General features: G+C 38.0%; 112 protein-coding genes and 1 tRNA gene (1 of these 113 only partly in view). 64 read left to right on the top strand and 49 right to left on the bottom strand.

Annotation, left to right across the window (positions count from 1 at the left end; genetic code table 11):
* The 4 genes from tilS to pabB form a co-directional block, all read right to left on the bottom strand.
* Window positions 1–138 carry the beginning of a tRNA lysidine(34) synthetase TilS gene (tilS, locus tag UXI14_RS05725; protein ID WP_335965289.1) on the bottom strand. It extends 1,179 nt beyond the left edge of the window, so only the first 138 of its 1,317 coding nucleotides appear in the window; it begins with the start codon at window positions 136–138; its stop codon lies off the left edge, out of view.
* A gap of 108 nt (window positions 139–246) precedes the next feature.
* Window positions 247–1,092: a lysophospholipase gene (locus tag UXI14_RS05730; protein ID WP_335965291.1), complete on the bottom strand. Its 846-nt coding sequence runs from the start codon at window positions 1,090–1,092 to the stop codon at window positions 247–249.
* 154 nt (window positions 1,093–1,246) lie between these two features.
* Window positions 1,247–2,209 (bottom strand): glycoside hydrolase family 43 protein, encoded by a 963-nt coding sequence (locus tag UXI14_RS05735; protein WP_335965292.1) that lies wholly within the window; start codon window positions 2,207–2,209, stop codon window positions 1,247–1,249.
* 29 nt (window positions 2,210–2,238) lie between these two features.
* A complete protein-coding gene (gene pabB, locus UXI14_RS05740; protein WP_335965293.1) occupies window positions 2,239–3,534 on the bottom strand; it encodes an aminodeoxychorismate synthase component I in 1,296 nt (431 codons plus the stop codon).
* Between the two features lie 332 nt (window positions 3,535–3,866).
* On the opposite strand from pabB, the gene UXI14_RS05745 reads away from it, so the two are divergent.
* The 14 genes from UXI14_RS05745 (at window position 3,867) to UXI14_RS05810 (ending at window position 17,983) form a co-directional block, all read left to right on the top strand.
* Entirely contained in the window at window positions 3,867–4,517 is a 651-nt protein-coding gene (locus tag UXI14_RS05745) for a GNAT family N-acetyltransferase (RefSeq protein ID WP_277899372.1), read from the top strand.
* Window positions 4,514–5,695, top strand: a complete 1,182-nt coding sequence (gene argG / locus UXI14_RS05750; protein ID WP_335965294.1) for an argininosuccinate synthase — start codon at window positions 4,514–4,516, stop codon at window positions 5,693–5,695. The genes UXI14_RS05745 and argG overlap by 4 nt, the downstream gene beginning before the upstream one ends.
* Before the next feature lie 160 nt (window positions 5,696–5,855).
* Window positions 5,856–6,830: an N-acetyl-gamma-glutamyl-phosphate reductase gene (gene argC / locus UXI14_RS05755; protein WP_335965295.1), complete on the top strand. Its 975-nt coding sequence runs from the start codon at window positions 5,856–5,858 to the stop codon at window positions 6,828–6,830.
* 19 nt (window positions 6,831–6,849) lie between these two features.
* Window positions 6,850–7,638 (top strand): pyrroline-5-carboxylate reductase, encoded by a 789-nt coding sequence (gene proC, locus UXI14_RS05760; RefSeq protein WP_277899375.1) that lies wholly within the window; start codon window positions 6,850–6,852, stop codon window positions 7,636–7,638.
* Between the two features lie 69 nt (window positions 7,639–7,707).
* Window positions 7,708–8,850: an aminotransferase class III-fold pyridoxal phosphate-dependent enzyme gene (locus tag UXI14_RS05765; protein ID WP_335965297.1), complete on the top strand. Its 1,143-nt coding sequence runs from the start codon at window positions 7,708–7,710 to the stop codon at window positions 8,848–8,850.
* Window positions 8,850–10,046: a glutamate-5-semialdehyde dehydrogenase gene (locus UXI14_RS05770; RefSeq protein WP_335965299.1), complete on the top strand. Its 1,197-nt coding sequence runs from the start codon at window positions 8,850–8,852 to the stop codon at window positions 10,044–10,046. Before UXI14_RS05765 ends, UXI14_RS05770 begins: the two co-directional genes overlap by 1 nt.
* Before the next feature lie 100 nt (window positions 10,047–10,146).
* Complete coding sequence (gene proB, locus UXI14_RS05775; protein ID WP_277899378.1) at window positions 10,147–10,929, top strand: glutamate 5-kinase; 783 nt, start codon at window positions 10,147–10,149, stop codon at window positions 10,927–10,929.
* Window positions 10,930–11,039: 110 nt separating this feature from the next.
* On the top strand, window positions 11,040–11,816 hold the full coding sequence (gene proB, locus UXI14_RS05780; protein WP_335965300.1) for a glutamate 5-kinase: 777 nt from the start codon (window positions 11,040–11,042) through the stop codon (window positions 11,814–11,816).
* A gap of 72 nt (window positions 11,817–11,888) precedes the next feature.
* On the top strand, window positions 11,889–12,833 hold the full coding sequence (locus UXI14_RS05785) for an N-acetylornithine carbamoyltransferase (RefSeq protein ID WP_335965301.1): 945 nt from the start codon (window positions 11,889–11,891) through the stop codon (window positions 12,831–12,833).
* A gap of 195 nt (window positions 12,834–13,028) precedes the next feature.
* Window positions 13,029–13,613, top strand: coding sequence for a DUF4870 domain-containing protein (locus UXI14_RS05790; protein ID WP_335965302.1), 585 nt, complete (start codon window positions 13,029–13,031; stop codon window positions 13,611–13,613).
* A 101-nt stretch (window positions 13,614–13,714) separates the two neighbouring features.
* Window positions 13,715–14,488 carry an acetylglutamate kinase gene (gene argB, locus UXI14_RS05795; RefSeq protein ID WP_335965303.1) on the top strand — a complete coding sequence of 258 codons (774 nt, stop codon included), beginning with the start codon at window positions 13,715–13,717 and terminating at the stop codon, window positions 14,486–14,488.
* Window positions 14,489–14,642: 154 nt separating this feature from the next.
* A complete protein-coding gene (locus tag UXI14_RS05800; RefSeq protein ID WP_335965304.1) occupies window positions 14,643–15,704 on the top strand; it encodes a M20 family metallo-hydrolase in 1,062 nt (353 codons plus the stop codon).
* Window positions 15,705–15,865: 161 nt separating this feature from the next.
* On the top strand, window positions 15,866–17,146 hold the full coding sequence (gene argH, locus UXI14_RS05805; protein ID WP_335965305.1) for an argininosuccinate lyase: 1,281 nt from the start codon (window positions 15,866–15,868) through the stop codon (window positions 17,144–17,146).
* A gap of 75 nt (window positions 17,147–17,221) precedes the next feature.
* Window positions 17,222–17,983, top strand: coding sequence for a porin family protein (locus UXI14_RS05810; RefSeq protein ID WP_335965306.1), 762 nt, complete (start codon window positions 17,222–17,224; stop codon window positions 17,981–17,983).
* Here the strand turns inward: UXI14_RS05810 and UXI14_RS05815 are convergent.
* Window positions 17,980–18,516: an NAD(P)H-dependent oxidoreductase gene (locus UXI14_RS05815; RefSeq protein ID WP_335965308.1), complete on the bottom strand. Its 537-nt coding sequence runs from the start codon at window positions 18,514–18,516 to the stop codon at window positions 17,980–17,982. The genes UXI14_RS05810 and UXI14_RS05815 overlap by 4 nt on opposite strands.
* Before the next feature lie 199 nt (window positions 18,517–18,715).
* Between UXI14_RS05815 and UXI14_RS05820 the strand changes: the two genes are divergently transcribed.
* A complete protein-coding gene (locus UXI14_RS05820) occupies window positions 18,716–19,600 on the top strand; it encodes an aldose 1-epimerase family protein (RefSeq protein WP_335965309.1) in 885 nt (294 codons plus the stop codon).
* Window positions 19,601–19,670: 70 nt separating this feature from the next.
* Here UXI14_RS05820 and ettA read toward each other — a convergent pair whose 3' ends face one another.
* Window positions 19,671–21,365 (bottom strand): energy-dependent translational throttle protein EttA, encoded by a 1,695-nt coding sequence (gene ettA, locus UXI14_RS05825; protein WP_335965310.1) that lies wholly within the window; start codon window positions 21,363–21,365, stop codon window positions 19,671–19,673.
* 64 nt (window positions 21,366–21,429) lie between these two features.
* On the bottom strand, window positions 21,430–21,612 hold the full coding sequence (locus UXI14_RS05830) for a CAL67264 family membrane protein (RefSeq protein ID WP_277899389.1): 183 nt from the start codon (window positions 21,610–21,612) through the stop codon (window positions 21,430–21,432).
* A gap of 198 nt (window positions 21,613–21,810) precedes the next feature.
* Between UXI14_RS05830 and UXI14_RS05835 the strand changes: the two genes are divergently transcribed.
* From UXI14_RS05835 to UXI14_RS05845, 3 genes are all read left to right on the top strand, one after another.
* Window positions 21,811–23,439 carry a carboxyl transferase domain-containing protein gene (locus tag UXI14_RS05835; protein WP_335965313.1) on the top strand — a complete coding sequence of 543 codons (1,629 nt, stop codon included), beginning with the start codon at window positions 21,811–21,813 and terminating at the stop codon, window positions 23,437–23,439.
* A gap of 117 nt (window positions 23,440–23,556) precedes the next feature.
* A complete protein-coding gene (locus UXI14_RS05840) occupies window positions 23,557–23,904 on the top strand; it encodes a type II toxin-antitoxin system RelE/ParE family toxin (protein ID WP_335965315.1) in 348 nt (115 codons plus the stop codon).
* The gene (locus UXI14_RS05845; protein ID WP_335965317.1) at window positions 23,901–24,218 is read left to right on the top strand and encodes a helix-turn-helix transcriptional regulator; all 318 of its coding nucleotides are present in this window, start codon (window positions 23,901–23,903) and stop codon (window positions 24,216–24,218) included. Before UXI14_RS05840 ends, UXI14_RS05845 begins: the two co-directional genes overlap by 4 nt.
* A 66-nt stretch (window positions 24,219–24,284) precedes the next feature.
* On the opposite strand, the gene UXI14_RS05850 is transcribed toward UXI14_RS05845, so the two are convergent.
* The 10 genes from UXI14_RS05850 to UXI14_RS05895 all read right to left on the bottom strand — a co-directional run bounded on the left by UXI14_RS05850 (window position 24,285) and on the right by UXI14_RS05895 (window position 35,186).
* Window positions 24,285–25,376, bottom strand: coding sequence for an AMP-binding protein (locus UXI14_RS05850; RefSeq protein WP_335965318.1), 1,092 nt, complete (start codon window positions 25,374–25,376; stop codon window positions 24,285–24,287).
* A gap of 71 nt (window positions 25,377–25,447) precedes the next feature.
* Window positions 25,448–26,401 carry a CPBP family intramembrane glutamic endopeptidase gene (locus UXI14_RS05855; protein WP_335965320.1) on the bottom strand — a complete coding sequence of 318 codons (954 nt, stop codon included), beginning with the start codon at window positions 26,399–26,401 and terminating at the stop codon, window positions 25,448–25,450.
* Window positions 26,402–26,432: 31 nt separating this feature from the next.
* Entirely contained in the window at window positions 26,433–27,476 is a 1,044-nt protein-coding gene (locus UXI14_RS05860) for an o-succinylbenzoate synthase (RefSeq protein WP_335965321.1), read from the bottom strand.
* Window positions 27,477–28,154 carry a metal-dependent hydrolase gene (locus UXI14_RS05865; RefSeq protein ID WP_335965322.1) on the bottom strand — a complete coding sequence of 226 codons (678 nt, stop codon included), beginning with the start codon at window positions 28,152–28,154 and terminating at the stop codon, window positions 27,477–27,479.
* Window positions 28,155–28,228: 74 nt separating this feature from the next.
* Window positions 28,229–30,211 (bottom strand): histidine kinase dimerization/phosphoacceptor domain -containing protein, encoded by a 1,983-nt coding sequence (locus UXI14_RS05870; RefSeq protein WP_335965324.1) that lies wholly within the window; start codon window positions 30,209–30,211, stop codon window positions 28,229–28,231.
* An 809-nt stretch (window positions 30,212–31,020) separates the two neighbouring features.
* Window positions 31,021–31,782 carry a response regulator gene (locus UXI14_RS05875; protein WP_335965326.1) on the bottom strand — a complete coding sequence of 254 codons (762 nt, stop codon included), beginning with the start codon at window positions 31,780–31,782 and terminating at the stop codon, window positions 31,021–31,023.
* 30 nt (window positions 31,783–31,812) lie between these two features.
* A complete protein-coding gene (locus tag UXI14_RS05880) occupies window positions 31,813–32,721 on the bottom strand; it encodes a 1,4-dihydroxy-2-naphthoate polyprenyltransferase (RefSeq protein WP_335965328.1) in 909 nt (302 codons plus the stop codon).
* Window positions 32,722–32,730: 9 nt separating this feature from the next.
* Window positions 32,731–33,342, bottom strand: coding sequence for an SPOR domain-containing protein (locus tag UXI14_RS05885; RefSeq protein ID WP_335965329.1), 612 nt, complete (start codon window positions 33,340–33,342; stop codon window positions 32,731–32,733).
* A 39-nt stretch (window positions 33,343–33,381) separates the two neighbouring features.
* Entirely contained in the window at window positions 33,382–34,224 is an 843-nt protein-coding gene (locus UXI14_RS05890; protein ID WP_277899400.1) for a 1,4-dihydroxy-2-naphthoyl-CoA synthase, read from the bottom strand.
* A gap of 131 nt (window positions 34,225–34,355) precedes the next feature.
* Window positions 34,356–35,186: a S1-like domain-containing RNA-binding protein gene (locus UXI14_RS05895; protein WP_335965330.1), complete on the bottom strand. Its 831-nt coding sequence runs from the start codon at window positions 35,184–35,186 to the stop codon at window positions 34,356–34,358.
* A 233-nt stretch (window positions 35,187–35,419) separates the two neighbouring features.
* On the opposite strand from UXI14_RS05895, the gene smpB reads away from it, so the two are divergent.
* Window positions 35,420–35,878 (top strand): SsrA-binding protein SmpB, encoded by a 459-nt coding sequence (gene smpB, locus UXI14_RS05900; protein ID WP_335965331.1) that lies wholly within the window; start codon window positions 35,420–35,422, stop codon window positions 35,876–35,878.
* A gap of 405 nt (window positions 35,879–36,283) precedes the next feature.
* Here smpB and UXI14_RS05905 read toward each other — a convergent pair whose 3' ends face one another.
* A complete protein-coding gene (locus UXI14_RS05905; RefSeq protein WP_335965332.1) occupies window positions 36,284–36,541 on the bottom strand; it encodes a hypothetical protein in 258 nt (85 codons plus the stop codon).
* A gap of 11 nt (window positions 36,542–36,552) precedes the next feature.
* On the bottom strand, window positions 36,553–37,194 hold the full coding sequence (locus tag UXI14_RS05910) for a protein-L-isoaspartate(D-aspartate) O-methyltransferase (protein ID WP_277899404.1): 642 nt from the start codon (window positions 37,192–37,194) through the stop codon (window positions 36,553–36,555).
* A gap of 296 nt (window positions 37,195–37,490) precedes the next feature.
* Between UXI14_RS05910 and UXI14_RS05915 the strand changes: the two genes are divergently transcribed.
* The 9 genes from UXI14_RS05915 to UXI14_RS05955 all read left to right on the top strand — a co-directional run bounded on the left by UXI14_RS05915 (window position 37,491) and on the right by UXI14_RS05955 (window position 47,781).
* Complete coding sequence (locus tag UXI14_RS05915; RefSeq protein ID WP_335965333.1) at window positions 37,491–38,459, top strand: Gfo/Idh/MocA family oxidoreductase; 969 nt, start codon at window positions 37,491–37,493, stop codon at window positions 38,457–38,459.
* Between the two features lie 30 nt (window positions 38,460–38,489).
* Window positions 38,490–39,386, top strand: coding sequence for a 3-hydroxybutyryl-CoA dehydrogenase (locus tag UXI14_RS05920; RefSeq protein ID WP_335965334.1), 897 nt, complete (start codon window positions 38,490–38,492; stop codon window positions 39,384–39,386).
* Between the two features lie 258 nt (window positions 39,387–39,644).
* A complete protein-coding gene (locus tag UXI14_RS05925) occupies window positions 39,645–40,877 on the top strand; it encodes a DUF1015 domain-containing protein (protein ID WP_335965335.1) in 1,233 nt (410 codons plus the stop codon).
* A gap of 26 nt (window positions 40,878–40,903) precedes the next feature.
* Window positions 40,904–41,578 (top strand): YggS family pyridoxal phosphate-dependent enzyme, encoded by a 675-nt coding sequence (locus tag UXI14_RS05930; protein WP_335965336.1) that lies wholly within the window; start codon window positions 40,904–40,906, stop codon window positions 41,576–41,578.
* Window positions 41,579–41,657: 79 nt separating this feature from the next.
* Window positions 41,658–43,019, top strand: coding sequence for an exonuclease domain-containing protein (locus tag UXI14_RS05935; protein ID WP_335965337.1), 1,362 nt, complete (start codon window positions 41,658–41,660; stop codon window positions 43,017–43,019).
* Between the two features lie 38 nt (window positions 43,020–43,057).
* The gene (locus UXI14_RS05940; protein WP_335965338.1) at window positions 43,058–45,007 is read left to right on the top strand and encodes a DUF3857 domain-containing protein; all 1,950 of its coding nucleotides are present in this window, start codon (window positions 43,058–43,060) and stop codon (window positions 45,005–45,007) included.
* Between the two features lie 9 nt (window positions 45,008–45,016).
* Window positions 45,017–45,856 (top strand): ion transporter, encoded by an 840-nt coding sequence (locus UXI14_RS05945; RefSeq protein WP_335965339.1) that lies wholly within the window; start codon window positions 45,017–45,019, stop codon window positions 45,854–45,856.
* Window positions 45,846–46,760, top strand: coding sequence for a tRNA (adenosine(37)-N6)-dimethylallyltransferase MiaA (gene miaA / locus UXI14_RS05950; protein ID WP_335965340.1), 915 nt, complete (start codon window positions 45,846–45,848; stop codon window positions 46,758–46,760). The genes UXI14_RS05945 and miaA overlap by 11 nt, the downstream gene beginning before the upstream one ends.
* 43 nt (window positions 46,761–46,803) lie before the next feature.
* Window positions 46,804–47,781: a YitT family protein gene (locus UXI14_RS05955; protein ID WP_277899413.1), complete on the top strand. Its 978-nt coding sequence runs from the start codon at window positions 46,804–46,806 to the stop codon at window positions 47,779–47,781.
* A gap of 40 nt (window positions 47,782–47,821) precedes the next feature.
* On the opposite strand, the gene UXI14_RS05960 is transcribed toward UXI14_RS05955, so the two are convergent.
* The 3 genes from UXI14_RS05960 to UXI14_RS05970 all read right to left on the bottom strand — a co-directional run bounded on the left by UXI14_RS05960 (window position 47,822) and on the right by UXI14_RS05970 (window position 50,180).
* Complete coding sequence (locus UXI14_RS05960) at window positions 47,822–48,772, bottom strand: TerC family protein (protein ID WP_335965341.1); 951 nt, start codon at window positions 48,770–48,772, stop codon at window positions 47,822–47,824.
* A gap of 6 nt (window positions 48,773–48,778) precedes the next feature.
* Window positions 48,779–49,273, bottom strand: a complete 495-nt coding sequence (locus tag UXI14_RS05965; RefSeq protein WP_335965342.1) for a hydrolase — start codon at window positions 49,271–49,273, stop codon at window positions 48,779–48,781.
* A gap of 142 nt (window positions 49,274–49,415) precedes the next feature.
* Window positions 49,416–50,180, bottom strand: coding sequence for an MBL fold metallo-hydrolase (locus UXI14_RS05970; protein ID WP_335965343.1), 765 nt, complete (start codon window positions 50,178–50,180; stop codon window positions 49,416–49,418).
* An 85-nt stretch (window positions 50,181–50,265) separates the two neighbouring features.
* Between UXI14_RS05970 and UXI14_RS05975 the strand changes: the two genes are divergently transcribed.
* On the top strand, window positions 50,266–51,720 hold the full coding sequence (locus tag UXI14_RS05975; protein ID WP_277899417.1) for a TonB-dependent receptor: 1,455 nt from the start codon (window positions 50,266–50,268) through the stop codon (window positions 51,718–51,720).
* Window positions 51,721–51,821: 101 nt separating this feature from the next.
* On the opposite strand, the gene UXI14_RS05980 is transcribed toward UXI14_RS05975, so the two are convergent.
* From UXI14_RS05980 to UXI14_RS06040, 13 genes are all read right to left on the bottom strand, one after another.
* Window positions 51,822–52,637, bottom strand: a complete 816-nt coding sequence (locus tag UXI14_RS05980) for a prohibitin family protein (protein ID WP_277899418.1) — start codon at window positions 52,635–52,637, stop codon at window positions 51,822–51,824.
* 22 nt (window positions 52,638–52,659) lie between these two features.
* Window positions 52,660–53,460 (bottom strand): 3-oxoacyl-ACP reductase FabG, encoded by an 801-nt coding sequence (gene fabG / locus UXI14_RS05985; RefSeq protein WP_335965344.1) that lies wholly within the window; start codon window positions 53,458–53,460, stop codon window positions 52,660–52,662.
* Between the two features lie 11 nt (window positions 53,461–53,471).
* A complete protein-coding gene (locus tag UXI14_RS05990) occupies window positions 53,472–55,508 on the bottom strand; it encodes a VWA domain-containing protein (RefSeq protein WP_335965345.1) in 2,037 nt (678 codons plus the stop codon).
* Between the two features lie 184 nt (window positions 55,509–55,692).
* Complete coding sequence (fabG, locus tag UXI14_RS05995; RefSeq protein ID WP_335965346.1) at window positions 55,693–56,439, bottom strand: 3-oxoacyl-[acyl-carrier-protein] reductase; 747 nt, start codon at window positions 56,437–56,439, stop codon at window positions 55,693–55,695.
* 244 nt (window positions 56,440–56,683) lie between these two features.
* Window positions 56,684–59,644, bottom strand: coding sequence for an insulinase family protein (locus UXI14_RS06000; protein WP_335965404.1), 2,961 nt, complete (start codon window positions 59,642–59,644; stop codon window positions 56,684–56,686).
* A 96-nt stretch (window positions 59,645–59,740) separates the two neighbouring features.
* On the bottom strand, window positions 59,741–60,613 hold the full coding sequence (gene sucD / locus UXI14_RS06005) for a succinate--CoA ligase subunit alpha (protein ID WP_277899423.1): 873 nt from the start codon (window positions 60,611–60,613) through the stop codon (window positions 59,741–59,743).
* A gap of 99 nt (window positions 60,614–60,712) precedes the next feature.
* Window positions 60,713–61,126, bottom strand: coding sequence for a nuclear transport factor 2 family protein (locus UXI14_RS06010; RefSeq protein WP_277899424.1), 414 nt, complete (start codon window positions 61,124–61,126; stop codon window positions 60,713–60,715).
* Between the two features lies 1 nt (window position 61,127).
* Window positions 61,128–62,057, bottom strand: a complete 930-nt coding sequence (locus UXI14_RS06015; protein WP_335965347.1) for a UDP-3-O-(3-hydroxymyristoyl)glucosamine N-acyltransferase — start codon at window positions 62,055–62,057, stop codon at window positions 61,128–61,130.
* 90 nt (window positions 62,058–62,147) lie between these two features.
* Window positions 62,148–62,714, bottom strand: a complete 567-nt coding sequence (gene efp / locus UXI14_RS06020) for an elongation factor P (RefSeq protein ID WP_277899426.1) — start codon at window positions 62,712–62,714, stop codon at window positions 62,148–62,150.
* Between the two features lie 112 nt (window positions 62,715–62,826).
* The gene (lpxA, locus tag UXI14_RS06025) at window positions 62,827–63,615 is read right to left on the bottom strand and encodes an acyl-ACP--UDP-N-acetylglucosamine O-acyltransferase (protein ID WP_277899427.1); all 789 of its coding nucleotides are present in this window, start codon (window positions 63,613–63,615) and stop codon (window positions 62,827–62,829) included.
* On the bottom strand, window positions 63,615–65,030 hold the full coding sequence (locus tag UXI14_RS06030; RefSeq protein WP_335965348.1) for a bifunctional UDP-3-O-[3-hydroxymyristoyl] N-acetylglucosamine deacetylase/3-hydroxyacyl-ACP dehydratase: 1,416 nt from the start codon (window positions 65,028–65,030) through the stop codon (window positions 63,615–63,617). Before UXI14_RS06030 ends, lpxA begins: the two co-directional genes overlap by 1 nt.
* Before the next feature lie 8 nt (window positions 65,031–65,038).
* On the bottom strand, window positions 65,039–66,055 hold the full coding sequence (gene lpxD, locus UXI14_RS06035; RefSeq protein WP_335965349.1) for a UDP-3-O-(3-hydroxymyristoyl)glucosamine N-acyltransferase: 1,017 nt from the start codon (window positions 66,053–66,055) through the stop codon (window positions 65,039–65,041).
* A gap of 30 nt (window positions 66,056–66,085) precedes the next feature.
* Complete coding sequence (locus UXI14_RS06040; protein ID WP_335965350.1) at window positions 66,086–67,309, bottom strand: HD domain-containing protein; 1,224 nt, start codon at window positions 67,307–67,309, stop codon at window positions 66,086–66,088.
* 43 nt (window positions 67,310–67,352) lie between these two features.
* On the opposite strand from UXI14_RS06040, the gene UXI14_RS06045 reads away from it, so the two are divergent.
* Window positions 67,353–68,900, top strand: a complete 1,548-nt coding sequence (locus tag UXI14_RS06045; protein WP_335965351.1) for a response regulator — start codon at window positions 67,353–67,355, stop codon at window positions 68,898–68,900.
* Window positions 68,901–69,096: 196 nt separating this feature from the next.
* A complete protein-coding gene (locus UXI14_RS06050) occupies window positions 69,097–69,486 on the top strand; it encodes a hypothetical protein (RefSeq protein WP_277899432.1) in 390 nt (129 codons plus the stop codon).
* Window positions 69,487–69,568: 82 nt separating this feature from the next.
* Here the strand turns inward: UXI14_RS06050 and UXI14_RS06055 are convergent, their stop codons facing one another.
* The gene (locus UXI14_RS06055) at window positions 69,569–69,901 is read right to left on the bottom strand and encodes a hypothetical protein (RefSeq protein ID WP_277899433.1); all 333 of its coding nucleotides are present in this window, start codon (window positions 69,899–69,901) and stop codon (window positions 69,569–69,571) included.
* Window positions 69,902–70,057: 156 nt separating this feature from the next.
* The gene (locus UXI14_RS06060) at window positions 70,058–70,444 is read right to left on the bottom strand and encodes a hypothetical protein (protein ID WP_335965352.1); all 387 of its coding nucleotides are present in this window, start codon (window positions 70,442–70,444) and stop codon (window positions 70,058–70,060) included.
* 467 nt (window positions 70,445–70,911) lie between these two features.
* Here UXI14_RS06060 and tsaE point away from each other — a divergent pair, with 467 nt between their 5' ends.
* The 8 genes from tsaE to UXI14_RS06100 all read left to right on the top strand — a co-directional run bounded on the left by tsaE (window position 70,912) and on the right by UXI14_RS06100 (window position 74,542).
* Window positions 70,912–71,319, top strand: a complete 408-nt coding sequence (tsaE, locus tag UXI14_RS06065; protein WP_335965353.1) for a tRNA (adenosine(37)-N6)-threonylcarbamoyltransferase complex ATPase subunit type 1 TsaE — start codon at window positions 70,912–70,914, stop codon at window positions 71,317–71,319.
* 140 nt (window positions 71,320–71,459) lie between these two features.
* A complete protein-coding gene (locus tag UXI14_RS06070) occupies window positions 71,460–71,618 on the top strand; it encodes a hypothetical protein (protein ID WP_277899436.1) in 159 nt (52 codons plus the stop codon).
* Between the two features lie 55 nt (window positions 71,619–71,673).
* The gene (locus tag UXI14_RS06075; RefSeq protein ID WP_335965354.1) at window positions 71,674–71,832 is read left to right on the top strand and encodes a hypothetical protein; all 159 of its coding nucleotides are present in this window, start codon (window positions 71,674–71,676) and stop codon (window positions 71,830–71,832) included.
* 54 nt (window positions 71,833–71,886) lie between these two features.
* Window positions 71,887–72,045, top strand: a complete 159-nt coding sequence (locus UXI14_RS06080) for a hypothetical protein (RefSeq protein WP_335965355.1) — start codon at window positions 71,887–71,889, stop codon at window positions 72,043–72,045.
* A 55-nt stretch (window positions 72,046–72,100) separates the two neighbouring features.
* Window positions 72,101–72,259, top strand: a complete 159-nt coding sequence (locus UXI14_RS06085; RefSeq protein WP_277899438.1) for a hypothetical protein — start codon at window positions 72,101–72,103, stop codon at window positions 72,257–72,259.
* A 102-nt stretch (window positions 72,260–72,361) separates the two neighbouring features.
* Entirely contained in the window at window positions 72,362–72,901 is a 540-nt protein-coding gene (locus UXI14_RS06090; RefSeq protein WP_277899439.1) for a hypothetical protein, read from the top strand.
* A 41-nt stretch (window positions 72,902–72,942) separates the two neighbouring features.
* Window positions 72,943–74,142, top strand: a complete 1,200-nt coding sequence (locus UXI14_RS06095; RefSeq protein WP_335965356.1) for an alanine dehydrogenase — start codon at window positions 72,943–72,945, stop codon at window positions 74,140–74,142.
* A gap of 7 nt (window positions 74,143–74,149) precedes the next feature.
* Window positions 74,150–74,542, top strand: coding sequence for a DUF4258 domain-containing protein (locus UXI14_RS06100; protein ID WP_277899441.1), 393 nt, complete (start codon window positions 74,150–74,152; stop codon window positions 74,540–74,542).
* Window positions 74,543–74,641: 99 nt separating this feature from the next.
* Here UXI14_RS06100 and UXI14_RS06105 read toward each other — a convergent pair whose 3' ends face one another.
* Window positions 74,642–75,808 carry a proline dehydrogenase family protein gene (locus UXI14_RS06105; RefSeq protein ID WP_335965357.1) on the bottom strand — a complete coding sequence of 389 codons (1,167 nt, stop codon included), beginning with the start codon at window positions 75,806–75,808 and terminating at the stop codon, window positions 74,642–74,644.
* A 105-nt stretch (window positions 75,809–75,913) separates the two neighbouring features.
* On the opposite strand from UXI14_RS06105, the gene aroB reads away from it, so the two are divergent.
* The 5 genes from aroB (at window position 75,914) to UXI14_RS06130 (ending at window position 80,899) form a co-directional block, all read left to right on the top strand.
* Entirely contained in the window at window positions 75,914–76,984 is a 1,071-nt protein-coding gene (aroB, locus tag UXI14_RS06110) for a 3-dehydroquinate synthase (protein ID WP_335965358.1), read from the top strand.
* Window positions 76,985–77,280: 296 nt separating this feature from the next.
* Window positions 77,281–78,681, top strand: coding sequence for an arginine decarboxylase (locus tag UXI14_RS06115; protein WP_335965359.1), 1,401 nt, complete (start codon window positions 77,281–77,283; stop codon window positions 78,679–78,681).
* Window positions 78,674–79,561 (top strand): agmatinase, encoded by an 888-nt coding sequence (gene speB, locus UXI14_RS06120; RefSeq protein ID WP_335965360.1) that lies wholly within the window; start codon window positions 78,674–78,676, stop codon window positions 79,559–79,561. The genes UXI14_RS06115 and speB overlap by 8 nt, the downstream gene beginning before the upstream one ends.
* On the top strand, window positions 79,548–80,525 hold the full coding sequence (locus tag UXI14_RS06125; protein WP_335965361.1) for a deoxyhypusine synthase family protein: 978 nt from the start codon (window positions 79,548–79,550) through the stop codon (window positions 80,523–80,525). Before speB ends, UXI14_RS06125 begins: the two co-directional genes overlap by 14 nt.
* A 71-nt stretch (window positions 80,526–80,596) precedes the next feature.
* A complete protein-coding gene (locus UXI14_RS06130; protein WP_335965362.1) occupies window positions 80,597–80,899 on the top strand; it encodes a hypothetical protein in 303 nt (100 codons plus the stop codon).
* Between the two features lie 56 nt (window positions 80,900–80,955).
* Here the strand turns inward: UXI14_RS06130 and UXI14_RS06135 are convergent, their stop codons facing one another.
* Window positions 80,956–81,501: a type 1 glutamine amidotransferase domain-containing protein gene (locus tag UXI14_RS06135; protein ID WP_335965363.1), complete on the bottom strand. Its 546-nt coding sequence runs from the start codon at window positions 81,499–81,501 to the stop codon at window positions 80,956–80,958.
* A gap of 88 nt (window positions 81,502–81,589) precedes the next feature.
* Window positions 81,590–82,120 (bottom strand): DinB family protein, encoded by a 531-nt coding sequence (locus UXI14_RS06140; RefSeq protein ID WP_335965364.1) that lies wholly within the window; start codon window positions 82,118–82,120, stop codon window positions 81,590–81,592.
* Window positions 82,121–82,382: 262 nt separating this feature from the next.
* Between UXI14_RS06140 and UXI14_RS06145 the strand changes: the two genes are divergently transcribed.
* Complete coding sequence (locus UXI14_RS06145) at window positions 82,383–85,202, top strand: metalloprotease (RefSeq protein ID WP_335965365.1); 2,820 nt, start codon at window positions 82,383–82,385, stop codon at window positions 85,200–85,202.
* A 356-nt stretch (window positions 85,203–85,558) separates the two neighbouring features.
* A complete protein-coding gene (locus UXI14_RS06150; protein WP_335965366.1) occupies window positions 85,559–87,970 on the top strand; it encodes a thiamine pyrophosphate-dependent enzyme in 2,412 nt (803 codons plus the stop codon).
* A gap of 44 nt (window positions 87,971–88,014) precedes the next feature.
* On the opposite strand, the gene UXI14_RS06155 is transcribed toward UXI14_RS06150, so the two are convergent.
* On the bottom strand, window positions 88,015–88,950 hold the full coding sequence (locus UXI14_RS06155) for a mechanosensitive ion channel family protein (RefSeq protein WP_335965367.1): 936 nt from the start codon (window positions 88,948–88,950) through the stop codon (window positions 88,015–88,017).
* A 266-nt stretch (window positions 88,951–89,216) separates the two neighbouring features.
* Between UXI14_RS06155 and UXI14_RS06160 the strand changes: the two genes are divergently transcribed.
* Entirely contained in the window at window positions 89,217–90,254 is a 1,038-nt protein-coding gene (locus UXI14_RS06160; protein ID WP_335965368.1) for a GMP reductase, read from the top strand.
* Window positions 90,255–90,322: 68 nt separating this feature from the next.
* On the opposite strand, the gene holA is transcribed toward UXI14_RS06160, so the two are convergent.
* Complete coding sequence (gene holA / locus UXI14_RS06165) at window positions 90,323–91,342, bottom strand: DNA polymerase III subunit delta (RefSeq protein WP_335965369.1); 1,020 nt, start codon at window positions 91,340–91,342, stop codon at window positions 90,323–90,325.
* Between the two features lie 63 nt (window positions 91,343–91,405).
* Here holA and UXI14_RS06170 point away from each other — a divergent pair, with 63 nt between their 5' ends.
* The 4 genes from UXI14_RS06170 to UXI14_RS06185 all read left to right on the top strand — a co-directional run bounded on the left by UXI14_RS06170 (window position 91,406) and on the right by UXI14_RS06185 (window position 94,463).
* Window positions 91,406–91,852 (top strand): type I restriction enzyme HsdR N-terminal domain-containing protein, encoded by a 447-nt coding sequence (locus UXI14_RS06170; RefSeq protein ID WP_335965370.1) that lies wholly within the window; start codon window positions 91,406–91,408, stop codon window positions 91,850–91,852.
* 33 nt (window positions 91,853–91,885) lie between these two features.
* Window positions 91,886–92,899 carry a glycosyltransferase family 2 protein gene (locus tag UXI14_RS06175; protein WP_335965405.1) on the top strand — a complete coding sequence of 338 codons (1,014 nt, stop codon included), beginning with the start codon at window positions 91,886–91,888 and terminating at the stop codon, window positions 92,897–92,899.
* Window positions 92,900–93,005: 106 nt separating this feature from the next.
* A complete protein-coding gene (locus UXI14_RS06180) occupies window positions 93,006–93,845 on the top strand; it encodes an OmpA family protein (RefSeq protein ID WP_277899456.1) in 840 nt (279 codons plus the stop codon).
* 117 nt (window positions 93,846–93,962) lie between these two features.
* Entirely contained in the window at window positions 93,963–94,463 is a 501-nt protein-coding gene (locus UXI14_RS06185) for a DUF3124 domain-containing protein (protein ID WP_277899457.1), read from the top strand.
* 3 nt (window positions 94,464–94,466) lie between these two features.
* Here UXI14_RS06185 and UXI14_RS06190 read toward each other — a convergent pair whose 3' ends face one another.
* Window positions 94,467–95,435, bottom strand: coding sequence for a family 43 glycosylhydrolase (locus UXI14_RS06190; RefSeq protein ID WP_335965371.1), 969 nt, complete (start codon window positions 95,433–95,435; stop codon window positions 94,467–94,469).
* A 174-nt stretch (window positions 95,436–95,609) separates the two neighbouring features.
* The gene (gene glyA / locus UXI14_RS06195; RefSeq protein WP_277899459.1) at window positions 95,610–96,884 is read right to left on the bottom strand and encodes a serine hydroxymethyltransferase; all 1,275 of its coding nucleotides are present in this window, start codon (window positions 96,882–96,884) and stop codon (window positions 95,610–95,612) included.
* Between the two features lie 111 nt (window positions 96,885–96,995).
* On the opposite strand from glyA, the gene fahA reads away from it, so the two are divergent.
* A complete protein-coding gene (fahA, locus tag UXI14_RS06200; RefSeq protein WP_335965372.1) occupies window positions 96,996–98,291 on the top strand; it encodes a fumarylacetoacetase in 1,296 nt (431 codons plus the stop codon).
* A gap of 104 nt (window positions 98,292–98,395) precedes the next feature.
* On the opposite strand, the gene lpdA is transcribed toward fahA, so the two are convergent.
* The gene (lpdA, locus tag UXI14_RS06205; protein WP_335965373.1) at window positions 98,396–99,799 is read right to left on the bottom strand and encodes a dihydrolipoyl dehydrogenase; all 1,404 of its coding nucleotides are present in this window, start codon (window positions 99,797–99,799) and stop codon (window positions 98,396–98,398) included.
* Window positions 99,800–99,962: 163 nt separating this feature from the next.
* Window positions 99,963–100,421: an Lrp/AsnC family transcriptional regulator gene (locus tag UXI14_RS06210; RefSeq protein ID WP_335965374.1), complete on the bottom strand. Its 459-nt coding sequence runs from the start codon at window positions 100,419–100,421 to the stop codon at window positions 99,963–99,965.
* Between the two features lie 157 nt (window positions 100,422–100,578).
* Here UXI14_RS06210 and UXI14_RS06215 point away from each other — a divergent pair, with 157 nt between their 5' ends.
* The 11 genes from UXI14_RS06215 (at window position 100,579) to ribB (ending at window position 111,746) form a co-directional block, all read left to right on the top strand.
* Window positions 100,579–101,781, top strand: a complete 1,203-nt coding sequence (locus UXI14_RS06215) for an aminotransferase class I/II-fold pyridoxal phosphate-dependent enzyme (RefSeq protein WP_277899463.1) — start codon at window positions 100,579–100,581, stop codon at window positions 101,779–101,781.
* Window positions 101,782–101,952: 171 nt separating this feature from the next.
* A complete protein-coding gene (gene nhaC, locus UXI14_RS06220; protein ID WP_335965375.1) occupies window positions 101,953–103,407 on the top strand; it encodes a Na+/H+ antiporter NhaC in 1,455 nt (484 codons plus the stop codon).
* Window positions 103,408–103,611: 204 nt separating this feature from the next.
* Window positions 103,612–104,250, top strand: a complete 639-nt coding sequence (locus UXI14_RS06225) for a peroxiredoxin (protein WP_277899465.1) — start codon at window positions 103,612–103,614, stop codon at window positions 104,248–104,250.
* A gap of 8 nt (window positions 104,251–104,258) precedes the next feature.
* Entirely contained in the window at window positions 104,259–104,573 is a 315-nt protein-coding gene (locus tag UXI14_RS06230) for a thioredoxin family protein (RefSeq protein WP_335965376.1), read from the top strand.
* Window positions 104,554–104,814 carry a hypothetical protein gene (locus UXI14_RS06235; RefSeq protein ID WP_277899467.1) on the top strand — a complete coding sequence of 87 codons (261 nt, stop codon included), beginning with the start codon at window positions 104,554–104,556 and terminating at the stop codon, window positions 104,812–104,814. The genes UXI14_RS06230 and UXI14_RS06235 overlap by 20 nt, the downstream gene beginning before the upstream one ends.
* A 121-nt stretch (window positions 104,815–104,935) precedes the next feature.
* Window positions 104,936–105,439, top strand: a complete 504-nt coding sequence (gene tpx, locus UXI14_RS06240) for a thiol peroxidase (RefSeq protein ID WP_335965377.1) — start codon at window positions 104,936–104,938, stop codon at window positions 105,437–105,439.
* On the top strand, window positions 105,439–105,795 hold the full coding sequence (locus tag UXI14_RS06245) for a diacylglycerol kinase family protein (RefSeq protein WP_335965378.1): 357 nt from the start codon (window positions 105,439–105,441) through the stop codon (window positions 105,793–105,795). Before tpx ends, UXI14_RS06245 begins: the two co-directional genes overlap by 1 nt.
* A gap of 62 nt (window positions 105,796–105,857) precedes the next feature.
* On the top strand, window positions 105,858–108,257 hold the full coding sequence (locus UXI14_RS06250; RefSeq protein WP_335965379.1) for a DNA translocase FtsK: 2,400 nt from the start codon (window positions 105,858–105,860) through the stop codon (window positions 108,255–108,257).
* Between the two features lie 34 nt (window positions 108,258–108,291).
* Entirely contained in the window at window positions 108,292–108,939 is a 648-nt protein-coding gene (locus UXI14_RS06255; RefSeq protein ID WP_335965380.1) for an outer membrane lipoprotein carrier protein LolA, read from the top strand.
* Window positions 108,940–108,980: 41 nt separating this feature from the next.
* Entirely contained in the window at window positions 108,981–110,498 is a 1,518-nt protein-coding gene (locus UXI14_RS06260) for an LptF/LptG family permease (protein WP_335965381.1), read from the top strand.
* Window positions 110,499–110,594: 96 nt separating this feature from the next.
* Window positions 110,595–111,746: a 3,4-dihydroxy-2-butanone-4-phosphate synthase gene (gene ribB / locus UXI14_RS06265; protein ID WP_335965382.1), complete on the top strand. Its 1,152-nt coding sequence runs from the start codon at window positions 110,595–110,597 to the stop codon at window positions 111,744–111,746.
* A gap of 8 nt (window positions 111,747–111,754) precedes the next feature.
* Here the strand turns inward: ribB and UXI14_RS06270 are convergent, their stop codons facing one another.
* From UXI14_RS06270 to UXI14_RS06280, 3 genes are all read right to left on the bottom strand, one after another.
* On the bottom strand, window positions 111,755–112,891 hold the full coding sequence (locus UXI14_RS06270; protein WP_335965383.1) for a hypothetical protein: 1,137 nt from the start codon (window positions 112,889–112,891) through the stop codon (window positions 111,755–111,757).
* A 104-nt stretch (window positions 112,892–112,995) separates the two neighbouring features.
* Window positions 112,996–114,198 carry a DegT/DnrJ/EryC1/StrS family aminotransferase gene (locus tag UXI14_RS06275; protein WP_335965384.1) on the bottom strand — a complete coding sequence of 401 codons (1,203 nt, stop codon included), beginning with the start codon at window positions 114,196–114,198 and terminating at the stop codon, window positions 112,996–112,998.
* Window positions 114,199–114,278: 80 nt separating this feature from the next.
* The gene (locus UXI14_RS06280) at window positions 114,279–114,911 is read right to left on the bottom strand and encodes an NAD(P)H-dependent oxidoreductase (protein WP_335965385.1); all 633 of its coding nucleotides are present in this window, start codon (window positions 114,909–114,911) and stop codon (window positions 114,279–114,281) included.
* Between the two features lie 258 nt (window positions 114,912–115,169).
* Here UXI14_RS06280 and UXI14_RS06285 point away from each other — a divergent pair.
* Window positions 115,170–115,254, top strand: a tRNA-Ser gene (locus tag UXI14_RS06285).
* Window positions 115,255–115,343: the final 89 nt, after the last annotated feature.

A 115,343-nucleotide genomic window follows, 5' to 3' on the forward strand; every position in this document is an offset into this window, starting at 1 on the left:
ACAAACATCCATTTTTAATTGATGGAACAAATACAATAAAACCATGCTGTCTATTCCACCGCTCACGGCAACTGCAATACGAGATGAAGCCAAAAAAGACAAATGCCCGTTTATATGATGATGGAATTTTTCTAACATATCACAAAAGTAGTTAAAGACATTTTTAAATGAATATGTTTTGATTTTTTATTGTAAGAGGGATGATATTTAAATTATAAAAATAAATACTTTGTAGCAAAAAAAATGCTATTGACTTACCCTTTCACCATATAATTGACCGTCCAACCATTCAATAACGGTTTTATAGACATCTTCTTTTTCCAGGTCGTTGTGCAATTCGTGGTAGCCTCCTTTGTATAGTTTTAGGGTAACAAAATCTGATTGTTTTGCAAAAGCCTTGCTTGCCCAATGACTTGTAATGTAATCTCCTGTTCCATGAAGCAATAATATTGGTTTCTCAATCGCTTTGGCATTGTTAAGCACCCATTCGCCCCATTTTATAAAAGGAAAGGTAAAATTTGGACTTATGCGATCGTGCACCAAAGGGTCTTCTTTATATTTTTCAATTTCCCGCTCATCCCTTGATATGTATTTGGGCTCAATCCCGCTGGGCATTGTTACAAAAGGAAGTATGTAATAAAAAATTTTGCCCATATTTATTTTCCAACTGGGTGGATCGAATGCCATACGCAAAAACGGACTTGTAACAATAATACCCTCAATTTTGGGGTTACGCTGCATAACATAGTTTAACACCACATTTCCGCCCATGCTATGCCCGTATAAATATACCGGGAGCCCAGGAAACACTTCTTCTTTTTTTTCAAACACGGCTTCAACACTGTCCAAAACAGCTTTATAACTTGGGCAATGTCCACGTTTTCCTTCACTATGGCCATGACCAAAATGGTCGAAACTAAAAACGGCATATCCTGCATGAACCAATTCCGGGATTAAAGAACTTGTGTACCTCCCACTGTGCTCGCCCATGCCATGCACTAATATTACTGCTGATTTTGGTGATTCCCTATGCCAATATTGGCCAAACAAGCGTTTATTTCGACAATAAAAATGATAACCTTGGTATTCCATAAATGGATTTGGGGTAATGGTTAGTTACCCCTAAAATCGTAAATTGTAATGAAATACGCTATTTTTTATTAGAATTATTTAAAATACTGTTACAATAGCTAATTAAAAACCCGCAAGTTTTTTAAAAAACTTGCGGGTTTTGGTTTATGAGGTTTTATTTTTTTAAAGGATGCGCTTTTACACCTTCTTTGGTAATCTTAACGGGAAGTATGTGTCCGTTTTCATCAAACTCCATGATTTCAATACAGGTTTCGCGGGAATCCCTTCCTTTTTCAGACATTGGACGTCTGTGATAAACAATGTAATACGTGTCGGCGTCCGGAACTTTAATTACAGAATGGTGTCCAGCCCCATTGGCAATTTCTGGATCTTGTTGCAATATTTTATCAATACGCTTAAAAGGCCCCATGGGCGAATCGCCAATGGCGTAGGCCACACTGTAATCTGGTCCTGTCCATCCTCCTTCAGACCACATAAAATAGTATTTCCCATCGCGTATAAACATAAAAGGGCCTTCAACATAACCTTCAGGAGTAATCTCTTTAAAAACGGTGCCATCTTCATAAGGAACAAACCCCGTAAAGTCGTCTTTTAATTTTGCAATGTTGCAGTGTTTCCATCCCCCGTAAATTAAATAATACTGTCCGTCTTGGTCGTGAAACACAAACTGATCGATAGGCTGTGCGCCGTTATGGAATTTATCAATAAGTGGTTTTCCCAATAAATCTTTATACGGGCCGCCCGGGGCATCGGAAACGGCTACCCCGATCCCGCCCAATTCATGGTCGTTCTGTATGTCGTTCGCGCCAAAAAACAAGTAATACTTATTGTCTTTTTCAATAATAGACGGTGCCCAAACGGCCCGTTTTGCCCATTTTACCGCAGATGTATCCAATACTTTTTCATGCTTGGTCCAATGTACCAAATCGGGGGAAGAAAAAGCATCAAAAAACACTTGTTCTTCATACGGAGCAGAATACGTAGGGAAAATCCAATATTCATCATTAAAAATTATTCCTTCCGGATCGGCATACCAACCGGGGAAAACAGGATTGTTATTTTGTGCATTCAGGGAATAAGCAACTACAAGAAGTAGGGAAAGAACCAGTTTTTTCATTTATTTAATCGTTTTAGTATATTCTATATTTATTCTAGCACCTGCCGCATGGCTTTGGCTTTAATCAAACATTCTTCGTATTCATTTTCGGGAATGGATTGTGCGGTAATGGCACTTCCGACGGAGAAAGATACATATCTTTTTTTATAATTGTACAAAATACTTCTAATAATTACATTAAAGTCAAAATTGCCATTTGGCGCAAAATAGCCCACTGCCCCGCTGTACAAACCACGTTTGGTTTCTTCTAGTTTTTCTATAATTTTCATGGCCGAAACCTTGGGTGCCCCGGTCATGCTACCCATGGGGAAGGCTGCTTTAATAATGTCGACGGAATTGGTTTCGGGGGTAACTTCTGCACGAATGGTAGATATAAGTTGATGTACCTGCAAAAAAGTATATACTTGGCACAATTCTTCAACTTTTACGCTTCCTTTCACGGCAATGCGTGAGAGGTCGTTTCTAACCAGATCCACAATCATTACATTTTCAGAACGTTCTTTCGGGTCGTTCTTCAATTTTTCAACCAATAATTTATCTTTGGCGGGCGTAAGGGCCCTTTTGGCAGTGCCTTTTATGGGCTGGGAAATAATGGTATTTTCTTCCCGGCGGATATATCTTTCGGGTGAAGCCGACAATAAATAGCGACAATCGTGTTTTAAAAATGTGGCAAAAGGCGGTTTGGAAATAGCATTGAGGTTTAAAAAAGTTTTTAAAGGGTCTATTTCGGTATCTTCAGCATAAAATTCCTGACAAAAATTGGCTTCATAGATATCGCCGCGATGAATATGGTGAAGCATTTCCTTTACTTTATCGTAATATTCATCTTTATGTATGCGTAATTTTATTTTTACATCCTGTTGATTTGACGATTCTTTACTTGGGATCTCTATATGCTGAATAGTTTCCCAATCGTTTTCCATTTCGTCATCAATCATTTTCAGGTAATGCATTTCCACGGTGCCCTGTTTCAACAAGAATAATTTTTGGGGCTGAAAGAAAAAAAGATCGGGAAACTCCAATCCATCATAATTATCGGACGTAAGTTCCTCAACGGTATTCTTTAAATCGTACGTTAAATATCCAAACAGCCAATCGTTGGTAATACTTTGGTATTCTTTTAAATCGTAAAAGGCATTTTGGGTATCTGTTTTTAGGGAAGTAAAGGCCTCAACGGCCAAAACAGCCTCGTAACTGCTGTGCGATTGCCGGTATTGATTACTGTCCAGCCAAACAACTTCGTTGAATTGCGCTGCCCATTGCAACAATTTGTTTTTAAACACTTCAATATTGTTTGTATTGAATTGTTTAACAGTTCTAACCATAGATTAAATAAGGTTTACGTTAGTTTGTTACAAATTTAACAAAGATTACGCTTTTTAATCTAATTATTATTGCTAATATTGTACTGTAGAATTAAACAAAGAGAACGAATATTTGCATTATGCAAAAAGAACTTAAAAATATTATAACCACATTGAAAGCGTTGCTTGTATTAACGACGCCTTCATATGTATTGGTTCCTGTTCGCCATGTTCGTTTCCCACGCCGTCGTCGCCCGTAAGGGTGCGATATTCTTTTTGGAGCTAGGTGTGTCCAGCTCCCCTTTCAAAAAAACATTTTCAAATTTTCATTAATTTTTTAACAAGGTAATTGAATGCAAATACTTATTGCAAACGATACGCATATTGGCTATGCCCAGGAAATTTGCGATACCATTGAAGAATCTGCAAAACAGCGCGGAACCGGTATTGCCAAACGTACTCCTGAATATATTACCACCAAAATTCAAAACGGGAATGCGGTGATTGCCCTTGAAGGAACAAAATTTGCCGGGTTCTGCTACATTGAAACATGGGGACACGGAAAATTCGTGGCCAATTCGGGACTTATTGTTCATCCTGATTTTAGGGGAAAAGGATTGGCTACCGATATTAAAAAGAAGGTTTTTGAACACAGCAGAAAAAAGTTTCCCGATGCAAAAATTTTCGGGATTACAACAGGTTTGGCCGTGATGAAAATTAATTACGATTTAGGCTATGAACCCGTTACTTTTTCTGAGCTTACAGACGATCCCAGTTTTTGGAACGGATGCAAAACCTGTAGAAACTTTGATATCTTAACCCGAAACGAAGGAAGAATGTGCTTGTGTACCGGAATGCTGTACGATCCGGTAGAAAAAGAAAAAAACAAAAAAGCGCAGCACAAACACAAGTACGATTCTAAAGTACTTACACGATTAAAAAACATTAAAGAATCCCTATTTCTTAACAAAGAAAAAAAGAAAGAAAAAGAATCTAAAAAATGAAGAAATTAGTATTGGCATACAGTGGCGGCCTGGACACATCTTATTGTGCAAAATCCTTATCGGAAAGTGGTTACGAAGTACATGCCGTAAGTGTTAACACCGGAGGTTTTTCTAAAGAAGAAATACAAGAAATTGAAAAAAAGGCATTGACTTTGGGTGCTAAAACATATGTTTCCCTTGATGCCGTTCAAACATTTTATGATAAAGTAGTAAAATACCTTATTTATGGAAATGTACTTAAAAACAATACCTATCCGCTATCGGTTAGTGCAGAAAGGATTGTGCAGGCTATCGAAATTGTAAATTATGCCAAAGAGAATGGAGCAAAATATATTGCCCATGGAAGTACCGGGGCCGGAAACGACCAAGTTCGGTTTGATATGATTTTCCAGATTTTGGCCCCCGAAATTGAAATTATCACACCAATTCGGGACAATAAACTATCCCGACAGGAAGAAATAGACTACCTAAAAAGCAAAGGAGTGCACATGGCTTGGGAAAAGGCCAAATATTCCATCAATAAAGGCTTATGGGGAACCAGCGTTGGTGGAGACGAAACCCTTACCTCCCACTTGCCCCTGCCAAGCGAAGCTTACCCAAGTCAGCTTGAAAACATGGGAACACAAAAAGTAAAACTGACTTTTACCAAAGGAGAACTTACCGCAATTGACGGAAAAAGGGGAAAACCTGTAGCACTTATTGAAAAACTGGACGAAATAGCTTCGCAATTTGCCATTGGAAGGGATATCCATGTTGGCGATACCATCATCGGCATAAAGGGAAGGGTTGGTTTTGAAGCCGCCGCGCCCATGGTAATTATTAAAGCACACCATACTTTGGAAAAACACGTATTGACCAAATGGCAACAGCAGCATAAAGATTATCTGGCCAATTGGTACGGAATGTTATTGCATGAAGGAAATTACTTGGATGAAGTTATGCGGAACATCGAAACTTTTTTAACAGATACTCAAAAAAATGTTTCAGGAGATGTATGGGTAAGTTTGCATCCGTACCGGTTTTTTATTGATGGAATCCAGTCGAAACACGATTTAATGAATGCCAAATTTGGTAGCTATGGCGAAATGAACAAGGGCTGGAGCGCCGATGAAGCCAAAGGATTTATCAAAATAAATGCCAATGCGGCAAAAATCCATCAGTCGGTCAATAATAATTGATTAATAAATGTCACCCTGAGCAACTGTGCTGAACTAAGCTTCAGTATGTCGAAAAGTTTTTGAACAGTGCTTCAACCTGCCCGAAATGCCATGGCAAGCGGGCAAGCTCAGCATGACAGCATAGCAGTGTAACAACATAGCAACATAACAGCATAAAAAAATGATTAAAGCAGGAATTATAGGAGGCTCAGGATATACAGGAGGCGAACTCATCAGGATTTTAATAAATCACCCGCACGCCGGGATAGATTTTGTATATAGCACAACAAGAGCCGGGAAGCCTATTGCCGAAACGCACGAAGACCTTGTTGGTAGTTGTAGTTTAAAATTTACCGATACTATCAACCCAGAGGTAGATGTACTCTTTTTATGCCTTGGGCACGGTAATTCCAAAGCTTTTTTAGACGAACATTTTTTTTCGGCAAAAACAAAGGTTATTGATTTAAGCAATGATTTTAGACTGAATAAGGACTCTAGTTACAAAAAAAGGGAATTTGTTTACGGGTTGCCCGAACTGCAAAAAGAAAAAATTAAAAATGCACAAAATATAGCTAATCCGGGGTGTTTTGCGACAGCCATTCAGTTGGCATTGCTCCCCTTGGCAAAAAAAGGGCTGTTGGCAACCAATATTCATATCAATGCCATTACCGGAAGTACCGGGGCCGGGGTTTCTCCATCGGCAACATCGCATTTTAGTTGGAGAAACAATAATATTTCCTGGTACAAACCATTTACACACCAACATTTAGGGGAGATCAATCAAAGTATTGTGAGCCTCCAGAACAACCAACCAAACATTTTTATGCTTCCGCAACGCGGCAATTTCACCAAGGGGATTTTTGTAACATCTTATATGAAATTTGAAAATAGTTTGGAAGAAACTTGGAATTTATACAAGGATTTTTATGTTAAAGACCCGTTCACACATTTATCAACCAAGGAAGTTCATTTAAAACAGGTAATAAATACCAACAATTGTTTTATACATCTTCACAAGCACGAAGACGTGCTGCTTATCACTAGTGTCATAGATAATTTAATAAAAGGCGCCTCTGGTCAGGCAGTGCAGAACATGAACTTACTTTTTGGTTTTGATGAATGCGACGGACTTAAATTAAAAGGAAGTTATTTCTAAAACTAAAAAACAAAACAAAATGGAAGTTACCGTTATTGGGTCAGGAAATCTAGGAAAATCGATTATTACAGGACTCGCATCCAGCGATTTATTTGATCCAAAGAACATCTTAGTAGCAGACAAATCAGACGAAAATCTGGAAATTATTAAAAAACAGGCAGGCGTTTCTGTTACGGCAGACAATGTGCAGGCCATAAAACAATCTAAATGGGTTATCCTTTGTATTCAACCAAGAATTTTAAAAATCGTTCTTAACGAAATAAAGGGGCACCTAAAAAACGATCAAATATTAATCTCTACCGTTACCGGGGTTTCCATTAGCGAAATCAACGAAATTGTCCCAAACAACAAAGTAATAAGGGCCATGCCAAATACCGCCGCCGTTAAGCAACAATCCATGTCGTTTATCTGTGCCGACGATATGGAGCATGAAGACGTATCGTTTGTGGAAAAAATGTTCGGGACCATTGGAAAAACCATGGTTATCGAAGAACGCCTCATGCAAGCGGCAACCGTATTGGGCGCAAGCAGCACGGCATTCTTTCTTCGCTTTTTAAGAGCATTGACACAAGGTGGCGTGCAAATGGGCTTTCACCCGCACGAGGCACAGGAAATTTCGGCTCAGGTAGCTATTGGTGCCGCCGCATTAATAGAAGACGGTACACATGCCGAAGTTGAGGTAGACAACGTAACCACCCCAATGGGATGCACCATTGAAGGCCTGAATGCCATGGAACACAATGGGCTAAGCTCTGCCGTAATAAAAGGAATTATGGCCGCTTATAAACGAATTAGCGATATTAAATAAGGACCAAAGCCAAAAACACCTTCAAGGAATACGGCTTAACAATAAAATAATAAACTCTGTATACAATAAATGAAACTGTTTGATGTTTACCCTTTATACAACGTTACTCCCGAAAAGGGAAAAGACGTGTATGTTTACGACGAGAACGGGCAAGAATATTTAGACCTCTACGGAGGCCATGCCGTTATCTCCATTGGCCATGCTCATCCTACGTATGTAGAACGCATTACCGAACAAGTAAACAAATTGGGCTTCTACTCCAATGCCATTCAAAATCCGCTTCAAGTGGAGCTGGCAGAAAGATTAGGAAGGCTTTCTAATTGCGAGGAATATAGTTTGTTTCTCTGCAATTCTGGGGCAGAAGCCAATGAAAACGCATTAAAACTAGCATCGTTTCACACCAATAAATCGCGTGTCATTGCTTTTAAAAATGCTTTTCACGGAAGAACATCTGCAGCAGTTGCAGCTACAGACAATAGGGCTATAAACGCTCCTATTAATAACCAGCACAGCGTCACCACATTCCTTCCTTTTAACCAACTTCACTCTTTAGATTATGAATTAGCGTTCGGTGACGTTTGTGCGGTTATTATTGAACCCATTCAAGGCGTTGGCGGATTAGACGAGCCCGCCACCGAGTTTTTACAAGGAGTGGTCAAATTGTGCAAAAAACATCATGTAGCTTTAATTTTAGATGAAATTCAATCCGGTTACGGAAGAAGCGGGAAATTCTTTGCCTTTCAGCATCATGACATTCAACCTGACATAATTACAGTTGCCAAAGGCATGGCAAACGGCTTTCCTATTGGCGGGGTTTTAATACACCCTAAATTTGAAGCCAAACACGGAATGCTGGGCACCACCTTTGGAGGCAATCACTTGGCATGTGCTGCTGCGCTTGCTGTTCTGGACGTTATTGAAAATGAAAAATTAATCGATAATGTGAATGAAATAGCTGCTTATTTTGAAGAAAAAGCCAAGAAAATCAATAGTTTACAAAAACTTAAAGGTAGAGGGCTCATGCTTGGAATGGAGTTTGGACAAAATGTATCAGATATAAGAAAAGCGCTTATTTACGAGAAAAAAATATTTACCGGCGGCTCGTCAAATAAGAACTTATTAAGAATTTTACCGCCATTAACGATTCAAAAGCATCATATGGACAGCTTTTTTGAAGCTTTGTCCGATGTTTTAAAAAATCAAAATTTGTAATGAATAAAATACTGACAATTTCCGAAAGAAATAATGTATTAACAACAATGGCAGAATTGATCCGCGAGGAGCAAGATGCCATTATAAAAGCAAACAAAAAAGACCTCGACGGCTACAATGGCGAAGATCTTGCCATGGAAGACCGCCTAAAGGTAGACGATGCTAAAATAGACGGAATGATAGCGTCGTTAAAAGAATTGGCATCGCAAGAAGATCCTTTGGGAAAAGAGCGGTTCCATTTTAAGCACGACAACGGAATGGACGTTTTTAACAAAACGGCCCCGTTTGGAACCATCATGATTATTTATGAATCCAGACCCGATGTAACTGTTGAAGCAGCCGGGATTGCCTTTAAATCCGGGAACAAAATTTTGCTGAAGGGCGGAAAGGAATCGCTAAATTCCAACCTCTTGATTGTAGATTTATGGCACCGCGCCATGAAAAAACACAATGTTTCAACAGAGTGGGTTGAATATTTACAGTTTAACCGACAGGAAACTCAGGCATTTTTAGAAAACCCCACGCAACAAATAGACCTTATTGTACCACGTGGCGGGGAACGGTTGATTCAATTTGTAAAAGAAAACGCAAATTGCCCTGTAATTGTAAGTGGCCGGGGAAACAACTTTGTATATGTTCATAAAAATGCCGACCTTGATTTGGCAATGAAGGTTATTATCAATGCCAAAACCGCAAAAATATCTGCATGTAATGCACTGGACAAGGTTTTAATAGATACCAACCTTCCAAATTACAAGGATTTTGTAGCCAAGTTATTAGATCGGTTAGCCGAATTTAATGTAGATGTTCATGTGGATAAGGAATTGAATGATTTTGACAGTGTAACTGTAATTGAAAATGATAATATTTGGTATGAAGAATTTTTAGATTATAAAATTGTAATTGGCGTTATCGATTCTGTTGAAGATGCCATTGCAAAAATCAACAAATATTCGGGCGGGCATTCGGCAGCTATTATTACCAAGGATAATGATGTAGCCGATTTGTTTATGACAACAGTAGATTCTGCCGCAGTATATCATAATGCTTCAACTAGATTTACAGATGGTGGAGCCTTAGGATTGGGTGGCGAATTGGCCATAAGTACCGATAAATTGCACCAGCGAGGGCCCATCGGGCTTGAGCATTTGGTTACCAACAAATGGTATATTCACGGTAACGGACAAATTAGATAACAGAAATAATTAACAATAAAAATTTGATAATCCATTCTGGTCAAACCGGAATATTTTGCTCTCTGAGCAACAAACACAACTATAATTTAAAAACAGAAAAATGAGTAAGCCCAAAAAGAAGAAAAAAAGAATTCTATTAAAAATAGGTTCCAATACGCTTACAAAAGAATCAGATCAAATATCAAGAGGGAAAATCGAAGATATAGGCCGGCAAATTGCAGCACTGCAAGACGATTACGAGTTTGTAATTGTTAGTTCCGGCGCAAAGGTAGTTGCCAAGCAATTTGTAAACCTGGAAAGCACTTACAGCGAAGACATCAATGTAAAGCAAGCTTTAACATCCATTGGCCAGCCACATTTAATACGTATTTTTCAAGAAAGCTTTAGAGAATTGGGGCTATTGGCATCGCAATGCCTCCTCTCCTATTCTGATTTTGAAAAAGACGTTTCAAAAAAGAATATTGTAAACACCATCAATATATTGGTAGACAACGGTTACATTCCAATTATCAATGAAAACGATACTGTTGCCACCGACGAAATACAATTTGGAGATAACGATAAATTGGCAGCGTTGACCGCGGCACTTTTAAAAGTAGATTTATTGATTATTGCCACTAATACCAACGGTATTTATACCAAAGAATCGTTTAAGGAAGGATCGCCCGAAACTATTGAAGAAGTAAGCGATTTCTCCGACCTTAAAAAAGAAGTGGTAGACGAAGATAAATCTTCGCACGGTACCGGCGGGATGAGCTCGAAAGTGGTTGCTTTGGAGATTGCCAACAAGGCAAATATCGAAACTTGGATTGTAAATGGTCTGGAAGATAATTTTATCTTAAACACCATTAATCAAAATACCGCTTTTACAAAAATTGAATGATTTTTAATATAACAAGCCTATAGATAAAAGCCCAAAAAGTAATTCCATACACTATAAACATGTATAAAAGTTATGCTTTTTGGGCTTTTTTTATGTCATTTCGGAAAAAAATGAAGCCATCAACCAAAAAAAGAATTGTCCTAAAAATTGGATCCAATACCCTGACCCGGGAAACCAACCATATTTCCCGCGGCAAAATAGAAGATATTGCCAGGCAAGTCGCTTCTTTAAAAAACGAATATGAGTTTATTATTGTTAGCTCGGGCGCCATTGCCGCAGCCAAACAATTTGTAAAGTTAGAGGGCAATGGCAAGGAAATTAACGTAAAACAGGCGCTTGCATCCATTGGGCAACTGCATTTAATGCGTATTTATCAGGAAAACTTCAGGGAATTGGGCCTGTATATCTCGCAATGCTTGCTTTCTTATTCCGATTTTAAGAGCAAAACATCCAAAGACAATATTGTAAATACCATCAATATACTTTTACAGAACGATTATGTCCCGATTATAAATGAAAATGATACCGTTGCCACCGATGAAATAAAATTTGGCGACAACGATAAACTGGCCGCCATGACCGCCTCACTTTTAAAAGCCGATTTATTGATTATTGCAACCAACACCTATGGCATATATACCAAAAAATCGATGCAAAATGGAACCCCGGAAACCATTCGGGAAGTTATGGGCTTTGAAAGCTTGATAAAAGAAGTAGCCGAGGGAAAATCATCGCATGGAACGGGAGGAATGAAGTCTAAAGTTGATGCCATTGAAATTGCTGTAAAATCGAACATAGAAACATGGATTGTAAACGGTATGGAAGAGAATTTTATAACCAAAACCGTACTTGGAAATATTCCATACACTAAAATCATAACTAAATAAAAGTATTTATAGTCAATTAATTAAAGATATTAAATTAAAGTATTAATTCATCATTATAAAATTGCAAACCGAATGAAACACTTCCTTGACCTTGAAGATATAAATAACATAGACACCCTTATTTCTGAAGCCATTTCTTTAAAATCCAATCCTTTTTCCTCTAAAAAATTAGGAGAAAATAAAACCATCGGGCTCCTATTTTTCAATTCCAGTTTACGTACGCGTTTAAGTACTCAAAAAGCAGCGCAAAATTTAGGGATGGATGTTATGACCATGAATTTGAATTCGGATAGTTGGGGACTTGAATTTGAAGACGGAAGCGTTATGAATGCCGGTACAGCAGAACATATTAAAGAAGCCGCGGCGGTTATCTCGCAATATGTAGACATTGTTGCTTTAAGGGCCTTTCCTTCACTCACCGATAAAATAAAGGATGAAGAAGAACTGGTTATTAAAAGTTTTCAAAAATACGCTTCGGTTCCCGTGGTAAATATGGAAAGCGCCACGGCGCACCCGTTACAGGCCTTAACAGATGCCATAACCATTACCGAATTTAAACAAAAAAAGCGTCCAAAAGTAGTGTTAACCTGGGCGCCACACCCGAGGGCTTTGCCACATGCCGTGCCAAATTCTTTTGCTAAAATGATGCAGATGATCGATGTCGATTTTTGTATTACCCACCCCGAAGGGTACGAATTGAATCCAAAGATTACTGGAAACGCACCAATTGTATACAATCAAGAGGAAGCCTTAAAAAATGCCAATTTTGTCTATGCCAAAAACTGGAGCAGCTATAAAGATTACGGGCAGATTAAATGTACCGATGAAAGCTGGATGCTTACACTTGACAAAATAAAAACAGCTAAATTCATGCACTGTTTACCGGTAAGGAGGAACGTAGTTGTAGCCGATGAAGTTTTGGACAGCAATCAATCCATCGTTATTCAGCAAGCAAACAACAGAACATATGCTGCACAAGCGGTTTTAAAGGAAATATTGAAAAACGTAGCCGAGTAATAAAGTAGCTAAGTGGCTAAGTGGCTAAGTGGCTAAGTGGCTAAGTGGCTAAGTAAAAATATTCGATTAATTATAGAAATGAAAATGTACAGAGAATTAATTGTTTGACAAAAATGACGTAAGAATGACATGTTGCAGACGTTACATAAAACATTTATTCATTAATACTTTTACTTCAAATTAAAACTTAAAAAAATGAGTGACTTAAATTTATCAAAAAGGGTAAAAGAATTAAGGAATTTAAAAGGAACGACACAGGAACTTTTAGCAGAAAAATCCGGATTAAGCTTAAGGACAATTCAAAGAATAGAAAATGGAGAGACAACTCCGCGGGGAGATTCTTTAAAACGATTAGCAATAGCATTAAATACCACTCCAGACGAAATAATAGATTGGCAAATTCAAGATGACAAAGGGTATATAACGGTAATGGCTTTATCTCCACTTGGGTTTTTATTCTTTCCGTTATTAGGCATTATTATTCCTTTAATTTTTTGGATCCTAAAAAAAGATAAATTAAAGAATGTAAATAAACTGGGGAAAGCTATTCTAAATTTTGAAATAACTTGGTCGGTTCTCCTGTTCACATATTTTATTTTTTTGTTTTCTGGAATGTTTAAAATATTTGGAAGCTTTATAGGGCCCGCAACTATATTAAAGATGTATATCCCAATCATTATCTTGTACGTATATAATATTATTTTAATCTTATTAAACACTTTAAGAGTTTATCAAAATAAGAATTTTAAATTCATCCCTGCAATAAACTTTTTTAAGTAAAGACAACAAGTATTCTATAATTAATAAACATGCATAAAAAATCAAATTCAACTTTCAAACATTACAAACCTTCAACTTTATAAACTTTCAACATACAACACATGAAACTTTCAATCGTAAAAATAGGCGGTAACCTTATAGAAAAAGAAACTGCATTAGAGCAGGTTTTAGAAAACTTCAGTAAGATTGAAGGTCCAAAGATACTGGTTCATGGCGGTGGAAAAATAGCAACACAAATGGCCGAAAAACTAGGTATTGAAACCAAAATGGTAGATGGGCGGAGAATTACAGACCAAGAGACCTTGGATATCATTACCATGGTATATGGCGGTTTGGCAAACAAAACCATTGTTGCCAAGCTGCAAGCCAAAAATTGTAATGCCCTGGGACTTTCGGGCGCCGATTTAAACAGTATAAAATCGGTGAAACGTCCTGTAAAAACACACGATTTTGGTTTTGTGGGCGATATTACCAATGTAAATACCAATATGTTTTCATTACTGCTCAATAACACCATTACTCCCGTTTGCTGCGCTATTTCGCACGACGGCGATGGTCAACTATTCAATACCAATGCCGATACCATTGCCTCGGAAATTGCCATTGCATTGGCAAACGAATTTGAGGCAGAACTGTATTATTGCTTTGAAAAGAAAGGGGTTTTGCGCAGTATTAAAGATGATGATTCGGTAATTACAGATATCAACACAGAAATATACCAAGCATTGATAAAAGAAAACATTATTGCAGACGGAATGCTCCCCAAACTCCACAACTGTTTTCATGCACTCGAAAAAAATGTGCACAAAGTATACATTGGAAGCGTCGATATGCTTGGCAATGAAAAGGAAATAAGAACAACGATTACTTTATAATACATTCTAAATTGAAAATGTCACCCTGAGCCTGTCGAAGGGTTATTGTAAAAAATGCTTCGACAAGCTCAGCATGACAAAGTGAGAATATTTTTTTTCACATAAATACCAAACTAAATCAACTCTGAACAATACAAACATAAGAACTAATAAAATGACCATACTACAACTTACACAAGAAGCCATAGAGCTCTTAAAATCGCTTATACAAACACAATCTTTTTCTTCAGAAGAGGATAAAACTGCTGCATTGATTGAGGCTTGGTTTAATAGGTATAAAATTCCTTTTAAAAGGGAAAACAACAATATTTGGGCCTTTAATGAAGATTATACAGAAGGTAAACCCTTGCTTCTTTTAAATTCGCATCACGATACCGTAAAACCCAATTCGGCATATACCAAAGATCCATTTAATGCACATATCGAAGACGGAAAACTTTTCGGTTTGGGGAGTAACGATGCTGGCGGCTGTCTGGTTTCTTTAATTGCCACATTTACATATTTTTATCAGCAAAAAAATTTAAAGTACAATATAGTAATTGTAGCATCTGCCGAAGAAGAAAGCTCTGGTCCAAACGGACTCAATTCGGTATTAAAGCATCTTCCAGAAATAGAGGTGGCCATTGTGGGCGAACCAACACTTATGAATTTGGCCATTGCCGAAAAAGGCTTGGTAGTTTTTGATGCATTGGTAAAAGGCACCCCCAGCCATGCTGCACACCCGAATAATGACAACGCCATTTACAAAACCATCGAGGTTTTGCAGTGGTTTAAAGATTATAAGTTTGAAAAAGTTTCGGAAGTCCTCGGCCCCGTAAAAATGACCGTCACGCAAATAGAAGCCGGAAATCAACACAACGTAGTGCCCGCCGATGTAAAACTCGTTATCGATGTACGAGTAAACGACAAGTACAGCAATCAGGAAGTATACGAAACCCTAAAAAAATTAGCCCCGTGCGAGGTCACTCCGCGTTCGCTCCGCTTAAATTCGTCTGCCATTCCAAAAGACCATGCCTTGGTAAAAGCAGGAATAGAACTGGGCAGGGAAACCTACGGCTCTCCCACCCTTTCCGATCAGGCAACACTAAGCTGCGCCTCGTTAAAACTTGGTCCCGGCGATTCCACCAGATCACATTCGGCCAACGAGTTTATTTACGTGCAGGAAATTGAAGAAGGCATCGATTTGTATATAAAGTTGCTGGAAAAGGTTCTGTAAAATTTTTTAAATGTCATTAAAATAATTCATAACCGGACTTATTTTAATAGTTGGAAAATTAAAAGTAAACACACACCATAACAACGTAACTTCGTAACTTCGCATTTCAATATTAAAACTTTATAAACTTTCAACTTTACAAACTATACAACATACAACACATGAAACTTTGGGAAAAAGGCTTTTCTACAGATAAAAAAATAGATATTTTTACGGTCGGATCAGACAGGGAGTTGGATTTGGTCATTGCCAAATACGATGTGCTGGCATCGAAGGCGCATGCCAAAATGCTCCATAAAATCGGGTTGATTACAGAAGACGAAGCAAATCTGCTTGTAAAAGAATTGACCAACATTGGTCAAACCATTGAAAATGGTACATTTAACATTGAAGATAATTTTGAGGACGTACATTCTAAAATTGAATACTTACTTACCGAAAAATTAGGCGATACCGGCAAACGTATCCATACTGCCCGTTCCAGAAACGATCAAGTTTTGGTTGCGGTAAATTTATACCTCAAAAACGAACTCGAACAAATAAAAGCAAGCACCAAAGAACTTTTTGATGTACTCATTAATTTAGCCGATAAATATCAAAATACATTATTGCCCGGGTATACGCACCTTCAAATAGCCATGCCGTCGTCGTTTGGGCTTTGGTTTTCAGCCTATGCCGAAAGTTTGATAGACGATTTATATTTTATTGATGCCGCACATAAAATTGTAGATCAAAATCCGTTGGGAAGTGCAGCCGGTTATGGAAGCTCCTTCCCTATCGACAGAGATTTCACCACTGCCGAGCTCGATTTTGAAACGCTAAAATACAATGTGGTCGCCGCGCAGATGAGCCGGGGAAAATCTGAAAAAAGCACTGCTTTTGGGTTAAGCAGCATTGCTTCTACTTTAGCCAAGTTTTCTATGGACATTTGTTTGTATATGAGTCAGAATTTCGACTTTATCACTTTCCCGAACGAATTAACCACCGGTTCCAGCATCATGCCGCATAAAAAAAATCCGGACGTTTTTGAGCTTATCCGTGGAAAATGCAACAAAATTCAAGCCGTTCCCAATCAACTGGCCATGTTGACCACCAATTTGCCAAGTGGATATCACCGGGACCTTCAATTGACCAAGGAAATTATTGTACCTGCAATTCAGGAGTTAAAATCGTGTTTGGAAATGATGGTTTTTTCCATACAAAACATCATTGTAAAAGATAACATCCTTGACGATAAAAAATATGATTACCTATTTAGTGTAGATACGTTAAACGACCTTGTCCTGAGCGGTGTTCCGTTTCGTGATGCCTACAAACAAATGGGCGAAGCCATAGAAAACGGGACTTTTAAACCTAAAAGGAACATTGCGCATACGCACAAAGGAAGTTTGGGAAATCTTTGCTTGGAAGAAATTAAAGCAAAAATGGAGAAACTTTTTTAAGTACTCAAGATGTATTTTTCTAAAATTAATAGTATAAAATAGCTACATTTTGAGTAATCAACCAATTTAACAGTCATGAAACGTCAAGAAAACCTAAAAGCCTTAAACACAGTGCTTGTTTTTGTATTTATAGCATGTTTTGGTTATCAGGCAAATGCCCAGGCCGCTATTTTTGCTGCTTTGTTTGGCGACAAAGTTGCTTCTGAAAAATTCAATATCAGTATGGAAATTGGTGTTCCGCTAACAAATGTTGGGAACATAGACGGAAACAAACCCAATATTGGCGTAAACTTTGGAATTGCAGGCAATTTAAAAATTAACGATACTTGGTCTGTTAGCCCAACCGCTTATTTTTTATCCAAACGCAGTTTTGATATGGAGTCTTTTTCTCTGAACAGTCCCGATGCGTATTTAAACAATATATATACAGATGTGCCCACCACCATTTCCATGAACTACATCCAGGTGCCCATTTTTGTATATTACAACATCCCCAATTCCAACTTAAGGCTTGGCTTGGCCCCGCAAATGTCGTTTAAACAAAATGTAGATGCCACATTTAGTGCCGATATTGGGGACTTTGAACAATCGGTCGGGATACATGCCAATAATATTGATTATGGATTGGTTGCCAATGTAAGCTATTACCTAAAATACAAAAGAAACGGAAAAGGGCTATACGTAAGCCTGCGTTATGGTCAAGGGTTTACCGATGTTTTTAAGGATTCTTTTATAGACGGAAACAATAAAAGTCATTATTTTTCATTCAATATAAGTTTGCCATTTATTACCGACGAGCTTGCGCAAAAAAATCTGGACGACCAACCAAACAACTAAAGTTTGTTTAAAAAACTCCCCAATTGTTCCTTGTGTTTGGCTTTTAGCTCATCATTGGTGATAATTCCTTTTTTAATTGAAAAATTCTCGTTGAAAGACGGCAAAGAAAACACGTTTTCAACCTTTGCACCAAAACGCGGAAGCATATTTTCGGTAACGGTAATAGATCCAATTGCCCCTCTTTTTCCTGCGGAAGTGCCCATTAAAAAAACATATTTGTCAGCCAAAAACTTCCTATCTACACGAGACAGCCAATCTATTAAATTTTTAAAGTAGGCCGATGGATTGCTGTTGTGTTCATTAACGCTAATTATAACTCCGTCGGCTTCTAAAATATCATCTTTTAATTCAATTAAGGAATTTTTATATCCATTTGCTTTTTCGTCATCTTCGCTAAATAAGGGAAAAGGCATATTGGTCATATTGAGTAACTGAATGTCAAAATCATCAATTAAGGAAACGGTATATTTCACCAATTCGTAATTAATGGAAGTAGAAGAATTACTTCCGGCAAAAGCAATAATTTTTTTCATCTGCTAATATTTTATTGTTTTTAATGGTCAGATGGAATGCCCTCAATTATCATTCCGGTTGGTATCTAAATTTAGCTATGGGCATTTCATAACAACAGGTATTTAATTTGTTTGAACCCGATTAAATATAGCCAACTTTTTTAAATAAATGATTCGGTTTTAATACTTTTGACAAGTATCCATTAATAAGCTTTAATTCATGAAAAATTCTGAAAAACTCACCATAAAAAACTCACATTTAGAAATAAAAATCACCAAAATAGGGGCTGAAATATGCAACATTAAAGACCAAAACGGACAAGAATACATGTGGCAGGGCGATGCAAGCATCTGGGACAGCCATGCGCCGGTACTTTTCCCTATAATTGGTGCCTTAAAAAATGGTTCTTATTTATATGAAGGAAAAAAATACAGTATTCCAAAACACGGTTTTATCCGTAATAATGAAAATCTGTCGGTAACAGACCATCAAGAAAAGAGCATTACTTTTCAATACAAGTATGATGAGGGAACACTAAAGGATTATCCGTTTAAATTTGAGTTTAACATTACTTTTTCCCTAGAAGGAAAAGTACTCCGTATACAGCATGAAATTGTAAACCATGGAAATAATGAAATGTTGTTCTCATTGGGTGGTCATCCGGCATTTAAATGTCCGCTTACCGAAACCGAAAATTATAATGATTACGAACTTCAATTTGAAAAAACAGAAAATAGCGACAGGCATTTAATCAATAATGAAGGCCTGCAAAATGGAAAAACCGCTCCTTTTCTAGAAAACACCGACAAAATACGGTTGCAACACCAACTTTTTAAAAACGACGCCCTTATTTTTAAGGATTTAAAATCTAAGCAAATAAGCTTGGCGCATAAAACCAAGGGTAAAATCCTTACTGTTTCTTATGCCGATTTTGACTATTTGGGAATTTGGGCAAAAACCAACGGAGATTTTGTTTGTATAGAACCATGGCTTGGCATTACGGATAACGAAAATATCGATGGCGATTTTAAAAAGAAAGAAGGGCTTATTAAACTTGAGGGAAATAAAAGCTTTGAGGCAACTTTTTCAATAACAATTCATTAAAAATTTAATTCAGTTTGAACAAAACCAAGAATTCAAGCATTGCTCAAACTGAATTATACTTTAAAAAATATTATCCGCGTATCAATTTCTTGTATTTAATACGTTTTGGCGTTACATCGGCACCAAGGCGTTTACGTTTGTTTTCTTCATAATCAGAAAAACTTCCTTCAAAGAAATAGACTTCCGAGTTTCCTTCAAAAGCAAGAATATGCGTACAGATACGGTCTAAAAACCAACGGTCGTGAGAAATAACCACGGCACAACCTGCAAAATTCTCCAACCCTTCTTCTAAAGCACGAAGGGTATTTACATCCAGGTCGTTGGTAGGCTCATCGAGTAAAAGCACGTTTCCTTCTTCTTTTAAAGTCATGGCCAAATGCAAGCGGTTGCGCTCCCCGCCCGACAAAGCCTCAACTTTTTTGTTCTGTTCGCTTCCGGCAAAATTAAACCGGCTTAAATATGCACGCGTATTTACCTGTTTTCCGCCCATCATGATTAATTCCTGTCCATCGGAAAAGTTATCATAAATGGATTTCGACGGGTCTATATTGGAATGCGATTGGTCCACATAGGCAATTTTGGTGGTCTCTCCCACTTCAAAAGAACCCTTATCGGGGGTTTCTTCGCCCATAATCATTTTAAAAATAGTGGTCTTCCCGGCACCATTCGGACCTATAATGCCCACAATTCCGGCCTGCGGCAGTTTAAAATTAAGGTCTTCATACAATAATTTATCACCAAAGGCTTTTGAAACCCCTTTTGCTTCAATAACATTGGTTCCCAAACGCGGTCCGTTGGGAATATAAATTTCCAACTTTTCGTCGAGCTTGTTTTGGTCTTCGTTCAATAATTTATCGTAATTATTTAAACGGGCTTTCTGTTTGGCCTGTCGTCCTTTAGGCGCCATACGTACCCATTCCAGCTCCCGCTCCAATGTTTTTTGGCGTTTGGATGCCTGTTTTTGCTCCTGTGCCAAACGCTTCGATTTTTGGTCCAGCCAAGAAGAATAGTTCCCTTTCCAAGGAATGCCTTCTCCCCTGTCCAATTCCAAAATCCATCCCGCAACGTTATCCAAAAAATAACGGTCGTGCGTTACGGCAATTACCGTTCCACTGTATTGTTGCAAATGCTGCTCCAACCACAATACCGATTCGGCATCCAAATGGTTGGTAGGCTCATCCAGTAGTAAAATATCGGGTTGTTTCAATAGCAATCTACATAAAGCCACGCGCCTGCGTTCCCCACCAGAAAGTACTTTAATGGGCGTATCTGGCTCGGGTGTGCGTAAGGCATCCATGGCAATTTCCAGCTTTGTGTCCAGTTCCCAAGCATTGGTAGCATCGATTTTGTCTTGCAGTTCGGCTTGTTTGTCCATTAGTTTTTGCATCTTATCGGCATCTTCATATATTTCCGGCAGGCCAAACATATCGTTAATTTTATTGTATTCATCAAGAATGGCAACCGTTTCGCCCACGCCTTCTTTTACAATTTCAATAACGGTCTTGGTCTCGTCCAACTGAGGTTCCTGCGCCAAGTAGCCCACGGAATATCCCGAAGAGAACACTACATCGCCTTGATAATTTTTTTCTTCGCCTGCAATAATCCTCAACAAAGTGGATTTACCGGAACCATTTAAACCGAGTATCCCGATTTTGGCTCCATAGAAAAAGCTTAAATAAATATCCTTTAAAACTTGTTTATTGGAACTTTGGTATGTTTTTGATACTCCCGACATGGAGAATATCACCTTTTTATCGTCTGACATATATTCTTTTTTTGGTATTTGATATGTGTTTTAGGTATTGGCTTGGGGTGTTGCTTTGGTTATTTTAAACCCTTCCTTTTAGGGCATTAAATACCCAAGCGATGGCAAAAAAGCCTATTCCAACCGATGCAAAACCATAACCGGCAACTTCATCATATCTAAAAGCGCCCAAGGCTATCAATGCAATTCCAACAATAATCATAATCCACGTAGCCCAGGCTAAAATTGTATTTTTATTCATTCCCATGTACAGTAACTTTTAATAGATTTAAAGGGTTTCATATTTTAGGTTGGCAAATATCGTACAATTTAAGGAAATATTAGATAATTCTATAAAGGTTGATTTTGTATTTTAGCAGAAAATACCAGGAGTTTTAACTATTTTCTTGATTTGACGGACATGAATTACCAAAAACTTCTATATTACAGGAAATACATATTTTAAATGGATTTAAAATTCAATCAGAACGAAGATCACAATAAATTATCGGTTTCGGCATTAAAACAAAAATTGGCAAAGGTACATCTTGGTGGTGGCGAGAAGCGAATTGAAAAATTACACGGTCAAGGTAAACTAACTGCCCGTGAACGTATTGATTACCTACTGGATAAAAATACCAACAACATAGAAATAGGTGCTTTTGCAGGCGATGGCATGTATAAAGAGCACGGCGGGTGCCCTTCGGGCGGGGTTGTTGTAAAAATTGGCTATGTAAGTGGTAAACAGTGCATTGTAGTTGCCAACGATGCCACCGTTAAGGCCGGGGCATGGTTCCCTATTACCGGGAAGAAAAATTTAAGGGCACAGGAAATTGCCATGGAAAACAGGTTGCCCATTATCTATTTGGTTGATAGCGCCGGCGTGTATCTGCCCATGCAGGACGAAATTTTCCCTGATAAAGAACACTTCGGAAGAATTTTTAGGAACAACGCCATAATGAGCAGTATGGGCATTACCCAAATTGCGGCCGTTATGGGAAGTTGTGTTGCCGGGGGTGCTTATTTGCCCATTATGAGCGACGAAGCACTTATTGTTGACAAAACCGGAAGCATTTTTCTGGCAGGAAGCTATTTGGTAAAGGCGGCCATTGGCGAAAACATTGACAATGAAACCTTGGGCGGTGCTACCACCCACTCTGAAATTAGCGGTGTGACCGATTATAAAGCCAAAGACGACAAAGATGCGTTGGATACCATTAAAAATATAATGGATAAAATAGGCGATTTTGATAAAGCGGGATTTAACCGAAAAAAAGCCGTAAAACCACTTGAAAAACAAGAAGATATTTATGGTATTCTGCCCAAAAACCGGACCGAGCAATACGATATGAACGAAATTATCGATCGGTTGGTAGATGCCAATTCGTTTGAAGCATACAAAGACGGCTTTGGAAAAACCATTATTACCGGATATGCACGCATTGATGGCTGGGCAGTGGGGATTGTGGCCAACCAGCGCAAAGTGGTTAAAACAAAGAAAGGCGAATTGCAGTTTGGCGGGGTTATTTACTCCGATTCGGCCGATAAAGCCACGCGTTTTATAGCTAATTGCAATCAAAAAAAGATTCCTTTGGTGTTTTTGCAGGATGTTACCGGATTTATGGTGGGAAGCAAGTCCGAACACGGTGGGATTATTAAAGACGGCGCAAAAATGGTAAATGCCGTTAGTAATTCGGTAGTACCTAAATTCACGGTCGTTGTTGGAAATTCATACGGAGCCGGAAATTATGCCATGTGCGGAAAAGCTTACGACCCGCGATTAATTGTAGCATGGCCAAGTGCCGAACTTGCGGTAATGGGCGGTTCGCAGGCTGCAAAAGTATTATTGCAGATTGAAACTGCTTCATTAAAAAAGAAAGGCGAAGAAATTACCAAAGAAAAAGAAGACGAGCTTTTTAACAACATAAAATCTAAATACGATGCACAAGTTTCACCCTACTATGCCGCTGCCCGTTTATGGACCGATGCCATTATAGATCCGATTGATACCCGGAAATGGATAAGCATGGGCATTGAAGCTGCCAACCACGCCCCTATTGAAAAACCGTTTAATTTAGGGGTTATTCAAACTTGATTATTGTATTTGAAAATAGTGAGAATTAATTTCCAATTCCAAGGTTTTGTACAACCTTGTAGAAAATTAAATTTGTTTACTATAAAGGAAACTTTTATCTTTGTGATAAATAACTGAATGACAGAAAAATTTAAAGTTGAGTTTCTTAAAGAAGTTTTTGAATTTCTTGATGGTATTGACAAAAAGGCTCGGAATAAGATTCTTTTTAATATTGACAAAGCTAAAGTCAATGCCGACAGTTCCCTCTTTAAAAAACTGACCTCGGATATTTGGGAGTTTCGCACTTTGTACAACAAAAAACAGTATCGACTTTTTGCATTTTGGGACAAAACAGAAAATAAAGCAACTATTGTAATTGCAACTCATGGAATCGTTAAAAAAACGCAGAAAACCCCAAAAAAGGAAATTGACAAAGCAACGGAACTAATGAACAAGTACTTCCAATCTAAAAATAGAAAGCGATGAAAACATATTCATTTGATGAAGTAAAAGACAAGTATATAGGAAAAAAAGGAACTATAGAAAGGGATGCGTATGAAAATGAATTGCGGCTTGATTTAATTGGCGAAGCAATTAAACAAGCTCGAAAAGAAAGAAAACTAACCCAAACGCAACTTGGAGAATTGATTGGCGTAAAAAAAGCACAAATCTCTAAAATCGAGAATAATCTAACCGATGCCAGGTTTGAGACTATTTTAAAAGTGTTTCGAGCATTAAATGCAAAAATCAATTTTAACGTAGAACTACTAAACCAAAAAATGGATTTAGCACCCGAATAAAAAATACTACAATCAACAACGTACAGGGACCAAACCTACAAGGTCAAAAAAAGACCTTGCAGGATTTTACATTGTAATTTTATTCAAACTAGCTTCACGGATAACCTTGCCATTTTCGGTTTCAACAAAGGCATCAGTGAAATAGATTTCTTTTGGACATTCGTGTTTTTTTAGCGTTTTGGATTTCTTCAAAGCTTCTTGAAGTGTATCGTCTTTAGGGCCTTCAACCACAAGCACTAATTTTTCTCCAAGTTCCTTATCGGCTATTCCATAGACAAAAAAACGCTGTTCAATAATTCCTGCCATCTTCTTCTCCAACTGTTCCGGGATTAATTTTATACCGCCCGAATTTATAATATTGTCATAACGCCCTTTCCAGTCAAATTCATTGGCATTGATCAATTCAACCAAATCGTTGGTTACAATGGTTTCTTCTGCAATATTTGGAGCATCTATTACCAAACACCCACGCTGGTCCAGCCCAATGGTTATATTGGGCAATATTTTAAAATGTGCTTCTTTAATTTCTTCTTTGTTCCTAAAATTATTGATTTGCTTAGCGGCAATATGGGTAATGGTTTCGGTCATTCCATAAGTTTCGTATACATTGGTATGTTTTTCTTGAACGGCCTCTATTAATTCTTTGGTAACCGGTGCACCACCTACAATGAGCTGTTTTATTTGATTAAGTTTTGGCAACGAATTGTAGACCTGTAATGGTATCATGGCCGAAAAATGGTAATTCGAGTCTATTTCGCGCATGGGATTTAGCGATGGCTCTACCAAGTCTATTTCCAAGCCGAGTATCATGGCGCGCACCAGCATCATTTTTCCGGCAATATATTCGGCGGGAAGGCAATGCAAAGCGGTATCGCCAACAGAAATACCAAAAAAATCTCCCGAAGCAATGGCCGAATTGACCATAAATTGTTTCTGCAACCTGATGTGTTTTGGCGTACCCGTTGAGCCGGAAGTGCGTACATATAAATGGTCCTTATCGTTCAACCAATCCATTAAAAAATCTCCTATGGATTGTTCGTAAGGTTCGCCCTCTTTCACAAAACTATAGGCAACTTCTTTTAAATCTTCACGGTCGTAATAGGTTCCGTTCAGTTTAAATTTTAAATGCACTTTATCAAAAGAAGGTATATTGTCCATTTTTTTTACTCGTTCTTTTATGTTAATAATATCCCGAATAAAATTAAAACGGATTGTTCTTATAAAAAAGTTTAATGGCTATTAGTTTCCGATATTTTTTCAACAGTAAGGGGCTTCTCTATTTTACCCGTTAATTTTTCTTGCCAGTTGGACCAATTATATTTTTTTGAAAACACCATCAACAAAATAGGGAAAACCACAAAAATGGGCACAAACACATCATAACCCAGCTCTGGTGTGGAAACATCTTTGTATATGGAATGTGTTTGAAAAGCTGTCCAATCGGCCGTTACAAGCAAAGCGGTAATAAGATTGTTGGCGGCATGAAACCCCAAACCGAGCTCCATTCCGTCGTCCATTAAGGTCAATATGCCCAAAAACAATCCCGTACCAATGTAATAAACCATTATTCCATAGCCCAATTGGTAAACTTCTGGGTTAAAAGCATGCAGACTGCCAAAAATAAGCGATGTCATTAACAACGGTGCCCATCGGTTAAGGAACAAACCGGCAAAGCCCTGCATTAAATATCCTCTAAAAATATATTCTTCCAAGCTGGTCTGCAAAGGAATCAATAAGGTGCCGATAACAAAAAGAATAAGAAAAGGAACCAGTTTAAAGTTAAGTTGATAATCTTCTGGAGACACATACACATCTACCATAATAAGTACCCCCGAAATCGATGCCCACAAAACGAAAGAAAAGAAAATACGCTTCCAATCAATTTTTTTCCTTCCCGTTGTTAAGGATGTAATAGATTGACTATGGAATACCTTTACCAATACAAACAAAAGCGGTAAACAAACCGCAAATGGCAACAGCATTAAAAACAAATTAAGGTTGGGTTCCAGTACGCTCAATAGCGCAGTAGTGTCTCCACTGGTAAGGATGCCCGCACCCTCTTTGTAAACAATGGCTAGGACAAAGGGAATCTGCATTATCTGACTTACAAATATTATTATAAGCGATACCAATAAATACCGCCAAAATTCGTGTTTGTAATTAAATACCTGTTTTAAATACATATGCTATAAAATAAAATCCCTTTAATGGGAGTTAACTTGTAATTAAATTTTTGTTCCAGTTTTTTTGGATATTGTAATGCAAGGCACCATTTTTAACCTCCAACGGGCTATCTATATTGTTTGTATACAAACTGCCCGTTCCCAAACCTTGCGGCAATGGGTTTTTCAAGGTATACGTCCATTGCGCTATGGCATTGAGCCCTACGTTGCTCTCCAAGGCACTTGTTACCCACCAACCTATATCCATATTATTGCAAAGTGAGATCCATTCTTCTGCGCCTTTGTAACCGCCAATTAAACTTGGTTTTAAAATTATGTACTGTGGCTTGATAGTTTGTAGCAGTTCTTGCTTTTTTGTTACATCAAAAATGCCAATTAATTCTTCATCCAAAGCAATGGACAGCGGAGTTTGTTGGCACAACTGTTCCATTATTTTCCATTGGCCGGGTTTTATGGGCTGCTCGATGGAATGGATATCCAGCGTTGCCAGTTTTTCCAATTTTGATAAGGCTTCATTTGGAAAAAATGCACCGTTTGCATCTACGCGAAGTTCTATTTCTTTTGCTGAAAAGCTACTTCTTATGGCCTTTAAGAGTTTGAATTCCGTATCAAAATCAATGGCGCCAATTTTCATTTTTATACAATTGAAGCCGGCTGTTATTTTTTCGGAAATTTGCTGGTTCATAAACTTCTCTTCGCCCATCCAGATGAGTCCATTTATGGGGATTGCGCTTTTTCCCTGTGTAAAATCTGAAGGGAATAATTCAAATTTATTTTTACTCTGAAGTGATAAAAAAGCTTGTTCTACACCAAACTGTATTGAAGGAAACTCCAATAAAGCTTTCCACAAGGCTTCTTTTCCCAATTGTATATTCTTACAGACCCAATTAAGCTTTTCTTCATAATGCGGGGTATCGTCAATACTTAACGAGCGTAAAATACCGCATTCGCCAATACCGGTTTTTCCTTCATCTTCAATAACAATAAACCAAGTTTCCTTATGGGTAAGTATCCCTCTTGAGGTTCCGCTGGGACGTTTAAAATGAAGTAAATGTTTTTTATAAGATGCCTTCATTTACAGTTCTATACTTTCACCAATTTCTAATAGCATCAAGTCTTTTCCGGCATTGTAAAACTGTTTTTTAGCATCTTCGTGATCAATTTCAATATATCCAAAAGTATCAAAATGATAACCAAGAACCTTATCGCATTCAACAAAATCTGAAGCCGTAATGGCGTCTTCCACACCCATTGTAAAATTATCCCCAATGGGCAAAATAGCCAAGTCTAACTTGGTACGCAACGGAATGAGCTTCATGTCCATTGTAAGTGCGGTATCGCCGGCTATGTAAATGTTTTTATGCTCGCTCTCTATTACAAATCCGCCGGGTTGTCCGCCATAAGAGCCATCGGGAAAGGAGGACGAATGTATTGCGTTTACGTATTTTACAATACCAAACTCGAAGTCCCAATTTCCGCCATGGTTCATTGGGTGCGATTCAATGCCCATTTTACCGTAATGAGATGCTATTTCGGCATTAGAGACCACTACTGCGCCTGTTCGCTTGGCAATGTTTTCGACATCCAGGACATGATCTCCATGGGCATGGGTTACCAAAATATAATCGGCTTTTATGGCATCGATATCTATGTGCGAAGCCCTTTCGTTCCCCGAAATAAACGGGTCTACCAAAATATGTATATCGTCTATTTGGATTCCTAAGGAAGCATGTCCGTAAAATGTAATCTTCATCAGTTTGATTTTTTGATTAAACAAAGCACAAAATCATAATTAATCATGATTTCCCAGCCTAAAATTAAGGAAATTTAATCGAAATAAAACCAAAAACGAACACCTTGTAAATTCTTGTCGATATTTATTTTGGAACGTAGCTGATTGGCAAGCCTTCTTATAAGGTTCATTCCCATTGAGCCAGACACTTCGGTATCGAACCCATCGGGGAGCCCCATGCCATCGTCTTTATATTCAAACAATATTCTGTTGTCTTCTTCTTTTATCAAGCTAATGTATATGTTTCCTTTGTTGCCGTGCTCAAATGCATATTTAAAAGAATTGGAAATGAGCTCGTTTAAAATCAAACCAATGGGAATAGCCCTGTCTACGTCCAGTTCTGAACTTTCTGCATTGATGTGTATATGAATTTTGTCTCCGTTTTTTTTGTATACAGATTGAATGCTTGCCGATAACGATTCTATGTATTCCTGCATTTTAATGACCGAAAGATCCTCGTTTTGATATAATTTTTGATGAATCAATGCCATTGCCTTTACCCGGCTTTTACCTTCTTCCAAGGCATTTATGGCCGACTTGCTTTTGGTATTTTTTGTTTGAATGCTCAACAAGCTCGATACCACCTGTAAATTGTTTTTTACGCGGTGATGGATCTCCTTGAGCAAGGAATCTTTTTCTATTAATGAGTTTTCTATAATTCGTTTTTGGTTTTCAATTAGGCGCTTATTTTTTGTACTTTTTAAATACGCAACAATTAATCCAATTACACAAAGTATACATAATGCCAGCGCAGAAACACTTAGGTAGATTGCCTTTTCCCGTTCTAAAATCTCTGCCTTATTTTTTTCAAGGTTAAGGCGTTGCCTTTCTATGGTTTCTTTTTGGTTTTTAAGGTCGAATTGCACCAAAAGGCTCAGCAATTGCTTTTTTCTACTGCTATAATCTACCGAATCTTTAAGTTTTACATATTTTTTAAAAAAAAGCGAAGCAGAATCGGGGGAACTGTCTTTTAAGTAAAAATTGGCCCGTAAGCGATTGTAATTAACCGAGTTGGACTTTACTACTTTTTGCTGCTGGACAATACTGTCCAGATATGCCTTTGCCAATTCAAGATTGTTAATTTCCAGGTAACATTCGGCAATATTGCCCCATAAATCGACCGTGGTTTTGGAATACATGCCATTATCGTGTATTTTACTGGCAGAAACCCCAGCCTCTAAATAAGGGAGCGCATCCTTGAATTTGCTCTGGAACATTTTGCATTTTCCTAAATTGCTTTCTATTTTACCTTTTAAGAAAACGGCTTCGTTAAACCTGTCGACACTAATACTGGTATCCTTTAGGTAATTATCGATGCTTTTTTTGGCAGTTTCTATGTCTTTTAGCGCCGTGTATATGGAACCATCTTTTAAAAGATAAACTCCAAGATCGTTGTAATACTTTGCCTTATAAAATTCGTCGTTGCTTGTTTCCAGTTTGGTTTTATTGGCAATTACATATTCCATCATGGCCTGTCTGTACAAGCCTAATTCTGCATATACATCATACAGGACAATAGCTACCCCGGCATTTTTAAGGTCCCTTCTAATTTCCAGTTGCTTATCGTACAATTGCAGCTCTTCATAAAGCTTATCCAGGGTTTTAAGCAACTGTATTTTTACTTCCCTGCCCAGTTTTCCTTCTTTTTGATATAGCAATTCGGCTATTAAAGCTCCTTTATCGTAGTTTCCAACATCGTAATAAAGCTGGGCCAAAATAGTCTTGTATTTAAATACGGTAACAGAATCCTTGTATTTTTCGGCTTCAATTAAAGGTTTGTTTATGGAATCCAGCCAAGTATATGCCGAGCTAATCTGGTAACGGTTATTGGTATTAAAAAAGTAATTGAAACGTTCTTCGGTAGAATTAATCTTTAAAAACTCCTTTAAAGGATCGTTGTTAACGGTATCGGCCTTTTGGGCATAGCAAATTACAACTGCATTAAGCAGCAAGAACAAAAAAACGGTCTTTTTATATGTTGTGTAGCGTTGCAATGCTATTTCTAACTTTAATCCCATAAAATGGGCTTTTATTTTCCGTTGGCACTGTGGCACGAACCGGCCTTTATCGATCGAATACATGTTCCAGGCTGGTTGGCCATCAATATAAAACTTTAAAAAAGCCTAAATACAATATTTAGGCTTTTTTTCAGATAACATATATAATAATTAATCCTCCAAGCGTCATTATTATATAATTAACATCTTAACAGCGCGGTAAACTTAGTCTATATAACCGAAAAAAGTAAATTTTTGTTGTATAAGAAGAGTTTTATGTGGTAAAAAAGTTTAAATATGAAATTCTGTGAAGAATAATACATTTTTACTTGTAAGCAATTGACTGCCTTTTAAAATAAAAAGAGTTTTAAGGGGGGACTTAAAACTCTTTTATAATAACATTATGAAAAAATAAGTTGTCTTTGCTATTAACCAACTTTTTAATTATCAACAGGGCTAACTTATGGCTTCTTTTAGAGGAATAATAATTTTTGTTGTGTAAACGGCATATAGTGTTGTATAAAGCACAAATATGTTCGCAAACATACTTTCTGGTAAATTTTGGCTCTCTATTCTTGGTTGAATTGAAAACAAAAAAAAGAGTTTTAGATTGCTCTAAAACTCTTTTTAAATACCATTTAATTAGGTAGGTAGTAGTAAGTAATAGTATAGGTTTAAGGCTTTGCGTTTTTAATTGATATATTGGGGCTTAATCAATTTTTAACTAACAACACTCCAAATATATACTGCTTACTTAATACTAAAAAATTATTGTTGTATACTCCTCTTTTTATGTGGTTAAAAGACTACATTATGTTGTTAACGAAATTTTAAGAGTTCATATTTGAAAGAATAAACTCCCTAAATTCCTTGGAAATGGGAATGTTTTTCCCATTTATCATGATGTCTTTTGTATTGATGGCTTCAATTTGATCGATATTAACAATATACGACTTATGAGCACGGTAAAATTGCTTGGAAGGCAATTTTACCAGGTAATCCTTTAAAGCCGACCGAACCAAAAAGGTTTTGTCTTCGGTATAAACTTCAAGGTATACATTATCTGCTTTGACATAATGAATATCGTCAAAAGGAATCCTGTAGTAATGTTGGTTCTTTTTAACGAAGATTGAATTTCGCAATACGGAGTTGGAAACCATTTTGCCATCGTCCTCTTCTTCTACGGCCGATCTTTCCGTAATAACCGATGTCTCATCGTTAAAATTGGAAAGCGCGATCTCTATTGAAGTAAAAAGGTCCTGTTGTTCAAATGGTTTTACCAAATAACCGTTTGGTTTTACACTCTTAGCATTCTCTACGGTAGCTTTGTCTGAGTTTGAGGTTACAAAAATAAAGGGGATGTTGTAATTTTGCCTGATATGTTTTCCCAGGTCTATCCCTGTTTTTTTCGATGCGAGAACAATATCCACGAGCGCTAGGTCTATATCTTGGCTTGAGAGTGCTTCTACGGCACTTTCGTAATCTACTACGTTTGCCACGATTTCGTACCCGATGTCTTCGAGCATGGATTGCATGTCGTCTGCAATGATTACATTGTCCTCGACAATTAGAATCTTAATTAGTTGGTCCAAAATTTTGTGCTGTTAAAATCTGTTCTAAATCTACAAAAAAATATTATAACCAAGCAAGAACAGGATTGCAAATAGAAAAGTGCTCAGTGCTAATTTTTTTAGTTCAGGGTCTAATTTTGCTGCATCTTTGGTAAGCTTTACCCTTTTAAGATGCATTATTAAAGGCAGGTACGAGATTAAAAATAACAGGTTGTATGCAGCATTATAATTCAAAATTAAATAGATAATCCCAAAAGCCATTGCCAAAATAATAATACTAAAATGGTAAATTTTGGCTTTGTCTATACCAATTTTAACCACCAACGTATTTTTATTGGCTTTTTTATCGCTGTTCATGTCCCGCATATTATTGAGGTTTAAAACCCCTACACTTAACAACCCGACCGAAAAAGCAGGTAAAAAAACATCAATGCTTAACTGTTGCGTATATAAAAAATAAGTACCTAAAACACTCACCAAGCCAAAAAAAACAAATACAAAAACATCTCCATAGCCCCTATAACCATATGCGGTATTTCCAACGGTATATTTTATGGCCGCTACAATTGCAGTTATTCCCAAAAGAAAAAATATAATGGAGTGATTGAAATTTCGGTTTTCAAAAGACACATAAATAAGAAAAATAGCCGAGGCCAAGGTCAAAATAGTAGTAATGATAATTGCCGTCAACATTTCCCTGTCGGTCACAATACCGCTTTGCAGTGCCCTCATGGGGCCAATACGTTCCATATTATCGGTACCTTTTACCCCATCGCCATAATCGTTGGCAAAATTAGAGAGCACCTGTAGCCCAACGGTTGTAATTAAGGCCAGTATTAAAATAGTGCCATTAAAAAAACCTTCTGAAAAAGCAATGGCCGAACCAACAATAATACCAGATATTGAAAGGGGCAATGTTCTAAGCCTGGCGGCCGATAAAAGAGTTTTTATTTTTGTCATTCAAATAAATTATAGGCCATCTTCAATCTTGATGCGCTTTCCGTTTTTATAAGAAGCTACAAAAGCATCTTGAAAGCCAAGCGCTATGAGTTCCTTTCTAAATATTTTTGCATCGTCTAATGAAGTAAAATTGCCCAATGAATATTTATTGTAAGGTTTGTCCTTGTATTGATTAATGTTCCGAAGTTCTTCTGAATATAAAGAAAGGTCTCTGTTTTCCAGTGCAGCAATTTGTACGGCATAAATAACTTCAGAATTAAGGTCCCTGTAATCTATGGTGCTTATCTCCTGTGGAATATTACTTTCAACCTTGGTTTCGAGCATGGATATTTGTTGCTGGTAATTATCAATTTCATTTGTATTGATAAGCTTTTTGTTTTTGGATTGCAGGTATGTGTCGTTAACATACACGGAAGGTTTTACAAAATATAGGGCGACTCCAACAACAAGAATCATTACAAGTGAAATTGAGGTCCATTTAAAAATATCCTTTTTTCTCAATATCTCTTCTTTTTCTTCCCTTTGTTTACGCAATTCGTTTAAAAGGCGTTCTTCGTTAACCTCTTTAGATTCGATAGTCTTGTGCAAATCTACTAAGTGATGTTCGTCAATGTATGGCATAATACATATCTTTTTGATTAAACAATCAGTTATTTTATGCTACGGAATCCACTTTATATCTTTAAAATTAGGTTTTCTTTTTTCTAAAAATGCATTCCTTCCCTCTTTCGCTTCTTCGGTCATATAAGCCAATCTGGTTGCTTCTCCGGCAAAGACTTGTTGACCAACCATACCGTCATCGGTAAGGTTCATTGCAAATTTGAGCATCTTTATGGATGTGGGGGATTTTTCTAATATTTCCTGCGCCCATTGATAGGCCGTACTTTCGAGCTCGTCGTGTGGAACAACGGCATTTACCATGCCCATGTTAAAAGCTTCCTGTGCGGAATAGTTTCTTCCTAAAAAGAAAATCTCCCGAGCCTTTTTCTGCCCTACCATTTTAGCAAGATAGGCAGAGCCATAGCCACCGTCAAAGCTGGTAACATCGGCATCTGTTTGCTTAAATATGGCGTGTTCCTTGCTTGCCAGCGTCATATCGCAAACCACGTGCAAACTATGTCCGCCACCAACGGCCCAGCCTGGAACTACGGCAATAACCACTTTTGGCATAAAACGTATAAGTCGTTGAACTTCAAGAATATTCAACCTGTGCATCCCATCTTCTCCAACATATCCTTGGTGGCCGCGCGCTTTTTGGTCGCCACCACTACAAAAGGAATAAACACCATCTTTTGTAGAAGGCCCTTCGGCAGACAACAAAACAACCCCAATGCTTGTATCTTCTTGCGCATTGTAAAACGCTTGGTATAATTCACTGGTCGTTTTTGGCCTAAATGCATTTCTAACATTGGGACGGTTAAATGCAATTCTGGCTACACCATTGCATTTTTTATAGGTAATATCTTCAAATTCCTTAACAGTTTCCCACTGTGGTAAGCTCATACTTATTGGTATTTTTTTCAAATGTAACAGATAAACTTTGCATTTCTAAATAAATGCCCGTTTTTTTGAGCAAATACAACGCCTCAAAGCAGTTCTTTGCCATTTTCCCCTTAAAAAAACGTTCTAAATGCTTATACCAAGGATATTCCGTCTTCTTTTATCAGGATTTGCTTGTTTTTGTACAAAACGCCAATAGCCTTTTTAAAGCTTTTTTTGCTCATCCCTAAAATAGCTTTTATGTCTTCGGGGTTGCTTTTATCGTGCAGGCCTAAAAACCCGTGGCTCCTTTTAATGGCCTCCAGTACTTTTTGAGAAGCTGGCTCTAAATTTTTAAAACCAATAGGTTGCAGACTAATGTCTATTTTATGGTCCTCCCTAATTTTTTTTACATACCCCTTTATGTGCTGGCCCAGTTTTAAGTCTTCAAAAATTTCGTCGTTGTAAACCAGCCCCTTATGTTTCTGGTTGATAATAACCTCTACCCCTATCTCGGTAAAACGGGATACAATAAGTTCTACTTCTTGATAAGCCTCAACCGTCAAGACATCGTTATCCATATACTGGTTTGTTTTACTGGAGGCAACCATCCTATCGGTTTCGTCGTCTAGATAAGCATATACCAAATACCATTTGCCGGCCTCCATTTTTCGGGCCTGCTCTTTAAACGGCACAAATAAATGTTTTTCAAGCCCCCAGTCTAAAAATGCGCCAATATTGTTCACCTCTACAGCTTTTAACAGAGCAAATGTGTCTTTGGTTATTTTCGGGGTCAACGTTGTGGCTATGGGACGTTCTTCATGGTCCAGGTAGCAAAATACTGCCAACGTATCTCCAATTTCGTAATGTTCGGGCACATATTTATTGGGCAAAAGTATATCGTTTCCATCATCATCGCCCAAAAACAAGCCCACAGAAGTTTCCCTTAATATTTCAAGCGTATTATATTCTCCTATCTGTATCATTTTATAATTGTAACAAAATAATTGCAAAGGACGCTATTTAATATTGAATTTTTTAATTTTTATATGAATAACTTTCTGTTGATGCATAAATTAAGTTTCCATGTAATAAAACTGAAAACCGGCAACGTCAAACTTCGTTTAAATGAAGATTATATATACAAATGTCTTGCAATTTCCCATAAATTAACCCCGTAAAGCTGTCAATTCAATAAATGTTATTAATTTTGACACTTATGCAACAACATGTAAACATAAAGAACAAAAAGGCCCGTTTTGAATATGAAATTTTAGACAAATATGTGGCGGGCATCGTTTTATCGGGAACAGAAATAAAGTCCATACGACAAAGTAGGGCTTCCATTGCCGAAAGTTTCTGCGAATTTAATGATGCGGGCGAGCTTTTTGTTATCAACATGACCATTGAAGAGTATACGCATGCTACGCATTTTAACCATAACCCAAAAAACGCCCGCAAGCTTTTGCTAAACAAAAGGGAGTTGAAAAAATGGCATAAATCGGTAAAAGTATCGGGAAACACCATTGTACCGCTACGGTTGTTTGTTAACGACCGCGGTTTGGCCAAAATGGAAATTGCGCTGGCAAAAGGTAAAAAACTGTACGACAAGCGCGAAACCATAAAAGACCGCGACAACAAGCGCAATCTGGACAGGATAAAAAAAGCTTATAATTAGCTGTTTTTCCAGGTAGTTGTTGAGTGTTAGGGATTAGTGAAAAGGGAAGAGTGAAAAAGGGAAAAGTGATGAGGTGGTTAGTTATTTGTTAATGGTTAATTGTTGAACCTCTGAACTCTCAACTCTCAACACATAGCATCGTAACAACATAACAGCGTAACAATCTTAAACCTTGAACTTTGAATCCTTTTCCTTGTTAACTTTATCGACTCCTTACATTACGCGACTTCTCCTTCGTCGAAGTGACAGTGATTTTAGTAAAAAGTGAAAAGGGACAAGGGATTAGTGAAAAGCGACAATAATCAAGTCCAATGATAATAGCATAGTTACGTAACATCGTAGCTACATAACAACGAGAACTGACAAATTAACAGTTAACTATTAACAAGATATCTAGCCTAAAAATCAGCCCTTTTTATCTTCATCTACAACAGCAATTTCTTTTGGTGCCTTCCAAATGCTTAAACATATCAGTCCGGATATCAACAAAGAGGCAACTGCACCTACTATAAAAAAAGTCCTTCCGTCATTACCCCTGTCCAACGTATAATCCAACACGCCAAAAAGTACAATCCCTAGAATAACGTCTAGTCCTAATTGAATAATCCAATAAGCAATTTTTCCTTTTTTGGTAAGTTTATTTAAAAATAATCTGTCGAGCATATTTTATATGTTTAATTTCTATCTTCAAGCATTGGTACAAACCTAAATTCGCCAAATTCATGTTTTTCAAATTCTTTGGGGGACTTTCTCGTGTACAATGTCATGGTTTGAACGGCATCACCAACCGGAATTACCAGCCTGCCCCCTACTTTAAGTTGCGCCATAAGGGGTTTGGGCACAAAAGGAGCCCCGGCGGTTACAATAATACCATCAAATGGAGCCTCGTCCGGCAAGCCCTTGTAGCCATCTCCAAAAATCATTTTTTTGGGCTTGTATCCCAGTTTCGGGAGGAATAGGTTTGTTTTTTTAAACAATTCCTTTTGTCTTTCAATGGTATAGACCACGGCACCCAATTCCAGCAGCATGGCTGTCTGGTATCCGCTTCCGGTACCTATTTCCAAAATTGTGTCGCCTTTTTTTATGTTCAACAATTCCGTTTGGAAAGCAACTGTATAGGGTTGGGAAATAGTTTGACTGGCACCAATGGGAAAAGCTTTGTCTTGGTAGGCATGATCTTCAAAACTGCTGTCCATAAACAAATGTCGGGGAATTTTCTTTACGGCATTAACAATCCGCTTGTCCGAAATTCCTTTTTCCTGTACAATCCCGGCCAGTTTGTTACGCATTCCTTGGTGTCTATAGGTATCTTTCAAGTGTTAGGTTTGTTTTAATCGTGGAGTAAAATTATAAATTTTCAATCGAACTTCTATGCCCTATTTTCTACTTATATCATTATCAGCTGTAAAATAACAAGTTAAAGTTTTCAACAATGGTATTGCCAACAATTAATTGCGTTGTATACCCCATGGCTTATAGATACCGTATTTCCTTCAGAAAACAAAAAGCAACAGCATCTTTATTCTCTTTTTTTATGCTATTTTTAAAAACACTTATTAATAAGGTTGAAAGAATCCATCAATAACCTTATTTTTGTTAAAAAACATATAGTATGCTTAAAGCAGGTGTTCTAGGTGCCGGTCACCTTGGAAAAATTCATTTAAGGCTTATCAATCAATCTGATAAATACCAACTGGTTGGTTTTCACGACCCTGACGAAAAAAACGCCAAAAAAATTGTAAAAGAATTTGGTTATAAATATTATCCATCCATCGAAGAACTTATAGATGCCGTTGATGTTGTTGACATTGTAACGCCCACGCTATCTCATTACAAATGTGCCGTTCAGGCCATTAAAAAGGGGAAACACGTTTTTTTGGAGAAACCCATTACCAAAACCATTGAACAGGCCGAGGAACTTATTTTATTGGCCAGGGAAAACAATGTAAAGGGACAGGTTGGGCATGTGGAGCGCTTTAATCCCGCATTTATGTCTGTAAAAGACAAGATAGAAAACCCCATGTTTATAGAAACACACCGTTTGGCGGAGTTCAACCCGCGTGGTACGGACGTTCCCGTTGTCCTGGACCTTATGATCCATGATATTGACATTATTTTAAGTGTTGTAAAGTCTCCGGTAAAAAGCATTAACGCAAGCGGGGTTTCGGTAATTAGCAAATCTCCCGACATTGCCAATGCCCGGATTGAATTTGAAAATGGTTGCGTTGCCAATTTAACGGCTAGCAGGATTTCGCTTAAAAACATGCGTAAATCAAGATTTTTTCAACGCGATGCCTATATTTCGGTAGACTTTCTTGAAAAACAGGTAGAAGTTGTAAAAATGAAGGATGCTCCAAAGAAACCGGACGAGTATGCACTGGTATTACAAAATGCAGAAGGCGATAAAAAGCAAATCTATTTTGAAAACCCCAAAGTAACCCAGAACAATGCCATTCTAGATGAACTGGAAACTTTTGCCGATGCAATTAACAACAATACGGAAACCGCGGTTAGCCTGGAACAAGGCACGGCAGCCCTAAAAGTGGCCATGCAAATTGTAAGTCTCGTGGAACGCGGCTAAAACCGGGGTTATTAATTACAAATATTAAATATGACGACTCTAAAAAAAATAGCAGTAATTGGTGCTGGAACAATGGGAAATGGCATTGCGCACACTTTTGCACAAAACGGTTTTTCGGTTAATTTGATTGATATTTCTGAAGACTCCATACAGCGCGGACTACAGACCATAGAAAGAAACCTTGACCGTATGCTGGCCAAAGAAAAAATTTCTGAAAAAGAAAAAGCCAGTACCTTAAAAAATATCAACTCTTTTACAGATACAAAAAAAGGTGTTGAAAATGCCGATCTTGTTATTGAGGCCGCAACCGAAAATGAGGCCCTAAAACTTAAGATTTTTGGCGATTTAGGTAAATTTTGCTCAAGTTCTACCATTTTGGCCACCAATACATCTTCTATTTCCATTACAAAAATAGCAACTGCGGTTGCCCATCCCGAGCGTGTTATCGGCATGCATTTTATGAATCCCGTTCCCATCATGAAATTGGTAGAAGTCATAAAAGGCTATAATACCAGCAACGAAGTGCTATCTTCCATATTCCAACTTTCTAAAACCATAGGGAAAGTTCCCGTGGAAGTAAACGATTATCCGGGCTTTATTGCCAACAGAATATTAATGCCCATGATCAACGAAGCCATAGAATCGCTTTACAACGATGTTGCCGGAGTTTACGAAATCGATACCGTTATGAAACTGGGAATGGCCCACCCCATGGGACCCTTGCAATTGGCAGATTTTATTGGTTTGGATGTTTGCTTGTCCATTTTAAACGTATTGTATAGCGGATTTAAAAATCCAAAATATGCACCATGTCCGTTATTGGTAAACATGGTTACCGCAGGAAAGCTGGGCGTAAAATCCGGAGAAGGCTTTTACGATTATTCCGAAAGTAAAAAAGCCGAAAAGCTAGCTAAACAGTTTTTGTAAGCAGTTGGTAGTCAAAATAAACCAAGAACCTGAAACCTCAAATAGTGATTAGTGAAAAGGGATTAGGGAATTGTTAATTGTTAATGGTTATTAGGGAAGAGGGAAAAGTGATTAGGGATAAGTTATTAAACTTTGACCCTTTGAACCTCTGGAGTCTCAACCCTCAACAACATAGCATGATAGCAGCATAACAACCAAAAACCTGAAACCTGAAACCTGAAACAAAAAAACAATCGTTAACTATCAATAGAAAAAAGTATGGTAAAAATCATTCCATTTGCGGCAGTACGACCTACCAAGGACAAAGTAAGCCTTGTAGTGTCCAGGTCGTATGAAGATTACCCCACCAACGAGCTTAACGCCACTTTATCATACAATCCGTTCTCCTTTTTGCACATTATCAACCCGGGGTATAAATTTCATCATGACATCTCTGGCGAAAGGCGTTTTTCATTGGTACGGAACCGCTATTTGGAATTTATAGAAGAAAATGTTTTTACAAAAGATGAAAGTCCGTCGTTGTATATCTATAAAATAAAAACCCGAAAAGGGGATTTTTGCGGCATCTTTGCTGGTGCCAGCGTAGAAGATTATCAAAATAACAGCATAAAAAAACATGAAGCCACATTACAAACACGGGAAGAATTGTTTAAGGATTACCTAAAAACAGTAGGCTTTAATGCAGAGCCAGTGCTCCTTACCTACCCCGATAATGCAGAAATCGATGCTATTATAACAACGGTTACCAAAGAAATACCCGAATATGAGTTTGCTACCACCGACAAGGCAGTTCATTGTTTATGGAAAATCAGCAATTTAAAAATTATCGATACCATACAGCAGGTATTTAAAAAAATGGATTGCGTTTATATTGCCGATGGGCATCACCGTTCTGCATCATCCAATTTATTGGCAGAAGAATTAAAGAGCAACAACCCAGACCATACCGGAAAAGAGCCTTACAATTATTTTATGAGCTATTTTATACCGGAATCCAACCTAAAAATATACGATTTTAACCGGATGGTAAAAGACCTGAACGGATTGAGCAAAGAGGAATTCCTAATTCAGCTCGACGAGCATTTTAGAATTGAAAACCGTGGCGACGACCTATACAAGCCTTCAAAAAAACACCATTTCGGTATGTATCTCGATGGTGAGTTCTATTCGCTCTACCTTAGAAAACATTACGAGTTCAGCAATTCATTGAGCGAACTGGACACTCATATTTTATACATCACGGTGTTAAAACCCATTTTGGGGATAGAAGACCTGAGAAACGACAATAGGATTGAATATGGTTATGGGAAATACAATACCATTAAAATGAAAGACTTCATCGATCAGGGTAAATTTAAGGTTGGTTTCAGCCTTTTTCCCATAAAGGTGGATCAAATGAAAAAAATATCGGACGAAGGCCTTAAAATGCCGCCAAAATCGACTTACATAGAGCCCAAACTTAAAAGCGGACTCACTATTTATGAGTTTTAGAAAGCATTAGTTAAAAAAGATAAAAAATGTCCATCAAAGAAAATTTAGAACAGATTAAAGCATCGTTACCAAAAAATGTAACCCTTGTAGCCGTTTCCAAAACAAAACCAGAAAGCGACATAATGATTGCTTACGGTGCCGGACAACGTGTTTTTGGGGAGAACAAAATACAGGAAATGACCTCTAAATGGGAAAATCTTCCGAAGGACATAAAGTGGCACATGATTGGTCACGTACAGCGCAACAAGGTTAAATACATGGCACCATTTGTTAGCTTGATACACGGGGTAGACAGCCTAAAACTTTTAAAGGAAATTAACAAGCAAGCGCAAAAGCACGACCGTATTATTAACTGCCTATTGCAGGTACATATTGCCAAAGAAGATACAAAATTTGGCATGGATGAAGGAGAAGTTATTTCTTTACTGGGTTCGGACGAGTTTAAAAACATGCAAAATATTAAAATAATGGGCTTGATGGGCATGGCTACCTTTACCGAAGATGAAACCCGAATAAAAGATGAATTTACCTTTCTTCATGGCCTGTTTGAAAAATTAAAGGGAATTTACCCCGCTTCGGCCAAAATTAACATCGACACCCTTTCCATGGGAATGAGCGGCGACTACAATATAGCCATAGCCTGCGGAAGCAATATGGTAAGGATTGGGAGCAACATTTTTGGGGCCCGGAATTATAATTAAATCTGGAGTGCGGTTTTTTTGTTGCTTTTTAACTATTTTTAAATAATCGATTATACAATAAACACTACCAAATATATTAATGTACGCAATACTCGATATAGAAACCACAGGAGGAAAATATAATGAAGAAGGTATTACGGAAATTGCCATTTATAGGTTCGACGGCCATACAATAACCGACCAGTTTATAAGTCTTGTAAATCCCGAAAAAGAAATACAGCCCTTTGTAGTCAAGCTCACGGGCATCAACAATGCCATGTTGCAAACGGCTCCCAAATTTTTTGAAATTGCCAAAAGGGTTGTGGAAATAACCGAAAATTGCACCTTGGTAGCCCACAATGCCCAATTTGATTACAGGATATTGCAAACCGAGTTTAAACGGCTGGGCTACGATTACCAGCGAAAATCGGTTTGCACGGTAGAGCTGGCCAAAGAGCTCATTCCCGAACAGCCATCGTACAGTTTGGGAAAACTGGTGCGGTCGTTGGGCATACCCGTTAGCGATCGTCACAGGGCAAATGGAGACGCCCAAGCAACCGTTAAGCTTTTTAAAATGTTGCTCACCAAGGATGCTTCAAAAAAAATCATCCAAAACAACATAAGGGCCGAAAACGTAGGCCAACTTAACCCCAGGCTCATAGACATTGTGGAGCGCCTCCCAAATGCCGTCGGGGTTTTTTACATGCACGATCTTGACGGAAAGATTATGTTTTTGGCCAAGAGCAGGAATATCCAAAAAAGGGTTAATCAAATTTTTGTGAACACCTCCCGAAAATTCATGAAAATCCAAAAGGAAGTAAGGGCGGTAACGTACGACGAAACCGGTAATGAACTTATTGCGCTCCTAAAGGAAAATGCAGAAGTTAATTTAAACAAACCTCCTTACAATAAAAAAAGCAAAAAATTGTTCACACATGGCTTGTACCTGTCGAAAGATAAAAACGGATATTTTTTCTTAAAAATAAAAAAAGTAGAAAGCACCGGAAACTGTGTAACCACTTTCTCTAATTACCAACAGGCATATAACTTTTTACACAAGATCGATGAAGAATTTGAACTCTGCAATAAATTAAACGGACTATCGGAAGCAAAAAAAAATTGCTATAATTATACCATTGGTAAATGCAAAGGTGCCTGTATTGGCACAGAACCCGCCCAAACATACAATAAAAGGGTGAAAAAGGCCATTTTTGAATACAGTATAAACCATAAAACCATGCTTATTATAGACAAAGGAAGAAATGCAAGCGAGCATAGTTTTGTTTTTATAGAGGATGGTGATTTTAAAGGAATTGGGTATTTTGACTTAAACCATCAAATTAACAATATAGAAATTATAAAATCTATTTTGGCTCCCATGCAGCACACCAAAAATGCAAAACATTTAATACATGCTTACATTCGAAAAAAGAGAAATTTGAAAAAATTAAACTTTAACTAAATATGTATAAAAAACTACTAATACTACTACCCTGCTTATTGTTACACTTATCTTCTTTTTATACAGCTGCCCAAGAAAAAAAAGGAAGGGAAATTGACGATGTTACCAATGAAGAACTGGAAATGGCCATCTATCAAAAAGACACTACTGCAAACGCTGTGGTACTTTATGAAGAAGGCAATAATTATTTTGAGGTGGAACGAAAAGGCAATTTTCAGTTTATAAGACTTATAAAACAATACTATTGCAAAATAAAAATCTTAAACGAAAAAGGGTTTGACGAGGCCAATATAGAAATCCCCTTTTACCATGCAGATAAGGAAACAGAAAAAATTAGCAATATAAAAGCCATGACCCACAATGGTGCTCAAAAAATAGTAGTCGGCCAAAATGATATATATGTTACCGACATAAACGAACACTGGTCTGCTTACCGTTTTACTTTTTCTGATGTAAAAAAAGGCAGCGTGCTGGAATACCGCTATACGTTAAAATCGCCTTTTTTCTTCAATTTTGAAGGGTGGCAGTTCCAGTCGCATATACCAAAAGTAAAAAGTAGGTTCACCGCCCTAATTCCGGGCAATTATGTTTATAACCGGACATTGTTCGGTTCTCAAAAACTGGCCGTCAACGATGCATCCCTAAAAAAGAGCTGTTTCTATCTGGACGGGGCTTCCAATGGTGCAGATTGCGAAAAATTGACCTATGAAATGGTTGACGTCCCTGCCTTTAAGGAAGAAGAATACATGCTTTCTGAAAAAAATTATATTTCACGCATTAAATTTGAATTGTCAGAATTTCATGATTTCCGCGGAAGCAGCCATAAATATACCAAAAGCTGGGAAGACGTAGACAAAGAGTTTAGGTACGATAAAGATATTGGCAGGCAACTCAACAAGGTTAATTTTTTCAAGGATATTATTCCGCAGGAAGCCTTAAACGAAGAAAACAACATAAAAAAGGCCGAAAAAATCTATAATTTCATCAAAGAATATTACACATGGAACGGCAAATATGGATTATTTAGCGATTCTAGGATTACCGATGCATACAAAGAAAAATCGGGGAACATTTCAGAAATAAACATATCATTGATAAATGCATTAAAAGCTGCCGGACTGGAAGCAAAATTGGTATTGCTTTCCACGCGCCAAAATGGCTTGCCCACCAAACTGCACCCTATTATTTCCGACTTTAATTACTGCATTGCCATGCTGGAAATAAACAACGGCATGGTATTGTTGGACGCATCAGATAAATACGCACCTTTTGGTATATTGCCATTTAGGGCCTTGAACCATATTGGGAGGGTCATGGACTTTAAAAACGATAGCTATTGGATTGAAGTTTCGCCATACAAAAAAAACCACCATATACTTACAACTTCTGTAAAGATAGACGAAGAAGGGACCCTAAACGGGAAATTTAGACTTACAAGTTCCGGCTATTTTATGTTTTCTAAGTTGAAGGAGATAAAATCCCAATCGAAAGAGAAATATATTGAAGAATTGGGCAGCAGGTTCCAAAATATAGAAATAACTGATTATAATACGTCGGAAATGGGAAATTCCATAACCGAGACGTTTTCCTTTAAAATAAACGAAGGCGTAACCATTGTAAACGGCAATATTATCTTCTCACCGTTCCTGTTTAAAGACCTTACGGAAAACCCGTTTAAAGTTGAAAATAGGGGTTATCCCGTAGATATAGGCTATCCTAAAAAGTTTAGCAGCAATATTTCGGTTGCCTTTCCCGAAAACTATAAAGTAGAAAATACAATTCAACCCGAAACAACACTTTTAATAGAAAATGGGGGCAAATTGACCCTTATCAAGCAAGAAAAAGGCAACATTTTCAATATATTATATAATTTTGACCTAAATAAATCGTATTATCCAACAGAAGAGTACAAAGAGTTGAAAGCTATTTTTACAAAAGCAGTTAATATCCAGAATAACGAATCCCTGATTGCCAAAAAACAAGTATAACAATATAAAATGCTACAACGCCAAACAAAGGGAAACTGGAAAAGAAAACTTCATGAAATAATTTATGAAGCAGACACCCCTATGGGAAAATGGTTTGACATCATTCTGTTTTTAATCATAATTCTTAGTATTGTTTTGGTAATGCTGGAAAGCATCAAATCTTTCGACAAACGGTACCACACATATCTAATTACGGCAGAATGGGCTATTACGGTATTCTTTTCCCTGGAATATGTTGCAAGGATCATTTCAATAAAAAAACCGCAAAGGTATATTTTCAGTTTTTATGGCATAATAGATTTTATCTCTACGATCCCGCTGTATTTATCGCTGTTTTTTGGTGGTGCACATGTGTTGCTGGCCATTAGGGCGCTTAGGCTGTTAAGGGTATTTAGGATATTAAAATTAGTACGATTTATGGGCGAAGCCTCTCAACTCAAGGAAGCCATAAAATCGAGCCGCACCAAAATTGCCGTTTTTATTTACACGGTACTTATACTTTCGGTAATCATGGGAACCATTATGTACCTTATAGAAGGTGAAGAAGCCGGGTTTACAAGTATTCCAAGAAGTATTTATTGGACCATTGTTACACTTACCACCGTGGGCTATGGAGATATTGCCCCGGTAACGGATATCGGGCAGGTTATTGCCGCTATTATCATGATTCTCGGGTATGGAATAATTGCAGTTCCAACAGGTATTGTAACCGTTGAATTTGCCAAACAAGGAGGAAAAAAACAGCACATAGATACCAATACACAGGTATGCCCACATTGCAATGCAGAACACCATAAAGACAATGCCACCTTTTGTTATAACTGCGGAAATATATTAAATGAACAATAAAAAGTACCTTATTACAGTTGTAGGGCCCACCGCCATTGGAAAAACTTCGCTGGCCATAAAACTCGCCAAGGAATATCATGCTGAAATCATATCGTCCGATTCGAGGCAGTTTTACAAAGAAATGCGCATTGGTACGGCCGTGCCCGAAGAAGAAGAACTGGCAGAAGCAAAACACCATTTTATCCAGCACAAATCTATATTTGAAGATTATTCTGTAGGCGATTTTGAAAAAGAAGCCTCCAAAATGCTCCATAAACTTTTTACATCAAACAATTTTGTAATCATGGCCGGGGGAAGCGGTTTGTACAACGATGCTGTAATAAAGGGCCTCGACGACTTTCCGGACATTGACCCAAGCATAAGACAGCAATTAAACCAACAGTTAAAAAAAGATGGCATTGAAGCCTTGCAGGACCGGTTAAAATCTTTGGATCCCGATCATTTTAACAATATGGACGTTCAAAACCCGCACCGGTTGATCCGCGCACTGGAAATTTGTATGGGAACGGGAAAACCCTATTCTTCATTTTTAAATCAAAAAAAAGAACAGCGCAATTTCCAGACCATCAAAATTGGCTTGACCGCCGAACGGGAAACAATCTACAACCGTATCAACCAACGGGTGGGCGTCATGATGCAAAACGGCCTGCTGGAAGAAGCAAGGAAACTACATCAGTATAAAAACTTAAACGCCTTGCAAACGGTAGGCTACAAAGAATTATTTAATTATTTGGATGGTAAATGGACACTGGATTTTGCAGTTTCAGAAATAAAAAAAAATACACGGCGCTTTGCCAAAAGGCAACTAACGTGGTTGCGAAAAGACGAAGACATCCTTTGGTTTGACCATACCGCAAACCTATCTGATATCCTTCTAAAAGTCAATCAAAAAATAGAGGCTTAATATATCCTTTAAATAATTATCTTTAAGCTCATAAAATTGCTATATGAATTTATTTTTCAGAAAAATAATAGTAGACCGTGTACGTAAAAAGTATAAAAAGACCACGCATACCGAGCACGATAGTTTTAAGCAGCAGGTAAAAGACCTTGAAGTTGAGATAAGCCATGAAATACACGATATTTTATACTTATTTATCGGGGTCTTGGCAGCTTCGTTTGGCTTAAAGGGGTTTTTATTGCCAAGTTCGTTTATAGACGGTGGCGTTACGGGTATTTCGTTAATCGTTAGCGAGCTTACCAGTTGGCCATTGTCCATTCTTATTTTTATCCTCAACCTTCCTTTTGTAATCCTTGCTTATATTGCCATTAATAAAAGGTTTGCCATCAATAGCATTATCGGCATTTTATTATTGGCCTTGGCGGTCCATTTTATCCCCTTCCCCACAATTACCAACGATAAAATTCTTATTGCGGCCTTTGGCGGTTTCTTTCTTGGGCTGGGCATTGGCATGGCCATACGCGGCGGGGCCATTATAGACGGTACCGAGGTGCTGGCCATATATATAAGTAGAAAATCGAGTTTAACCGTTGGAAATGTTATACTGCTTTTCAATATTGTTATTTTTATGACAGCCGCTTATATTTTTACCACCGAAATAGCGCTGTATGCCATTTTAACCTATTTTTCGGCTTCAAAAACGGTAGATTTTGTTATAGATGGCATCGAGGAGTTTATTGGCGTTACCATTATTTCCGAGAGGCACGACGCCATCCGTAAGGCCATTATCCATAAAATGGGCCGTGGTTGCACTATTTATAAAGGAAAAAGGGGCTTTTCTGCCGATAACAGCCAACTAAAGGACATAGACGTGGTATACACGGTAATAACACGTTTGGAAATGTCTACCTTGAAAACCGAAATTGATAAAATAGACAAGAATGCCTTTATTATTATGAACTCGGTAAAGGACACCAAGGGCGGAATGATTAAAAAGAAACCGTTGACTAAGATAAAATCGTGAGCCAAAAAGATGGCCTGAAAAACATTTTATAAAAGATTTTTTAAGTAGTCTCTTCCTTTTTTTCTTTATGAAGGGAAAACCATACCCCTGCACCCAAGGAAACCCCAATAACAGACAACGAAAGCCATTCGGGAATTTCTATATGATGGGAAAGTATCATTTTAATTCCCACAAAAGTCAATATTACCACGAGGCTGTATTTTAAGTACCCAAAACGTTCCAGCATGTTTGCCAGAAAGAAATACATGGAACGCAGTCCTAAAATGGCCATTATATTGGAACTGAACACCAAAAACGGATCGGAAGTAATGGCCAAAATAGCCGGAATACTGTCTAAAGCAAAAAGTATGTCGGTAAACTCAATAATAATAAGTGCTATAAAAAGCGGCGTAGCAACCAATAAATGCTTTTTTCTTGTAAAAAAGTGTTCGGAATCCATATGTGTGGTTACCGGAATAACCTTTCTTATAGCTTTGTATACAAAAGATTTTTTGGGGTCGTAAGCATCGTCGTCCTTTTCCAAAGCAAGCTTAATGGCCGTATAAATAAGGAATACGCCAAAAACGTAAATAATCCAATCGAATTTTTTAATAAGGTATACGCCAAACAAAATCATTAATGCCCTAAAGACAATAGCCCCGATAATTCCCCAGAACAATACGCGGTGCTGATAGATTTTAGGAATTTTAAACGAAGTAAATATTACGGCAATTACAAAGATATTGTCCACGCTCAAGGAAAGTTCTATTAAATATCCCGTAATGTATTTTAAGGTAGCATTTGAAGGTGAAAGTTGGTCTACGTTGTCGATCCAACCATGTTTGAATATAAAAAACACCAATAACGAGAAAAGCATGGCAATACTCACCCAAATGGCGGTCCACATAGATGCTTCTTTATTGGTTATTTCATGGGGGTTTTTGTTAAAAATCCCCAAATCGATTGCTAAAAAAATTACAATCAGCGTTATAAACGATATCCAAACAATCATAAAAAGTTAATTTCTAGTATACAGCAAATGGTCCAAAACCGTAAAGTCCACACCCAAATCGTCTTTCAATTGGTATTCAAGCATAAGCTCGCCCCAATATTTTCCGTCGGAGAAGTCGGCAATAATCCATTTATGGTTCAATATTTTTATTTTATTAATTTTCATTGGGGCTCCGGACATTCCGTCATAAGGTATCAACGGATTGTTCCCTTTTTGCTCGTTGGTCTCCAATAATTTATCGGCTATGTAGCGCGAAGGATTTTCTAGTTGTAAATGATCGTAATATGCCAATGCATCGTCGTTGTTTTCCAAAGAAAAATATTGAAGGTCAAGATTGTTTAACGTGAGCGTTTCAATAGAATCGTTTAAACGTACATTGCTTTCTTCAAGGTGTTCAATTTTTACGGTTTCTTTTTCAAAATATTTCTTGGCGCTTACGTATTGATAAACAATATACAGGACCGCAAAGAAAAAAAGGTACATAAAAATATTACGTTTCATAGTATATGGAGTGTTTTTTTAATTATTTACTCACTAAGTGAGATTTAAGATGCTCCGACGCTTGCGTCGAAATGTTATATATTTTTTCCACTTAATGGCCCGTGTGCTTGCACCGGGGTTGTTTACTATTGTTTATCGAGCTTTATATTTCCAGGACTTGGTTGTCGTAAGCAATATAAACGTTTTTTGGCAATTCTTTTTGTGCTTCTTCATGAAATCCCATCATGGGGCTTATGTGTGTAAGATATGCCCTTTTTGGTTTTACAAGCTCAATAAATTCCAAAGCTTCATCAATATTAAAATGCGAATGGTGTTTTTCTTTGCGCAGTGCATTTACCACAAGCACTTCCACGCCTTTTAGTTTTTCAATTTCTTCTGCATCTATGCTTTTAATATCTGTTAAATATGCAAATTTATCAAATCTATATCCAAAAACCTGCAATCTATTATGAAAAGCGTTTATTGGTATTACCTGAAGGTTCCCTATTGAAACGGGCTTATTGTTTACCACTTCATGCCCCCGTACGGCCGGTGCTCCCGGGTACCTGTCTTTGGTTGCAAAAATATAGTCGAATTTAATACGCAGGGAATCCAAAACACGGGAATGTGCATAAATCGGGATATCTCCTTGCCTAAAAAAGAAAGGGCGTATATCGTCCAGTCCCATAATATGGTCGGCGTGCTCGTGCGTGAATAAAATCCCGTCAATACGCTTTACGTTATTGGCGAGCATTTGTTGCCTAAAATCGGGGCCGCAATCTACAACATAACAATAATTGGCCCATTCTACCATAACAGAAACCCTTAAACGCTTGTCTTTTGGGTCTTTGCTTTTAGACACAGGATCGTCACTTCCAATTATTGGAATTCCCTGCGATGTTCCGGTACCGAGGAAAGTTATCTTCAAAATCTCATTTTTCATCAAATTTATCACTTATATTCCGAATAGCTTCATGAAACTTTTTTAACTTTGCCATAAATATAAAACAGCTATGACATTAGTTTTAAAAGGGGATAAGAACTTTGAAAATGTTCCTTCGCTAAAAGCCAAAGCTTTACGCATAAATCTCAACGAGGATATTTACGGGACTTTTGCCGAGATTGGTGCGGGGCAAGAAACGGTTAGGCATTTTTTTAGGTCCGGTGGAGCTTCCGGAACTATTGCAAAAGCAATGAGTGCCTACGATAAAAACTTTAGCGATGCCATTTATGGAGTAGAAGATGATGGCCGATATGTTACCGAAGCCCGTTTAAAAAAAATGCTCTCGCATGAAATGATGCTCATGGAGCAGCGTATTCCCCGAAAGGACAATCCCAATAAGATATTCTTTTCGTATGCCAATACCGTTGCCACCATCGACTTTGCCAAAAAGTTTAAAGGCCATGGTTGGTTGGGCATTCGTTTTCAATTGGATCCCAATGAAGATTACAACGAAATTATTCTACACATCCGGTTTAAACAAAACGAAGCCCGGTTGCAACAGGAAACTTTGGGGATTGTTGGGGTAAACCTTATTTATGGTGCTTTTTACAAGCACCATAAACCAAAAAAATTATTGAAATACCTATACGACCATATAGACAACGATACCATTGAGATAGACACAATAAACTTTTCCGGGCCCCGCTTTGAAGAAGTAGACAACCGTTTAATGAGCTTGCAGCTTGTTAAAAACGGGATGACAGAAGCCGTAATGTTCGGGCCCGATGGAAACAATATCCTTCCGGCGGCCATTTTATACAAGAAGAATATTTTGGCGCTACGCGGAAGTTTCCGACCGGTTACCTCGGTAAATATGGACATGTACAAAAAATCTTATGAAATTTTTATACGTGAAAATAAAGTTGATGTCGATAATACCGTGGTAGTTTTTGAAATTACCCTATCCAATTTACGAGCCGAGGGCGAAATTGACGAAGAAGACTTCATGGACAGGGCACGCCTGCTATGTTCGCTTGGACAAACGGTAATGATTTCCAATTTCCAGGAATATTACAAATTGGTTGAATATTTCTCTGAATATTCCAAAGAACGCATGGCCCTTACCATGGGTGTAAATAATTTGGTAGATATCTTTGATGAAAAATATTACCGCCATTTAAGCGGTGGGATATTGGAAGCCTTCGGAAAACTTTTTTACAAAGATTTAAAAGTGTACCTATACCCAATGATAGACCAGGAAACCGGATTAACGGTTACCAGCAACAACCTAAAGGTTCACCCACGTATGAAGGAGCTCTACAAGTTCTTTAAGTACAATGGAAAAGTAGTTGATATTTTTGATTATGACGATTCCATTCTGGACATATTCTCGCGGGAAGTGCTTAAAAAGATTGCAACCGGTGAAAAAGGATGGGAAGAAATGCTTCCGAAAGGGATTGCAGAGCTCATCAAGGAAAAAGGCCTGTTTGATTACAAATCCAAACTAAAAGAAAAGCAAAAATAAAGAAATTTACAAAGTAACTTTTTAATAAAAGTAAAGGCATGCAAAAAAGGTTAATATTGTTCCTTTTCTGTATGCCTTATTTTTTTAGTGAATGTATAGTTCTACTGGTTTCCTAAAATAATGGGCAGGCCTTTATCGCCACTGCCAATAACAATTACTTTAGAATTTTGCGACTCAGACAGTTTAATGGTAGCTTCTATGCCTTTGTCTTGAAGGATTTTGTCGGTTAACGATGTACTTAAAATTTGATTGGCATCTGCTTTACCCTGTGCTTCAATCCGTTGCCTTTCGGCTTCTTTTTCTGCCTTTTCAATCCTAAATTCATATTCAAGCGATTCCTGTTCCTGCCTCAATTTGCGTTCAATGGCGTCTTTAATGGTAGGTGGCAAAGTAACGTCGCGTACTAAAATCTCATTCAATTGCACAAATTGATCTTTTAAAATTTCTTTGGTCTCATCGTAGATTTCTTCCTGAATGGCATCCCTTTTGCTAGAATACAGCTGTTCGGGCGTATACCTGCCAACCACACTCCTGGCGGCCGACCGTACTGCGGGCTGCAATACCCTTGCCACATAGTCTACGCCCTTTTCTTGGTGCAGGGAACCCAGTTTGCTGTACAATGGCTGAAACCAAACAGAGGCATCCAGTTTAATTTCCAACCCGTTTGAAGACAGTACCTGCATTTTTTCAGATACTTCCTGTTGCCTTACCTCGTATACAAAAACCTTATTCCAAGGCGCCACCAAATGAAAACCTTCGGATAAAGGAGGCTCATCGGTTACCACACCATTGCCAAAAGTTTCAAACAAAACGCCTGCCTCTCCAGACTCTATCGTTACGGTAGATTTTGCAATAAAAATAATCAGGGCAATTGCAATAATTACAATAGGTATTCCAATTTTAGGTAATTTATCCATATAAAAAAGTAAAATTTAAAAATTATCCGTTGTTTATAAATCCGGGGTACAGGGTCATGCCCCCATCTACAAATATAGTTGTTCCGTTTACATATTCCGATTTATCTGATGCGAGCCAAACCACGACCTCGGCTACATCTTCGGGCTCCCCTAGCCTATTATAAGGAATTAATTTCAATAAATGCTCTTTTTTCTCCTTGTCTTTCCAAACATCTTCGTTTATCGGGGTTTTTATAGCCCCGGGAGCCACACTATTGACACGGATGAGCTTGTTGGCCGTTTCTTGAGACAAGGAGCGCATCAATTCTGTAAGTCCGCCTTTGGATGCCGAATAGTTTATATGCCCAGCCCACGGTATTTCCTGATGCACCGAACTCATAAAAATAATTTTTCCGGCAGATTTGCTTATGCCCTCTACCACACCCCTTTTTAAAAAATATTGTACCGCCTGCCTGGAACACAAAAAAGCACCGGTTAAATTGGTCCTAATAACCGTCTCCCAATCTTTTAATGTCATTTTTTCAATGGGGGCATCACGCTGTATTCCGGCGTTGCTTACCAAAATATCCAAGTTTCCATAGGTTTCGTATACTTTATTGAACATTTTCAGTACGTCTTCTTCATTTCCAACATCGCCTTGAACTGGAAAGGCTTCCCCGCCTATTTCAGTAATTTTTTTTACAACATCATTGGCGCCTTCTTCATCAGAATAATAATTCACGCCTACCTTTGCCCCTTCCTTGGCCAAATAATAAGCAACTGTTTTACCAATTCCCGAGCTGGCACCTGTTACCAAAGCTACTTGATCCTTTACTAATTTCATTGAATTTTATTTTAAATAAGTCCGCTGTATTTTCTTAAAAACCATTCAGAAGAAAAGGCAAGTATTATTACTGCCAACAGCCATTTCCAGTCTATTAAAGGTACAACATTTTCCATACTTTTTTGAACGGCCTGATAATTGCCCTTATCAAGCAATTCGTTTTTAAGTTTTTGAAAATCATTTAAATAAAATATTTTTCCGTTCGTATTATTGGCCAATATATTTAACCTCTCGATATCCGGGTTTACAAACTGTTGTTCTACGTTAAAGTCCAAAATGGTAAAACTTCCCGATTTAGAAATGTTTGCCGATGGCACACGGACCGTAAAATTGTATGTGCCCGGCTGTAGCGTATTTAGGTTTGCCTGGTAGCTGTTGTTTCCATAAAGCATGGAAAAGGTACGTTTTTGATTAGTTTCCCGGTTTTCGGTAATAATTTCAATAGAAACGTCCGGGTCGAAAACATAATTTTCGTCAAAATATGAAGCCGACAACAATACTTGGGAGTTTCCATAATAAAAAGATTCGGCCGCTACAGTTAAACGCTCCCTTTGTTTTTTAGAAGATAAAAACTGAATTAATTTCCCGAAATAGGCATCAAAAGCTTCTGTTTTTTCATTTGAAACATAGTTTGCCGCCCGCCATTTCCATATGCCCTCGCCCAAAAACAATGCCTTTTTTTGGTCTTGGTTTTCCATAACGGTCAACAATGGATAACTGGTAGGAACATTGCTTATTTTTTTGAACAACAATGTTTGGCCCGGGCTCATAAAGCTAATTTCGTCCAGTGTGCTTTTTAATGGCGGAAAATCATCAAAACCAATGTCTTCTGTTTGAAATGTTTGGAAATTTTGATTATAAGCCGGCGTTATTTCTTCGTCGCCCCGACCTTGAGCATTGTTAAACCCCAATTGTTGGGTATTTAAGAAATTCCAGTCGGTATCCATCCCGGTTATAATCCAGAAATTTGCCTTTCTATTGTTTAATTCCTGAAAAACAGGTTTGAACAATACGTTGGGTTGATATAAAACATACAGTTGGTAACTATTGTCCTGCTGGGCCTTAAAATTTCTAACATCAATAATATCTGCTTTTCGAAATTCGTTGCTTTCAATAATCTTTTTTAACGCCCCAATATCGGGATGCAGCACATCGGTTACAATGGCAACGTTATTTTTTTGATCAATTACCTCCATGGCAAACAACTTTTGATTGTTTACCTTATTTTTTTCGTTGGCCAATGGTACAATAACTGCCTGCATGGTTTGTATCCCTATTGAATTGGCCAACAATTGGGTATTAATAACTTGTGAAGTATTGTTTTTATCAAAAGAAAGTTTTTTTGAAAACAATACCTGCTTTCCTTTAATTATTTTAAAAGTTGAAGTGATACTGTCTTTTCCTTCGTAATCAAGAAAGACTTCAACAGGAAATTTATTCTTAAAATAAGCATATTTGTTAACGTTTAACTGCGCAATTTTTAAATCGCTATACGTGGTAGAATCTCCCACGACAATAGGATAAACAGGCGTTTTATAGTTATTGCCCAAATATTGATAATCGGCACCATAAGTCTGGTTTCCGTCTGAAAACAGCAATACTGCACCTTGACTTTTTCTGTTTATGGAAGACATGGTATTTAATGCCTTGGTAATATTGGTTTGTTTTCCGTTGAATGAAAGTTTGTTTAGTGGTTCAATACCTGCATCAAAGACATAAGAGCTTATTGAAAATTTATCGTTTAATTCTTTATCGTTTGCAATTTTTTCCCAAGTATTTTTTGCAACACTATCAAACCCTAATTCATGGATGGAAGCAGAATTATCCATTAATATGGACAAATTGGGTTTTTCGGTATAAAAGGTTTCTTTTTTGTATTTCGGACTGATAATTAAAAAGAGGATACAGAAAATCCCGAAGAACCTTAAAATTGCCAACCAAAGATATATGCCTCCTTTTCTTGCTTCCTTTCCGTATTGAAAAAGAACCAGCAAAAAGGCTACAAGTACCGCAATTAAAATGAAAATAACTTGGTTAGCTCCCACCATGCATATGCTTTATAATGCTGAAAGTTTATAAAGTTATTTAATAAACAACCTTACAAACTTTCATGGCTATATTAAATTTATTTTTCTGCCTCGATAATCGAGGTTTGAATGTTCCGAAGCTTGCCTCGAGATCAAAATATTTTTCCTCCTAAAATGTCTCATGGGCCTGCCCCGAGATAGTTTACTAAGTAAGCATTCCTCCGTCTACCTGAAGCACCTGTCCGGTGATGTAAGCAGACATATCCGAACCTAAAAATACACAAGCATTTGCAATATCTTCAGGGTTTCCACCTCTTTTTAAAGGTATGGCATCTCTCCATCCCTGCACTACTTTTTCATCCAACGCACCTGTCATCTCGGTTTCAATAAATCCCGGTGCCACCACATTGCTTCTTATGTTCCTGGAGCCCAATTCTAAAGCCACAGATTTAGAAAAGCCTATAATTCCGGCCTTGGAAGCTGCATAGTTTGTCTGTCCGGCATTTCCTTTCACTCCTACTACAGAGCTCATATTGATAATCGACCCCTTGCGCTGCTTCAACATAGTGCGTTGTACAGCTTTGGTCATGTTAAAAACCGATTTTAGGTTTACTTCTATTACTTTGTCAAAATCTTCTTCGGATATACGCATCAAGAGATTATCTTTTGTAATCCCGGCATTATTTACCAAAATATCGATAGCTCCAAATTCTTTTGCCACTTCATCTGCCAATTCCTGGGCGGCCGAGAAGCTTGCAGCATCACTTTTGTATGCCTTTGCTTTTACTCCAAATGCAACAAGCTCTTTTTCCAATTCTTTAGCAGGCCCTTCAGACGAGCTGTACGTAAAGGCCACATTGGCTCCTTGTTTTGCAAATTCCTGAGCAATGCCCTTACCAATACCGCGACTGGCTCCTGTAACAATAGCTGTTTTCCCTTCTAAAAGTTTCATTCGTTGTTTTTTGTTCGTTCTTAATATGCCTGTTTGGAAGTTTCAGCAACATGATTTCCAAAAGGCATTTATTGTGTTTATCCCTGTGCTGTAAAACCTATTTGTATTTTTTACAACTACTCTTTCTGGTTTAAAATGACTTTTTCATTCTATCATCAAATATAGCAAATACCAAGTTTAACTAACAAAAAACCCTGCATTTTTAGCAGGGTTTTTACATTGAACTTATTTTGTATTAAAAAGGTTATGACTTAATGGGCTTAGGTTTCTCATAATTAAACAGATAGTCCACATCTACTTCTTCTACTTCGCCTAGTTTCTTCAAGGCTTCCATGTCTACATCGTTTTTGTTTCCTATTACCATTACATCGTATGTTTCTCCTTTTATGTTCTCGTTGAAGAAATTTTTAAGGTCGTTAAAATCCATTTGTTGAATTTCGTTGTACATTTTTTTTCTGTTATCTTCGGTTATGCCGCGCTTTTTTAAACGCTCGTATTCCCAAAAAATATCCTGACGGTTAATGCGCTCGGCTGCAAGCTGTTTTAATGTTGATTCTTTTGCGGCCTGAAACTGTTTTTCTGCTTCCGGCATGTTTGTCATAAGCTCCATCATGGCATCAACTGCTTCGGGCATTTTATTGGCTTGTGTACCAATATATGCATAGGTGTAATTGGGTTTGCCTTTTTCTGATGCGTTCCTATATGAAGAGAACGCCGAATAGGCAAGGGATTTGGATTCTCTTATCTCCTGAAAAACAATAGATGACAATCCGCTTCCAAAATAAGTGTTGAACAATGCAGATGCCGCCATTTTTTTAGGGTCAAAGGTTTCTCCTTTTGCCAAAAACAGCATTTCGCTCTGTACCATGTCGTAATTAACAAAATACACATGCCCGCCGGTTTCCTTTTCCATATAATCCTTCGCCTCTGGGTATTCTTCCAAGTTTTCCGGGATTTGGTGTTTTTCATCAAGAGAAGTTATAGCCCCTTGTAAGTTGTTGCCATAATAAAAAATACGCTGTTTGTAGTTTTTAAGGTCTTTGAAAATAGTTACCAGTTCTTCCGGAGAAATTGACTTTAACTCATCAATAGTATAAATATCCCTTAATCTGGAATTTTCGCCATACATACCGTAATTCATCAAACCGTTCCATAAAATATTTCCTTTGTTGGCCTTTCCGTCTTCCCTTCGTTTTCCAATATTCTGTACGTATTTATCGTATGTTTCTTGATTGGCAACGGCATTGGTCCATAAATGCTCGAAAAGTTCCAGCCCTTTGTCCATATTCTCGCTCAAACCGCTAACAGATACATAACAATAATCATCGGCAGTACTTACGCCATAATTAATCCCCAATTTGTAAAACTCTTTTTTAAGTTCTTCAGGCGAATATTTATCGGTTCCCAGATATTCCACATAACCAATTGCCTGCTGAAGCTTTTTATTGCTGTCTTTCCCCATGTCAAAAATAACATCGAGCTCGGCCAGATCGTTTACGTCGTTTTCTATATAAGAAACCTTGAGTCCGTTTTTAGTTGAAGTTTCCTTGATAGCGGTGCTATAATCTATTTCCTGAGGTTTAATTGGCGAAACTTCTATTTCGTTAAAAGCCTTTAAAAAAGCCGATTGCTTATCCCTATTGAGCTCAATAGGCGTAATTCGTGGGTTTTCAACCTTTACAAGGTTTCTACTTTCGCCTTGCCTTTTGTAAACCACCGCATAATCATCTACATAAAATTTATTGGCAAAATCCACAAGCTCCTGTTTCGTTATTTTTTTAAGCTCGTCCAGTTTTTTAACTTTAGCTTCCCAATCTTGAAAATGCACAAAGGCATCTACATATGCATAGGCAACATAAGTTGCATTTTCGTACTGACGGATTTCTGATAATTTCAAGTCGTTTACCACCGCTTGAATCATCCAATCGTCAAAATTTCCTTTTTTAACTTCTTCAATCTGACCCAATAAAAGTGTTTTTACATCTTCTAAAGATTGATTTGACTTAGGATATCCATAAAAAGTATGTACTCCATAATCATTGTTAAATACAGGATAACAACCTGCTCTTTGTACTTTTTGTTTTTGATTAAGGTTCAAGTCTATTAACCCTGCTTCGCTATTGTTCAAGATCATATCGATTAAGGTGATGTATTTTTCCTCGTCAGACCCTATTCCAGCAGTTCTAAAGCCTATGCTAACCCGGGCGGCCTCTGGGCCAAATACCTCTTTTTCAATGGGAGCGGTAATTGGCTGTTCTTTTGGTCGTTCCGGATAAGTAACTTCCTTGGCCTTGAACGACCCGAAAGCATCGTTTACTTTTTTTATGGTTTCATCAAATTCCAAATCTCCTACCAAAATCACGGCCATGTTGTTTGGCACATAATATTTATTAAAATAGTTGTTGATGGCCACCATTGAAGGGTTCTTCAAATGTTCGGAGATTCCAATAGTTGGTTGCTGACCATAAGGATGCTCTGGAAAAAGTGTTTTCAGCATTTCGTAGTACTCTTTTCTACCATCGCTATCCTGAGATCTGTTAAATTCTTCGTAAACGGCCTCAAGTTCGGTATGAAACAAGCGCAATACCAACTGACTAAAGCGCTCACTTTCCAGTTTTAGCCATTTGTCAAATTCGTTGGATGGAATTTTATTTGTATAAACCGTTTCTTCATGGGAAGTCCATGCATTTGTTCCTTCTGCTCCCAAGGAGCTCACCATTTTATCATATTCATTGGCAATGGATATCTTGGAGGCCAACTGTGAAACGCTGTCGATTTGCCTATAAATGGCAGCTTTTTTAAGGGTGTCCGTCTCTTTTTTATGTGCTTCGTATAGATTTGATATCTCCTGAAGCAATACTTTTTCGCTTTCCCAGTCTTGGGTTCCAATCTCATCGGTTCCCTTAAAAACCATATGTTCAAGGTAATGGGCAAGGCCTGTATTATCTCCGGGATCGTATACCGATCCGGCCCGCACCGGAATAAAAGTCTGGATTTTAGGTTCGTCCGTATTTCTGCTTAGATACACTTTTAGTCCGTTATCCAAAGTATATAAACGCAGTCCGGTTGGGTCGTTTGTAACGGTTTCGTAGTTAAACCCGTTGGGATCTGTATGTTTTTCGGCAACAACTTGGTCCTTCTTGGACTCCTTACAGCCCACTGCAACAACCAAAAGCAATAATAAAATAGGTTTGAAAAACTTCATCATTATAATAATTAAGTTATTAGTTAAAATAAAAAATCCATTCCCTGAAAATCAAGGAATGGATAAATATATAGATAATATTTTATATATTATGTGTTATTTTATAACTTCGGCAACTTTTTTTCCAATTTCTGCCGGAGAATCTACTACATGAATGCCACATTCGTTCATGATGCGTTTTTTAGCTTCCGCGGTATCATCGGCACCGCCAACAATAGCACCGGCATGTCCCATTGTTCTTCCTTTTGGTGCGGTTTCACCTGCAATAAATCCAATTACAGGCTTTTTGTTGCCATTTTCTTTTACCCAACGGGCGGCATCTGCTTCCAATTGTCCACCTATTTCCCCGATCATCACGATACATTCCGTTTCAGGATCGTTCATTAAAAGCTCAACAGCTTCTTTGGTTGTAGTTCCTATAATTGGGTCTCCGCCAATACCAATTGCGGTGGTAATGCCCAATCCTTGCTTTACAACCTGATCGGCCGCTTCGTAGGTAAGTGTTCCCGATTTGGAAACAATCCCCACTTTTCCTTGTTTAAAAACAAAACCAGGCATAATACCCACTTTTGCTTCACCCGGGGTAATAACTCCTGGACAGTTAGGGCCTATTAACCTACAGTCTTTATCTTTAATGTAATCTGATGCCTTGATCATATCGGCAACGGGAATTCCTTCAGTAATAGTAATAATAACCTTGATTCCTGCATCGGCCGCTTCCATAATGGCATCGGCGGCAAATGCCGGTGGCACAAAAATAATAGATACGTCTGCACCTACTTTGTCTACGGCTTCTTTTACAGTGTTGAATACTGGCTTGTTTAAATGTTCCTGCCCTCCTTTTCCGGGAGTCACGCCTCCAACTACATTGGTGCCGTATTCAATCATTTGTTCTGCGTGAAATGTTCCTTCACTGCCTGTAAATCCTTGTACTATTATCTTTGAATTTTTATTTACTAATACACTCATTAGGGTTGAATTTTATTTAAGCTATGCAAAAATAGCTTTTTGAATATGATTTGAGAAATCTATTAAATAATTTATTTGTTATATTTTTTTTAAAATCCTTTACTGCTTTACCGGAAGGAAGGAATTAAGGTTTACCGGATTATCATCGGCTAGCTGGCTAATTTCGTAACCTCGGTATAATTTATCGTCTTTACACTCCCAAATAGTGATGAAATGTGCCAAAGGTTGTTCTTCATCGGGGGTTTCAATGGCTTTTACATGGTAGGTGTAGCGCACGGTAACGCTGTTTCCGTCTCTTAATAAATGACTTATTTCGGTCCTGATGGAATGATAGGCTTCTGCCATATTCATGGCCAGTGAAATCAACTCTTCTTTGTTAAGTTTGGTAAACCCTTTGCTACTGTTCCAAAAAAGTTGACAGTCATCGTGCAGATACTCTTTTAAGATTTTATTGTTTTTAATGGGTTCTGATTGGTAAAAATCCTGAACGATCTTTTTAATCGATTGTGCCATATTATCCTAATTTTTCAATTATTGATGGTATTTGACGAATGGATGCAAGTTCTTTATATTTCCTTCTGGCTTCTTCGGCCGGGTAACCAAAATATGTTTTATGAGGGGCCAGGGACTTGCTTACCCCGGATTGCGCCAACAATACAGCTTTTGTACCGATTGTAATTGCACTTGCTATTCCTACTTGTCCCCAAATTGTTACTTCGTCTTCAATAATTACGCAACCTGCAATTCCTACCTGAGAGGCAATTAAGCATTTTTTACCAATAACCGTATCATGGCCCACATGTACCTGATTGTCTATTTTACTGCCTTCCTTAATCAAGGTATCGCCCGTAACACCTTTGTCTATGGTGCACAGAGCGCCAAGGTCTACATTGTTCTCTACAACCACTCTTCCTCCCGAAAGTAATTTATCGAACCCTTCCGGTCTGTTTTTATAGTAAAAAGCATCGGCACCAAGTACCGTACCGGCATGGATTGTAACATTGTCTCCAATTATACAATTATCGTAAATACTTACATTGGAGTGGATTAAACAGTTTTTTCCAACAACAACATTGTTTCCAATAAAAGTTCCGGGCTGCACAATAGTGCCCTCCCCTATTTTTGCCGATGCTGAAATAGAGGAAGTTGTTTTTTGAAAAGGCCTGAAAAAATCGGTAAGGGTATTAAAATCCCTAAAAGGATCGGTTGAAATCAACAACGCCTTGCCCTCGGGGCAATCTACTTCTTTGTTGATAAGCACAACCGTTGCCGCCGACTGAAGGGCCTTATCATAATATTTTGGATGGTCCACAAAAACAATATCCCCGGGTTCTACCACATGTATTTCGTTCATTCCCATAACAGGAAAATCGTCTTTCCCCACATAATTGCAATTTAAAATTGTGGCAATCTGTTTTAGGGTATGTTTTTGAGGAAACTTCATATTACTGTTGATGTTAATTTGTAAGGCGGTTATATCGTTAAGCCATTTTCTTGGAATTTGCTCATAGTTAAAAACAGCTTATTGAAAAAGCTACTCTTTTGCACGTTCCATGTACGAACTTTTCTCGGTATCTATTTTTATTCTATCGCCTTCGTTAATAAATAAAGGCACATTGATTATGGCCCCGGTTTCAACTGTAGCAGGTTTTGTGGCATTTGTTGCCGTATTCCCTTTTACCCCGGGCTCTGTATGTGTAACTTCTAAAATAACGTGTGCCGGCATGTCTACAGAAAGCGGCATGCTATCTTCAGTATTAAACAAAATGGTTACCACTTCTCCTTCTTTTAACAAATCGGGGGTATCGAGCGCATCTTTTTGAAGTGTGATCTGGTTATAATCGTCTGTGTTCATAAAATGATAGGTATCCCCTTCAGCATATAAAAACTGATATGAACGTGTTTCTACACGAACGTCCTCTATTTTATGCCCGGCAGAAAAGGTATTGTCTAAAACCTTGCCTGTAGTTACACTTTTTAACTTTGTTCTTACAAAAGCTGGGCCTTTTCCCGGTTTTACATGTAAAAACTCTATGATTTTATAAATATCGTGATTGTAACGGATGCATAATCCTTTTCTAATATCTGATGTAGATGCCATATTTTTATTGTTAATTGATAGTTGATAGTTTTAAATTAAAGATTTTATAATCCCTACACCTCTAAAAACGTTAACCCTATACCTGATCAACTCTTAAATTTTACATATTTTTTTAATGATTTGAACTAAAGTAACCCTTCATAATCCCTCTTTGGGAATCTTTAATAAACTGAAGTATTTCATCGCGTTCCGGAGTTGCCTCCATTTCGGCTTCAATAATTTCTACCGCTTGAGAATTGTTGTAATTCTTCTGATATAAAATACGGTATATATCTTGAATTTCCCTAATTTTTTCAGTGGTATACCCTCTTCTTCTTAACCCTACGGAATTAATCCCTACATAAGACAGGGGTTCCCTTGCCGCCTTGGCATAAGGAGGAACATCTTTACGCACCAGTGAACCACCGGTTACAAAAGCGTGATTTCCAATGGAACAAAACTGATGAACGGCAGTCATTCCGGCCAATACCACGTAATCTCCAACGGTAATGTGCCCCGCAAGGGTGCTGTTGTTAGAAAAAATACAATGATCCCCAACAATGCAATCGTGAGCTATGTGGCTGTATGCCATGATCCAACAATTTTTTCCTATAATGGTTTTCATCCTATCGGTGGTGCCTCGGTTTATGGTCACACATTCCCTAATGGTTGTATTATCGCCAATTTCGGCGGTAGTATCTTCGTCGTTATATTTTAAATCCTGAGGAATTGCAGAAATTACGGCTCCGGGGAAAATATTACAGTTTTTTCCTATCCGGGCACCTTCCATAATGGTTACGTTGCTCCCTATCCAGGTTCCCTCTCCAATTACCACATTGTTATTGATGGTAGCAAAAGGTTCGATTACCACATTTTTGGCAATTTTTGCCCCGGGGTGCACATATGCGAGTGGTTGATTCATTATTTTTTAGTTTCTTCTTTAACTTTTACTATTTGAGCCATTAGCTCTGCTTCTGTGGCCAGTTTGCCATTGGCATATGCATAGGCCTGCATATGGCAAATTCCCCTTCGTATAGGAGATATTAAATCCATTTTAAAGATAAGCGTATCGCCCGGGATTACCTGCTGCTTAAATTTTACATTATCGATTTTCATGAAATAAGTAAGGTAATTTTCCGGATCGGGTACCGTGCTCAGTGCCAAGATGCCCCCTGTTTGTGCCAATGCCTCTACCTGGAGTACACCCGGCATAATGGGCGCGCCCGGAAAGTGGCCCACAAAGAAAGGTTCGTTCATTGTAACGTTTTTCATCCCCACAACATGGCTATCGGAAAGTTCTAAAATTCTATCGACCAATAAAAATGGCGGCCTGTGCGGCAACATTTTCATAATCTGGTTGATATCCATGAACGGTGGTTGGTTTAAGTCTATTTTTGGAACCTTATTTCTCTTTTCTATTTTGATGATTTTTGAAACTTTTTTTGCAAATTGAGTATTTACAAAATGTCCGGGTTTATTTGCTATTACCTTCCCTCTAACCCTTGTACCTATTAAAGCCAGATCGCCAATAACGTCTAGCAATTTATGCCTTGCTGCTTCATTGGGATAATGCAATGTTAGGTTGTCTAGAATTCCGTTTGGCTTTACGGAAATGGAATCTTTTTTGAATGCCACTTTTAACTTTTCCATTGTTTCCTTAGACAATTCCTTGTCTACATATACTATGGCATTGTTAAGGTCGCCGCCCTTAATAAGTCCATGTTCCAGCAATGTTTCTATTTCGTGCAAGAAACTAAAGGTCCTGGAATTGGCAATTTCCGTTTCAAATTCTGATAAATGTTTCAGGGTGGCATTTTGCGTTCCCAAAACTTTGGTGCCAAAATCTACCATGGTGGTAACTTGGTATTCATCAGATGGGATGATGGTAATTTCGCTTCCGGTTTCTTCATCGGTATACGATATTACATCGGTTACAATAAACTCATCGCGTTCTGCTTCCTGCGCTACGATTCCTGCCTTTTTTAAAGCTTCAATAAAATATTTGGAAGAACCGTCCATGATTGGTGGCTCGGGAGCATTGAGTTCAATTAAAACGTTGTCGATCTCCAATCCGACCAATGCGGCCAACACATGCTCTGATGTTTGAATTTTAACACCCATTTTTTCAAGGTTGGTACCCCGTTGGGTATTTACAACATAGTTGGCATCGGCCTCGATTACTGGTTGACCTTCCAGGTCTACGCGCTTAAATGCATATCCATGATTTTCGGCCGCTGGCTTGAAGGTCATGGTAACGTTCATGCCTGTATGCAGTCCAACTCCGGTTAAAGAAACCTCTTTAGCGATGGTTCGTTGTTTTATAACCTGATCACTCATTATTGTATCTATTTACTTTTATCTAGTTGATTAATCTTGTCTACCAGTTTTGGCAAATTTTTAAAATGCACGTATGATTTGTTGTAATCGCCATAGTTTAATGCCGGGGAGCCCTGCAATGTTTCGTCGTCTTTTACATTTCTCCCTATTCCCGATTGTGCCTGTATTTTAACCCGGTCGCCAATAATAATATGGCCAACAATACCAACTTGCCCGCCGATCATGCAATTTTTACCAATTTTTGTCGATCCTGCTATTCCTGTCTGGGCAGCTATAACGGTATTTTCGCCAATTTCTACGTTGTGCGCTATTTGTATCTGGTTGTCCAGTTTAACACCTTTTCTAATGATGGTCGACCCCAAGGTTGCCCTGTCTATAGTTGTTCCGGCCCCTACATCCACATGGTCCTCAAGGATAACGTTACCCGTTTGTGGTACTTTTTGAAACTCGCCATTTTCGTTGGGTGAAAAACCAAAACCATCGGCGCCAATTACGCATCCGCTATGAATTACGCATCCGTTGCCAACTATTGACTCGGAATATATTTTGGCTCCGGAAAAAATAACCACATTATCGCCAATAGTAACATTATCGCCAATATATGCGTTCGGGTATATTTTTACATTGTTGCCAATTTTTACGTTTTCGCCTATGTAGGTAAATGCTCCAATGTATATGTTTTCGCCATAATTAGAGCTTTCGGCTAAAAAAACCGGTTGCTCTATGCCCACTTTGTGCAGTTTTACCTGATTGTAATATTCCAATAATTTAGAAAACGACTTATAAGCATCTTCAACCTTAATCAAGGTTGTGCTTAATTCATGCTCCAGTTTAAAGGATTTATTCACTATGGTTATGGAAGCCTTTGTTGAATATATATATGGAGTATACTTCGGGTTTGCCAAAAATGTTAGCGAGCCTTCGGTACCTTCTTCTATTTTAGAAAGCTTGGACACTTCCACTTCTGGATTGCCTATTATTTCACCTTCTAATATTCCTGCTATTTGAGTTGCTGTAAATTTCATTTCCACGCAAAAGTATAAAAAAAGTAGTATTTATTTTTTAGGATAGCACATGTAATATTTTGTAACCGGCTTAGAAAGTGCTTTTAGGTTAAATTGATCTGAAGCTTTTGCAACGTCCACAATCTTCCCAGACTTCATTAGTATACATATGTTTTGCCTGTCTAAATTATACGCCTGGTTCTCTATCAACCCGCTAAACACAAAATATTTAGCTTCATCGAGCGTTACCTTGTACTTGTCCATAAAGCTTTGCAAATGCGTCTCTATTTTATGTTGCTTTATGGGTTTTTTCTTTATTTTGATTTTTAAAAGGTCACGGTTCAATAATATTTTACATAAATTGGACAATACAAAGTCTTCACTAAATTGCCATTCTTTCATTGCCGACAAAATATCCACATCATCCAAACGGGAAAAAGTTTCCAAAATTTCCTTGTTAAAATTTTCTTTTCCTATTTGATGATCCAGAAAAAACTGTAATGCCTTGCTGGCATGTAGCTTCTGTCCATTATGATGGATTTCGTTGGCCCTTTTCAATATCCTTATAAGCAATTGTTCGGCTGCAAGGCTTGTTTTGTGTAAAAATACCTGCCAATACATAAGCCTTCTTGCTACTAAAAATTTTTCTACTGAATAAATCCCTTTTTCTTCAACAACAAGCTGGTCGTCTACCACATTTAGCATGGAAATAATCCGCTCCGAATTTATATTCCCTTCTGATACACCCGTATAGAAACTATCGCGTTTTAAATAATCTACCCGGTCCATGTCCAGTTGCCCGGAAATTAACTGATTCATAAACTTGCGGTGGTAAACTCCCTTAAAAATCTGGATTGCCAGCGTTAAAGTTCCGTTAAACTCATCGTTTAAAGCTTCCATGAACTGAAGCGAAATATATTCGTGGGAAACCCCATTTACAATACTGTGTTCCATTGCATGCGAAAACGGACCATGCCCAATGTCGTGTAACAAAATAGCGGCCAAAAGTCCTTTTTCTTCTTCATCACTCACCTCAATTCCTTTAAAACGAAGCACTTGCACTGCTTTCTGCATTAAATGCATGCACCCAATTGCATGGTGAAACCGGGTATGGTGAGCTCCCGGATATACTAAATACGAAAGTCCCATTTGAGATATCCGCCGCAGGCGCTGGAAATATTTATGCTCAATTAAATCAAAAATCAGTTCGTTAGGGATGGTAATAAATCCGTAAATTGGATCGTTAAATATTTTGAGTTTGTTTGCTGTCTTCAAACTAAATAAATTGTGAAATTACATACAAATATACATCAATAGAATGAATGAGATAAAGATACTTTGGATAGATGATGAAATTGAACTTTTAAAACCGCATATTCTTTTTTTGGAAAAGAAGAATTACAAGGTACATACATGCCAAAGCGGTACAGAAGCGGTAGAAGAAGTTAAGGTTGCAAATTTTGATATTGTTTTTTTAGATGAAAATATGCCCGGCCTCACGGGCCTTGAAACCTTGACGGAAATAAAAGCGCTCAAGCCTACCCTTCCGGTGGTAATGATAACCAAGAGCGAGGAAGAAAACATCATGGAGGAAGCTATTGGCTCTAAAATAGCCGATTACCTTATAAAACCCGTAAACCCAAATCAGATTTTACTGAGCCTAAAGAAAAGCCTTGACCACTCTAGGCTTGTTTCAGAGAAAACTACGTCGAGTTATCAACAGGAATTTAGAAAAATTGCCATGGACCTTACCATGGTAAATACTTATGAAGAATGGGCAGAATTGTACAAAAAACTCATTTATTGGGAAATCGAGCTGGAAAACATTGAAGATACCGGAATGACGGAAATTCTGGAATCTCAAAAAACAGAAGCCAACACACAATTTGGAAAATTTATTGAAAAAAACTATGAAGACTGGTTTCGGGAAGACAATGGCCCCGTTATGTCTCATACCCTGTTTAAAGATTTAATATCCAAAGAGGTCAACAAAAAAACACCTACTTTGCTGGTAGTTATAGATAATTTAAGGTTTGACCAATGGAAAGCTTTTGAGGGCACCGTAACCAATTACTACAAAAAAGTCAAGGAAGTACCTTATTACAGTATTCTTCCAACGGCGACTCAATATGCCAGAAATGCTATTTTTTCTGGTTTAATGCCTTCGGAAATGGCACGTTTACATCCAAAATTGTGGAAAAACGATACAGACGAAGGGGGGAAAAACTTACATGAAGCCGATTTTTTGGCAGCACAAATACGTAGATTGGGACTGGACATAAAATGGGAATACCATAAAATATCCAATTTACGGGCCGGCAAACAATTGGCACAAAACTTTAGGTCGCAAAAGGAAAACGACCTCACGGTTTTGGTGTATAATTTTGTGGACATGCTCTCTCATTCCAAAACAGAAATGGAAGTTGTAAAAGAGTTAGCCGCAAACGACAAAGCATATAGATCGCTCACACAGAGCTGGTTTAAAAATTCACCTCTTATCGAAATTGTGCAGCAAGCCCAGCAACTCGGCTTTAAATTAATAATAACCACAGACCACGGGACTATTAATGTAAAAAGTCCGTCGAAGGTAATAGGCGATCGCGACACCAGCTTAAACCTAAGGTACAAAACGGGCAAAAGCCTGTCTTATAACGAAAAGGAAGTCTATGGTGTTAAAAACCCAAAAGAAATACACCTGCCGAGCATAAATATGAGCAGTTCTTTTATTTTTGCTAAAGAAGACCTATTTTTTGCGTATCCCAACAATTACAACCATTATGTAAGTTATTACAAAAATACATACCAACATGGTGGGATTTCTCTTGAAGAAATTATTATCCCCTTTGTAGTGCTTAATCCTAGGTAGCAAATTTTAATACTAAATGGGGCAAAATGTTAATATTACCTTTATCCTACTGTTTGTAGAAAACCATGAGTCCGATAATCGACTAGTTTCAAGGGTTAAATAACGACTAAATGTTAATTTTTTGTGAAAATGTCAAAAATATTAGTTTCTTGTAGAGTTTTTTTTCTATTTTTGATAAACCCTCAAAATTAAAACAATGGCAAAAGCAATTGATAGAATTTTTTCTATTATCCAATCACTTGGAATGAGCGCAAGACAATTCGACATGTCGATTGGCGCATCGAATGGTTACACATTACGTATGAAAAAGAACAACGCTTCCGTTGGAAGCGACATTCTTGAAAGAATCGTAGAAAAGTATCCATTTGTAAACATTAATTGGGTAGTGACTGGTCACGGTACTATGTTTGGAACAGACTCATCGTCTTCTTCAAGCAGTGACATCGCCCAAGATAAAAGGCTCACTTATAAAGAAGTTGAGGCGATAATAGAACAGAAAATTAAAGCACATCAAGAACAAGAATTAAAGAACTTGATGGACCAGATTAAAAAAGAAATTGCAACTACCAAAAAAGAAATGGAATAGTAATAGTTCCTATTTTTGAAATTAGTTGTTAATTTCCAGTAAATTAATAAAAAAGCACTTGATTTAAAAGTCAAGTGCTTTTTTATTTCATCAACTTTCCTTTTAACTCTTCAAGTCTTTTTAAGTACTCCTCAGAAGAATATTTCTTTTTATCCCTTATAAGCATGTTAAGCTGATTTTTCACATCCTCGTGCTGATCGGTTTTATTTTTCCCCAGAAGGGCGACGATATTAAATATCTCCACTTTAATACGTCTTTTTAAATCTTCTACCTTCGTGAAATTCCTAATCTTGAAAGACACCCATAAAAGAAAACTCGTTAGAATCAACAAAACGGGAAAGGCCCTAAATATTTCGTTTTCGTCTATAGCAGTCACTTCCACATTAAGGGTTGTAATAATTTGGTAACTTACCATTATTAACGGGATAAGCAAAAAATATTTCCACCAATACCTACTGCTTAAAAACCATATGGTAATGGTTATGAAAACCGATAGTTTAAGCGTTATAAACCATAAAAAAATGTTTACATTCGGAAAGTTAAAGGAACCTAATCTAAATAATCCTAAATCCTAGTACGCTGTATTGGGGGCTAAACGGTAGAGGTTTGCAAAAACCGGGATAAATAATATCAGTAAAAAAATCAGTACCCCGCTCCAGTCCCTTCTCTCGCTCGGAGGCAAAATTGTGTTTTGAGAATTTGTTTCACTATTGTCTTCTGCTAGTACAACAGCTTTTGCTATTATAGATTTGGCGTCTTGCAAGGTAGAGTTGCCGACTTCTTCATTAAGGCCATTCAAAACTTTGGCATAGTGCCTTGTGTTCTTAAATTTATATCTCAAAATTTCTTCTGCATCAATAGCATCTACATGAAGCCTGCTCCATAAAGGATAATTAAGCTTTTTTCTTAACCAAATAAATAGTAAGCCCCATAAAAATGTTAAAGTATAAAGAATCATTTTAAACTGTAAGCTTGACTTGTCTATCTGGATTTCACCAAATACAACTATTATTAACTGATAAACATTGAATAGTAAAAGAACCAAAATAGCATTCCTCCACCGATATTTACATGTAATGTACCATATTGTAGCCAAAAGCAAGTATGACAAGCTTAGTAAAAGTTGAAAACAATACATTTGAACAGTTTGATAATGGATTATTGAAATATCAAACAGCATAGTTACCCATCTTTCTTTTTCGGGGCATAAAACGTGGGCATAAATCATAAAAGAAGATAGTATAATACCAAATATTATTATCCCTTCATAAAGTAGAAATCGTTTACTTTTATTGTTCAAGTTTCGAATATATTAATTTAAACAGTTGTAGTCAATATACAAATTTAGTAATGTAAATACACCCATCTTCATAAATTTGGCTTATTAAATAATTAGGTTTATTAAATTTGAACAAATTTTTCAATATGCTTGAAGCCGAATACAGCCTAAGCGATATAACCGCCATAGCAAAAAAAATCATTGACAATTCACAGAGCAAAATTCTTTTGTTTAATGGTGAGATGGGGGTTGGAAAAACAACGCTCATTAAAGAAATTGTAAAAGAATTAGGGAGCAAAGACAATGTTTCAAGCCCGACTTTTTCTATAGTAAACGAATATGAAGGCGAAGAAGGCCCTATCTATCATTTTGATTTCTACAGAATAAATAACATTGAGGAAGTTTGCAATATTGGATTAGATTATTATCTTCACGAGCAAGCATGGTGCCTGATTGAATGGCCCGAAAAGATAGCCGAATTACTACCTAATGAGGTTACAATTATCGATATAAAGACACAATTAAACGGTAAAAGAACCGTTAATCTAAAATAATATTCTATATTTGAATTCTGCAACATAGCCCCAAACAGGCTGTATATTAAAAACTTACTAATATACGGCGAAGATTTTTATTATCCGCATTTATTTTTTTGGTAGGTTTGTCTCAACAAAAACCAAAAAAACATTCTACTATGTCTTTCAAAAAAATTATTTTCTCTGTAATGGCCTTGTGCCTTTTAGCAATTTCTTTAGTTTCATGCTCTCCAAATAGTGTTGCCGATGAAGACTCTTTATACGACACCCACCAAGGAGTTGAAAAGTCTAAAATTGAAATGCCGCCTAACGGGTAATTTGGACGTTTTATCCAGACTTATAATTAATTATTCACCTAAAAAAACTACTATCATGTCTTTCAAAAAAATAATGTTTTCTGTTTTCGCCGTATTGCTTCTAGCTTCCACCCTTATTTCGTGCTCAAACGACAGTGTTGCAGACCAAGATGCCTTGTACAATAACCACCAAGGAGTCGATAAATCTAAAATTGAAATGCCGCCTAACGGGTAATTTGGACGTTTTATCCAGACTTATAATTAATTATTCACCTAAAAACCTAATATCATGTCTTTCAAAAAAATAATATTTTCTGTTTTCGCCGTATTGCTTCTAGCTTCCACCCTTGTTTCATGCTCAAACGACAGTGTTGCAGACCAAGATGCCTTGTACAATAACCACCAAGGGGTCGATAAATCTAAAATTGAAATGCCGCCTAACGGGTAATTTGGACGTTTTATCCAGACTTATAATTAACTATTCACCTAAAAAACCTAATATCATGTCTTTCAAAAAAATAATATTTTCTGTTTTCGCCGTATTGCTTCTAGCTTCCACCCTTGTTTCGTGCTCAAACGACAGTGTTGCAGACCAAGATGCCTTGTACAATAATCACCAAGGGGTTGATAAGACTAAAATTGAAATGCCGCCTAACGGGTAATTAATCATATACCCTTCTTGATTTATTAAATTTGTGTTAAATATAGATTTGTGTATATTTCTTTTATTCATTTAATTTGTGTATATCCAAATCTTTATAAAAGTGAATACTAAATTAAAACCGAAAAAAAGTGATACCAATAAAAATGAGAGAGCCAAACTCATAAGCTTAGGGTCTGCGGTAGCGTTTTTTATAGCCATATCACCATATCTCTTTTATTTATATGAAAGCTTTCCGCTAGAACAAGTATGGGAAACTAAGCTGTACACTTTTAGTACTTCTTATTATTCGTCTTTATATATGGCTGCATGGAACTTTATGAACAAGTTCGTGCCCCTTATGTTGCTTATTATATGGTTCTTTACCTGCAAACACTGGTGGTATCATGTTATACTCATTCCAATTAGCATGTACGTTTTTCAATTGGTTAGTACCCTTAATGCCGATGTTAAATATGTAGACGAATTTGAAATATACTATATTATTCCTGTAATGATGATTGTTATCCCTATTGTATATCTTATCAGGCTTAAATTGTTTGACAAGATAGTCCACGGGATCGACCTTGATAAAATTGACAAAGAACTAAAGGAATATCAACAGAAAGAGACATCCTCTAAAAAAGAAAACAAATTCTTTTAGACATAAAAAGTTTATTTACCTTTGAGCTTTTAAGTGAAAATATGTCGTATCCTAATACTCCGTTTACCAAACAGGAACTTATTCCTCAAGAGGAAACCCTGGAATTGCTAAAGCAAAAGGGGGAGTTATTTATTGGGATCCCTAAAGAAATTTCATATCAGGAAAACCGTGTTTGCCTTACCCCCGACGCCGTGAACGCTCTCACTGCCCATGGTCATCGAGTTATTGTAGAGTCTAAAGCCGGTTTTGATGCTAATTATTCTGATGTCGAATACAGCGAGGCCGGTGCAGAAATTACCACCGATACAAAAAAAGTATTCTCCTGCCCCATTATTTTAAAAGTGGAGCCTCCTTCTTTAAAAGAATTAGAACTGATAAACCCACAATCCATTCTTATTTCTGCGCTTCAAATAAAAACCAGGAGCAAAAAATATTTTGAAATCCTTGCCGGAAAAAGAATTACCGCCCTTGCCTTTGAATTTATAAAAGACGAAGACGGCAATTATCCCGCTGTTAGGGCATTAAGCGAAATTGCCGGAACAGCTTCTGTTTTAATAGCCGCCGAACTTATGACCAACGCCAATAGCGGTAACGGACTCATGTTCGGGAATATAACCGGGGTACCTCCTGTTGATGTTGTCATAATTGGTGCGGGAACCGTAGGGGAATTTGCCGCTAGGTCTGCAATAGGCTTGGGCGCAAATATTAAAATTTTCGACAATTCCATTACCCGGCTGCGTTGCATACAAAACAACCTTGGCAGGTCTTTGCACACCTCTACCCTACAGCCAAAAAACCTTTTAAAAGCACTTAAACGTTGCGATGTGCTTATTGGTGCGGTAAGGGGAATAGACAGGGCGCCTATTGTAGTTACCGAAACCATGGTTGAAAACATGAAAAAAGGAGCCGTAATTATAGATGTAAGCATTGATATGGGTGGATGTATTGAAACCAGTGAAGTTACCTCGCACGATAAGCCAACCTTTATCAAACATGGGGTTATACATTATTCTGTGCCTAATATCCCTGCCAGGTATGCCAGGACCGCTTCGGTTTCCCTGAGCAATATTTTCACTCCTTATTTATTAAAAATTGGTGAAGATGGCGGTTTGGAGCAATCCCTCCGTTTTGACAAAGGCCTGAGAAACGGACTTTATTTTTACCACGGAATTCTAACGAGCAAGTCGGTTGCAGAGTGGTTCGACCTCTCGCACCGCGATATAAATCTTTTGATATTTTAAAATTACTATGCCTTTATTAAAAAGAATCGGGTTCTATCTTATAGGTTTTGCCATTGGGTTAATATTTCTTGCTTATTTCTTTCGGGAAAAACGCTCGGAGTTTTGCTACCTTCCAAATTGTAGGACCCTAAAAGCCATTAGAACACAAGAAAAAATAGATTTTTCCCCAATGATGCAACAATTGTTGGACAACAACACCATTTCAAAAGAACAAATAGATTCGGTGCTAACAAATGGCAAAGTAAATTTTTCCAAAAGTGAAGTCGACAGGACCCAGGATCTTTCCCAAGAAAAATGCAGCACTTATTTTATTGATGGAAAGGTAAACAACGAACCCATTGAGCTTGTTGTAAAAAATTGCCGTTTTCAGGCTGAAATCATCCGTATTAACAAAAAGTGATTTTTTTAAGGTTTCATCAAATATGAATCTTGAAAAAACATAAAAAAAAGCCACAAATAAACAATATCTGTGGCGTAACAGCATGTTTTTTACTAAAAACTATAATTTCCTGCGTTTTCTTTCAGCAGAGAGCAGGCTTAATTCCCTTGTGGTCTGTCCTGCCACCGAGGTGTTTTCTTCTGCCCTTCTTATTAAATATGGCATTACGTCGCGCACTGGTCCAAATGGCAAATATTTGGCCACATTGTATGCTTTGTGAGCCAAATTATAACTTATATGGTCGCTCATTCCATATAATTGGCCAAACCATACCCGAGAATCGTTCTTGGCTATGCCTTTTTCTTCCATGATGTTTAGTACCAGCATGGTACTGTCTTCGTTATGGGTTCCTAAAAATAGGTGCATGGTATCAAGATGCTCCATTATATAATGTACCGCATTGTTAAAGTTGTCATCGGTTTCCTTTTTGGAAGCACAAATTGGCGTTGCATAGCCCATTTCTTCGGCACGGTCGTTTTCCTTTTCCATGTAGGCACCACGAACAAACTTCATCCCGATGATATAACCTTCTTCTTTCGCTCTTTTGTGCAATTCCTTTAAATAATCCAATCGGTCCCAACGGTATAATTGAAGCGTGTTGTAAACAACTGGTTTTTCTTTGTTGTACTTGCGCATCATTTCTTCAACAATGTCATCGGCGGCAATTTGCATCCAGCTTTCTTCTGCATCAATAAGCAAGGCCACGTTAAGCTCGTATGCTTTCTTGCAAACAGTATCAAAACGGAACACAATCCTTTCCCATTCTTCTTTTTCTTCTGAAGTTAATTTTTCTCCGGTACCGACTTTTACATAAAGGTCGAAACGCCCCATGGCCGTTGGTTTAAAAACAGCATACGGGATGGCCTCTTTTTCGTTAACAAAATCGATAAGCTTTAAGGTTCGCGCCACCACGGCATCAAATTGTTCTTCGGTTTCTTTTCCTTCAACAGAATAATCCAAAACAGAACATACCCCGGCGGTATACAGTGCATCGACCGTTTTCATGCAGTCCAGCTCGCTTACGCCCCCACAAAAATGATCGAAAACCGTTGCCCGTATTAAACCATCAACGGGCAAATGTGCCTTAATGGCAAAATTGGTCACGGCCGTACCAATTCTTACCAACGGTTGGTGGGCAATCATTTTAAACAAAAAATAAGCTCTTTCGAGCTCAGAATCGCTTTTTAATTGAAAAGCGATCTCCGTATTATCAAAAAAGTTTTTCATTTAATAAACCGCTATAAATTTTTGCAAATATACTGTTAGAAAATCTACATTTTTACATGAAAAACCCGTTATTTTGCTATCAAATAAAAATTTATTTTCAATTCAATGTTAAATTCCATATCAGGCACGGGCAGCCAAGTACATTTTGGCGATAAAGCATACAAAAAATTAAACCAACTTTTGGAAACTAAAAATTATTCGAAGGTTTTTCTATTGGTCGACGAAAACACACATGCCCAATGTTTGCCCACTTTTTTAGGGAAACTGGAAAATGCATATGATATTGAAATTATAGAAATACAATCTGGCGAAGAATACAAGCAAATCGAGACCTGTAGCCAGGTTTGGCAAGCAATATCCGATCTTGGCGGCGACAGAAAGTCGTTGCTCATAAACCTTGGCGGCGGCGTGGTAACCGACCTTGGCGGGTTTGTTGGCGCAACCTATATGCGGGGAATCGATTTTTTGAATATCCCCACAACGCTTTTGGCTATGGTAGATGCGTCGGTAGGCGGAAAAACGGGAGTAGATTTAGGTGTTTTGAAAAATCAGGTCGGCGTTATCATCAACCCGGTCATGGTTTTAGTAGACACCGAATATTTAAGCACTTTACCGCAAAACCACCTCCGAAGCGGACTGGCAGAAATGCTAAAACACGGCCTTATTTATGATGAAGCATACTGGAAGCAGTTACAAAACATGGATCAATTAACGCCAGAAGATCTTGATACACTTATCCATCGATCTGTTGTAATTAAAAATGAAGTGGTTACCAAAGACCCCCGCGAAAACAACCTGAGGAAAATACTTAATTACGGGCATACGCTCGGGCATGCCATAGAATCGTACTTTCTACAATCGGAAGATAAAACAACTTTGCTGCACGGAGAAGCAATTGCCATTGGAATGATTATGGAAACTTATCTTTCTGCCCAGCTCACCAAATTCCCAGAAGGTAAATTAGACGCTATTAAAGCAACTTTTCTTCATTATTTCAATAAGGTTGAAATTAACACAGACGACATGGAAACCATTATCGGCCTGATGAAATTCGACAAAAAAAATGCGCACGGAAATATCAATTTTGTCCTTCTGGAAGACATTTCAAAACCCGTTCTGGACATACAAGCAAGCAAGGACCTAATAATCAAATCTTTGGAATACTATAAAAATTAATTTTTTCTCTTGTGTATTAAAAAAAATTAATGACTTTTGTTTCTGTATTTTATAGAATTTAATGAGTTGTTTTTTAAACTCCGTGTATGTAAATATCAGGAAGTCGTATTTACATGTATCTCGTAGAACGAGGTCTCGGTTCTTAAATTTAGCTTCCAAAACCATCATAAAAAACAGGGCCGTACAACCTATGGCTTATCTCCCTGCCTATTTGCGTATTTGAACAAAAATGCTATTTATAACATAAATTTAAATTAAAATAAATATCATTTTTTTAATATTACAAAAAAGCAACTATGAAGACGAAGTATTTCGATCTTATAGATCAAACTTATTATTTTCCACAGGAAGAATTTACATTAGACGATAACGACCATTTAAAATTTCATGATATCGACCTTATGGGGCTGGTAGAAAAATATGGAGCGCCGTTAAAGTTTACCTATTTGCCACAAATATCCAACAATATAAAAAGAGCACAATATTGGTTTAAAAATGCCATTGAAAAACATAATTATCAAGGAAGTTATCATTATTGTTATTGCACAAAAAGCTCTCATTTTAGCCACGTGCTCAACGAGGCGTTGAAAAACAACATCCATATCGAGACTTCTTCTGCTTTTGATATCGACATTGTAAAGAGCCTTATTGCCCAAGGCAAGATCAATAAGGACAATTACATTCTTTGCAATGGTTTTAAAAGAGATAAATACATAGAAAACATTGCAGAGCTTATAAATGGCTCGCATAAAAAATGCATTCCCATTATTGATAATTATGAAGAGCTCAACCTTTTAGACGAAGCCATAAACGAGTCTTTTAACGTGGGTATCAGGATTGCATCGGAAGAAGAGCCGAAGTTTGAATTTTATACCAGCCGATTGGGCATTGGTTATAAAAATATTGTACCTTTTTACAATCGCGAGATTAAAGACAATAAAAAAGTAAAACTTAAAATGCTTCACTTTTTTATCAATACCGGAATTCGCGATACGGCTTATTATTGGAACGAGCTCTTAAAATGTTTAAAGGTTTACATCCAATTAAGGAAAATATGCCCAACGGTAGATTCATTGAATATTGGCGGCGGCTTTCCCATAAAAAATTCATTGGCTTTTGAGTACGACTATGAATATATGGTAAACGAGATTATCTATCAAATAAAAACCGCCTGCGACGAGGCCGAAGTTCCCGTTCCGAATATTTTTACGGAATTTGGCAGCTTTACCGTTGGCGAAAGTGGCGGTGCAATTTACGAGGTACTGTACCAAAAACAACAAAACGACCGGGAAAAATGGAACATGATAAACTCTTCCTTCATTACAACCCTTCCCGATAGTTGGGCCATAAGCAAGCGTTTTATCATGCTTGCCATTAACCGCTGGAACGATGAGTACGAAAGGGTATTATTGGGCGGTTTAACATGCGATAGCGACGATTATTACAATTCCGAGCAAAACATGAATGCCATCTATCTACCAAAATACAGCAGGGCAAAACCCTTGTATATCGGCTTTTTCAACACTGGGGCCTACCAAGAAACCATTGGAGGATTTGGCGGTTTACAACACTGTTTAATTCCATCGCCCAAACATGTTCTGATCGACAAGGACGATGAAGGAAACATAACGACCAAACTTTTTTCTGAACAACAAACTGCAAACGACTTTTTAAAAATTTTAGGTTACGATGAATAAGAAAAATTACGCAGGAATACCAGATAAATACGCTCGGCTAGACGATGCTAAAGTGGTATTGATACCTGTACCATACGATGGAACCAGTACTTGGCAAAAAGGAGCAGATAAAGGCCCCGAAGCCTTTTTACACGCTTCAGAGAACATGGAACTTTTTGATATTGAAACGCGTAGCGAACCCTACAAAAAGGGAGTTTACCTAGCACCCCCCGTTACAGAGAACAGCACTCCTGAAAAAATGGTGGATACGGTACACAAAATTGCAAAAAACTATATCATGCAAGATAAATTTGTAACCCTTTTTGGAGGCGAACATTCCATTTCAATAGGCTCCATAAGGGCTTTTAATGAATGTTTTGACGATTTAACCGTTTTACAGATAGATGCCCATGCCGACCTCAGGGAAGAATACGAAGGCAGTAAATGCAACCATGCCTGCGCCGTATATGAAGCCAGTCAACATACAAAACTGATTCAAGTAGGCATTAGAAGTATGGATATTTCTGAAGTCGATAATATGGTCGAGGAACAAACCTATTTTGCCGAAGATATCAACCAAGATGATGAATGGGTAAACGATTCCATTAACCAAATGACAGAAAATGTGTTTATTACCATAGACCTGGATGCCTTCGACCCTTCCATCCTCCCCTCTACCGGAACCCCGGAACCGGGCGGGTTACTGTGGTATGAAACGCTGGATTATTTAAAAAAGGTTTTCAAAAAGAAAAACGTAGTTGGTTTTGACATTGTAGAGCTTTGCCCCAACAAAGACGAAAAATCTTCCGATTTTTTAGCCGCAAAGTTGTATTATAAAATGTTAGCATATAAATTTAAGTACACAAACACAAAAAATCAAGAAGACGATGACGAAGCATAAAGGGGCCATCTCCAATTTTATAGAAAAATATTACCTGCATTTTAATGCCGCAGCACTTGTAGATGCCGCAAAAGCCTACGAAGCGCAACTAAACGGGGGCGCCAAAATGATGGTAACCTTGGCAGGGGCCATGAGTACCGGGGAACTTGGGAAAATTTTTGCAGAAATGATCCGTCAAGACAAAGTGCAAATTATATCGTGTACAGGTGCCAACCTTGAAGAAGATATTATGAATTTGGTGGCGCATTCCCATTACAAGCGGGTACCCAATTACAGAGACCTTACGCCAAAGGAAGAATGGGCATTGCTCGAAAAAGGCCTTAATAGGGTTACCGATACGTGTATTCCCGAAGAAGAAGCTTTTAGGAGGCTGCAAAAGCATATTTTTAAAATCTGGAAAGATGCCGAAACAAAAGGTGAGCGTTATTTTCCGCATGAATACATGTACAAAATGCTATTGTCGGGTGTTTTGGAAGAATATTACGAAATAGATCTAAAAGATTCCTGGATGTATGCCGCCGCCGAAAAGAATTTACCGATTGTGGTTCCCGGATGGGAAGATAGTACCATGGGAAATATCTTTGCTTCCTATGTAATGAAAGGCGAATTGAAAGCCTCGACCATGAAAAGCGGTATTGAATATATGGGCTATTTGGCAGATTGGTACATAAAAAATTCTGATAAAGGAATTGGATTCTTCCAAATTGGAGGCGGAATTGCAGGAGATTTCCCTATTTGTGTGGTGCCAATGTTGTACCAAGACATGGAAATGGAGGATATTCCGTTTTGGAGCTACTTTTGCCAGATATCCGATTCTACAACCAGTTACGGGTCGTATTCCGGAGCCGTGCCAAATGAAAAAATTACATGGGGTAAGTTGGACATCGATACGCCAAAATTCATCATAGAATCTGATGCTACCATTGTGGCACCGTTAATTTTTGCATATCTTCTCGATATGTAATTAAAAATGTTTCAGAAAACAAAAAAATATCTATTTTTAAAATATACTAACCTACATTAATTATCAACAATATGAGACGCGTAATTGTAGATTACAAAAAATTAACCAATGAGATACTTTCTATGCTAGTAGAAAAGTATCCTGACGGATATGGCGACGATGATATTATAAAATTCAAGAACGCTAACAACGAAACGGTCGAAGCGGTAGAAGTGCGCACAGAAGACACTATTTATCTTGTAAAAGTAAGTACCCGCCTGGCCAATACCATGGAAAAATTTGAAGATGACGATGACGACGATTTTGGAACAGACGATTCGCTGGGCAACGATATCGAAATCCCGGATGAACAGGAAGACGACGACGACGATTAATAAAACTAAAAAACCGCCTGAAATTTCAGGCGGTTTTTTTATACTATGCTTTATTATTAAGCATGCTGTTGGGCATGTTTGCCTTCTTTAACCTCTTCAATTATTTTTTTGTTAAATGCCGGCAAATCGTCTGGATGCCTGCTGGTAACCAAGCCTTCATCTACAACAACTTCTTTATCTACCCAATTGGCCCCTGCGTTTTCCAAGTCTTTTTTTATAGATTTGTAAGAGGTCAATGTCCTACCTTCCACAACGTCGGCATCTATTAAACTCCACGGGCCATGGCATATGGCCGCAACCGGTTTGTGCTGTTTAAAAAAGTCCCTAATAAATTTTTTCACGTTTTCATTAGTCCGCAATGTATCGGGGTTCATTACGCCGCCCGGTAATACCAAAGCATCGTAATTATCTGCCAGCCCTTTTTCCACCGTTAGGGTTACATTAAACGATTTTCCCCAGTTACCGTCTTTCCAGCCTTTAATTGAGCCGGGCTTTAAGCTCACGATATCTGCTTGCCAACCTTCTTTTTCAATGGCATCCAATGGAGAGGCCAATTCGGATTCTTCAAATCCGTTTGTAGCTAAAATTGCAATCCTTTTCATAATAATTCTGTTTTTATGGTTCTTCTAAAGCTAGCCATTTGTATACAGAATCTCTGTTAGTGAAGTTATAAAATAGCACCCCCTATTGTTAAACATTCATAAAAGGAAGATACCGGTCCTTTAAAATATTTTCATGGTGCTTTTGGTGGCCACATATAATAAACCCGGCAGCTTTAACGCTCATGGCAACGCCTTCTACCTCGCCACTATTTTCAAAGGCATTTTCTGGTAAAAACTCAAATAAATTTAGGGTACTATCGCGCACGGCAATAAACTCTTTAATCAAACTTTCCTTGGTACGCATTGAAGCTTCAGAGCTTTCTACATATCCGTCTTGCTCAAATCCTTTCAACATGGCTCCTTCTTCTCTTGCAAATGTAAATGCGCGGTATTGAAATACCCTTTCTGTGTCAACAATATGCAACAAAAGCTGCTTGACTGTCCATTTTCCTTCCGCATAAGAATACCCATAATCAAACTCGGCTATAGAGTTCATTATTTCAACGATGGAATCTTTGCGGTCCTTTAATTCGGGCAACAGAGATACTTCGCCCAGCGTTCTTATGTAATTGTGGTAAAAATTATTGTACTCGGTGGTTTTTAGGGTCGAAATGTGCATGGCTATTCAAGTTGTTTGTTAAAAAGACTAATTTAAGTTCAAAATTAATTATTCTATTTGGTTTCTTTATTTTTTTCATAATATTGTATGCAACTCAACCAAAACAAAAAAGAATGGTAAAAAGGTTCAACTTTAATCTATTTTAATTAACCGCCTCGACCAGTATATGAAGTATTAAAAAAATAATATCAATTCATTTCGACAAAAAAGTCGGGTACAAAAAATCCCATAAAAAGGAAAAATATAATTCAATATAAAGTTAATGTTGCAACCGTCTCGCATATACCTCCTACTTACAGCAGTTTTTCTTGCTCAATTTTTGTTTTCTCAGAACAGTCAGCGCATTAAGGCTACCTTGTTGCCTGAAACGCACGAAATAGCCATTCAGCAGGAAATTACCTACCGAAATACAAGCAGCGACACGCTTAACAATTTATATCTATACGATTGGAACAATGCGTATGCCAATAAAAATACAGCTTTGGCCAAACGCTTTGCCGAAGAGTTTAACAAAAGTCTTCATCTTGCAAAAGAAGAAGACCGTGGCGCTACCCATATAATTTCTTTAACAGATAAGAACTTTGATTTTTTAAAATGGGAAAGGATTGAAGAAGACGATATTTTAAAGGTTCAATTAAAATTTCCCATATATCCCGGAAAGGAGTATGTTTTAAAGCTTTCGTACAAAATAAAGCTTCCAAGTGCCCAATTTACCGGTTATGGGTATACAGATACAAACGAATACCAGCTAAGATATTGGTACATAACCCCAGCTTTGTATAATAATGGATGGGAGCTTTACAGCAATAAGAGCTTAAACGACCTTAATATCCTTAACCGTGATATTGATATTGAGTTTAAATACCCGAAGCTATATCATGTGATTACCGATTTAAACACTACAGATACCCAAGATGATGGCCTTACATATATAAAGCACCTTACCGGAAAAAACAGGGGCGACATTAAGCTGTATTTTTTAAAGGAAAACAATTTTTCGATATACAAAGACGAAGCCTTTGAGCTTATTTCCAATGTAGAAAGCAAGGACCTTAGCAAAGTTGTCATGGCAATTTCTGCCGAAAGGGTTATTAAATATATCGATAGCACCCTTGGCAGTTACCCGCATAAAAAACTTTTAATAACAGAAGAAGATTATAAAAAGAACCCTTTGTACGGCCTTAACCAGTTGCCCTCGTTCCTGCGGCCGTTTCCAGAAGAATTCCAGTACGAGTTGAAAATACTAAAAACAGCCTTGCACGAATATCTCAACAATACTTTGTACCTCGACAACCGAAAGGAAAACTGGGTAAAAGATGGCATAGAAACCTATTTATTGATGAAATATGTTGATGCCTTTTACAAAGATATGAAGCTGTTGGGCAAATTGTCCAAGATATGGGGCATTCGGTCATTCCATATGGCGCAAATGGACTTTAACGATCAATACCCGTATTTATATATGTTAATGGCCAGAACATATTCTGACCAGCCTCTAACCAGCCAGCGGGATTCGCTTATAAAATTCAACGAAAGGATAGCAAACAAATATAAATCGGGAGTTGGCCTGGCCTATTTAAGCAGTTATTTAGGGAATAATTATATTGATAAAAAGATTAAGGAATTTTATACCACCTACAATAGCAACGATGTAAACAGCAACGATTTTGAGGAACTCTTAAAAAAGGATGCCCCAAAAAACATCGATTGGTTTTTTAATACCTATGTGGCTACCAATAAAAAAATAGATTTTAAGATAAAAAAGTTCAAAAAAAAGGACGATTCTATTTTTGTGACCTTAAAAAACAAGAGGCACACCAATGTTCCCATTACGCTCTACGGAATAGACAAAAACGATTCGGTTTTATTTAAAAACTGGTATGAAAACATAGAAAACAGCGAGACAGTAAGTGTGCCCAGAAAAGACATAAAGCGATTGGTTTTAAATTACGACCGTGTAATCCCGGAATTTAACGAAAGGGACAACTGGAAGTCTGTAAACGGCTTCCTGTCGACCAATAGAAAATTAAAGTTTCAATTTTTTAAAGATACCGAAGACCCATACTACAATCAGATTTTTTATGTGCCCGTGCTTAGTTTTAATATTTACGATGGCATAACCCCGGGAATGCGCCTGTACAACAAAACGTTCTTGGCAAAACCTTTTATATACGACATTCAACCATCGTATGCCTTTGGTGAAAATGCACTTGTTGGTTCGGGCACACTTAGGTTCCGTAAATATGTAAACCACGACAATATGTACCTTATCGATGCTTTTCTGGCCGGGTCATCTTTCCATTATGCCGATGGGCTTCGTTACAGCACCATTACGCCTTCCCTGACCTTCCGGTTTAGAAACGACGATTTAAGGTCCAACGAACGGGAACTCCTTAACATGCGCTTTATAAACGTGCTCAGGGACTATTCTCCAAATATAGACACAGACCCCGATTACAGTGTATTTAACGTAAGGTATGCATATGGCAATAACGGCATAATAAATTACAAGTCGTGGTTTGCCGATTTCCAGATTGCCAGCGATTTTGCAAAAGTTTCCTTTAACTGGGAATACCGCAAGCTCTTTCAAAACAACAGGCAGCTCAACATCCGCTTTTTTGCGGGCAAGTTTATATACAACCAGACCAATTCAGACTATTTTAGCTATGCCCTGGACAGGCCTACCGATTACTTGTTTGATTACGATTATTTGGGGCGCTCGGAAGATACCGGGATTTTTAGCCAACAACTTATTATTGCCGAAGGCGGCTTTAAATCGAAATTGGAAAATCCCTATGCAAACGATTGGATCGTAACTACCAATGCCAGTTTTAATATTTGGAGATGGATAGAAATGTACGGCGATGTTGGAATGATACGAAACATGAACCAAGACGCCCGCTTTGTCTATGATTCGGGAATTAGGCTCAATTTAGTAACCGATTATTTTGAACTTTATTTCCCCATATACTCCAACAATGGATGGGAAATAGCACAACCGCAATATGATGAAAAAATTAGGTTTATTGTAACCTTAAGTCCAAAAACACTTATCGGTTTATTCACCCGCAAATGGTTTTGATATTGTATTGAATATATTTAAACCTTCTTTATCCTTATCTTTATTGTTATTCATGTTCTTAACCGTTATGTTGATAAATTCATTGCAAAGAACAACGTGCAAAAGCAGCTTCATAATTTGTTTGTTTCTGCTAAATATTTCAGCAAAAATTTAAAAAATATTCATCCAAATTGCTTTTTCAACAATCTCACAAAACCTTTAACAAATCCCTATCAAAACAATACAAACAAGTGCTTTTATTAAGATAAATTCAGTTTTAACAATTATTATTGAAAAATTAGCATTTTATAAGGCCCTTTTTTAATTGCAAAAATCATTCTTTTTGGCTATTTTTGTTTCCGTCTCATAAAAAACCTATGCAAACAAAACCCGAAACAAAGCAAGATATTTCCTTTGAAGATTTTAAAAATGAAATACTTAACGACTACAGGATTGCTGTTACCAGCAGGGAATGTAGTTTGTTGGGCCGAAGGGAAGTCTTGACCGGAAAAGCGAAATTTGGAATTTTTGGTGACGGAAAAGAACTTCCGCAACTGGCAATGGCAAAAGCTTTTAAAAACGGCGATTTTAGAAGCGGTTATTATCGCGACCAAACGTTTATGATGGCCATTGGCGAATTAAGCATTAAACATTTCTTTGCAGGGTTGTACGCACATACCGATATTGAAAAAGAACCCATGAGTGCCGGAAGGCAAATGGGCGGTCATTTTTTAACAACCAGCAATAACCCCGACGGGTCTTGGGTAGACTTGACCGCACAAAAAAACAGTAGCTCGGATATTTCCCCGACAGGCGGGCAAATGGCCAGATTGTTAGGGCTTGCACAGGCCTCTAAAATATACAGGCATGCCAAAGATGTTAAAGCCGAAGGTTTTTCGGTAAACGGAAATGAAGTGGCTTGGGGAACCATTGGAAACGCAAGTACCAGTGAAGGCATATTTTTCGAGACCATTAATGCTGCCGGGGTAATGCAAGTGCCCATGGTAATTAGTATTTGGGATGATGAATATGGTATCTCGGTTCATGCCAAGCACCAAACAACCAAAGAAAATATCTCTGAAATCCTAAAAGGGTTTCAACGTACAGAAGCCGAGGCCGGTTACGAAATAATTGTTGTAAAAGGATGGGATTACCCTTCTTTGATTGAAGCATTCAACAAGGCCGGAAAAATTGCAAGGGAAGAACATGTTCCGGTTATTTTACATGTAACAGAGCTAACACAGCCCCAAGGGCATTCAACTTCTGGTTCTCATGAAAGGTACAAATCGGAAGAAAGATTGAAGTGGGAAAAGGAACACGATTGTAACCTTAAGCTCCGCGAATGGATGATTGCCAATAATTTTGCAACCGACGAAGAGTTAAATCAACTAGAGAAAAAAATAAAAAAGGAAGTCCGCGATGGTAAAAAAGAAGCATGGAGCGAATTTTTGGCACCCATCAAAACCGATAAAAAAATGGTGGTCTCCCTATTGGCAGACCTAGCCAATAATAGCGAGAATAAAAGTTTTATCAATAGACTTAAAAACGACCTTATCTCCATTGACGAGCCTGTTAAACGAAATGTAATATCCATAGCAAGGAAAGCTTTGCGCTATACCATACATGAAGATTCTGATGCTAAAAAGGCTTTACAGCAATGGATCAAGTCCTTTTACACAAGGACACAACCGGAATACAGCTCCCACCTATATAGCGAAACAAAAAATAACGCTACCAATATTGCCGAAGTAGCCCCACAATACAACGAAAACAGTGAACTGGTTGATGGAAGGATCGTGCTTCGCGATAATTTTGACAAACTCTTTGGCAAAAATCCCAATGCCGTAATATTTGGAGAAGACAGTGGAAATATAGGCGATGTAAACCAAGGGCTAGAGGGGCTTCAGAAAAAATATGGAGATTTGCGCATTGCCGATGCAGGTATACGCGAAGCCACTATTGTTGGACAAGGTATAGGATTGGCGTTAAGAGGACTTAGACCGATTGCCGAAATACAATACCTTGACTATATTATGTATGCCCTCTATGTGCTTACCGACGATCTTGCCACGCTTTTGTATAGAACCGTGGGCAAACAAAAAGCCCCGGTAATTATAAGGACCCGTGGGCATCGACTGGAAGGTATATGGCATGCAGGATCGCAAATGGGCGGTTTAATCCATTTATTAAGGGGCATGTATGTGTTGGCACCTAGAAATATGACCAAAGCAGCTGGGTTTTACAACACGCTTATGGAAAGCGACGAACCCGCACTGGTAATAGAAAGCCTTAACGGTTACCGCTTAAAAGAAAAACTGCCCGCAAACCTAGGCGAATTAAAAACGCCCATTGGTGTTGTGGAAACCATAAAAGAAGGAACCGACATTACCTTGGTATCGTATGGATCGACATTACGCATCGTGGAACAGGTTGCCAAAGAACTGCATGAAGTCTCTATTGATGCCGAAGTTATAGATGCGCAAACACTTCTACCTTTTGATATAAATCACGATACGCTAAAAAGTATTAAAAAAACAAACCGTTTATTGGTAATTGATGAAGATGTTCCCGGTGGATGCTCTGCTTATTTGCTACAGGAAATCGTGGAAAATCAAGGGGCGTACAAGTTTTTGGACAGTGCCCCGCAAACGCTTTCTGCCAAGGCCCACAGACCAGCCTATGCCAGTGACGGCGATTATTTTTCCAAACCCAATGCCGAAGATATTTTTGAAAAGGTCTACGCTATCATGCACGAGGCCAACCCGGGCAAATATCCAAAATTGCGGTAACGGATAAATGGCAACTGTATAAAACCATAGAAAATCATGATACATTAAGGTTTTTTCGCTGAAGGCTTATTGGCGTCTTTATCTATAAAGCTTAAAGGAAGCTCCGATTCTTTTCCGTACAGTTTAATTTCCTGGATATCGGCCGGCATGTAGTAACCTGCATCTTCCAATGCTTCTTTTATGCGCCGTACAACGTTTCCTTTGGTTATAAGCGCCTGCATTCTAAAATCTTTGGTATCTACCCAAAAAAATACTTTTAAGTTAACGGTGCTAGTCGCCAATTCGTCTTCGATTACAAAATTATGGTGCACCCCATCGTTGATGACCATTGGTTCTTCTTTTAATGCTTTTAAGACCACTTTTTTGGCTCCATCAATGTTTTCTTCATAGGCAATACCGATAATGAAATCCCAACGAAAAAAGCCATCTTCAGTGTAATTGGTAACAGGCAAGGTTATAACGTCGCTGTTCGGGATGTATACATCTTTACCATCAAAAGTCTTTAGTTTTGTATACCGGAATTCCAATGCTTTTACCTTCCCAAAAATATCGCCTATCTCTACAGTATCGTCTACATCAAACGGCCGGTTGAAGCTTAATATAACCCCAGCTATAAAATTCTGGCCAATATCCTTAAAAGCAAAGCCCAGAATTACGGTACTTGCCCCCGCCGCCGCCAAAATACCCGCAGAAATCCTTCCCATTCCCGCAGCATTAAGTGCCAACATGATAAAAATAATAGAAATTACAAAACGGATGCCCCTACCCAAAAACTTGCTCATTAACGGGTCTTGTGTACGGTGATGTATACGGGCCCTTGCAAAATTGCTTATCCACCCTGCTATAAATATTCCTAAAATTAAAATAAGCAACCCGAAAATGTAATGCGGTATCGAGGCAATAAAATTATCTACAAAGTTTAATACCGACGTTTTTAGTTCGGTTTGTGCATCTTGGCCTTGAATCAACAGAAAAAACATGGAAAGGAGTTTATGGATTTTCTTAAAATTACTAAATTAAATTTAAAATATCTTTTTAAACCATCTACCAAACGCCTTTCAACAACATACAAAACAAGTTTTAGCGCCCGTTTTAATACCGCATAGCTTCAAATAAAAAATTTTATACTGAAATAGATACACTTACCAATATTTAAAAAAGATATTTGTTAAGGTTAAGAAGATTTTTACACCCCATCTTCTTTTTGATTAATTTTACTACATTCATTTACATAAAACTCATCAACATGAGAATTGAAAGCGATATTAAGTTAGGGTTTAAAGATGTTATGATCCGCCCAAAACGGTCAACTTTAAAGTCCCGAAGCGACGTAAGCCTGGAACGCGAATTTAAATTTAAGCACAGCTCCCACATATGGAGCGGTATCCCTATAATTGCAGCAAACATGGATACAGTGGGTACTTTTGAAATGGCTCGGGTTTTATCGCAGCAACAAATAATTACCGCAATCCATAAACATTACACAGTCGATGAATGGAGTACTTTCCTTTTGGACAAAAACGATGACTTTTATAATTATATAGCGGTAAGTACCGGAACCAGCAAAAGGGATGCCGAGAAATTAAGCGACATTGCTGAAAAGCACCCAAAGCTACAGCTTATTTGTATTGATGTTGCCAATGGATATTCGGAACATTTTGTGGATTTTGTAAAAACAACCCGAAAAACCTATCCCGACAAGATAATTATGGCCGGAAATGTGGTTACGGGAGAAATGGTGGAAGAACTTATTCTTGCCGGGGCAGATATTATAAAAGTCGGTATTGGGCCCGGTAGTGTTTGTACCACACGGGTTAAAACGGGTGTGGGCTATCCGCAACTTTCTGCTATTATTGAATGTGCCGATGCGGCCCACGGATTGGGCGGTCAGATTATCTCGGACGGCGGCTGCAAAATTCCGGGCGACATTGCCAAGGCCTTTGGTGGCGGAGCCGATTTTGTAATGCTTGGCGGAATGCTGGCCGGACATAGCGAAAGTGGTGGTAAAATAATTACTAAAAATGGGGAACAATACAAGGCTTTTTACGGGATGAGCTCGGAAACGGCCATGAAAAAACATGCCGGGGGCGTTGCCGAATACCGTGCCAGCGAAGGAAAGACCGTGAAAATCCCGTATCGGGGCGATGTAATACATACCGTGCAGGACATTTTGGGAAGTTTGCGTTCTACGTGTACATATGTGGGCGCAGGAAGATTAAAAGAGCTTACAAAGCGAACCACTTTTATTCGTGTACAAGAACAGCACAATGAGGTTTTTTCTTAACTGTGTTTCCGTTAAAAAACCCTCGTCATGAATTTCATACCGGAAATTCTTGTTTGTGAACAATAGCATTAAACCCTCGATGGAGAATTAAAAATAGAAAACAACAATTCTTTTAACAAATCGGCCTGCGAAATGTTTACGGCCCCTACCCCTTTGCTCTTTACATCGATTGCCCGAAGTTGGGTTACTATTTTGCTACACTGTTTCATGGGGTAATTTCTGGCGGCGGTTTGGTATTCCCCAACAAAATAAGGGTTTACTTTTAAGGCACTTGCCACACTTCCTTTAGAATGGTCTTTTAACCCATGATATTGCAATAATTGTGAGAAAAAACTGTACAAAAGGGAGATGGTCATGACCATGGGGTTGTCTTTTGGGTTTTGTGCAAAATAGGTAACAATCCTGGTTGCTTTTACAATATCGCGTTCCCCAATGGCCTTGCGGAGCTCGAAGTTGTTGTAATCCTTGCTAATTCCAATATTTTCCTCGATATGTTTTGGGGTAATTTCTTCTCCCTTTGGAATAATCAACTGCAATTTTTCAAGTTCGTTGTTAATTTTCCCCAGGTCGGTGCCCAAGAATTCTACCAACATCTGCGCGGCCTTGGGCGTTATGCCGTATTTCCTTCCGGCAAGGACTTTTCGTATCCAATCGCCTATTTGATTTTCATACAATTTTTTGCTTTCAAAAATATACCCGGTCTTGCTTATGGCCTTGTACACTTTTTTGCGCTTATCCAGTTTTTTATATTTATAGCATATTACCAATACCGTTGTGGGCTGCGGATTAAGGGCATAAGCCTCCAACTGGTCTATGGTCCTGGAAAGGTGTTGTGCTTCCTTGACGATAATTACCTGCCTTTCGGCCATCATGGGGTACCTTTTGGCGCTCGAAACAATTTCGTCAACGGTGGCGTCTTTCCCGTAAATCACCATTTGGTTAAAACCCCGCTCTTCTTCGGTAAGGATGGAGCGTTCCATATATTCGGCAATTTTATCTACATAATATGGCTCCTCGCCCATTAAAAAATAAATTGGCTTGATATTTCCCGCTTTTATATCGTTAACGATCTTTTTAACTTCATCCATAAAGAAACATGTAATTTTTGATGGTATTTACAATTATCTTCTGATATTTTAGATATTTGCCATATGCAACAACTCAATTTTCCAGCATATACATTCCGATTCAAAAATAGCGAAAATAAAGTCCATATTTTTGATTCGATCCGTAAAAAGTTTGTACAGCTTCAGCCCGAAGAATGGGTACGCCAACATGTAGTGGCCTTTTTGCTGAATGAAAAAAAATATCCCGTTTCCCTGATTAATGTTGAAAAGGAACTGAAAATCAATTCATTAAAAAAAAGATACGATGTTTTAATTTTTCAACCGGACGGAAACATCCATTTAATAGTTGAATGCAAGGCTCCGAACGTAAAAATAAGCCAGCATACTTTTGACCAGATTGCACGGTACAACCTCTCGCTAAAGGCTACTTATTTAATGGTAACCAACGGACTTGAGCATTATTATTGCCAAATGGACTATGAAAACGAAAAATACATATTTCTAAAGGATATTCCATCTTATATGCTTTAATTTGCAGTCGTTTTGAAAAATCAACATGAAGGAATGAAAATAGCGGTTGTAATATTAAACTGGAACGGAAAAGCACTTTTAAAGAAGTTTCTCCCTTCGGTTATTCAATATTCCCCAAATGCGACTATTTATGTTGCCGATAATGCTTCTGAAGACGGCTCGGTGGCGTTTATAAAAGAAGAATTCCCAAATGTTGCCATTATTCAAAATAAAACCAATGGCGGGTTTGCCAAAGGTTATAACGATGCCCTGAAACATGTTGAAGAAGACATTTTATGCCTGCTGAACTCAGACATTGAAGTTACCCCAAATTGGCTGTCCCCCATAGAAGAAACCTTTAAAAGCAATAACGACATTGCAATTGTTCAGCCAAAAATATTAGATTATAAAAACAAAGAGTATTTTGAGTATGCAGGTGCGGCCGGTGGTTTTCTGGACAGGCTTGGCTATCCTTTTTGCAGGGGAAGGATTTTTCAGACCCTGGAAAAGGACCATGCACAATACAATGACATAAAGGAAATTTTTTGGGCCACCGGGGCGTGTATGTTTATTAAAAAGGAAGTTTTTAACACACTTGGGGGCTTTGATGAAGATTACTTTGCCCATCAAGAAGAAATAGACCTGTGTTGGAGGGCCCAGAACAGGAACTATAAAATTGTGTATGTGGGCGTTTCAAAAGTATACCACGTGGGAGGCGCGACCCTAAACAACATGAACCCTAAAAAAACATTTTTAAATTTTAGGAACTCGCTTTTTTCAATTACAAAAAACCTTCCCAAGCGCAAGGTTTTTCCTTTAATCGTTGCAAGGTTATTTTTAGACGGAATTGCGGGAATACGCTTTTTGTTTCAATTAAAATTATTACATTTATTGGCAATAATAAAAGCTCATTTTAGTTACTATTATTATTTTGTAAGAATCTTTAAAAAAAGGGGGCATATTAATAAAGATATTAAGTATTTTGAATGCACTTCGGTTGTAATCAGTTATTTCTTAAAACAAAAAAGGTATTATCGGGAAATTACAAACTCAAGCAAACGTCCATAAACCCGATGATTTAAGAGAAAATTAACTAAAAACCATGTACATCCATAAGCTTTTTATATAATTTTGTTCCAAAATGTTAAAACGTTAATTAAGTAAAATTATAATCATGAAAAGAATTTTTTTATTAGGTGCATTAGGTGCCGTTTTCTTAACTTCTTGTGTTTCTTCTAAAAAGTACGCAGAACTTGAAGCCAAGCAAAAAGAGACGCAAGATTTGTTAAACTCAGCAACAGTTAAGTTAAACTCTTGCCTTGCTGAGCAGGAAAATTATAAAGATCAAATAGATTTGCTTAAAGCAAATAACGACGAGCTCATAAACAATATGGGGAACTTAACAACCCTAACTGCCAAAGGAGCCGACAACTTGGAAAAATCTCTTGAAAGCTTAAGGGAAAAAGACCTTACCATAAGAAAGTTACAAAATGCTGTTACACGTAGGGACTCTGTTAACCTTGCTTTGGTACAGAGTTTAAAAGGTGTTTTGGGTAACCTTGACGACGAAGATATCAACATCAGTGTAGAAAAAGGAGTTGTATATGTAAATATTTCTGATAAATTATTATTCTCCAGCGGAAGTACAACCGTATCTGCAAGAGCAAAAGAAGTATTAGGAAAAGTTGCTACCGTTGTTAAGAACAAGCCAGACTTCGAGTTTATGGTAGAAGGACATACAGACACTGTGCCGATCCATACTGCCAAAATGGAAGACAACTGGGACTTAAGTGTACTTAGGGCTACTTCTGTTGTTAGGATCCTTCAAAACGAATTTGGTGTAGCACCAGCGAGAATGACTGCTGCCGGTAGAGGTCAGTATGTTCCTGTTGCTTCAAACGATACCAAAGATGGAAAAGCTAAAAACCGTAGAACCAGAATTGTTATCTTACCTAAATTAGATCAGTTCTATAGCATGATAGAAGAAGGTATGAAAGATCCTAAGATAAACTAAGGATATCCCGAAAATATATAAATCTAAAAAAAGCATCGCTGATAGCGGTGCTTTTTTAGTATATTTAACATGGAAACAAAATGTTATTCATCTATGCTTAAACCGCTTTTTTGCCTTTTGCTAATAATAGTTTTCTCATTCTCGTGCAAACAACCTGTAGAAGACATTCACGATCAGGACATTGAAATGGTTAATTGGGAAAGCCGTAACATTTCATTACCTGCCAATGATTCTTTATGGGTCAACGGGCAAACGTACCTTTCTATTTATTCGCAAATCTATAGCTATACGCAACATGGAAAACACGACCTTACAACCACGGTAAGCCTAAGAAATATTAGCAGCAAGGATAGCATTTATATCACAAAAGCAGATTATCATAACGAAAAAGGGGCACTCATAAGGTCGTATGTAAAAAAGCCCGTTTATATCGCTCCGCTGGAAACCATTGAAATAGTTATTGCCAAAGACGACAATCATGGAGGTTCGGGTGGGAATTTTATTTTTGATTGGACTGTAAGCAAAAACACAAAAGCGCCCTATTTTGAAGCCGTAATGATTTCTACAGCCGGGCAACAAGGCCTGTCTTTTACCACTCAAGGCATAAGGGTTAAGTAAGGCTTAATTTAATAACACGGGAAAACCGTCTTTCCACACGATTTCTTTTTTGGACAAATACCATGTGTTTCCATCACCGGTATTATTTCCTTGAAAAAACAAATGGTAATTCCCTTCATTATCCTTAAAAATATCTGGATGACCCGATTCGCTGCTGTTCCAGGTACCCTGTTTTCCATTTTCCAGAAAAGGATGGTTGTACAAACGTTGCCATGTAATCCCGTCTTTGCTTTTTGCAACTCCTATTTGCTGGGGTTCGTTGTTGTAACTTCCCGCATAAAACATGTACAGCTCATCGCCCAAATTTACCAATGAAGCCCCTTCTACACAGTTCCTTTCCCAAGCCAGCGTTGGGTATAAAATTGACTTATCCGCGGCCATTGTCCAGGCGCCCCTATTAAAGTTGGAATTTCCAGGGGCAGTTGCCACGCCTTGCATCTGTATTTTCCCTTCGGGGTCTCTTGTGGCAAAATATAGAAAGTATTTCCCTTTAAATTTTATTACTTCGGCATCAATGGCACGCCCATTGTTCCATTTGCCGGTTGGACGAAAAACCGGGTTGGTTTTATTTCTTTTAAAGTGAATTCCATCGGTGCTGGTAGCATGGCATATGGCATCTTTTGGGCCATTTCCGTATGTTTGGAAAAACAAATTAATTTTTCCATTCTCCACATAGGCACCCGGTGCACAAAGTCCATTTTTCTCATATGTTTCTTCCGGATTAATTTCGCCCGCTTTTTGCCAATTTGTTAGGTCGTTGCTCTTTGCAATACCAATCGACCAGCCTTTTTTATCGTTATTGGCAATGGAATAGTACATCCAATAAGCATTTTTAAAATATACAACCGTTGGGTCTTTTGCAATTGGTTTTCCAGATGAAGTGTCGGTATAATACATTTTAGACTTATCCTGTGCATGCCCGATTAGGACAAAAAATACCATTGCTAAAAGAAACGTGCTCTTGTGCATCATAATTTATAAAATTGATTGGTTGCCCAAATTAGTAGAATATAAAAGAACGTTGCACCCTTTTTGCATCAATACTTCATCAAAATCATTCAACATGTATATTTTTGGCTTTCTGTAAGCATAAAACAAAAAGCCCTTACCGTTTATGGCAAGGGCTTTCTTATAAAAAATACTTTTTTAAGCTTTAAACAATGGCCTGTGCGCCATTAATCTGTAAACGTGATTTTTGGCAGCTTCTACCTTAGAAGCGTCTTCCCTGTTTGTCAACACTTCATCAATAAGGTTTACCACCGCTTCCATATCTTCTTCAACCAAACCTCTTGTGGTTATTGCCGCGGTACCAATTCTTATGCCGCTGGTTACAAACGGGCTTTTATCGTCAAAAGGCACCATGTTTTTATTCACCGTAATATTTGCTCTACCAAGAGCTTCTTCTCCTTCTTTACCAGAAATATTTTTATTTCTAAGGTCGATCAACATCATATGGTTGTCGGTCCCTTCAGAAATAATATCATATCCCCTGTCTACAAAAGCTTGAGCCATGGCCGCTGCATTCTTTTTAACCCGCACGATATAATGCAGGAATTCTTCGCTTAAAGCTTCCCCAAAAGCAATAGCCTTGGCAGCGATAATATGTTCCAGGGGCCCGCCTTGGTTGCCCGGGAATACGGCACTGTCCAACAGAGAGGACATCATTCTTAAATTGCCGTTTTTAAGTTTTAGACCAAATGGGTTTTCGAAATCCTTCCCCATTAATATAAGTCCGCCCCTTGGTCCGCGCAATGTTTTATGAGTAGTCGTTGTAACAATGTGGCAATGAGGGATCGGGTCGCTCAATACACCTTTGGCTATAAGCCCGGCGGGGTGGGAAATATCGGCAAATAAAATAGCATTGACACTATCTGCAATTTCCCTGAATTTTTTAAAATCAATATCTCTTGAATAAGCCGATGCGCCTGCAATAATTAATTTTGGCTGTTCTTTTTTGGCAACTTCTGCAATATGTTCATAATTTAAACGTCCGGTTTCCTTTTCGACCCCATAAAAAACTGGATTGTATAATTTTCCCGAAAAGTTTACCGGCGAACCGTGGGTAAGGTGCCCTCCGTGGGAAAGATCGAAACCTAAAATTTTATCACCCGGTTTCAAGCATGCTGCAAAAACAGCCGTATTTGCCTGAGAACCACTGTGCGGCTGAACATTGGCATAGGTTGCGCCAAATAATTCTTTAGCGCGTTCAATGGCAATACTTTCCACTTCGTCTACCACTTCACAACCACCATAATAACGTTTGCCCGGATAGCCTTCGGCATATTTATTGGTTAGTACAGAACCTGCGGCTTCCATTACCTGTCCGCTTACAAAGTTTTCTGAAGCAATGAGTTCGATCCCTTCCAATTGGCGTTTTTTTTCCGCCTCAATAAGATCAAAAATTTGTTCGTCTCTTTTCATTTTGGAGTATTTCGTTAAAGAATGGTCAAAAATATAAAATAGATTCGGTAAATTGATAGAAATTGGTACCTTTAAATCCAATTTTATGAAACAATAATTAAGAAATTTGTCATGCCTGATACAGCAAATAATCCAAATAGGAGGTCTTGGCTACCAGTAAGTCCGGATTCTGATTTTCCAATTCAAAATATTCCGTTCGGGGTTTTTTTAACCCGCGATGATGTAATTACCATTGGGACCCGCATTGGCGACACTGCCATTGACCTTGGTGCCCTGCATCAATTGGGGTATTTTAAAAACATCCCACTTACTGACGATATCTTTTTGCAAGACACTTTAAACGATTTTATTTCTGACGGAAAGAAAACATGGAGATTGGTAAGAAATAGAATTGCCGAAATATTTGATGAAAAAAACGAAACCCTGAAAAATCACGAGGAGCACCGCAATATTGTGTTGTTTACTTTAGATGAAATTGAGATGCAGCTTCCTGTGCAAATTGGGGACTACACAGATTTTTACAGCAGTAAAGAACACGCTACCAATGTTGGGACTATGTTTCGCGACCCCAACAATGCCCTGTTGCCCAATTGGCTCCATATCCCGGTAGGCTATCACGGAAGGAGCTCGTCTATTGTGCCCAGTGGAATCCCTATTCACCGCCCGATGGGGCAGACCATGCCTGTCGGTGCGACCGACCCAGTTTTTGGCCCGTCGAAATTGGTAGACTTTGAGTTGGAAATGGCTTTTATCACCACAGACGCCAATCAGTTGGGAGAACCTATCCCAGTTGAAGAAGCCGAAGATTATATTTTTGGAATGGTGCTGTTTAACGACTGGAGTGCCCGCGATATTCAAAAATGGGAATATGTCCCGCTAGGGCCTTTCCTTGCAAAAAATTTCGCTTCGTCCATCTCTCCGTGGATCGTTACCCTGGACGCTCTTGAACCATTTAGGGTTGAAAGTCCAAAACAGGATCCCAAACCACTTCCCTATCTGCATTTTAAAGGAAAGAAAAGTTTTGACATCAATCTGGAAGTAGACCTCACCCCTGAAAACGGAAGCCCGGTTACCATTACAAAAAGTAATTTTAAATATATGTATTGGAATATGTCTCAACAGCTGGCACATCATACCATAAATGGATGTAAAGTTAACAGTGGGGACATGATGGGAAGCGGGACCATTTCGGGCCCAACGCCAGGTTCGTACGGATCGATGCTGGAACTTACCTGGAGAGGTGAAAAACCCATTAAGATGAAGGATAATAGCGAACGTAAATTTATAGATGACGGAGATACCGTAACCATGAGGGGTTATTGTAAAAAAGATTCCATAAGGATAGGTTTCGGGGAAGTTTCCAATAAGCTTTTACCTCCTTTTAACCCTAAAAAGGGCAAAAAATAATAAAGAAGTTTTTTTGAAGATAAAAAAGTTGAGCCTTTCGGAGTTTATCATTTTATACAAACTCCAAAAGGCTCATTTTTAGTTTATGTCTGCTATACTTTTACTTATGTGTGCAAAGGCCTGCTGTCTGTAGCGTCCAGAGCAGCTTCTTTTACTGCTTCTGCATAAGTTGGGTGTGCATGGCTCATTCTAGAAATATCCTCGGCGCTTGCCCTAAATTCCATGGCCGTTACGGCTTCTGCAATTAAATCGGCTGTACGGGCGCCAATCATATGGATACCCAAAACTTCGTCTGTTTCGGCATCGGCAAGAATTTTTACAAAGCCATCAATGTCCATACTTGCACGGGCACGGCCAAGTGCACGCATTGGAAACTGCCCCGTTTTATATTTTGTTCCTGTCTCCTTTAATTGTTCTTCGGTTTTGCCAACGGCAGCAACTTCCGGCCATGTGTAAACTACGCCCGGAATCAAGTTGTAATCAACATGGGGTTTTTGCCCTGCAAGCGTTTCTGCAACAAAAACACCTTCTTCTTCGGCCTTATGGGCCAGCATGGTACCTTTTACAACATCGCCAATGGCGTAGATATTAGAAATGTTAGTCTGTAAATGCTCGTTTACTGCTATTTGTCCTTTGTCGTTTACCTTTATGCCTGCCTTTTCTGCGTTCAAACCATCGGTATACGGACGTCTTCCAACAGAAACCAAGCAATAATCGCCTTCAAAAGAAACCTCTTTTCCTTTTTTATCATCGGCTTTTACGGTAACCTTAGTTCCTTTTCGGGTAACTCCTTTCACTTTGTGCGATGTAAAGAATTTCATTCCGCGTTTTTTCAACGAGCGCTGTAGTTCTTTTGAGAGCCCACCGTCCATTGTTGGGATAATACGGTCCATATATTCTATTACCGAAACTTCTGCGCCCAAACGGCTGTATACCTGGCCCAGTTCCAGTCCGATAACTCCGCCACCTATTACAATAAGGTGTTTTGGTACTTCTTTTAGCGTGAGCGCTTCGGTAGAAGTTATAATACGCTCCTTGTCAATCTCAATAAAAGGAAGGGTTGAAGGCTTTGATCCGGTTGCAATAATGCTGTGTTTCGCCTCTATTTCTTCAGTTTTCTTACCTTTTTTAATTTCAATATGTGTAGCGTCCTTAAAGCTTCCTATCCCGTGATAAACATCTATTTTATTTTTGTCCATCAAGAAATCGATCCCTTTGGTGGTTTGGTCTACCACGTCTTGTTTACGGGCGATCATTTTTTTAAGGTTAACCTTTACTTCTCCCGGGATTTCAATTCCATGTTCTTCAAAATGCGTAACGGCATCGTCGTAATGGTGAGACGAGTCTAAAAGTGCTTTGGAAGGGATGCATCCCACATTTAGGCATGTTCCCCCAAGGGTATCGTATTTTTCTATTATGGCAGTTTTCATTCCCAGTTGTGCGCAACGGATTGCTGCTACATAACCTCCGGGTCCCGAGCCTATGACGGCTACATCATATGAGTTCATAAAATGTTTTTAGTGATACTTTTATTTATAGACTAACAAAAATACAAATGTTTTACGGGAAGGCAACTATGTATTTTTCTAAAAATATAAATCTGTTTTTATGGATACAGATTTGCCCGAAAATCCAAAAAAAATTTTACATGCCAAGCAACGGGAAAACGAACTATAATTCTACCACGGTTGTATTTTTTACTTCTTCGATCATGAAAATGCTATGCGTGCTCCCAATATGTTTCAACGAAGTAAGCTTTGAGGTCATAAAATTTCGGTATGCCTGCATATCTGCCACGTTCACTTTTAAAATATAATCGTAATCGCCGCTTACGTGATAGCATTCCAAAACTTCTTCCAACCTAATTACATCATTTTCAAAACCAACAACATGCTCTTTGGTATGCTGTGTTAACCTTACGTGGCAAAACACAGCAAAGGCTTTATCTATCTTTTTTTTATCAAGCAAGGCAGTATACCCCTTAATCACACCTTCCTTTTCCAATTTTCTAATTCGCTCATAAACAGCTGTTTTAGATAAGTTTAATTGAAGCGATAATGCCTTTGTGGTCTGCTTGGCATCATTTTGTAGCAATTCAAGCAACTTTTTATCAATGGTGTCTAATTTCATAACCGAACATTTTTCTTTTTACTAAAATAAATTCATCTAAAAAACAAATATAAATCTATTAAAATAAATAAAAATAGAACAGTTATCTAATTAAAGTTAATACCATTGATATTTAACCTAAAATATGATTATTTTGATGTTAATAAAAAAATAAATTATGGCATTTAATCCCGCAGATAAGATACAGGATTTACAATATTTTGGTGAATTTGGTGGTGTAAACCCATCGATTTCCGATTCTTCAACCTATACATTCCTTTCGGCCAAAACCATGTTCGACACCTTTGAGGGCAACACAGAAGGATGCTACTTATACAGCAGGCATTCATCGCCTTCCAATCTATACTTGGGCGAGGCATTGGCGGCCATGGAAGGTACAGAAACTGCAAACGTGACCGCAAGCGGCATGGGCGCAATTACGGCTGTAATATTGCAATTGTGCAATGCCGGCGACCACATGGTTTCCAGCAGGACCATATATGGGGGAACCTACGCCTTTATGAAGAATTTCCTACCTAAATTTAATATCGGCACTTCTTTTGTGGACACTACGGATTTAGAAAAAGTAGAAAAATCTATTACCGAGCAAACAAAACTAATTTATTGCGAGACCATTAGCAATCCATTATTGGAGGTTACAGACATCAAGGGCTTGTCGGCCATTGCAAAAAAGCACAACATCCCGTTGGTAGTTGACAATACCTTTTCGCCACTTACCGTTGCTCCTGCAAAGTTAGGTGCCGATGTTGTAATAAACAGTTTAACCAAATTTATAAACGGCAGCAGCGATGCCGTTGGCGGGGTAGTTTGTGGAACGACCGAATTTTGCCTTAGTTTGAAAGACGTAAACAATGGTGCCGGAATGCTTTTAGGGAGCACCATGGACAGTTTAAGGGCGGCTTCCATACTAAAAAACATGCGCACGCTCCATATCCGCATTAAAAAACACAGCGATAATGCCATGTATCTTGCAAAAAACTTGGAGCAGGCAGGATTAAAAGTAGTCTATCCGGGGTTAAAATCGCATCCGGGTCACGAAACCCTAAAAAAGCAAATGAATCCCGAATATGGTTTTGGGGGAATGCTAACACTGGATGTAGGTTCCCTTGAAAAGGCCAACCGCCTCATGGAGCTCATGCAGGAAAAAAACCTCGGTTACCTGGCGGTAAGCCTTGGTTTCTACAAAACCCTGTTTAGCGCCCCCGGAAGTTCCACTTCTTCTGAAATTCCAATTGAAGAACAAGAGGCCATGGGATTGAGCAACGGACTTATACGTTTCTCCATCGGGCTCGACAATGATATGAAACGCACTTTTGAAATGATGAAGTCGTGCTTTAAAAAAGTAGGTCTAATGCATTAAAATTATAGATAAAAGTCTTGGGTTTAATTGTTTGCTGCGGAAGTCAATTGCTTTGATTGTCTTCCGCAGTTTTTATTACAGATTAAAAATCAAATACTTCTGTTTAGCGCATAAAATTCAATTTGCATAACATTTTGTAAAATTGTAACATTACAGAATCAAACTAATTTAATGGAAGACGAGAAAGTAATTCAGAACAAAGAGCTCAGCATCTGGGAAGCTCTTATCCCGGTTATAGTTTTAGTAGGTTTATTGGCATTTAATGTTTTTGTGTACGGAGACGATGCCCTAAGTGGCTCCAATCAGTTCATGCTCCTTATCGGTGGTGCCGTTGCGGCAATTGTTGGGGTATTCAACAAGGTATCTTATGAAAAAATGCTGGAAGAAGTGGCCAACAACATCAAATCTACGGCCGGGGCTATTCTAATTTTACTTTTTGTGGGCGCACTGGCCGGAACTTGGCTAATAAGCGGTGTTATCCCTTCCATGATTTATTACGGGTTGCAAATTTTAAACCCGACATTCTTTTTAACGGCCTGCGTGGTTATTTGTTCCATTATTTCGGTAGCCACCGGAAGCAGCTGGACAACATCGGCAACCGTTGGCATTGCCTTGGTAGGTATTGGCGGTGCCTTGGGAATTTCTCCGGGCATGACGGCCGGGGCCGTAATTTCCGGGGCTTACTTTGGAGACAAAATGTCTCCATTGAGCGACACCACCAACCTTGCCCCTGCCATGGCCGGAACCGATTTGTTTACGCACATACGCTATATGGCACTTACAACCGTACCTACGGTGGTGATTACATTGATAATCTTTACTATTATTGGTTTGAATCTTGATACCACCAAAGTGCCCGATACTGCATCTTTGCTAGCTTCCATTGACGAATCTTTCAATATCTCCCCGTGGCTGTTTATTGTTCCGGTCGTGGTTATTTTTCTTATTGTAAAAAAAGCGCCACCATTATTGGCATTGCTTGTCGGGACATTACTGGGTGGGATTTTTGCATTAATTTTTCAACCCGAAATTGTGAAAAATATTACCGACGCAAGCGAACTTACGTTTATTTCGGGATACAAAGGTGTCATGAACGCCATTACGGTAGATACCGCCATAGAAACATCTAATGCAAAGTTAAACGACCTTTTCTCATCGGGAGGAATGGCAGGCATGCTGGGCACTATTTGGCTAATTTTATGTGCCATGGTTTTTGGTGGCATCATGGATGCCATTGGAGCCCTTGCAAGAATCAGCAAAGCCTTATTAACGGCATTCGATTCTGTTTTCGGACTTTTTGCCAGCACCGTGGCAAGTTGTTTAGCTCTAAACGTAACAGCATCCGATCAATATTTGGCCATTGTAGTTCCCGGAAAAATGTATGCAAAGGCCTATCGGGACAAAGGTTTAGCTCCCGAAAACCTGAGTAGAACATTGGAAGACTCGGGTACCGTTACCTCTGTATTGGTGCCATGGAATACCTGCGGAGCCTACCAAAGTGGGGTTTTAGGGGTTGATACAACAGCTTATATAGGCTATGCATTCTTCAATTATTTGAGTCCGTTTGTAACCTTGATTTATGCCGCGTTCAACATTAAAATAAAGCAATTAAAAGATAAAAATTAATTTATCACTCCTGAAGCAAATCGACTGAGAATATCTTAATTTTTAACGATCCATTTTATCAACTACATAAAAAAAACACCTCTTTTTTAGCGCTATTATCAAACTCTATTTCTTGATAAGTTATTATAATTTAAAACCTATTGTAGCCAATATATTACTTGCTAAATTTGCACTGAAAGTTTAACAAAATAAATAGTAAATAATATGGCATTAGTAGGAAAAAAATTCCCAAATATAGCAGTAGACGCTATGAATGAAATGGGCGACACTTTTAAAATCAACATTTTAGAAGAAGCTGTTAAAAACAACAAAAAAGTAATCCTTTTTTGGTATCCAAAAGACTTTACTTTTGTTTGTCCTACAGAGTTGCATGCATTTCAAGCTGCTTTAGGTGAATTTGACAAAAGAAACACCCTTGTAATTGGTGCTTCTTGCGATACTCCTGAAGTACATTTTGCATGGTTAAACACTGAAAAGGACAATGGAGGGATTGAAGGCGTAACTTATCCTTTATTGGCAGATAGTAACAGAAACTTGGCAAACATGCTACGCATTCTAGATCTATCTACCGAAACTTACAACGAAGAAACCGATTCTTATGTATACGAAGGCGATAACGTAACCTACAGGGCTACTTTCTTGATCGACGAAGAAGGAAAAGTATTCCATGAAAGTGTTAACGATATGCCAGTAGGAAGAAATGTAAACGAGTATTTACGTTTAATCGATGCATATGCGCACGTACAAAAGAACGGAGAAGTTTGCCCTGCCAACTGGGAAGAAGGTAAGGAAGCCATGAACGCCGACAGAAAAGGTGTTGCAGCCTATTTAAGCGCAAACTAAAAACAGTTATGATAGTAGAATTAGAAAAAGATAATTTGGCCGAATTGGTTGCTGAAAACGATACTGTACTGGTTCAGTATTCAGCCGGGTGGTGCGGTAATTGCCGTATCATGAAGCCTAAGTTCAAGAAATTTTCGCAAGAAGCAGAAAACGCAACATTTGTAATCGTTGATGCCGAGAAATTTCCTGAATCCAGAAAGCTGGCAAGCGTTGATAATTTACCAACCTTCGCAGCTTTTAAAAATGGCGAGGTTACCAAGCAGGTACAAACAAACAAGACAGACGTTTTAAAATCTTTTATTGATGAAGCTACCAGTAATTAAACAGCTTTCTGGCTTTATTGAAGCGAACGACGAAGATTATGTAATTGAAGCCATTGAAACATTGGAAGCAATTACCGAAGTTCCTTCTTTAAAAGATGAAGAGCTGGATACCATTGGCGAGTTAATTTCCAATATGTACGGAGCTTTGGAAGTCCAAAAGATGATAAAAGAAAACGGAATGAGCCAAAAGGAAGCAGTAAACGCTTTCATGAAACGGGTACTTGGTTCTATCGATAAATAGAATTATCCCGGTTGGGAAAAAATTGCAAAGAAAAGAACAGAAAAGGTTGCCAATATTGGCGGCCTTTTTTGCTTTAATACCGCAAATATTAATACCTTTATGCAACAAAAAAATAATTAACATGAGCACAGTAACATTAAAGGGAAACAAAATACACACCTCTGGGGAATTACCTGAAAAAGGAAGCGCTGCTCCCGATTTTTCATTGGCAAAAACAGACCTTTCATCAGTTTCGTTAACCGATTTTAAGGGCAACAAAGTAATACTAAATATATTTCCAAGCGTAGATACCGGAACGTGCGCCGCTAGCGTAAGGGCTTTTAACAAAGAAGCTTCAGAATTAAAAAACACCAAAGTGCTTTGCATTTCAAGAGACCTGCCTTTTGCGCTCTCCCGTTTTTGTGGTGCCGAAGGGCTAAACAATGTCGTATCCCTTTCCGATTTTAAAAATCACCGCTTCGGAAAAGATTATGGCCTGGAATTTATAGACGGCCCCCTCGAAGGCCTGTTAAGCAGGGTTGTGATTGTTCTGGACGAAAATGGAAAAGTACTTCATGCCGAACAAGTTCCCGAAATTGTAGACGAACCAAACTACCAAGCCGCACTTAATGCAATAAATGCTTAATGAGCTTACTTATAAACAGATTAAAAAGCATAGGGTACGCTTTTAAAGGAGCGTACCTTCTTATAAAAACAGAGTCCAGCATACAGATCCAAACGGTACTAGCCGTTTTGGTAACCCTTGCCGGCTTCTACTTTGAAATTTCCAAAACCGAGTGGATCCTACAAATCCTCACCATTGCCTTGGTTATAAGTATTGAAGGCCTAAATACTGCCGTAGAAAAAATAGCCGACTTTATCCATCCCGACCATCATTATAAAATAGGTTTTATAAAAGACATTGCCGCGGGAGCCGTCTTTATTGCTGCCATAAGCGCCATTGTGATTGGTTGCATTATCTACATTCCTAAAATATTTTAAAAATATAAATAGAAACTGTACGTTTGTAATTTGTATTTTTGCGATTAAACATAATGTAGCCAATGGCCAAAAAAAAGACTAAAACAAGTAAAAAATCTTCCTCTAAAAAACTTCCATCATTTAAAGTTTCCAACCAGCAAAAAATTATTTTTGGGAGTTTGTTAATGCTTATTAGCATTGCATGTGTAATTGCTTTTATTTCGTTTTTTTCAACATGGCAACAAGACCAAAGTCTTCTTAAAGAGTTTGGCGACAGACAGGCCGAGGCCAAAAACTGGCTCAATAAATTCGGGGCTTCCATAAGTCATTTGTTCATATATAAAGGATTTGGTATCGCAGCTTTTATTTTTCCTGTCCTTTTATTCCAAACGGGGTTTTGTTTATTTTTAAATAAAAGTTCCAAGCAATTAATCAACAGATGGTTTTGGGGCATTATTGTTAGCATTTGGCTGGCCATATTCTTTGGTTTTTTTGCAGATGACGCTCCCCTATTGGGCGGTGTTGTAGGTTTTGAAATGAACGATTTCCTCAGGGCTTATATAGGCGTTATTGGCGTAGTGCTTTTGCTCCTCTTTGTATTTATAACTTATTGCGTGGCACGCCTCGGTATAACCCCGCAAAAAATAAAATCGCTGTTCCTTACCACGCAAGAAGAATTCAAGGCCGCTTTTAAGTCGAATAAAGTAAATGCCGAAGCCGAAACAAACACAGCCGAACAACAGGAAGAAGAAACCAAGACAGCTGCTATAAACTATGCTACGGATGCTGATACCACTTCGGACGTTGATATTGAAAATTCTTTTGAAGTAAAAATAGCCGAAGAAGAAAGTCCGGCCGTTTCAACTAAACATCCATCGAATACTGAAGTAAAAGACGATGAACTTAAAATTGAAGTTGAAAAAGTAGAAGAAGAAAAAGAAGAACCCGACAATTTATCGGATAGGCTGGTAAAGGATTTTGGGGAATTCGACCCAAAACTGGCGCTAAGCAACTATAAATTCCCTACGCTCGAACTCTTAAACGATTACGGCTCCGGTTCCATTACCATAAACCAGGAAGAACTGGAAGAAAATAAAAACAGGATTGTAGATACATTAAAAAACTACAAAATAGATATCTCCCAGATAAAGGCCACCATTGGCCCTACCGTAACCCTATACGAAATTGTTCCGGCAGCAGGGGTGCGTATTTCAAAAATTAAAAATCTGGAAGATGATATTGCACTTTCCTTATCGGCTTTAGGTATCCGGATTATTGCCCCCATCCCGGGCAAAGGTACCATTGGTATAGAAGTGCCCAATAAAAAATCTACCATCGTCTCGATGCGGTCGGTAATCGCGGCCAAAAAATTCCAAAATGCCGAAATGGAACTGCCCATTGCTTTCGGGAAGACCATTAGCAACGAAACCTTTGTGGTAGACCTTGCCAAAATGCCCCACTTGTTAATGGCCGGAGCCACTGGACAAGGTAAATCGGTTGGTCTAAATGCCATTTTGACCTCTTTATTGTATAAAAAACATCCGGCAGAAGTAAAGTTTGTATTGGTCGACCCTAAAAAAGTGGAACTTACGCTGTTTAATAAAATAGAACGCCACTTCTTGGCAAAACTGCCAGACAGTGAAGAAGCCATTATTACAGATAATACCAAGGTAATAAACACCCTAAACTCCCTTTGTATTGAAATGGACAATCGCTATGAGTTGCTTAAAAATGCCATGGTGAGGAACATTAAGGAATACAATGCCAAGTTTAAGGCCCGCAAACTCAACCCGAACGACGGCCACCAATTTTTACCGTATATAGTTTTGGTTATCGATGAGTTTGCCGATTTGATAATGACCGCCGGAAAAGAAGTAGAAACGCCCATTGCACGATTGGCACAGCTTGCCCGTGCTATTGGTATACATTTAATTATTGCCACCCAAAGACCATCAGTAAATGTCATTACAGGGATTATCAAGGCCAATTTCCCGGCACGCGTTGCCTTTAGAGTAACTTCTAAAATAGATTCCAGGACCATTTTGGACTCTCCCGGAGCCGACCAGTTAATTGGCCGCGGTGACATGCTTTATACCCAAGGAAACGATTTAACAAGGCTTCAATGTGCTTTTGTGGATACCCCAGAAGTAGAAAAAATAACCGATTATATTGGCGGTCAGCGGGCCTACCCAGATGCACATTTACTGCCAGAATATGTAGGCGAAGATTCTGGCACAGGAGTTGATATTGATATATCAGAACGCGATGCTTTATTTAGAGAGGCAGCCGAGGTAATTGTAATTGCCCAGCAAGGATCGGCTTCCCTTCTGCAAAGAAAATTAAAATTAGGCTACAACAGGGCCGGAAGAATTATAGATCAACTGGAAGCTGCCGGAATTGTTGGCCCTTTTGAAGGAAGCAAGGCAAGACAAGTGTTGGTTACCGATATGGCAGCACTGGACCAGTTATTAAGCAATGAATAAAATTTGTCGATTTTTAAAATTAAAGTTATCAATAATGAAAAAAGTATTTTTTTTAATAGCAACCATCATTTTATCTTTCTCAGTAAACGCACAAAAAGACCCTAAGGCCAAAGCGCTTTTAGACGATGTTTACAACAAGGTAAAAAGCTACGATAATATCTACATAGACTTTAAGTATGCGTTGGACAACAGCGCAGAGAACATCCACCAGGAAACCAAAGGAGATGTTACCATTCAAGGCGATAAATATGTGTTTAACTATCTTGGGGCCACGAAGATTTTTGATGGAAGTAAAACCTATACCATTATCCCTGAAAATGAAGAAGTAATTATTGAAGCGAACGAAGGCGATTCTGAAGGCAATATTACACCTTCAAAAATGCTTACTTTTTATAAAGAAGGCTATAATTACAGCTGGGACATCCTTCAGGACATAAAAGGAAGGAAAATTCAATTTGTAAAATTAACCCCCATCGATTCCAATTCAGAAATAAAAGAAATCCTTTTGGGCATAGATGCCCAGACCAAACATATCTATAATTTAATAGAAGTTGGGAGCAATGGTACAAAAACAACCATTACCGTTAATTCTTTTAAAACAAACGAACCCATATCCAAATCTATGTTTACCTTTAACCAGGCTAAATACGACGATCTTGGGTATTACATAATCGAAAATTAAGTTACTTAAAAAATACACAAGCACTTACAAAAATTAGGGGAGTGAAAATATTAGACAGATACATCTTATCCCGATTTCTTTATAATTTCATCAGTTCGTTTGTTATATTGATGTTTATCTTTATTTTTCAGGCAATTTGGTTTTTTATAGACGAATTTGCGGGAAAAGATATCGATTTGGCAATTGTGGGGAAGTTTCTGTTCTACTACTCCCCCAACCTTGTCCCCAACGTACTTCCGCTTACGGTGCTTTTGGCTTCTATCATGACATTTGGTGCCCTGGCCGAGAATTATGAGTTTGCCGCAATGAAAGCATCCGGAATATCGCTGTACCGGGCCATGAGGCCACTTATTATTTTTATTACCTTTTTAAGTGTTGGTACTTTCTTTTTTGCCAATAATGTTATTCCCGCTGCCGAATACAAATCGTACAACCTACGCAGGAACATTGCACAGATGAAACCCGCCATGGCAATTACAGAAGGGGTTTTTAGCAATGTTGGCGAAGATTTTAGCATGAAAGTAGATAAGAAGCACGGCAACAACGACAATTTACTGGACAATGTAATTATCCACCAACTTACCGATGGCGGGCTTAACAACACCGTTATCAAGTCCGTGGACGGCAAATTAATAAGCAGTAAAAATTCCAATATCCTTCAACTAAAACTAATCGACGGAAATTACTATAAAGACTTAAAAGCATCTAGCCGCGACAAGCGCGATAATTACCCCTATGCAAAAGCAAGCTTTGATAGTTATACCATTTACATGGACCTTACAAACCTAAACAATGTCGATTTAGAAGAAGAAAAGGTCAAGAACACTTTTAAAATGCTAAATGTAAGCGAGTTGGACTATGCCATTGATTCCTTAAAACAAGACAATAAAAAGATCTTTAGCAATTTTGGCGAAAATGTGTATAAGCGCACCGGTGCGGCGAACCTTCAGTTAAAAAAAACCTCAAAACCATCTCCCGTCAAAAAAGACGATATTGCTGAAAAGGAAGAAAAAACTACCGATGTTCAGCAAATAAAGTCAAAAATTGAAAAGAACATAGACAGCGTTGTGACTATTTTTGAAGATTATAGGCAAAATCAGCTTATAGACATGGCCCTTAATACCGTAAAAAATACAAAATCTACATTAGAGGGGAAAAAATGGGACTTGAGCAGAAGGATAAAATTGTACAACCACCATATTTTGTCACTTCACCAAAAATACTCGTTGGCCTTTGCCTGTTTTATACTCTTTTTTGTGGGTGCCCCGCTTGGTGCCATTATAAGAAAAGGAGGGTTGGGTCTTCCCATGGTACTGGCCATTGGTTTGTTTCTTACCTATCATTTTATAGGAATATTTACAAAAAACTATGCCGAAGACGGCAGCATTCCTCCTGCAATTGGTGCCTGGATAGCCACGATTATTATGCTTCCGTTGGGAATTTTCTTAACGAGAAGGGCAACTGCAGACAAAGCTGTTTTTGATGCCGGGAATTTAATAGCCAGTATTTCAGGATTTTTTAGTTTTCTTAGGAAGAAAAAGTCAGAAGAATCAAAATAAAGGCCTTTCCGCAAAAGCAACTATTTTAATATGAAGCATAACGGTATGTTTAATTTTCAATGGGAAAAATTTACGTACTTTTGATAAAAATTTGCAATGAACACTCAAACAATAATGTCTACGTCTGATATTCAACTAAACACCATAGAAGAAGCCATTGCCGATATAAGAAACGGAAAGGTTATTATTGTGGTAGATGATGAAAATAGGGAAAATGAAGGAGATTTTGTAGCCGCCGCCGATAAAGTAACGCCGGAAATGATAAATTTCATGGCCAAATACGGCCGCGGGCTTATTTGTACCCCATTAACCGAAAAAAGATGTAAAGAATTAGATTTACACCCCATGGTGGGCAATAATACCGACCCCATGGAAACTGCCTTTACGATTTCGGTAGACCTTCGCGGTTATGGTGTTACTACCGGGATTTCTGCCGGAGACAGGGCTAAAACCATTAAGGCCCTAATAGACCCAAACACAAAGGCCTTTGAACTGGGAAGACCCGGACATATTTTCCCATTGGTTGCCAAAGAAGGCGGTGTATTACGCCGTACAGGACACACCGAAGCAGCAATCGACTTTGCACGGTTGGCCGGATTAAACCCAGCCGGGGTTATTGTAGAAATCATGAACGAAGACGGTTCCATGGCCAGACTCCCAGAACTGTGCCAAGTTGCCAAACAACTCGATCTAAAAATTGTTACCATTGAAGACTTGGTTGCATATCGAATGCAGCACGATAGTTTGATTGAAAAGAAAGAAGATTTTGACATTGAAACCCGTTTTGGAAAATTCAGGCTTCGGGCGTACAAGCAAACTACCAACGACCAAGTACATATTGCCCTTACTAAAGGCTCTTGGAACATACACGAACCCGTTTTAACCCGGATAAATTCTACCTTGGTAAACAACGATATCCTTGGCACACTTACCAGCAATGCCGATAAAAAACTGGACGATATGTTCAAGCAATTAAACAAAGAAGGCAAAGGCGCCATTGTTTTTATAAATCAGGAAAGCCATTCTTTAAACTTACTTAAAAGATTAACGGAATTAAAAAAATTACAGGCAGAAGGAGAAATGAGAGCTCCAAAAATAAATATGGACGCCAAAGATTTTGGTATTGGTGCCCAGATTTTGCACGATTTGGATATTTCAAAAATCAGGTTAATGTCCAATTCTTCACAAACAAAAAGAGTGGGAATTATTGGCTACGGACTTGAAATAGTTGAATACGTAGGGTATTAAAAGTTAATTTACGACCTAATTATCGCTTTTGCTTTTTCTTTGTCCGGAGTATTTTCAAAAACATATTCCAACAATTTAGCAATTTCCTCGGTGTTTCTGTCGTTCTTTTTATAAAGCTTGAATAAATTTTTATTTAGGCCGTTAAGTAATGCTTTCATTTTAGAACCACTTAAAAGGTAATATTTCCCGGTACTCAAATCCAGTAAAACATTGTTATTTTGGTTCCCTATTAAAGCACCCATTAAACCGAAAGTAAACGACAAGGCGGCAACACTGTTTTCATTTACAAAAGTATCGTTAAACAGTAGAAAGTCGTCTACTCTTTTTGTTTTGATATAATGTTTATCTTCCGAATATATTGTGGCGTTTAAATAGATATCGCTCCCGTTGGAATATGCATAAAAGGATGGTTCTTTTTTATTGTCAGATTCAAAGTAAAGCTTGTCATCCTTCCGTTTCTTTTCCTTCAAACCAGAATCGAGAATAGATTGATTTCTGTACAATTCTGAAAATGAAGGATAAAAACCTTCTTTGGGCGGTACTCCTTCAATGAGTGGAGAGATAATCGTTTTATTTTCAATTGAAATCACATTCGTTTCTTTTGATAGCGTTGCAATATTCTTATTGAATTGATTCAATCCATCGTTTAATAATTCACGTAAGCGATCATCATGTTTTGAAGTTGCATCCATAACTGCATTTTTAGTGATGCTCTTTACATATGAATCGAGTAAGTAATACGTGTTCCCGGATTTCTTTTTGAGAAAGTCCATGTTAATAATGGCCGTACCTGTTTCACTGGCAAAACCCGTTTTCTCTGAAACCAATAATTGATTTATCCTTATTGTAATTGCAGATAAGCTATCATTTTTATTGGGAAGTCGTCTGTTAAAATAATTCTGAAGCGTAACGCTTAAACTATCGGGGAACACGGCAGGAACATCTTTATTAAATGGTCCTTTTTGGGCAAACCCTATGTTTTCTTTATAAATTCTATTATCAACAACGTTGTCTATATAAAATGAGGCATGAAGGACTTCTTCATCTTTAAAATCGAGCAAATCAACCACATGATTTTTTCCTTCTTTCTGGGAAAATGCATGAAAGCTGACCAAAAATAGAAATAATAGGTAATGTATCTTCATTATAGAATTATTTAGGAACTGCTAATAAATGAAAAAATAATCTACAAAAAAAGCAGTTCAATAAGAAACTGCTTTTTTTATTTAGAAAACTCTATAATAAGCTATTATGCACCAACACAACAAGCGTTTAATACGCTTTTTATTTTCTGGGCACGTGCTTTGGTTTCTTCTTCTGTCCAACTTAATTTTATCAATACAGAAATAGTCCTTCCCAACCAATGGTCTGATTGACCAAAGTCTTGCGAATGATAATCGGGAAGCCCATTAATTACTTCTTCGGGCAATTTTCCTAAGCTTTTTAAATCCTTTAGGTGATCCCATTTTTTTATGTAGTGCCAATTATTATCGAACCAATAAAAACAACCATCTACTTCATTTTCGCCCAAAGCCTTATGCACTTCCCTGGTCGTGGCCTCGTCTGGCATGAAAAAGCTTAGAAAGGAATAATTTTCTTCTCCGCCATCCGGAACACGCCTCATGCTTACTCCAGGAATGTTTTCAATAGCTTTTCTTAAAACGGTATAATTTTTCTTCTGAATCGACAAAAACTCGTCTAAACGCTGTATTTGTGCCAAACCAACGGCTGCATTCAACTCCGAAATCCTATAATTATATCCAAGGAAAGGATGTGCTTCTGCTCCCCTATCTTTACCTGTATGGTCATGCCCATGATCGGAATAGTGATCGGCATGAACCGCATATTCATCGTTATTGGTAATTATGGCCCCGCCTTCACCGCAGGTAATGGTTTTTACATAGTCAAAAGAAAAGCAACCTAAATCTCCATAACTTCCCAGAGGTTTCCCGTTGTAACTTCCACCAATGGCCTGACAAGCATCTTCTAGAAGCAATAAGTTATGTTTTGTGCATATTTGCTTTAATTCTTTTAATTGTGCCATGGAGCCACACATATGAACCGGCATAACCACCTTTGTTTTGGAGGTAATTGCTGCTTCAACTTTCTTTGGGTCCAAAGTCAATGTATCATCTATATCAACTAAAACAGGAACTGCCCCAAGTGCTATAATCGACTCAAAACTTGCAACAAAGGTAAAAGTGGGCATGATTACCTCGTCTCCGGCACCAATACCTGCGCTAGCTAAGGCTATGGTCAATGCCGATGTCCCGCTGCTTACCAATTGTGTATGTTTTACCTTCATTCTCCCGGAAATTGCTTTTTCCAGTTCAACGGCTTTCCAATGCCCGTTACGCATTCCGTCAAAACCATAACGCATTAACACTCCGCTTTCCAGCACATCGTTAACCTGTGCCCTTTCTTTATCTCCAAAAAGTTCAAATCCTGGCATTTTTATTATTTTATCATTGCTTAATACACAAATGTAGCTAAAAGCACATCTATATGGCAAATTTTAAATAACTAATCCTTTTAGTCGATTTCTATAATACTGTCGCTTATTGGTTTACGAACTTTTTTAAATCCAGAAAACATATCGTCTTTGGCACGGTAACCAACCGGCAAAGCCAATACCGACCTCAGGTTTTGGGTATGCAGATTTAAAATTTTGTCGTATTGATCAGCTACAAAACCTTCCATTGGGCATGCATCTATTTCTTCAATGGCACACACTGTTAAAAGATTGCCCATGGCCAAATATGCTTGGTTTTTTGCCCAATTGATTATTTCTTCTTTAGATTTACTTTCAAAATCATTGATTAAAAAATCCTGAAAAGGCTCCAAAATGTCTTCCGGGGTATTTCTAACATGCTTTACCCGGTTAAAGTAGTTTTTAATATAGACACTATCTATTTGGTCTTCAATACACACAATCAATATATGGGAGGCATCTGTAACTTGCGGCTGGTTCCAGGAAGCTTCTTTGAGCTTTGATTGTAGCGCTTTATTGGAAACCACCAGTAATTTTACCGGTTGCAGGCCATAAGAAGTCGCTGTTAAATTAAACGCTTTCTTCAAAATATCTATTTTATGTTGGGGGAGTATTTTGGAATTATCGAATTTTTTAACAGCATAGCGCCATTCTAAGGCATTAATTACACTCATTATCAATCGTTTTTATACAAAAATAAGGTATTGCCACATATTATGCTTACTTTTTTGTAAGGATATCCCTATAATACAAATTGATAAGAAAAATATCTTTCTGATAGTCAACCCGAAAAAAAATATTTAAAAAAAAGTATATTTTAGTCTTTCATGAATTAAAAAAGGTTTCTATATTTGCACCCGCAATGGAGAAATGGCAGTCCCGATAGCTATCGGGAGGTCGAAGCGGAAAACGCCTCCAATGAGAGCAGTACTGGAGAAATGGCAGAGTGGTCGAATGCGGCAGTCTTGAAAACTGTTGAGGGTCACACCTCCGGGGGTTCGAATCCCTCTTTCTCCGCTGGAAATTTATCAAAATCCGCTAAAAGCCCGTAAACATTAAGTTTACGGGCTTTTTTAATTTTGCTTGCTATCAAATAAAACCATCTA

This window comes from Galbibacter sp. PAP.153, from assembly GCF_037029175.1.
GTDB lineage: Bacteria > Bacteroidota > Bacteroidia > Flavobacteriales > Flavobacteriaceae > Galbibacter > Galbibacter pacificus.

Bases quoted from the DNA above. Each gene is read 5' to 3' on its own strand.
- UXI14_RS05730 (WP_335965291.1), bottom strand. From the start codon at position 1,092: ATGGAATACCAAGGTTATCATTTTTATTGTCGAAATAAACGCTTGTTT.
- UXI14_RS05735 (WP_335965292.1), bottom strand. From the start codon at position 2,209: ATGAAAAAACTGGTTCTTTCCCTACTTCTTGTAGTTGCTTATTCCCTG.
- pabB (WP_335965293.1), bottom strand. From the start codon at position 3,534: ATGGTTAGAACTGTTAAACAATTCAATACAAACAATATTGAAGTGTTT.
- UXI14_RS05745 (WP_277899372.1), top strand. From the start codon at position 3,867: ATGCAAATACTTATTGCAAACGATACGCATATTGGCTATGCCCAGGAA.
- argG (WP_335965294.1), top strand. From the start codon at position 4,514: ATGAAGAAATTAGTATTGGCATACAGTGGCGGCCTGGACACATCTTAT.
- argC (WP_335965295.1), top strand. From the start codon at position 5,856: ATGATTAAAGCAGGAATTATAGGAGGCTCAGGATATACAGGAGGCGAA.
- proC (WP_277899375.1), top strand. From the start codon at position 6,850: ATGGAAGTTACCGTTATTGGGTCAGGAAATCTAGGAAAATCGATTATT.
- UXI14_RS05765 (WP_335965297.1), top strand. From the start codon at position 7,708: ATGAAACTGTTTGATGTTTACCCTTTATACAACGTTACTCCCGAAAAG.
- UXI14_RS05770 (WP_335965299.1), top strand. From the start codon at position 8,850: ATGAATAAAATACTGACAATTTCCGAAAGAAATAATGTATTAACAACA.
- proB (WP_277899378.1), top strand. From the start codon at position 10,147: ATGAGTAAGCCCAAAAAGAAGAAAAAAAGAATTCTATTAAAAATAGGT.
- proB (WP_335965300.1), top strand. From the start codon at position 11,040: ATGAAGCCATCAACCAAAAAAAGAATTGTCCTAAAAATTGGATCCAAT.
- UXI14_RS05785 (WP_335965301.1), top strand. From the start codon at position 11,889: ATGAAACACTTCCTTGACCTTGAAGATATAAATAACATAGACACCCTT.
- UXI14_RS05790 (WP_335965302.1), top strand. From the start codon at position 13,029: ATGAGTGACTTAAATTTATCAAAAAGGGTAAAAGAATTAAGGAATTTA.
- argB (WP_335965303.1), top strand. From the start codon at position 13,715: ATGAAACTTTCAATCGTAAAAATAGGCGGTAACCTTATAGAAAAAGAA.
- UXI14_RS05800 (WP_335965304.1), top strand. From the start codon at position 14,643: ATGACCATACTACAACTTACACAAGAAGCCATAGAGCTCTTAAAATCG.
- argH (WP_335965305.1), top strand. From the start codon at position 15,866: ATGAAACTTTGGGAAAAAGGCTTTTCTACAGATAAAAAAATAGATATT.
- UXI14_RS05810 (WP_335965306.1), top strand. From the start codon at position 17,222: ATGAAACGTCAAGAAAACCTAAAAGCCTTAAACACAGTGCTTGTTTTT.
- UXI14_RS05815 (WP_335965308.1), bottom strand. From the start codon at position 18,516: ATGAAAAAAATTATTGCTTTTGCCGGAAGTAATTCTTCTACTTCCATT.
- UXI14_RS05820 (WP_335965309.1), top strand. From the start codon at position 18,716: ATGAAAAATTCTGAAAAACTCACCATAAAAAACTCACATTTAGAAATA.
- ettA (WP_335965310.1), bottom strand. From the start codon at position 21,365: ATGTCAGACGATAAAAAGGTGATATTCTCCATGTCGGGAGTATCAAAA.
- UXI14_RS05830 (WP_277899389.1), bottom strand. From the start codon at position 21,612: ATGGGAATGAATAAAAATACAATTTTAGCCTGGGCTACGTGGATTATG.
- UXI14_RS05835 (WP_335965313.1), top strand. From the start codon at position 21,811: ATGGATTTAAAATTCAATCAGAACGAAGATCACAATAAATTATCGGTT.
- UXI14_RS05840 (WP_335965315.1), top strand. From the start codon at position 23,557: ATGACAGAAAAATTTAAAGTTGAGTTTCTTAAAGAAGTTTTTGAATTT.
- UXI14_RS05845 (WP_335965317.1), top strand. From the start codon at position 23,901: ATGAAAACATATTCATTTGATGAAGTAAAAGACAAGTATATAGGAAAA.
- UXI14_RS05850 (WP_335965318.1), bottom strand. From the start codon at position 25,376: ATGGACAATATACCTTCTTTTGATAAAGTGCATTTAAAATTTAAACTG.
- UXI14_RS05855 (WP_335965320.1), bottom strand. From the start codon at position 26,401: ATGTATTTAAAACAGGTATTTAATTACAAACACGAATTTTGGCGGTAT.
- UXI14_RS05860 (WP_335965321.1), bottom strand. From the start codon at position 27,476: ATGAAGGCATCTTATAAAAAACATTTACTTCATTTTAAACGTCCCAGC.
- UXI14_RS05865 (WP_335965322.1), bottom strand. From the start codon at position 28,154: ATGAAGATTACATTTTACGGACATGCTTCCTTAGGAATCCAAATAGAC.
- UXI14_RS05870 (WP_335965324.1), bottom strand. From the start codon at position 30,211: ATGGGATTAAAGTTAGAAATAGCATTGCAACGCTACACAACATATAAA.
- UXI14_RS05880 (WP_335965328.1), bottom strand. From the start codon at position 32,721: ATGACAAAAATAAAAACTCTTTTATCGGCCGCCAGGCTTAGAACATTG.
- UXI14_RS05885 (WP_335965329.1), bottom strand. From the start codon at position 33,342: ATGCCATACATTGACGAACATCACTTAGTAGATTTGCACAAGACTATC.
- UXI14_RS05890 (WP_277899400.1), bottom strand. From the start codon at position 34,224: ATGAGCTTACCACAGTGGGAAACTGTTAAGGAATTTGAAGATATTACC.
- UXI14_RS05895 (WP_335965330.1), bottom strand. From the start codon at position 35,186: ATGATACAGATAGGAGAATATAATACGCTTGAAATATTAAGGGAAACT.
- smpB (WP_335965331.1), top strand. From the start codon at position 35,420: ATGCAACAACATGTAAACATAAAGAACAAAAAGGCCCGTTTTGAATAT.
- UXI14_RS05905 (WP_335965332.1), bottom strand. From the start codon at position 36,541: ATGCTCGACAGATTATTTTTAAATAAACTTACCAAAAAAGGAAAAATT.
- UXI14_RS05915 (WP_335965333.1), top strand. From the start codon at position 37,491: ATGCTTAAAGCAGGTGTTCTAGGTGCCGGTCACCTTGGAAAAATTCAT.
- UXI14_RS05920 (WP_335965334.1), top strand. From the start codon at position 38,490: ATGACGACTCTAAAAAAAATAGCAGTAATTGGTGCTGGAACAATGGGA.
- UXI14_RS05925 (WP_335965335.1), top strand. From the start codon at position 39,645: ATGGTAAAAATCATTCCATTTGCGGCAGTACGACCTACCAAGGACAAA.
- UXI14_RS05930 (WP_335965336.1), top strand. From the start codon at position 40,904: ATGTCCATCAAAGAAAATTTAGAACAGATTAAAGCATCGTTACCAAAA.
- UXI14_RS05935 (WP_335965337.1), top strand. From the start codon at position 41,658: ATGTACGCAATACTCGATATAGAAACCACAGGAGGAAAATATAATGAA.
- UXI14_RS05945 (WP_335965339.1), top strand. From the start codon at position 45,017: ATGCTACAACGCCAAACAAAGGGAAACTGGAAAAGAAAACTTCATGAA.
- miaA (WP_335965340.1), top strand. From the start codon at position 45,846: ATGAACAATAAAAAGTACCTTATTACAGTTGTAGGGCCCACCGCCATT.
- UXI14_RS05955 (WP_277899413.1), top strand. From the start codon at position 46,804: ATGAATTTATTTTTCAGAAAAATAATAGTAGACCGTGTACGTAAAAAG.
- UXI14_RS05960 (WP_335965341.1), bottom strand. From the start codon at position 48,772: ATGATTGTTTGGATATCGTTTATAACGCTGATTGTAATTTTTTTAGCA.
- UXI14_RS05965 (WP_335965342.1), bottom strand. From the start codon at position 49,273: ATGAAACGTAATATTTTTATGTACCTTTTTTTCTTTGCGGTCCTGTAT.
- UXI14_RS05975 (WP_277899417.1), top strand. From the start codon at position 50,266: ATGACATTAGTTTTAAAAGGGGATAAGAACTTTGAAAATGTTCCTTCG.
- UXI14_RS05980 (WP_277899418.1), bottom strand. From the start codon at position 52,637: ATGGATAAATTACCTAAAATTGGAATACCTATTGTAATTATTGCAATT.
- fabG (WP_335965344.1), bottom strand. From the start codon at position 53,460: ATGAAATTAGTAAAGGATCAAGTAGCTTTGGTAACAGGTGCCAGCTCG.
- UXI14_RS05990 (WP_335965345.1), bottom strand. From the start codon at position 55,508: ATGGTGGGAGCTAACCAAGTTATTTTCATTTTAATTGCGGTACTTGTA.
- fabG (WP_335965346.1), bottom strand. From the start codon at position 56,439: ATGAAACTTTTAGAAGGGAAAACAGCTATTGTTACAGGAGCCAGTCGC.
- UXI14_RS06000 (WP_335965404.1), bottom strand. From the start codon at position 59,644: ATGAAGTTTTTCAAACCTATTTTATTATTGCTTTTGGTTGTTGCAGTG.
- sucD (WP_277899423.1), bottom strand. From the start codon at position 60,613: ATGAGTGTATTAGTAAATAAAAATTCAAAGATAATAGTACAAGGATTT.
- UXI14_RS06010 (WP_277899424.1), bottom strand. From the start codon at position 61,126: ATGGCACAATCGATTAAAAAGATCGTTCAGGATTTTTACCAATCAGAA.
- UXI14_RS06015 (WP_335965347.1), bottom strand. From the start codon at position 62,057: ATGAAGTTTCCTCAAAAACATACCCTAAAACAGATTGCCACAATTTTA.
- efp (WP_277899426.1), bottom strand. From the start codon at position 62,714: ATGGCATCTACATCAGATATTAGAAAAGGATTATGCATCCGTTACAAT.
- lpxA (WP_277899427.1), bottom strand. From the start codon at position 63,615: ATGAATCAACCACTCGCATATGTGCACCCCGGGGCAAAAATTGCCAAA.
- UXI14_RS06030 (WP_335965348.1), bottom strand. From the start codon at position 65,030: ATGAGTGATCAGGTTATAAAACAACGAACCATCGCTAAAGAGGTTTCT.
- lpxD (WP_335965349.1), bottom strand. From the start codon at position 66,055: ATGAAATTTACAGCAACTCAAATAGCAGGAATATTAGAAGGTGAAATA.
- UXI14_RS06045 (WP_335965351.1), top strand. From the start codon at position 67,353: ATGAATGAGATAAAGATACTTTGGATAGATGATGAAATTGAACTTTTA.
- UXI14_RS06050 (WP_277899432.1), top strand. From the start codon at position 69,097: ATGGCAAAAGCAATTGATAGAATTTTTTCTATTATCCAATCACTTGGA.
- UXI14_RS06055 (WP_277899433.1), bottom strand. From the start codon at position 69,901: ATGGTAAGTTACCAAATTATTACAACCCTTAATGTGGAAGTGACTGCT.
- UXI14_RS06060 (WP_335965352.1), bottom strand. From the start codon at position 70,444: ATGATTCTTTATACTTTAACATTTTTATGGGGCTTACTATTTATTTGG.
- tsaE (WP_335965353.1), top strand. From the start codon at position 70,912: ATGCTTGAAGCCGAATACAGCCTAAGCGATATAACCGCCATAGCAAAA.
- UXI14_RS06070 (WP_277899436.1), top strand. From the start codon at position 71,460: ATGTCTTTCAAAAAAATTATTTTCTCTGTAATGGCCTTGTGCCTTTTA.
- UXI14_RS06075 (WP_335965354.1), top strand. From the start codon at position 71,674: ATGTCTTTCAAAAAAATAATGTTTTCTGTTTTCGCCGTATTGCTTCTA.
- UXI14_RS06080 (WP_335965355.1), top strand. From the start codon at position 71,887: ATGTCTTTCAAAAAAATAATATTTTCTGTTTTCGCCGTATTGCTTCTA.
- UXI14_RS06085 (WP_277899438.1), top strand. From the start codon at position 72,101: ATGTCTTTCAAAAAAATAATATTTTCTGTTTTCGCCGTATTGCTTCTA.
- UXI14_RS06095 (WP_335965356.1), top strand. From the start codon at position 72,943: ATGTCGTATCCTAATACTCCGTTTACCAAACAGGAACTTATTCCTCAA.
- UXI14_RS06100 (WP_277899441.1), top strand. From the start codon at position 74,150: ATGCCTTTATTAAAAAGAATCGGGTTCTATCTTATAGGTTTTGCCATT.
- UXI14_RS06105 (WP_335965357.1), bottom strand. From the start codon at position 75,808: ATGAAAAACTTTTTTGATAATACGGAGATCGCTTTTCAATTAAAAAGC.
- aroB (WP_335965358.1), top strand. From the start codon at position 75,914: ATGTTAAATTCCATATCAGGCACGGGCAGCCAAGTACATTTTGGCGAT.
- UXI14_RS06115 (WP_335965359.1), top strand. From the start codon at position 77,281: ATGAAGACGAAGTATTTCGATCTTATAGATCAAACTTATTATTTTCCA.
- speB (WP_335965360.1), top strand. From the start codon at position 78,674: ATGAATAAGAAAAATTACGCAGGAATACCAGATAAATACGCTCGGCTA.
- UXI14_RS06125 (WP_335965361.1), top strand. From the start codon at position 79,548: ATGACGAAGCATAAAGGGGCCATCTCCAATTTTATAGAAAAATATTAC.
- UXI14_RS06130 (WP_335965362.1), top strand. From the start codon at position 80,597: ATGAGACGCGTAATTGTAGATTACAAAAAATTAACCAATGAGATACTT.
- UXI14_RS06135 (WP_335965363.1), bottom strand. From the start codon at position 81,501: ATGAAAAGGATTGCAATTTTAGCTACAAACGGATTTGAAGAATCCGAA.
- UXI14_RS06140 (WP_335965364.1), bottom strand. From the start codon at position 82,120: ATGCACATTTCGACCCTAAAAACCACCGAGTACAATAATTTTTACCAC.
- UXI14_RS06145 (WP_335965365.1), top strand. From the start codon at position 82,383: ATGTTGCAACCGTCTCGCATATACCTCCTACTTACAGCAGTTTTTCTT.
- UXI14_RS06150 (WP_335965366.1), top strand. From the start codon at position 85,559: ATGCAAACAAAACCCGAAACAAAGCAAGATATTTCCTTTGAAGATTTT.
- UXI14_RS06155 (WP_335965367.1), bottom strand. From the start codon at position 88,950: ATGTTTTTTCTGTTGATTCAAGGCCAAGATGCACAAACCGAACTAAAA.
- UXI14_RS06160 (WP_335965368.1), top strand. From the start codon at position 89,217: ATGAGAATTGAAAGCGATATTAAGTTAGGGTTTAAAGATGTTATGATC.
- holA (WP_335965369.1), bottom strand. From the start codon at position 91,342: ATGGATGAAGTTAAAAAGATCGTTAACGATATAAAAGCGGGAAATATC.
- UXI14_RS06170 (WP_335965370.1), top strand. From the start codon at position 91,406: ATGCAACAACTCAATTTTCCAGCATATACATTCCGATTCAAAAATAGC.
- UXI14_RS06175 (WP_335965405.1), top strand. From the start codon at position 91,886: ATGAAAATAGCGGTTGTAATATTAAACTGGAACGGAAAAGCACTTTTA.
- UXI14_RS06180 (WP_277899456.1), top strand. From the start codon at position 93,006: ATGAAAAGAATTTTTTTATTAGGTGCATTAGGTGCCGTTTTCTTAACT.
- UXI14_RS06190 (WP_335965371.1), bottom strand. From the start codon at position 95,435: ATGATGCACAAGAGCACGTTTCTTTTAGCAATGGTATTTTTTGTCCTA.
- glyA (WP_277899459.1), bottom strand. From the start codon at position 96,884: ATGAAAAGAGACGAACAAATTTTTGATCTTATTGAGGCGGAAAAAAAA.
- fahA (WP_335965372.1), top strand. From the start codon at position 96,996: ATGCCTGATACAGCAAATAATCCAAATAGGAGGTCTTGGCTACCAGTA.
- lpdA (WP_335965373.1), bottom strand. From the start codon at position 99,799: ATGAACTCATATGATGTAGCCGTCATAGGCTCGGGACCCGGAGGTTAT.
- UXI14_RS06210 (WP_335965374.1), bottom strand. From the start codon at position 100,421: ATGAAATTAGACACCATTGATAAAAAGTTGCTTGAATTGCTACAAAAT.
- UXI14_RS06215 (WP_277899463.1), top strand. From the start codon at position 100,579: ATGGCATTTAATCCCGCAGATAAGATACAGGATTTACAATATTTTGGT.
- nhaC (WP_335965375.1), top strand. From the start codon at position 101,953: ATGGAAGACGAGAAAGTAATTCAGAACAAAGAGCTCAGCATCTGGGAA.
- UXI14_RS06225 (WP_277899465.1), top strand. From the start codon at position 103,612: ATGGCATTAGTAGGAAAAAAATTCCCAAATATAGCAGTAGACGCTATG.
- UXI14_RS06230 (WP_335965376.1), top strand. From the start codon at position 104,259: ATGATAGTAGAATTAGAAAAAGATAATTTGGCCGAATTGGTTGCTGAA.
- UXI14_RS06235 (WP_277899467.1), top strand. From the start codon at position 104,554: ATGAAGCTACCAGTAATTAAACAGCTTTCTGGCTTTATTGAAGCGAAC.
- tpx (WP_335965377.1), top strand. From the start codon at position 104,936: ATGAGCACAGTAACATTAAAGGGAAACAAAATACACACCTCTGGGGAA.
- UXI14_RS06245 (WP_335965378.1), top strand. From the start codon at position 105,439: ATGAGCTTACTTATAAACAGATTAAAAAGCATAGGGTACGCTTTTAAA.
- UXI14_RS06250 (WP_335965379.1), top strand. From the start codon at position 105,858: ATGGCCAAAAAAAAGACTAAAACAAGTAAAAAATCTTCCTCTAAAAAA.
- UXI14_RS06255 (WP_335965380.1), top strand. From the start codon at position 108,292: ATGAAAAAAGTATTTTTTTTAATAGCAACCATCATTTTATCTTTCTCA.
- ribB (WP_335965382.1), top strand. From the start codon at position 110,595: ATGAACACTCAAACAATAATGTCTACGTCTGATATTCAACTAAACACC.
- UXI14_RS06270 (WP_335965383.1), bottom strand. From the start codon at position 112,891: ATGAAGATACATTACCTATTATTTCTATTTTTGGTCAGCTTTCATGCA.
- UXI14_RS06275 (WP_335965384.1), bottom strand. From the start codon at position 114,198: ATGCCAGGATTTGAACTTTTTGGAGATAAAGAAAGGGCACAGGTTAAC.
- UXI14_RS06280 (WP_335965385.1), bottom strand. From the start codon at position 114,911: ATGAGTGTAATTAATGCCTTAGAATGGCGCTATGCTGTTAAAAAATTC.